At 37.3% G+C, this 115343-nt stretch carries 107 protein-coding genes, 1 other RNA gene and 3 pseudogenes (2 of these 111 running past the window's edge); 36 read left to right on the top strand and 75 right to left on the bottom strand.

Annotated features, from left to right (window positions below):
* The 3 genes from IGL30_RS06295 to IGL30_RS06285 form a co-directional block, all read left to right on the top strand.
* Positions 1–1103, top strand: the 3' portion of a protein-coding gene (locus IGL30_RS06295; protein WP_123874769.1) for an amidase. 349 nt of this gene lie to the left of the window's left edge; the window shows 1103 of its 1452 coding nt (coding positions 350–1452); its start codon lies off the left edge, out of view; its stop codon occupies positions 1101–1103.
* Positions 1104–1334: 231 nt separating this feature from the next.
* Positions 1335–2024 (top strand): hypothetical protein, encoded by a 690-nt coding sequence (locus IGL30_RS06290; protein WP_240210631.1) that lies wholly within the window; start codon positions 1335–1337, stop codon positions 2022–2024.
* Positions 2025–2030: 6 nt separating this feature from the next.
* A complete protein-coding gene (locus tag IGL30_RS06285; protein ID WP_123874771.1) occupies positions 2031–3020 on the top strand; it encodes a sce7725 family protein in 990 nt (329 codons plus the stop codon).
* A gap of 74 nt (positions 3021–3094) precedes the next feature.
* Here IGL30_RS06285 and IGL30_RS06280 read toward each other — a convergent pair whose 3' ends face one another.
* The 3 genes from IGL30_RS06280 to IGL30_RS06270 form a co-directional block, all read right to left on the bottom strand.
* The gene (locus IGL30_RS06280) at positions 3095–3652 is read right to left on the bottom strand and encodes a guanylate kinase (protein WP_088745354.1); all 558 of its coding nucleotides are present in this window, start codon (positions 3650–3652) and stop codon (positions 3095–3097) included.
* A gap of 202 nt (positions 3653–3854) precedes the next feature.
* A complete protein-coding gene (locus tag IGL30_RS06275) occupies positions 3855–5036 on the bottom strand; it encodes a NupC/NupG family nucleoside CNT transporter (protein ID WP_123874772.1) in 1182 nt (393 codons plus the stop codon).
* Between the two features lie 230 nt (positions 5037–5266).
* Complete coding sequence (locus tag IGL30_RS06270) at positions 5267–6769, bottom strand: DUF1846 domain-containing protein (RefSeq protein ID WP_123874773.1); 1503 nt, start codon at positions 6767–6769, stop codon at positions 5267–5269.
* Between the two features lie 156 nt (positions 6770–6925).
* Between IGL30_RS06270 and IGL30_RS06265 the strand changes: the two genes are divergently transcribed.
* The 11 genes from IGL30_RS06265 to IGL30_RS06215 all read left to right on the top strand — a co-directional run bounded on the left by IGL30_RS06265 (position 6926) and on the right by IGL30_RS06215 (position 19467).
* Positions 6926–7117, top strand: a complete 192-nt coding sequence (locus IGL30_RS06265; protein ID WP_010719153.1) for a hypothetical protein — start codon at positions 6926–6928, stop codon at positions 7115–7117.
* A 329-nt stretch (positions 7118–7446) separates the two neighbouring features.
* Complete coding sequence (locus IGL30_RS06260) at positions 7447–8343, top strand: hypothetical protein (protein WP_010719154.1); 897 nt, start codon at positions 7447–7449, stop codon at positions 8341–8343.
* Positions 8343–9410, top strand: coding sequence for a hypothetical protein (locus IGL30_RS06255; RefSeq protein ID WP_088745356.1), 1068 nt, complete (start codon positions 8343–8345; stop codon positions 9408–9410). The genes IGL30_RS06260 and IGL30_RS06255 overlap by 1 nt, the downstream gene beginning before the upstream one ends.
* A gap of 138 nt (positions 9411–9548) precedes the next feature.
* Complete coding sequence (locus IGL30_RS06250; RefSeq protein WP_123874774.1) at positions 9549–10481, top strand: cation diffusion facilitator family transporter; 933 nt, start codon at positions 9549–9551, stop codon at positions 10479–10481.
* Positions 10482–10673: 192 nt separating this feature from the next.
* Positions 10674–11462 carry an AzlC family ABC transporter permease gene (locus tag IGL30_RS06245; protein WP_010719157.1) on the top strand — a complete coding sequence of 263 codons (789 nt, stop codon included), beginning with the start codon at positions 10674–10676 and terminating at the stop codon, positions 11460–11462.
* Positions 11455–11772: an AzlD domain-containing protein gene (locus tag IGL30_RS06240; protein ID WP_010737579.1), complete on the top strand. Its 318-nt coding sequence runs from the start codon at positions 11455–11457 to the stop codon at positions 11770–11772. The genes IGL30_RS06245 and IGL30_RS06240 overlap by 8 nt, the downstream gene beginning before the upstream one ends.
* Positions 11773–11923: 151 nt before the next feature.
* Complete coding sequence (locus tag IGL30_RS06235; protein WP_123874775.1) at positions 11924–13537, top strand: polysaccharide biosynthesis protein; 1614 nt, start codon at positions 11924–11926, stop codon at positions 13535–13537.
* Between the two features lie 157 nt (positions 13538–13694).
* Positions 13695–14543 (top strand): DegV family protein, encoded by an 849-nt coding sequence (locus tag IGL30_RS06230; protein WP_010719160.1) that lies wholly within the window; start codon positions 13695–13697, stop codon positions 14541–14543.
* A gap of 158 nt (positions 14544–14701) precedes the next feature.
* Positions 14702–15181 (top strand): DUF6530 family protein, encoded by a 480-nt coding sequence (locus IGL30_RS06225; protein WP_010719161.1) that lies wholly within the window; start codon positions 14702–14704, stop codon positions 15179–15181.
* Between the two features lie 21 nt (positions 15182–15202).
* Positions 15203–17437: an AAA family ATPase gene (locus tag IGL30_RS06220; protein ID WP_123874776.1), complete on the top strand. Its 2235-nt coding sequence runs from the start codon at positions 15203–15205 to the stop codon at positions 17435–17437.
* Between the two features lie 380 nt (positions 17438–17817).
* Positions 17818–19467: a glycoside hydrolase family 13 protein gene (locus tag IGL30_RS06215; protein WP_375371643.1), complete on the top strand. Its 1650-nt coding sequence runs from the start codon at positions 17818–17820 to the stop codon at positions 19465–19467.
* A gap of 168 nt (positions 19468–19635) precedes the next feature.
* Here IGL30_RS06215 and IGL30_RS06210 read toward each other — a convergent pair whose 3' ends face one another.
* The 5 genes from IGL30_RS06210 to IGL30_RS06190 form a co-directional block, all read right to left on the bottom strand.
* Positions 19636–20190, bottom strand: a complete 555-nt coding sequence (locus tag IGL30_RS06210) for a TIGR01440 family protein (protein WP_034697955.1) — start codon at positions 20188–20190, stop codon at positions 19636–19638.
* Positions 20191–20206: 16 nt separating this feature from the next.
* The gene (locus tag IGL30_RS06205) at positions 20207–20695 is read right to left on the bottom strand and encodes an ECF transporter S component (RefSeq protein ID WP_010737573.1); all 489 of its coding nucleotides are present in this window, start codon (positions 20693–20695) and stop codon (positions 20207–20209) included.
* Positions 20696–20698: 3 nt separating this feature from the next.
* A complete protein-coding gene (locus tag IGL30_RS06200) occupies positions 20699–21499 on the bottom strand; it encodes a hydroxymethylpyrimidine/phosphomethylpyrimidine kinase (protein WP_034697951.1) in 801 nt (266 codons plus the stop codon).
* Positions 21500–21837: 338 nt separating this feature from the next.
* Positions 21838–23358, bottom strand: coding sequence for an AMP-binding protein (locus IGL30_RS06195; protein ID WP_123874778.1), 1521 nt, complete (start codon positions 23356–23358; stop codon positions 21838–21840).
* A gap of 159 nt (positions 23359–23517) precedes the next feature.
* Positions 23518–24537 (bottom strand): tyrosine-type recombinase/integrase, encoded by a 1020-nt coding sequence (locus IGL30_RS06190; protein WP_088745784.1) that lies wholly within the window; start codon positions 24535–24537, stop codon positions 23518–23520.
* Between the two features lie 306 nt (positions 24538–24843).
* Between IGL30_RS06190 and IGL30_RS06185 the strand changes: the two genes are divergently transcribed.
* The 4 genes from IGL30_RS06185 to IGL30_RS06170 all read left to right on the top strand — a co-directional run bounded on the left by IGL30_RS06185 (position 24844) and on the right by IGL30_RS06170 (position 28004).
* Positions 24844–25917: an ABC transporter permease gene (locus tag IGL30_RS06185; protein WP_034697946.1), complete on the top strand. Its 1074-nt coding sequence runs from the start codon at positions 24844–24846 to the stop codon at positions 25915–25917.
* A 3-nt stretch (positions 25918–25920) separates the two neighbouring features.
* The gene (locus IGL30_RS06180) at positions 25921–26610 is read left to right on the top strand and encodes an ABC transporter ATP-binding protein (RefSeq protein WP_010737568.1); all 690 of its coding nucleotides are present in this window, start codon (positions 25921–25923) and stop codon (positions 26608–26610) included.
* Positions 26603–27217 carry a TetR/AcrR family transcriptional regulator gene (locus tag IGL30_RS06175; RefSeq protein WP_088745783.1) on the top strand — a complete coding sequence of 205 codons (615 nt, stop codon included), beginning with the start codon at positions 26603–26605 and terminating at the stop codon, positions 27215–27217. Before IGL30_RS06180 ends, IGL30_RS06175 begins: the two co-directional genes overlap by 8 nt.
* Positions 27218–27425: 208 nt before the next feature.
* Complete coding sequence (locus IGL30_RS06170; protein WP_113820765.1) at positions 27426–28004, top strand: SGNH/GDSL hydrolase family protein; 579 nt, start codon at positions 27426–27428, stop codon at positions 28002–28004.
* A gap of 127 nt (positions 28005–28131) precedes the next feature.
* Here IGL30_RS06170 and IGL30_RS06165 read toward each other — a convergent pair whose 3' ends face one another.
* On the bottom strand, positions 28132–29004 hold the full coding sequence (locus tag IGL30_RS06165) for a MurR/RpiR family transcriptional regulator (RefSeq protein WP_088745788.1): 873 nt from the start codon (positions 29002–29004) through the stop codon (positions 28132–28134).
* A gap of 201 nt (positions 29005–29205) precedes the next feature.
* Between IGL30_RS06165 and IGL30_RS06160 the strand changes: the two genes are divergently transcribed.
* The 10 genes and pseudogenes from IGL30_RS06160 to IGL30_RS06115 all read left to right on the top strand — a co-directional run bounded on the left by IGL30_RS06160 (position 29206) and on the right by IGL30_RS06115 (position 36730).
* Positions 29206–30243: a Gfo/Idh/MocA family oxidoreductase gene (locus tag IGL30_RS06160; RefSeq protein ID WP_123874780.1), complete on the top strand. Its 1038-nt coding sequence runs from the start codon at positions 29206–29208 to the stop codon at positions 30241–30243.
* A gap of 158 nt (positions 30244–30401) precedes the next feature.
* Positions 30402–30695 (top strand): rRNA processing protein, encoded by a 294-nt coding sequence (locus IGL30_RS06155; RefSeq protein WP_123874781.1) that lies wholly within the window; start codon positions 30402–30404, stop codon positions 30693–30695.
* Positions 30696–30866: 171 nt separating this feature from the next.
* Positions 30867–31097, top strand: coding sequence for a hypothetical protein (locus IGL30_RS06150; RefSeq protein WP_010719176.1), 231 nt, complete (start codon positions 30867–30869; stop codon positions 31095–31097).
* A gap of 170 nt (positions 31098–31267) precedes the next feature.
* On the top strand, positions 31268–32212 hold the full coding sequence (locus IGL30_RS06145; RefSeq protein WP_063627106.1) for an L-lactate dehydrogenase: 945 nt from the start codon (positions 31268–31270) through the stop codon (positions 32210–32212).
* Between the two features lie 270 nt (positions 32213–32482).
* Positions 32483–32965 carry a hypothetical protein gene (locus IGL30_RS06140; RefSeq protein ID WP_240210639.1) on the top strand — a complete coding sequence of 161 codons (483 nt, stop codon included), beginning with the start codon at positions 32483–32485 and terminating at the stop codon, positions 32963–32965.
* A 297-nt stretch (positions 32966–33262) separates the two neighbouring features.
* Positions 33263–33952 carry a hypothetical protein gene (locus IGL30_RS06135; RefSeq protein WP_123874782.1) on the top strand — a complete coding sequence of 230 codons (690 nt, stop codon included), beginning with the start codon at positions 33263–33265 and terminating at the stop codon, positions 33950–33952.
* Between the two features lie 279 nt (positions 33953–34231).
* Positions 34232–34345 (top strand): annotated as a pseudogene (gene ldh / locus IGL30_RS06130) (L-lactate dehydrogenase); the annotation flags it as partial.
* Positions 34346–34599: 254 nt separating this feature from the next.
* Positions 34600–35082, top strand: coding sequence for a hypothetical protein (locus IGL30_RS06125; protein WP_010719178.1), 483 nt, complete (start codon positions 34600–34602; stop codon positions 35080–35082).
* A gap of 547 nt (positions 35083–35629) precedes the next feature.
* Positions 35630–36337, top strand: coding sequence for a hypothetical protein (locus IGL30_RS06120; protein ID WP_123874783.1), 708 nt, complete (start codon positions 35630–35632; stop codon positions 36335–36337).
* 195 nt (positions 36338–36532) lie between these two features.
* Positions 36533–36730 carry a hypothetical protein gene (locus tag IGL30_RS06115; protein ID WP_123874784.1) on the top strand — a complete coding sequence of 66 codons (198 nt, stop codon included), beginning with the start codon at positions 36533–36535 and terminating at the stop codon, positions 36728–36730.
* An 827-nt stretch (positions 36731–37557) separates the two neighbouring features.
* Here IGL30_RS06115 and IGL30_RS06110 read toward each other — a convergent pair.
* From IGL30_RS06110 to IGL30_RS06045, 14 genes are all read right to left on the bottom strand, one after another.
* Complete coding sequence (locus tag IGL30_RS06110; RefSeq protein ID WP_088745771.1) at positions 37558–37761, bottom strand: hypothetical protein; 204 nt, start codon at positions 37759–37761, stop codon at positions 37558–37560.
* Between the two features lie 219 nt (positions 37762–37980).
* The gene (locus tag IGL30_RS06105) at positions 37981–38814 is read right to left on the bottom strand and encodes a hypothetical protein (protein WP_123906389.1); all 834 of its coding nucleotides are present in this window, start codon (positions 38812–38814) and stop codon (positions 37981–37983) included.
* A gap of 20 nt (positions 38815–38834) precedes the next feature.
* Positions 38835–39779: a hypothetical protein gene (locus IGL30_RS06100; RefSeq protein WP_123906387.1), complete on the bottom strand. Its 945-nt coding sequence runs from the start codon at positions 39777–39779 to the stop codon at positions 38835–38837.
* Complete coding sequence (locus IGL30_RS06095; RefSeq protein WP_025480190.1) at positions 39707–40018, bottom strand: hypothetical protein; 312 nt, start codon at positions 40016–40018, stop codon at positions 39707–39709. The genes IGL30_RS06100 and IGL30_RS06095 overlap by 73 nt, the downstream gene beginning before the upstream one ends.
* Before the next feature lie 88 nt (positions 40019–40106).
* A complete protein-coding gene (locus IGL30_RS06090; protein ID WP_430618568.1) occupies positions 40107–41372 on the bottom strand; it encodes a hypothetical protein in 1266 nt (421 codons plus the stop codon).
* A gap of 89 nt (positions 41373–41461) precedes the next feature.
* Positions 41462–41797, bottom strand: coding sequence for a hypothetical protein (locus tag IGL30_RS06085; protein WP_260221642.1), 336 nt, complete (start codon positions 41795–41797; stop codon positions 41462–41464).
* Between the two features lie 554 nt (positions 41798–42351).
* Positions 42352–42636, bottom strand: coding sequence for a hypothetical protein (locus IGL30_RS06080; RefSeq protein WP_174270245.1), 285 nt, complete (start codon positions 42634–42636; stop codon positions 42352–42354).
* Positions 42637–42738: 102 nt separating this feature from the next.
* Positions 42739–44928 (bottom strand): type IA DNA topoisomerase, encoded by a 2190-nt coding sequence (topB, locus tag IGL30_RS06075; RefSeq protein WP_240210647.1) that lies wholly within the window; start codon positions 44926–44928, stop codon positions 42739–42741.
* A 264-nt stretch (positions 44929–45192) separates the two neighbouring features.
* Positions 45193–46380, bottom strand: a complete 1188-nt coding sequence (locus IGL30_RS06070) for an LCP family protein (protein ID WP_123874788.1) — start codon at positions 46378–46380, stop codon at positions 45193–45195.
* Between the two features lie 127 nt (positions 46381–46507).
* On the bottom strand, positions 46508–47371 hold the full coding sequence (locus tag IGL30_RS06065) for a shikimate dehydrogenase (RefSeq protein ID WP_123874789.1): 864 nt from the start codon (positions 47369–47371) through the stop codon (positions 46508–46510).
* Between the two features lie 266 nt (positions 47372–47637).
* On the bottom strand, positions 47638–48408 hold the full coding sequence (locus tag IGL30_RS06060; RefSeq protein ID WP_034697918.1) for an ABC transporter ATP-binding protein: 771 nt from the start codon (positions 48406–48408) through the stop codon (positions 47638–47640).
* A 2-nt stretch (positions 48409–48410) separates the two neighbouring features.
* Positions 48411–49292 (bottom strand): ABC transporter permease, encoded by an 882-nt coding sequence (locus IGL30_RS06055; protein ID WP_123874790.1) that lies wholly within the window; start codon positions 49290–49292, stop codon positions 48411–48413.
* The gene (gene trpX / locus IGL30_RS06050) at positions 49289–50329 is read right to left on the bottom strand and encodes a tryptophan ABC transporter substrate-binding protein (protein ID WP_053766044.1); all 1041 of its coding nucleotides are present in this window, start codon (positions 50327–50329) and stop codon (positions 49289–49291) included. Before trpX ends, IGL30_RS06055 begins: the two co-directional genes overlap by 4 nt.
* Before the next feature lie 356 nt (positions 50330–50685).
* Positions 50686–51330, bottom strand: a complete 645-nt coding sequence (locus IGL30_RS06045) for a hypothetical protein (protein WP_088745776.1) — start codon at positions 51328–51330, stop codon at positions 50686–50688.
* Between the two features lie 201 nt (positions 51331–51531).
* Here IGL30_RS06045 and efbA point away from each other — a divergent pair, with 201 nt between their 5' ends.
* Positions 51532–53241 carry a fibronectin-binding protein EfbA gene (efbA, locus tag IGL30_RS06040; protein WP_088745777.1) on the top strand — a complete coding sequence of 570 codons (1710 nt, stop codon included), beginning with the start codon at positions 51532–51534 and terminating at the stop codon, positions 53239–53241.
* Between the two features lie 284 nt (positions 53242–53525).
* Here efbA and IGL30_RS06035 read toward each other — a convergent pair whose 3' ends face one another.
* The 26 genes and pseudogenes from IGL30_RS06035 to IGL30_RS05910 form a co-directional block, all read right to left on the bottom strand.
* A complete protein-coding gene (locus tag IGL30_RS06035) occupies positions 53526–54338 on the bottom strand; it encodes a MetQ/NlpA family ABC transporter substrate-binding protein (RefSeq protein ID WP_123874791.1) in 813 nt (270 codons plus the stop codon).
* A gap of 11 nt (positions 54339–54349) precedes the next feature.
* On the bottom strand, positions 54350–55021 hold the full coding sequence (locus IGL30_RS06030) for a methionine ABC transporter permease (RefSeq protein WP_010719198.1): 672 nt from the start codon (positions 55019–55021) through the stop codon (positions 54350–54352).
* On the bottom strand, positions 55018–55740 hold the full coding sequence (locus tag IGL30_RS06025; RefSeq protein ID WP_123874792.1) for an ATP-binding cassette domain-containing protein: 723 nt from the start codon (positions 55738–55740) through the stop codon (positions 55018–55020). Before IGL30_RS06025 ends, IGL30_RS06030 begins: the two co-directional genes overlap by 4 nt.
* A gap of 405 nt (positions 55741–56145) precedes the next feature.
* Positions 56146–56705 (bottom strand): annotated as a pseudogene (locus IGL30_RS06020) (transposase); the annotation flags it as partial.
* 146 nt (positions 56706–56851) lie between these two features.
* Positions 56852–58030, bottom strand: a complete 1179-nt coding sequence (locus IGL30_RS06015) for a hypothetical protein (RefSeq protein WP_317751610.1) — start codon at positions 58028–58030, stop codon at positions 56852–56854.
* Between the two features lie 243 nt (positions 58031–58273).
* Positions 58274–58447, bottom strand: a complete 174-nt coding sequence (locus IGL30_RS06010) for a hypothetical protein (protein WP_010719204.1) — start codon at positions 58445–58447, stop codon at positions 58274–58276.
* A gap of 722 nt (positions 58448–59169) precedes the next feature.
* Entirely contained in the window at positions 59170–60078 is a 909-nt protein-coding gene (locus IGL30_RS06005) for a LysR family transcriptional regulator (RefSeq protein ID WP_053766051.1), read from the bottom strand.
* The gene (locus tag IGL30_RS06000; protein ID WP_088745142.1) at positions 60075–60779 is read right to left on the bottom strand and encodes a carbonic anhydrase family protein; all 705 of its coding nucleotides are present in this window, start codon (positions 60777–60779) and stop codon (positions 60075–60077) included. Before IGL30_RS06000 ends, IGL30_RS06005 begins: the two co-directional genes overlap by 4 nt.
* A 31-nt stretch (positions 60780–60810) precedes the next feature.
* A complete protein-coding gene (locus IGL30_RS05995) occupies positions 60811–61452 on the bottom strand; it encodes a YfbR-like 5'-deoxynucleotidase (RefSeq protein ID WP_088745143.1) in 642 nt (213 codons plus the stop codon).
* Between the two features lie 525 nt (positions 61453–61977).
* Complete coding sequence (pyrE, locus tag IGL30_RS05990; RefSeq protein WP_164445105.1) at positions 61978–62628, bottom strand: orotate phosphoribosyltransferase; 651 nt, start codon at positions 62626–62628, stop codon at positions 61978–61980.
* On the bottom strand, positions 62610–63326 hold the full coding sequence (pyrF, locus tag IGL30_RS05985) for an orotidine-5'-phosphate decarboxylase (protein ID WP_088745144.1): 717 nt from the start codon (positions 63324–63326) through the stop codon (positions 62610–62612). The genes pyrE and pyrF overlap by 19 nt, the downstream gene beginning before the upstream one ends.
* Positions 63323–64252 (bottom strand): dihydroorotate dehydrogenase, encoded by a 930-nt coding sequence (locus IGL30_RS05980; RefSeq protein WP_053766054.1) that lies wholly within the window; start codon positions 64250–64252, stop codon positions 63323–63325. The genes pyrF and IGL30_RS05980 overlap by 4 nt, the downstream gene beginning before the upstream one ends.
* Positions 64249–65025 (bottom strand): dihydroorotate dehydrogenase electron transfer subunit, encoded by a 777-nt coding sequence (locus tag IGL30_RS05975; protein WP_094940263.1) that lies wholly within the window; start codon positions 65023–65025, stop codon positions 64249–64251. The genes IGL30_RS05980 and IGL30_RS05975 overlap by 4 nt, the downstream gene beginning before the upstream one ends.
* A gap of 178 nt (positions 65026–65203) precedes the next feature.
* Positions 65204–68389, bottom strand: a complete 3186-nt coding sequence (gene carB, locus IGL30_RS05970) for a carbamoyl-phosphate synthase large subunit (protein ID WP_123874794.1) — start codon at positions 68387–68389, stop codon at positions 65204–65206.
* Positions 68390–68391: 2 nt separating this feature from the next.
* Positions 68392–69468, bottom strand: coding sequence for a carbamoyl phosphate synthase small subunit (locus IGL30_RS05965; RefSeq protein WP_088745146.1), 1077 nt, complete (start codon positions 69466–69468; stop codon positions 68392–68394).
* A 5-nt stretch (positions 69469–69473) separates the two neighbouring features.
* On the bottom strand, positions 69474–70754 hold the full coding sequence (locus tag IGL30_RS05960) for a dihydroorotase (protein ID WP_010719214.1): 1281 nt from the start codon (positions 70752–70754) through the stop codon (positions 69474–69476).
* An 18-nt stretch (positions 70755–70772) separates the two neighbouring features.
* Positions 70773–71699 (bottom strand): aspartate carbamoyltransferase catalytic subunit, encoded by a 927-nt coding sequence (locus tag IGL30_RS05955; RefSeq protein WP_010719215.1) that lies wholly within the window; start codon positions 71697–71699, stop codon positions 70773–70775.
* A 12-nt stretch (positions 71700–71711) separates the two neighbouring features.
* Entirely contained in the window at positions 71712–72995 is a 1284-nt protein-coding gene (locus IGL30_RS05950; protein ID WP_010719216.1) for a solute carrier family 23 protein, read from the bottom strand.
* Between the two features lie 13 nt (positions 72996–73008).
* A complete protein-coding gene (pyrR, locus tag IGL30_RS05945) occupies positions 73009–73548 on the bottom strand; it encodes a bifunctional pyr operon transcriptional regulator/uracil phosphoribosyltransferase PyrR (RefSeq protein ID WP_010719217.1) in 540 nt (179 codons plus the stop codon).
* Positions 73549–73786: 238 nt separating this feature from the next.
* Positions 73787–74698 carry an RluA family pseudouridine synthase gene (locus IGL30_RS05940; protein ID WP_034697864.1) on the bottom strand — a complete coding sequence of 304 codons (912 nt, stop codon included), beginning with the start codon at positions 74696–74698 and terminating at the stop codon, positions 73787–73789.
* The gene (gene lspA, locus IGL30_RS05935) at positions 74695–75159 is read right to left on the bottom strand and encodes a signal peptidase II (RefSeq protein WP_123874795.1); all 465 of its coding nucleotides are present in this window, start codon (positions 75157–75159) and stop codon (positions 74695–74697) included. Before lspA ends, IGL30_RS05940 begins: the two co-directional genes overlap by 4 nt.
* Positions 75160–75163: 4 nt before the next feature.
* Entirely contained in the window at positions 75164–75862 is a 699-nt protein-coding gene (locus tag IGL30_RS05930) for a CBS domain-containing protein (protein WP_430618565.1), read from the bottom strand.
* The gene (locus tag IGL30_RS05925) at positions 75849–76235 is read right to left on the bottom strand and encodes a hypothetical protein (RefSeq protein WP_010737532.1); all 387 of its coding nucleotides are present in this window, start codon (positions 76233–76235) and stop codon (positions 75849–75851) included. The genes IGL30_RS05930 and IGL30_RS05925 overlap by 14 nt, the downstream gene beginning before the upstream one ends.
* A 356-nt stretch (positions 76236–76591) precedes the next feature.
* Positions 76592–76825: a CPBP family intramembrane glutamic endopeptidase gene (locus tag IGL30_RS05920; RefSeq protein ID WP_240210741.1), complete on the bottom strand. Its 234-nt coding sequence runs from the start codon at positions 76823–76825 to the stop codon at positions 76592–76594.
* 368 nt (positions 76826–77193) lie between these two features.
* A complete protein-coding gene (locus IGL30_RS05915; RefSeq protein WP_349700611.1) occupies positions 77194–77646 on the bottom strand; it encodes an LMxysn_1693 family intestinal colonization protein in 453 nt (150 codons plus the stop codon).
* Positions 77647–77954: 308 nt separating this feature from the next.
* Positions 77955–79625, bottom strand: coding sequence for a formate--tetrahydrofolate ligase (locus tag IGL30_RS05910; RefSeq protein ID WP_123874797.1), 1671 nt, complete (start codon positions 79623–79625; stop codon positions 77955–77957).
* A gap of 182 nt (positions 79626–79807) precedes the next feature.
* Between IGL30_RS05910 and IGL30_RS05905 the strand changes: the two genes are divergently transcribed.
* Positions 79808–80014 (top strand): cold-shock protein, encoded by a 207-nt coding sequence (locus IGL30_RS05905; protein ID WP_010719225.1) that lies wholly within the window; start codon positions 79808–79810, stop codon positions 80012–80014.
* 619 nt (positions 80015–80633) lie between these two features.
* On the opposite strand, the gene IGL30_RS05900 is transcribed toward IGL30_RS05905, so the two are convergent.
* Positions 80634–80957, bottom strand: coding sequence for a hypothetical protein (locus tag IGL30_RS05900; protein WP_185068148.1), 324 nt, complete (start codon positions 80955–80957; stop codon positions 80634–80636).
* A 683-nt stretch (positions 80958–81640) separates the two neighbouring features.
* Positions 81641–82063: an EbsA family protein gene (locus IGL30_RS05895; protein ID WP_088745152.1), complete on the bottom strand. Its 423-nt coding sequence runs from the start codon at positions 82061–82063 to the stop codon at positions 81641–81643.
* A 77-nt stretch (positions 82064–82140) separates the two neighbouring features.
* On the opposite strand from IGL30_RS05895, the gene IGL30_RS05890 reads away from it, so the two are divergent.
* Positions 82141–82542, top strand: coding sequence for a ribonuclease HI family protein (locus IGL30_RS05890; RefSeq protein ID WP_010719229.1), 402 nt, complete (start codon positions 82141–82143; stop codon positions 82540–82542).
* Between the two features lie 50 nt (positions 82543–82592).
* On the opposite strand, the gene IGL30_RS05885 is transcribed toward IGL30_RS05890, so the two are convergent.
* From IGL30_RS05885 to alaS, 3 genes are all read right to left on the bottom strand, one after another.
* A complete protein-coding gene (locus IGL30_RS05885; protein WP_349700610.1) occupies positions 82593–83732 on the bottom strand; it encodes a cation diffusion facilitator family transporter in 1140 nt (379 codons plus the stop codon).
* 20 nt (positions 83733–83752) lie between these two features.
* Positions 83753–84349: an ECF transporter S component gene (locus tag IGL30_RS05880; RefSeq protein ID WP_010737525.1), complete on the bottom strand. Its 597-nt coding sequence runs from the start codon at positions 84347–84349 to the stop codon at positions 83753–83755.
* Positions 84350–84837: 488 nt separating this feature from the next.
* Positions 84838–87480: an alanine--tRNA ligase gene (gene alaS / locus IGL30_RS05875; protein WP_088745154.1), complete on the bottom strand. Its 2643-nt coding sequence runs from the start codon at positions 87478–87480 to the stop codon at positions 84838–84840.
* Between the two features lie 366 nt (positions 87481–87846).
* Here alaS and IGL30_RS05870 point away from each other — a divergent pair, with 366 nt between their 5' ends.
* Entirely contained in the window at positions 87847–88275 is a 429-nt protein-coding gene (locus IGL30_RS05870) for a GNAT family N-acetyltransferase (RefSeq protein ID WP_375371641.1), read from the top strand.
* A 130-nt stretch (positions 88276–88405) separates the two neighbouring features.
* On the opposite strand, the gene IGL30_RS05865 is transcribed toward IGL30_RS05870, so the two are convergent.
* Together IGL30_RS05865 and IGL30_RS05860 are read right to left on the bottom strand one after the other, a co-directional pair.
* Positions 88406–89755 carry a DEAD/DEAH box helicase gene (locus IGL30_RS05865; protein ID WP_123874800.1) on the bottom strand — a complete coding sequence of 450 codons (1350 nt, stop codon included), beginning with the start codon at positions 89753–89755 and terminating at the stop codon, positions 88406–88408.
* Between the two features lie 100 nt (positions 89756–89855).
* The gene (locus IGL30_RS05860; protein WP_094940252.1) at positions 89856–91001 is read right to left on the bottom strand and encodes a VanZ family protein; all 1146 of its coding nucleotides are present in this window, start codon (positions 90999–91001) and stop codon (positions 89856–89858) included.
* Positions 91002–91132: 131 nt separating this feature from the next.
* On the opposite strand from IGL30_RS05860, the gene IGL30_RS05855 reads away from it, so the two are divergent.
* Complete coding sequence (locus IGL30_RS05855) at positions 91133–91459, top strand: hypothetical protein (RefSeq protein ID WP_034697837.1); 327 nt, start codon at positions 91133–91135, stop codon at positions 91457–91459.
* 92 nt (positions 91460–91551) lie between these two features.
* Here IGL30_RS05855 and IGL30_RS05850 read toward each other — a convergent pair whose 3' ends face one another.
* The 9 genes and pseudogenes from IGL30_RS05850 to IGL30_RS05810 form a co-directional block, all read right to left on the bottom strand.
* Entirely contained in the window at positions 91552–92904 is a 1353-nt protein-coding gene (locus IGL30_RS05850) for an APC family permease (protein WP_088745157.1), read from the bottom strand.
* 66 nt (positions 92905–92970) lie between these two features.
* Positions 92971–93928 (bottom strand): annotated as a pseudogene (locus tag IGL30_RS05845) (L-threonine 3-dehydrogenase).
* 190 nt (positions 93929–94118) lie between these two features.
* A complete protein-coding gene (locus IGL30_RS05840; RefSeq protein ID WP_123875175.1) occupies positions 94119–95309 on the bottom strand; it encodes a glycine C-acetyltransferase in 1191 nt (396 codons plus the stop codon).
* An 852-nt stretch (positions 95310–96161) separates the two neighbouring features.
* On the bottom strand, positions 96162–96845 hold the full coding sequence (locus IGL30_RS05835; protein ID WP_088745159.1) for an HD domain-containing protein: 684 nt from the start codon (positions 96843–96845) through the stop codon (positions 96162–96164).
* Entirely contained in the window at positions 96846–98369 is a 1524-nt protein-coding gene (locus tag IGL30_RS05830; protein ID WP_123874802.1) for a carboxypeptidase M32, read from the bottom strand.
* A 30-nt stretch (positions 98370–98399) separates the two neighbouring features.
* A complete protein-coding gene (locus IGL30_RS05825; RefSeq protein WP_010737516.1) occupies positions 98400–99563 on the bottom strand; it encodes a THUMP domain-containing class I SAM-dependent RNA methyltransferase in 1164 nt (387 codons plus the stop codon).
* 238 nt (positions 99564–99801) lie between these two features.
* Positions 99802–100172: RNase P RNA component class B (gene rnpB / locus IGL30_RS05820), an RNA gene on the bottom strand.
* A gap of 18 nt (positions 100173–100190) precedes the next feature.
* Positions 100191–100604 carry a cell division regulator GpsB gene (gpsB, locus tag IGL30_RS05815; RefSeq protein WP_010719243.1) on the bottom strand — a complete coding sequence of 138 codons (414 nt, stop codon included), beginning with the start codon at positions 100602–100604 and terminating at the stop codon, positions 100191–100193.
* Positions 100605–100694: 90 nt separating this feature from the next.
* Positions 100695–101234, bottom strand: a complete 540-nt coding sequence (locus IGL30_RS05810) for a DUF1273 domain-containing protein (RefSeq protein WP_123874803.1) — start codon at positions 101232–101234, stop codon at positions 100695–100697.
* A 62-nt stretch (positions 101235–101296) separates the two neighbouring features.
* Here IGL30_RS05810 and recU point away from each other — a divergent pair, with 62 nt between their 5' ends.
* Positions 101297–101944: a Holliday junction resolvase RecU gene (gene recU / locus IGL30_RS05805; protein WP_010719245.1), complete on the top strand. Its 648-nt coding sequence runs from the start codon at positions 101297–101299 to the stop codon at positions 101942–101944.
* On the top strand, positions 101934–104315 hold the full coding sequence (locus IGL30_RS05800) for a PBP1A family penicillin-binding protein (RefSeq protein WP_317751604.1): 2382 nt from the start codon (positions 101934–101936) through the stop codon (positions 104313–104315). The genes recU and IGL30_RS05800 overlap by 11 nt, the downstream gene beginning before the upstream one ends.
* Positions 104316–104360: 45 nt before the next feature.
* Here IGL30_RS05800 and nth read toward each other — a convergent pair whose 3' ends face one another.
* From nth to IGL30_RS05750, 10 genes are all read right to left on the bottom strand, one after another.
* A complete protein-coding gene (gene nth, locus IGL30_RS05795) occupies positions 104361–105023 on the bottom strand; it encodes an endonuclease III (protein ID WP_010737512.1) in 663 nt (220 codons plus the stop codon).
* Between the two features lies 1 nt (position 105024).
* Positions 105025–105726 carry a DnaD domain protein gene (locus tag IGL30_RS05790; RefSeq protein WP_010737511.1) on the bottom strand — a complete coding sequence of 234 codons (702 nt, stop codon included), beginning with the start codon at positions 105724–105726 and terminating at the stop codon, positions 105025–105027.
* Positions 105727–105952: 226 nt separating this feature from the next.
* A complete protein-coding gene (locus tag IGL30_RS05785; RefSeq protein ID WP_014834686.1) occupies positions 105953–106240 on the bottom strand; it encodes a DUF5960 family protein in 288 nt (95 codons plus the stop codon).
* A 150-nt stretch (positions 106241–106390) separates the two neighbouring features.
* On the bottom strand, positions 106391–107575 hold the full coding sequence (locus tag IGL30_RS05780) for a hypothetical protein (protein WP_123874805.1): 1185 nt from the start codon (positions 107573–107575) through the stop codon (positions 106391–106393).
* 221 nt (positions 107576–107796) lie between these two features.
* Positions 107797–109149 (bottom strand): NADH oxidase, encoded by a 1353-nt coding sequence (locus IGL30_RS05775; protein ID WP_123874806.1) that lies wholly within the window; start codon positions 109147–109149, stop codon positions 107797–107799.
* A gap of 285 nt (positions 109150–109434) precedes the next feature.
* Positions 109435–109875 carry a Fur family transcriptional regulator gene (locus tag IGL30_RS05770; RefSeq protein WP_010719254.1) on the bottom strand — a complete coding sequence of 147 codons (441 nt, stop codon included), beginning with the start codon at positions 109873–109875 and terminating at the stop codon, positions 109435–109437.
* 164 nt (positions 109876–110039) lie between these two features.
* Positions 110040–110966 carry a cysteine synthase A gene (gene cysK / locus IGL30_RS05765; protein WP_010719255.1) on the bottom strand — a complete coding sequence of 309 codons (927 nt, stop codon included), beginning with the start codon at positions 110964–110966 and terminating at the stop codon, positions 110040–110042.
* 136 nt (positions 110967–111102) lie between these two features.
* Positions 111103–111963, bottom strand: a complete 861-nt coding sequence (locus tag IGL30_RS05760; protein WP_123874807.1) for a glucosaminidase domain-containing protein — start codon at positions 111961–111963, stop codon at positions 111103–111105.
* A 273-nt stretch (positions 111964–112236) separates the two neighbouring features.
* The gene (gene tkt, locus IGL30_RS05755; protein ID WP_010737506.1) at positions 112237–114231 is read right to left on the bottom strand and encodes a transketolase; all 1995 of its coding nucleotides are present in this window, start codon (positions 114229–114231) and stop codon (positions 112237–112239) included.
* A gap of 98 nt (positions 114232–114329) precedes the next feature.
* Positions 114330–114584, bottom strand: a complete 255-nt coding sequence (locus tag IGL30_RS05750; RefSeq protein WP_010719258.1) for a DUF896 family protein — start codon at positions 114582–114584, stop codon at positions 114330–114332.
* A 148-nt stretch (positions 114585–114732) separates the two neighbouring features.
* Here IGL30_RS05750 and lexA point away from each other — a divergent pair, with 148 nt between their 5' ends.
* On the top strand, positions 114733–115343 hold the 5' portion of the coding sequence (lexA, locus tag IGL30_RS05745; RefSeq protein WP_010719259.1) for a transcriptional repressor LexA. The gene runs 13 nt beyond the window's last position; 611 of the gene's 624 nt are visible here — the first part of the coding sequence; the start codon lies at positions 114733–114735; its stop codon lies beyond the right edge, outside the window.

The following is a 115343-nucleotide window of genomic DNA, read 5'->3' as shown; positions in this document are numbered from 1 at the left end:
AGTTTGGTTTTAAGAATATCACCGACCCACAACTTTATGGTCCAGCTAAAAATCCTTGGAATCTTGCGCATTCGCCAGGTGGTTCAAGTGGTGGGGCAGCAGCCGTTGTTGCTTCTGGTATTTTACCGATCGCTGGTGCTAGTGACGGTGGGGGATCAATTCGCATACCTGCTTCCTTTTGTGGTCTGATTGGGTTAAAACCTTCACGAGGAACGATGCCAGTTGGTCCTCATGCTTGGCGAGGTTGGCAAGGAGCAGCGATTGATTTTGGTTTGACCATTTCTATGAGAGACACCAAAGCTTTATTTGCAGGACTGCGAAGTATCCATTCAGGAGCGCCTTATCAAGTTTCGCCAGCGGAATGGCAAGAGTATCCACCAAAAAAACGGTTGAAAATCGCTGTTTGCACAGAATCACCGATCCACACAAAAATCAGCGATGAAGCACGACAAGCAGTGACCAATGCGGTGACATTTTTAGCACAAGAAGGCCATGAAATCATTGAAATCAATTACCCTCTTGATGGAAGAGCCTTGATCCAGTCTTATTACCAAATGAATGGAGCAGAAACAGCTAGTATGATTCACTCGATTGAATCTGGGTTAGGACGGTCGGTTGCTCAAAATGAACTTGAACCGATTTCTTGGGTACTACTAGAATACGGCAAGAAGGTTTCTGCAGCGAACTATATCCAGTCGCTTCATGTTTGGGATCATGCAGCAATCACAATGGAAGAACTATTTCAAACTGTTGATCTTTTTCTTTCGCCGACAACAGCATTTACTGCTCCAGAAATTTCCACTGATCTTCAAAGCGATGAAATTCGGGCAAAAATGGCTGGAATCAACGAATGCAACGAACAAGAAAGTTTAGCAGTTATTTCTGAAATGTTTGAGGAAAGTTTAAAGATCACGCCTTACACCCAACTGGCAAATTTGACGGGACAACCAGCAATCAGTTTACCCACACATATCAGTGAGGAAGGTCTGCCTTTGGGTATCCAATTCATGGCTGCCAGAGGACGAGAAGACTTGCTCTTTCACATTGGCGAAATCTTTGAAAATCATCAAAAATTCTATTTACCGCCAAGTTATCAACAATAGTCAGTTGAAGAAAAGCAGTTGGGACTAAGAAAAATTTAGACTCGACTGTTTTTTTCTGGCTGTCAACTATCTCGTGACGATGTTTTGTCCCATTCATTTCGCAGGATTAAAGTGAACAAAAACTAATTCTAAATATTTTTAAGGAAACGATTCAAATAATAATTAACGATAGATTTTTTGTTGGATCTAAGGTAGAATGGGTAGGCGAAAATATGTTCGGAGGTGGAGGAATTGAAAACTCCTTTAACGATCGAGATGGAAACTTCTCTTTATCAATACTGTATCGAACAAGGGGGCATTCTCGTAGAAGAGGTGACCATGCCTGACGACCATGGTATCGTGGATACGTTAAGTTGTCTCACAAAGTTTGATGGTACAAGAGAGTGGCGTTGCTATGAGTTGAAAGTATCAAAAGCGGACTTTCGTTCCACTGCAAAATTATCGTTTGTCGGGAATTACAATTATTTTGTATTACCTCAAACACTTTTTGATGAAGTCAAAGCTGAAATCCCCACTGGTATCGGTGTTTTAGTTTATCGACCTTACGGGATAGCAGAAGAGATGCCAGCTTCTGGTACATTCATTATTGCTAAAAAAGCAATGAAGCAACCGTTAGCAGTGGCAGAAGAGGCGCTGCTCAACCGTTTTATGGCTTCATTATTTAGAGAAGTAAGAAAAGCCAAACAGATGGAACGAGGCGTCAAATATTTTCCAACTGATCAGTTGTATAAAGAATTAAAAAAACGTTCAGATTCTCAAGATCCATTTGCCAAAGAGCGTTACTATGAACGCTTTATTGAAGAAACAGAAAATCAAGCGATCCAAGATTTACAAGCAGAAATCAGCGCTTTACAGCAAGACTATGAGAATCTGCGACAAAAGCAGCAAGTTAGACGCTTGCCAACAGAGCCATTGGAGTGAATAAGCATGTACTATCCTTATTTGAGAGGGAAACAGTTTGATCTTTTAGCATTAAAAGAAATGATTCAACAGAATCTATTATCTAAAAAGGTGGTTCCCATCATCGAACCAGTTCGTGATTCAGCTACCTTTAAAAACGTTGTCGAGTTATTCCAAAAAGCAAATCACCCGCTGATCATCATCGATAATCCCCAAGTGGGTCAGTTCAAACTTTTTGATGAACATTTACATTTATGGGAAGAAAAAGAAAATAGTTCCATTCAACATGCAATGATCATCACGTCCGATAATTACCAACAGATCATGGAGCAACCACCTAAATTGATCATTTTTGATGGACAACATCAGCCGCGTGATCCAAAAATATGGAAAGAACTTTCAAAAATGGATACTCATTTTTTGTTACCAGACCATAGTCGGTTCCATATCTGGTTACCAGAAAACAAAATCATCATAAAAGAAGCCTTTAAACCAAGAAAACACGTAGAAGATTATAGCGAAAAAATAGATGATTTTTTTAGCGACGACTATTTGTTTTTTAAAGAAGAGGGGAATCATGGCTTTTCAGATTTTACGATTGAAGGAAGTCGCTATTTTGATAAAGGCTTTCCTAGTCGGGCATTGGCACTTCATCTGACCTATGTTGATGCATATGGTAATCTCAGAGTAAAACATTTTATTTCTGATACGAACGATTCAGCTAAGGATCAAGCACTAAAGTTTTTTGAAGCTGTTGAAAAAATGCAACAGTGGGTATTGAGGAACCAAGATCAACTGTTGATTACAACGGGTATATTAGCCCTGCTTTCTTTGAAACAACAAAAAAAATTTCCTGGTTTAGGTGTATTGAAAAAATGGACATTGGTCCATCATTTAGAACTGCTCAGTTTATTATTAGACCAGCCGACTAATTGGTTACGCATGTATTCTAAAGTAGAAGAATTACATTCGCTGATTTGTGGTATTGGACATACAGAACGACAAAAATTGGTTTGATTCCCCTCACTAGTTTATGTTTTGAAGCTAGTGAGAGATTTTTTTGCTAATCAATCCTGTTTATCAAAATAAGATCATTCTTTGAGCATTTTTATTTGTCGCTTAAATTGGTTTTTGGTGGCTTCTAACCCTTCATTATTTGCTAAAACAATGAGGTTTGGTAGTTTTTTTAACTCATCTAATTCCTTCGTGTCTTGCTCAAAAAGAGCGAGCCTTTTTTTGATTTGATCCGGAGCATCTCCACGTTGTTCTAAACGCTGCTTCAATTTGTTTTTAGCGATAGTCACAAATACTGGTTGGATCTGTTTCCCAAATGCATGGAAGAGTGCCCAAAAACCAGCAGCTGTTAAAATCGTATAACAATCACCATTTTTCAACTTTTGAGCAATCTCCCTCTTAGTTGAACCATATCTATGTCCCGCATATTCATCCCATTCCACAAATGCCTGTTCAGTGATCAACTGCTCAAATTTGTCTTCAGAGAGAAAATAGTAATCTTTTTGATCGGTTTCACCTTTTCGAGGAGGACGAGTCGTCGAAGTGACAATTTTTTCTTTTGGTTCAAAAAGAGCATTAGCAATAGAGGTTTTTCCTGAACCAGAAGGACCAATAAATACATAACATTTGTTCATCATGAATCTCCTTCAAATCTTTATTTCCTTTATTAAACGATACACGAGAAAGTTTCTTTTAGCAATTGTTCTTTTCGCATAGATATTCCAGTTGTACGCCAATAAATTTTGTTTTATAAAAAACACTCTCTTGAGTCTTTAGAAAATCGTCTAAAGAGCAAAGAGAGTGTTTTAAATATACAGTTCAATTAAATTTAATCATTTAGACTAGTAAACCAGTGACGATCGCACTTAAAAAGCTGACTAATGTGGCAGTCAATAAGATTTTTAATCCATGTTTCGCAACTAAGTTTCCTTTTTCTTCATTTAGACCTTTCATAGCACCCGAAATGATTCCAATGGAAGAGAAGTTAGCAAAAGATACTAAAAAGACAGATAAAATAGCTGTTGTACGTTCAGTAAAATGCAGGTTCCCAGTGGCTAGTTCTGTCATCGCAACAAATTCATTTGTCACAAGTTTCGTCGCCATGATACTACCCGCATCCACAGCTTCTTTCCAAGGAATCCCGCTGATAAATGCTAGTGGAGCAAAGATGTAACCAAGAATTTCTTGGAAAGAGATCCCAAAGATTCCACTAAAAATGGCATTGATCATAGCAATAAGAGCAACGAATCCAATCAACATAGCAGCGACTGTAATCGCTACATGAAAGCCGTCAAGAATATATTCTCCAAGCATTTGGAAGAAAGTTTGTTCTTCGTTTTCTTCAATGATCAACTCATCTTCTTTTTCTTCTAATTCATAGGGATTAACGATGGAGGCCAAGATATACCCACCGAATAAGTTCAATACCAGCGCAGTAATTACATACTTAGAATCGATCAACGCCATATAAGAACCCACGATCGACATCGAAACAGTCGACATGGCAGAAACGCTCATGGTAAATAAACGTTTTTCAGATAAGAAAGGCAATTCTTTTTTTATTGAAATAAAAACTTCAGATTGACCTAGTATTGCTGAAGCAACACCGTTGTAAGATTCTAATTTCCCCATACCATTGATTTTACTTAAACCCAATCCAACTGCCTTCATGAATAATGGCAAGATCTTGATATAACGCAAAATCCCGATGATTGCAGAAATAAAAACAATCGGCATCAAAACATTTAAGAAAAACGGTGCACTGCCTTTATTGGCTACCCCAGCAAAAACGAAATTGACTCCTTCACCTGCAAACGCCAGTAAATGATCGAATACTTTCGCTAACATGGAAACGACTGCTGTACCAAAAGTCGTTCGTAACAAAATAAAACCAAAAATAAATTGCAACACGATCATCAATAGTAAAGTTTTTACTTTGATGGCTTTCTTGTTGGTACTAATCAAAAAAGCAAGGCTAAAAATAAAAAGTAATCCAATAATTCCTAAAATCTGACTCAAACTATCACTCCTAATCAAAATTCCGTTTAATTTTACACGTTTTATCGTTAAAATACTAATTTTTTGCTAAGATTATCATCGCTTTTTTAGACTGAAACGCATACATTTCAATTGAAACGGATACAACAAAATAAAACTCTTAAAAGATTATCAGTTGCACTTTTTCAGGTGCAATTTAAATAAAATCTTTTAAGAGTTTATTCAGCTTTTTGTTCATAAAGAAACAATGATTATTGATAAAATAAATTTTCCGATGGATAGAAGGGAGCACTTGTGATATCAATACCTAATTGTTTCAACGTTTGTTCGTCATTTTTATTGACGATGACTGTCGAGTGAGCTTGAGCACCATCTAATTCAGCAAGTTTGTCATAAGCTACTTGAGCGATAGGGTTGGTTACCGCACTGATCGAAAGAGCAATCAGTACTTCATTTAGGCTCAATGTATCAACGGAAGAATGCAGTGCGGCAGACTTCATCCCTTGAATCCGTTCTAGAACAAGTGGCGACAACAATGGAATATTATCTGAGATATGTGCCAAATGTTTGATCGCATTTAAAATGACGGCAGCAGAAGCATTCATTAAAGAACTGGTGCGTCCTGTAATGATCACTTCATCGGGTAATTGGATCGCGATCACCGCAGAAGGATCGTTGCTGTCATTTTGAACAGTTTTTGCATACTCATGAGCAGGCAATACCACTTGACGGTCTTCAGGTTGAAGACCTACTTCTTCCATGATCAATTTAATTCGATTTACTGCTTCCTCATCGATCAATCCTTTTTTGAAATCACACTCTGTTTGGAAATAGCGGCGGATGATTTCTTGTCGAGAAGCTTCTTGCACAACTTCATCATCAACGATTCCGAATCCCACACGATTCACACCCATATCGGTAGGGGATTGATAGATTGATTCTTTACCAGTGATTTTTTCAATGATCCGTTTGATTACTGGAAAGGTTTCAACATCTCGATTATAGTTTACAGCAACCTTGCCATAGGCATCATAATGGAAGGAATCGATCATATTGACATCTTTTAAATCCACAGTGGCAGCTTCATAGGCAATGTTTAGTGGATGTTTCAATGGGACATTCCAAACAGGGAAGGTCTCAAATTTTGAATAACCTGCTGATTGTCCTTTTTGGCTTTCATGATAAAGCTGATTCAAACATGTTGCTAGTTTGCCACTACCAGGTCCAGGAGCAGTAACAACAACGATTGGTTTACTGGTCTCAATATATTCATTTTTGCCAAAGCCGTTTTCAGAAACGATTTTTTCAACATTGATTGGATAATCTTCAATTTCTGAATGTTTGTAGACTTTGATATCACGTCTTTCTAATTTATTGACGAAGACATTCGTAGCTGGCTGACCATTGTAACGAGTAATGACGACACTATTGATAGATAATCCGTAGCCACGCATTTCGTCGATCAAGCGTAAAATATCCATGTCATAAGTGATACCATAATCCCCACGAATTTTATTACGTTCAATGTCTCCAGCGTAGACGCAAATCAAGATTTCTGCTTGGTCTTTTAATTTTTGTAACAATTTGATTTTTGCATCTTCTTCAAAGCCAGGCAAAACACGTTTGGCATGCTTATCATCGACCAATTTGCCTCCAAATTCTAAATATAATTTGTCATAGTGATTCACTCGTTCAAGGATATATGCTGATTGTTCTTCGATATATTTCTCTGAATCAAAACCGATTTTTTTCACGAGATTCCCTCCTTAAGTACTAAAGCATTTTTTCATTTTTTTTGATTTTCGTCAACTAGTAACTAACACCGGATTAAAACAACAGATAAAATCTCAAATCTGGCTTGTTTCATCTTAAATTCATTGGTATGATAGTTTTGATAAGGAAGGTGTCACATGAAAAAAAGACAGAAAAAGAAAAACGCATATAAACAATATATCCGTTCGATTTTTACCGGTTATGAAAAAATGCTCGAAAATACTGATTTAGAAGAGATGAAGTTTACTTACTTGAATGAAGAAACACTATTATCTCGTGATGAAAATCAGCGCATTCACTTCACAACCAGAGATCTGCCTCAAAAATAAAAAAATTACTGAGTGAAAAAGAGTGGGGGGATCTGTAGTAACCCCCAAAAGTTAGAATCTAACTTTTGGAGGTCGCTTCAATCCTCTTTCCACTCTTTTGTTTTACTCTCGATACGTAAGATTATTCAATAGTGAAAGTACAATAATCAGACCTTATCAAAACGGTGGATAATCAATGAATATTGATTAAAAGATACATAGAGGAGGAAGCCCTTTGTAACATTTTTTTCTATAAAATGGTACTATTAAATTATCAATTCAATAGTAAGTAAACTCAACCTATTGTGCTTCTGTCCAAGAAAGTGGATAACTGTGAGGAGGTAATCAAAATGAAAGAAACACCACAAGAAAATAACGAAGAAATCATCATTCAACAAGAAGATGACACTACTTTTTTTGATATCAAAGAAAAAGCTAGCACGAATCTATCTCAACTGTTAGAGGATTTACAAGCATTTGAAAGAGCTGTTCGTGAAGAAAACATTCCAGAAATCTATCAACTGTATAATGGTCATTTAAATGAGGAATTGAAAAAAAGTTCGAATGAAAACCATGAAATCGATCAGCTATTAATGCGGAAAATTCATGATCGCTTTATTCAAGAATTTCCATTTATGGAGCTAGTCGAAAAGATTTCTCCTACGATGAGTTATTACAAGATCGGTACGTATTATCACGAAAGGCCAACAATTGGCATCGATGCTAGTCTTCCGGAAATTTTCGTTTTGCCCCAAATTGACGAAGAGTGGGGCACCTATGCAAACCAGGAACCGGATGACTACAGTCAACAAATTAACGAACTTGATGCTAAAGTCATCACTGCAAAAGCCGAGATCGATCGTCTGGATGAAGAATTAAAAGAAGTGGATCGCCAAATCTCTGATCTGGATGACACTAAAGGATTCTTAAATCGTAAAAAAATTGATGAAGAAATCCAAGAACTGAAAAAACAAAAACAAGCATTATCGAATGAAAAATTAGGCTGGATGCCTTATCTTGAAGCACCTGAAAAAATCCAAAATCAAAAAGCTGCTTTACTTAACGAAGCAAAAGCGAATCAATTACGTGCAGCGATCGTTGAAAAAGAACAACGACAAATCAATCGCTACTTCGGTGGGATAGAAGGGTTCAGTCAAACCATCCATCATTTCCTAATGAATTACTTAGGTAATGTTGATCCACATGAAAACCCAGAAGTATCGATGCAAGAGGGAGGGGTAGAGTAATGAATGAGCATGAAGAGTTAGAAAAAAATGAAGAGCTGGAAGCACAATCGTTAGCAGAAACGACTGTGGCGGAAGAAGCAATAGAAACAGATCCTGAAAACTCCAGCAATCACTCTGCTTCTGAAGATGATTTGCTTGATGAAAATGAACAGGTCACTTCTGAACAATTAGAGGCAATTGAATCCAGTCATCCACATGAAGCGAGGGAAAATCAAGTCTATTTAGAAACAAAAGAAAAAGACCATCAAGACATTGTTCTTTTAATTGAAACAGCAGAGGCAGAATTAGCGGATTTACGCTTACGAAAATATCTACTTGAATCGGACTTTTCACAATTATTAGATGCTTTTGAACGCTATATCTTAATAGCAGAACCTATTTCCCCGATTGGTAAGACAAGTTTGATCGAATACTTTACTTATGAGTTGCTAAAACCTTTAAATGATATTGGTTTGAAATTCTCTAATACCACTTATGATACTTGGGAAACACGACATTTTTCGATCAACTATCGTTTGAATGATTCCAATCAATTAGTATTTTCTTTTGTTCTTCCGACGATTGATCAACGATACCAAGTGGAATCACTCAACTTATTGGAAGTTTCACCAGAAACGATGGAAATCACGGTTCAGGATGACCGTGTGTTATCTTTGATTCGTTATTGGTCTGTTGAACGGGTATTCTCTGCTGGTCAACTGACTATTTTCAATCATAAGTTCAACCAAATATTAGCTCATGCACGTCACTTAGGTTTTTTAGTCAAGCAAACTTTACTAGATAACACCCAACCGTTACATCTGAATCTTCAAAGTCAATTTGAATTGACTGACCAGGTACTAGATGACATCTTTATCGTAGCGATGAAAAATCCTCAATATGATTTTGAAAAAATTGGAGAAGAAAAATACCAAGTTCTATTAGATAAAGGACAATCCATGATCATTTCCAAAAATCAGAAAAACCAAACAATGCTTGAAGTTTCTTCCGGGGAGTACCATCGATCAGTGATTGATTTCTTTATCAATTACGAATTTTTGGTTCCTTTGATGGTTCGAAAGGCTTAGACAGGATATAAACGTGTGGCAATCCTTAGAGAGATTGTCGCATGTTTTTTGTTCCGTCTGCAGGCAATAGATCACACGGTTCTTCCGAGAGATAGTTAACTGAGAAACTGTTGAGAAGAAAAGAAAGAAGGAAATAAGATGGAAAATTTTAAAAAGAGCGGGATGTTCTCTGTGATTGCTGCATTAGGTGCGAATATTTTAGTTGCAATCAGTAAATTTGTCGGTTATGCCATTAGTGGAAGTGCGGCAATGCTGAATGAAAGTATTCATAGTATCGTCGATTGCAGCAATCAAATCCTTTTGCTTTTTGGGGATAAACGAGCGAATAGAGGGCAAAGCGAGTTACACCAATTTGGCGAAGGAAGAGCAAAATATTTTTTTAGCACAATTGTGGCAACCATGCTCTTTTTTGGTGGGGGAGCTTTGGGAGTCATGGAAGCTTTTGAAAAATTGACCCATCCTGCGCATGAAGTTGATAACTCATTGATCGTTATCATTATTTTAATTTTTGGATTAGCCATTGAAGGAACGTCATTACGTATCGCTATGAAAGAAATCCATGAGTTGAATACCGAAAAATTATCATTGATGAAATTTTTGAGAGAAAGTCGTCACAGTGAAATTTTGATCATCTTTACTGAAGATTTTTGTGCTGTGATCGGACTCATTCTTGCTTTATTAGGAACAGTCTTGACGATGGTAACAGGAATTGCGGCGTTTGATGCGATTAGCGGCCTATTGATCGGATTATTGTTGATGGGAGCTGCCATTTTCTTAGCAAAAGAATTTTATAGTTTGATTGTTGGTGAAAGTGTGACAACGAGTGACTTGATTAAAATCAAGCAAGCCTTTGAGCGTCCGGAAGTCTCTCGTTTGATCGATGTAAAGACCGTCCATCTGAGCCCAACTGAGGTATTGGTAGCTGCTAAAATCGATATCTTTGATCACCCAGAGAATGAATCCTGTGCAATCATCAATAACATTGAAGAAACGATTCGGCAGTCTTTAAATGATAAAAAAGTTTATATTTATATTGAAACTGATAAATATGACCCTAATTATCGAAGATGACCATGCTGATTCTTCAGCAAAATAATGCTTTTATGTTGCATAAAAATAACTTGTTTATGATTTGAAATTTCAATATTCAAGCTTAAAATGAGAAAAATATAATATTGTTTTTAGATAAAACGGCTACAATTTCGTTTTTTTATGTTACAATGAGTCCGCTGTTTATTTGTTGTAATTGAAGGAGACATTTTGATGAATAAAAAGAAAAGTGCGCCATGGCTTCAGGCTTTGCACGCAGTAATGCCACTTTGCTTAAGTTATATACCAGTTGGGTTAGCTTGTGGTGTCTTATTGCAAAAAGTGGGTTTTGATCCAATCTTAACCGGTCTGTTGTCCATATTAGTATTTTCGGGTGGAGCGCAATTTTTAGTTGCTTCGATGCTAACAACTCAAGCATCTTTTGCAACGACACTTTTGATGGTATTTTTCTTGGAATTACGTTACACATTGTTAGGGTCGAGTCTTTCAGGTTTTATGAAGAAAGAAAAGAGACTATTCTTGGCGGTATTTTCACAATCGTTAAATGATGAAAATTATGCGGTTAATTATCTTAAATATTCAACTGATCCTACATGGAATAAGCGTAAAGCTTTATATGTAAATTGGTTTTCGATGGCTTCTTGGACAGGTAGTAACATGATTGGAAACATGTTTGGTTCTGTTATCCATGTAGATGCTGATCTCGTTCACTTTGCACTGACTGCGATGTTTATCTTCATGTTTGTCATGCAAATGAAAAATAAGCTGCTCATTTTTACAGGATTGTTTTCTGGTGTATTAGGCGTTACTTTCATGGTCATGTTCCAAAATACATTAGGTTTAATTGCTGCGACGGTGATCGCCTCTTTTGCAGGGTTTGCTTTAGAGAAAGCTTTCAAAAAAGAGAAGGCAAAAAAATTAAAACGATTAAAAAACCGTGGCAAACATGTCAATGAACCACTATTCAACTTCCCAGAACAGGAGAGTCAACATCATGACTAAGACGTATCTTATTCTTTTAGTACTTAGTTTATTCGTGGTGGCTTATGTGCCACGACTATTCCCGATGCTCTATTTTACCCATCGGAAAGTCCCTTCATGGTTTAGTGAATGGATGAAATATGTGCCAGTGGCGCTATTCGCAGCTTTAGCATTCAAGGATGTCTTTATTACCCATGAACATTTAGCCATTGCTTGGAATATCAAAATCTTAGCTATGGTTCTCGTAGTTGGCGTGGCGTATAAAACTCATTCTATGGCATTATCAGTAGTAACTGGACTTGCTTCGGTATTTTTGCTGTCGATGTTTTAAACAGTTCCAAAATTTTGCCTTCTCTTAGTTTTAGAGAATGGCTTTTTTTTTGCCTTTTTTATTAAAATTTTAAGGATGATTTGTCCTTCTTTGAATTTTTGCTATAATGGGAAAGGTATTGATTTAAATATAGATAGTTGAGGAAAATTTAATGAATAAAAAATTGATGCAAGGAACATTTTGGTTAACCTTTGCTAATTTGCTTTGTAAGGTATTAGGTGTTGTTTACTTGATCCCATGGCTAAGTATGATGGGGAACAATCAAGAAGGAATGTTAGCGACCACTTTATACAATGTAGGTTATTTACCTTATGGCTTGTTCCTGATGCTGGGAACAGTTGGGTTTCCTAATGCGATTGCTAAAAAAGTCGCTGTAGCAACGAAAGAAAATGATGAACAGGGCTGTCGAACGATTTTTCGCAGTACCATCAATATCATGTTTGTCATTGGGATCGTTTCTGCTGTGCTGATGTATCTTTTTGCCCCGATGCTTGCAGGAATCAGCCCAATTGCAAATGTAAATAATGGGATCTTAGCAATTCGTAGTTTGTGTCCGTCATTGATCGCCATTCCAGTTCTTAGTGCAATGAGAGGTTATTTTCAAGGGAAAAACAATCTGAGACCTTATGGGACCTCACTAATCATTGAACAAGCGGTTCGTGTCCTGGTCATTTTAGCAGGAACGTTTTACTTACGCGTCTTGACCGATGGAACGATTTTAGAAGCTGTTCTGATCAGTACAGTGGCATCCTTCTTTGGTGGGTTAGCAGCAATTATCCATATGTATTTCGTTGGAATAAAAAATGATTATTTCAAATTAAAAGATTTCTTGATCTCTAGTCGCTATTTCAAGCATGAAAATCGGGCAGAGTCGGTATCGATCATTCGTGAAACTTTACCTTTCATCTTTGTGGGATCTGTTATTACCATCGTGCAAATGATTGACCAAGTGACGATGAAGCCGTTGTTGCATTTTTTCAGACCTGAAATCACGAATCAACAATTGGAATTTTTATTTAGTCGAGCATCAGTTAATCCCAACAAGTTGACATTGATCTTGATTTCTATGGTTGGTACAGTCGCAATCAGCAGTTTGCCGATTTTAAGTACTTTGAGAAAAAAAGATCGTTTGCAAATTGAAAAGACAGTAGGAGATAGTTTTTCAATTGCTGTCTTGATTTTACTTCCTTCTCTTGCGGGGATGTCATTATTGGCGGGTCCATTGTATACCTTATTTTTTGGATATGATCCTGATAGTGTCGGCTATTTCCAATTTGCCTTACTCGCTTCATTATTCTTTTCATTGTTCACGATTCTTTCGACGATGTTACAATCACTTAGCCATCATATGATTGCGATTCGGCTGACCGTTGAAGCGATTATTTTGAAAATTGTCTTTCAAGTGATTGGATTAGCACTATTTGACGGTTATGGTATGAGTTTTTCAAACACAATGGCTTTTGCGATCGTGTTTATCAGAGGTTATTTCTATATGTGTAAAGAGTATCGAATCGCACCTCTAGCTAAAATCAGATTTTTCTTTCTTAAAACATTCCGCTCAACCTTGTTGATGCTGGTTCTTTGTTCGGTTGTATTTATCCTATTGAACCTCCAATTGACGATGACGTCGAAAGCCCATGCTGTTGTTTATTGTGTTGGCCTTGGTGGAATAGGTGGGCTGACATTTCTCTTTGCTCAATTTGGCAGAAATGGGCTCCAATTACTTAAAAACTTCCAGCATCGGCATCACTCAACCAAAAATTAGGAACAACATCCAGTTCATGATAATTTTTTAAAGCTACAGAAAGTGAGAGGGACGTGATTGTTTCTCTCACTTTTTGAGTGAGAGGTTCAAATGTCATCTTTCTTATGATATAGTTAAATAGACTGGTAAAATTCTTTGAAATGAGGAAATTAAATAAATGAAACTTGCAGTAGTTACTGACAGTACGGCTTATTTGCCTGAACGAATCCAAAATCATCCTGATTTGTTCGTTATTCCGATCCCTGTCATTTTGGATGGGAAAATCTACAATGAAGGAATAGACATAGAAGCTGACGAATACTATGGGCTTCTAAATAAAAGCAAAGACTTCCCGACCACTTCACAACCTGCTGTTGGAGAAGTACTGGCGCTTTACGAAGAACTGAAAAGAAAAGGATACGATACCATCTTAAGTATCCATTTATCCTCTGGGATCTCCGGCTTTGTCAACACATTACATGCTATGAAAAACGACATTGACGGTGTAAAAATCGTTCCTTATGATTCTAAGATCACGAGTATGCCAATGGGTCACATGGTAGAAGCTGCTCTAGATTTAAATCAAAAAGGTCAATCTCTTGAAGAAATTATCGCACATATCGATCGTATCCGAGATAATACGTATGCTTATCTCATCGTGGATGACTTGAACAACTTAGTACGCGGTGGACGCTTGACTAATGGGGCTGCATTGATAGGTGGATTGCTTAAAATCAAACCGATTTTGACTTTTTCAGAAGGAAAAATCGTTTTATTTGAAAAAATCCGTTCAAGTAAAAAAGCTTTCGCTCGTGCCGAAAAAGTCATCGGCATGAGAAATGAGGAAATTGCACCACCTGTTAAGCTTTATGTGATTCATGCAAATAATTTGGAAGTTGCCATACAAGAAAAAGAAAAATTACAAAAACAATACCCACATGCTGACATTGAGATTGGTCATTTTGGTCCAGTGATTGGTAGTCACTTAGGAGAAAAAGCAATCGGGCTTGCCATCTCTGCGCAATAATTTAGATTATTCAATTCAATGCAAGCATCGTCTCTCATTCATTGGGATACGATGCTTTTTTTGCATTTTTTCTATATAAGGCGTATAATCCTTAAAAGTTTAGTAAATGAGTAAATCACTAGGTTAGTAATTTACTAAAAGAGAAAGGATGGATTTAGATGGAAATCCCAACAAATTTAAAACACAAACCTGTTATTGTCGTTGAAGACTATGATCAAGTTGATGGTAGAAATGCTTTGCATACGGATGCTAAAGGACTATCTTTAGGGTTAGCACAATGGAATGATCGTGGAAAAGTTGATATTTCAGGCAAGGTATGGCGCCATACGGGTGAAAAATGGTCACGTCAATCGGAAGAACTACCAATCACTCGGATCTTAGATCTAGCAATTTTAGCTGCGCAAGGGAGTTTGTATTTTCAAGATGCGTATCGCTATGAAAAATTTTATGATCCTGAAAATCCAGTTGTCGATATTATTGGACTTCAAGGGAATCGAATGACGGTTGAAGTGGATACCAAAAATCCTAAGATCGATGAAGATATTATGCTCTATTATGACACGTTACAAAAAGATGGCGAATTGATCGGAGAACGTTTCCGAATTTTGAAACGTCTATTAGATGATTTAGGGTATTAAGGAAAAAAGGAGTGAGGTACATTGGAAGATTTCTCACTGACAAAAGACCGTCAATTTTCAAGTGTTGAAAAACAAATGATTTGGCAAAAGCCAACGAGTCATCGAACCAGTCAAGAAGAACAAAGAATCGCAGCTGAAATCTTTGAAAACTGGAATGATCCTGAAATGAAGATCAGTAACATCTTGCTTGAAGGGGATGCTGGGTCAGGAAAAACGCAACTGGCTAAAGCTCTTTCGGCTGATTTACAACTTCCTTATACGAAAATAACTTGTTTTGCGGATATGGATAAATCAGATGTCTTTGGTGCGCTATTGCCTATTGTTGAGTCTGACGTAGATGAAGATCAAGAATTGATTGATGCAATCAACCAAACAGAGACATTAGAGGCTGTCTTACGGTTAATAAAAAATCACTATAATCTTAGTACAGAAATGGCTAAATCCAAACTGGCTGATTTCATCAAGCGGATGGAACAAAATGAAAATAGTAGCGTTCGCTATAAATATTATCCCTCTGAAATTGTTCGTGCGATCGAAAAGGGGTATTTGTTAGAAATCCAGGAGCCAACGGTGATCCGTGATGCTTCCGTATTAGTTGCTTTAAATTCCGCTCTTGAGCCAAATGGATTATTGAATTTACCCACAGGTGTCGTCGTCCGTCATCCAGATTGCGTCATCATCATCACAACAAATCGGAACTACCAAGGTAATCGTCCGTTGAATGAATCTTTGAGAGATCGGATGCAACATGCTGAGAAGATGGATTTACCTTCACTTGAAGTGATGGCTGAGCGAGCCTTAGGTAAGACAAAGATTCAACAACCTGAACTGCTCTTGAAATTAGCAGAGATCATTCGTTTATTAGATGATACTGCCAAAGCGAATGCCATCAAGGGAGTGGCTGGTATGCGTTCCTATTTTTATTGGGCAAATACTTGGAAACAAGGGCAAGATCTTTTCCAATCGATTTATCCTAAAGTTCTCTATAAATTGACCACTGTTCCAGAAGAATTGGAGATATTAACCCAAGCATTAGAACAAAGTGGGCTTCTTGAAGAACTTCGTGAATTATTACGGCAAATAAAGTGGGGACGTCTTTCAGAAGAAGCTTCAAGAAATCGAGGCAGAATCCTTAACGATGAAGAAGCTGATGAACGTAATATCGATCAACTAGCAGAAGAAACGTTGTCTTTAATGGAAAATGAGTCGCCTGAGATCGAAGAAGAAACTCCACCAGTGGAGAATGCTGAGATTGAAGAGGAAAAAAAAGCAGAGCCTTTTTCATTTGAACAAGAACGAAGTCAAGAAGTTTCAGGTCAGGGGCAACAGGAGCAACAAGCAGAAGATAATTCAGAAAAAATGTCTGCCTCTGATATGGAGGCTTACGACAAAGAAATCAAACGTGAGTTAACGAAAGAAGCACGACAAATAATGAAGGGGACGATGCACGAAAAAGAAGGACTGATCGTTCATCGACCAAAATTTGAACTCAAAGCACAAGAAGCAGAACAAATCAGACAACAAGTTTTACCGATCGTTGAAACATTAAGCCGTCAAATTTTAGATTTGTTGGAAAATGATGAATCAACGACTTATCAAAAAGGAAAATATGAAGGACAACGGTTCAATGCGAGTCGTGTGGCCTATAATGACCTAGGTTATTTTGATAAGAAAAATCCACCCCACGAACAACCTTCATTGGCAGTGGCTTTAAGGATTGATGAATCTGGTTCAATGATTCGAGATGAACGAATCGAAGCAGCAAAAAAAGCAGCGATCGCCATCGCAGAATTTGCTAAACGTGTAAATATTCCTTTAATGATTTATGGAGATACAGCAGATGTCTCAACGAGAGAAAAGACCTCGATTTTTTCTTATAAAGAATTTAGTGATGATTTCCAATGGTTAGATGAGAAGTTAGTGACGATGAAACCACGACAAAACAATCGTGATGGTGCCAGTTTGAGACTAATCGCTAACAAACTAAGCCAAGAAGCTGCCACGACTAAATTGCTGATCTCGATTAGTGATGGCCAGCCTAAAGCTTTGCCAGACTATACTGGGAAGAAGGCAAGGGAAGATATCCAAAGCGTTGTGTCTGAATATGACCGTCAAGGAGTCATCTTTGTGGCTGCTGCGATTGGACAGGATCAAAAAGAAATCAAAGAGATATATGGGGAAAATCGTTTCATTGATATGACAGACATCAACGAGTTACCACAGCAATTGATCCAATTGATTGCTCGCTATTTGTAAATAGCTGAAAATAGCTGGTGTCACGTATAAGTCCATTCATCGACTAAGAGAGATTGTGACAGAAGTGTCTAGCTCTGAGAACAAGCCGAAGAATTCGAAAATAGTTCCTATTTTTGGATTTTCCGGCTTGTTTTTTTGTTAGAGCGACTGCTGGAACAACGGGAAGAGGTTATGAACGCATTGTAGCGAATGGCTAAACACCATTTAGTTTATCTATCAGACACTTTTTGATCGTTAATCGACTGTTAAATCCTAACATTCTGCAAACCAGATAACGAAACAAAAAGGAAACTATTAAAGAGAAAACGATGTTATCGGTAACATCAACAAAAAATAGTGGCATTGTTTTATAATAGAGAAAAAGAGAAGGGAAGTAAACAATGACTCAAACAAAAGCTTGGTGGAAAGAAGCGGTCGGATATCAGATTTATCCTGCCAGTTTTATGGATAGTAATGGGGACGGCATTGGGGATCTCAATGGGATTCGTGAAAAGCTTCCTTATTTAAAACAATTAGGGATTGATTTTATTTGGATTAATCCAGTTTATTCTTCACCTTTTATTGATAACGGTTACGATATTAGTGACTACCAAAATATTCTAGAAAAATTTGGAACAATGGCCGAATTTGACCAATTACTGGCAGAAGCACATCTACAAGGAATCAAAATCATTATGGATCTAGTCATCAATCATACCTCTGATCAACACGAGTGGTTTATTGAATCAAAGAAGTCACTGGATAATCCTTACCGAGATTACTATATCTGGGTAGATGGAACACCTGAAAACGCTCCGAATGACTGGCAATCGATTTTTGGTGGCTCAGCTTGGGCATATGATGAACAGACGAAACAATATTATCTGCATGTCTTTGCTAAAGAGCAGCCTGATTTGAATTGGGAAAGCGAGAAATTAAAAAATGAACTTTTTTCTATGATTCGCTGGTGGTTAGATAAAGGGATCGATGGGTTTCGTTTAGATGCGATTTCCCATGTGAAAAAAGATGAATATTCTGTTAAAGCAACTGAAAACCCCTTTTCTCCTTTTCAAAATGTTTCCGGGATCGATGAACACTTAAATGAATTAAAAGATGTTTTTGATGACTATGACATTATGACTGTTGGCGAAGCTAGCGGGGTGTCGTCTGAAGAAGGTCCAGAATGGGTCGGCGCTGATGGGTATTTTGACATGATCTTTGAATTTGACCATATCTCGATTTGGAAGCACGAAAAAGAAGGGAAACTTGATGTTATCAATTTAAAAAGAGCGTTAAGTGCCTGGCAAACCGCTTTAGACGGTAAGGGTTGGAATGCACTTTATATGGAAAATCATGATACACCTCGTTCAGTTTCTGTTTTTGGTGATCCTGAACATTATTGGCAAAAATCAGCAAAAGCAGTCGCAATGATGTACTTTTTCCTGCAAGGCACGCCATTTATTTATCAAGGACAAGAAATCGGTATGACGAATATGCCGTTTACTGCCATCGAACAAATCGATGCCGTCGATTCAAGACGTCTTTATAACCAATTGCTAGAAGAAGGAAAATCTCCTGAGGAAGCTATAGATATTGTTGCTGATACAACAAGAGACAATAGCCGAACACCTATGCAGTGGGGATCAGAAAAATATGCCGGATTCTCAACAAACGAACCTTGGCTGATGGTAAATCCCAACTATCATACACTTAACGTAGAAGAACAAGAAAACGATCCTTCGTCGATCTTATCTTTCTACAAACAAATGATCCGCATCCGTCGTGAAAATCAAGGATTGATCTATGGTTCACTCAAAGAATATCTCGCTGAACACGACCAACTCTATGTTTATGAACGATCATTTACCGATAAAAACTATCTGATTATGGTCAATCTTACGAGTGAAGTAGCGGAATATTCATTACCGAATGAAGTTGATGTTCCTTGGGAATTACTTCTCACGAATCAAGAAGAACGTGTATTTGAACGAGTGGGTAAGCTTGATCCTTATGAAGCGAAATTATTTGTAAACAGTAAAAAAAGAAACTAAAAAAAGTTTGTCTTGAGCTTTCTAATGAAGTCCAAGGCAAACTTTTTTGACATACTGTATGAAGTTGGGTGACTGTACCTTTATAGAAATTAGATAATAAGTGAATATTTTATAATAAAGAATAACATTTACATAAATATTAGGTAGGTTACCAGTTAATTGATTCTTTTAAATCACTTCATACTCAGCTCGCGGACCACCAATGTATTTTGGACGTGAACGCAGAGCTGTAACATGCGCGGCTCCTAATGTTTGACTGCTTGGTCGAACAGGTACTTGAACGTGTTTGACATGCATACCGATGGAAGTATCACCGATATCGATTCCAGCTTGCGCTACCACATGTTCCACTTCTACTGGATCATCGAATTGGTCAAACGCTGCTACTGAACAAGCGCCACCAGCGTGTAAGGCTGGTACAACAGAAACAATTTCAAATTGTTTTTGCTCTGCTACGGAGCGTTCGACGACAAGGGCTCGATTAATGTGTTCACATCCTTGAACAGCTAAAGCGACTCCTAAAGGTTGCAATATTTCTCTAATCGTTTGGATAATCCACTGTCCAACTGGAGCACTTGAGTTTTTACCAATTTGTCCACCGACCACTTCACTGGTACTACATCCTAATACAAATAAATCGCCAGATTTTAAATTTGCTTCTGCTAATACCTCGTTGACCATTTTGGTTAATTCTTGTTTTAAAGATTCTTCTGTGATGCTCATTTTATTCTTCCTTTCATTACTTACTTTCTTTTTGTACTCTCGTTCGTTTTAGAGCTTGAGTGAGTGGTAAAGCCAATCCAACCCCTATAATATTTTGAAAAATATTTCCAGGAATAGAAGCTACCCCCGCAGGCCAATCATATAAAAACCAACCTGCTAAAAAATAGCCACTAATCATCAGACAACTACCGATAAAAAGACCGACAAATCGACCTTTGCTTGTTTTTTCGGCAAAATAGCCACTGACCAATCCTTGCAAACCATGGATCAATAAGGAAAAAAGGGCCCATTGCGGATAACCTGACAGTAAATCGATGAATAAACCACTTGAGGCACCGACAACGAACCCACCAAATGGACCAAATAATAAAGCAGTGGTGTAGATGCCAGCTTCGCAGAGCGTGACAAAGCCGTTAGTTGCTGGTATTGGAACCAAAATTGTTAAAGATAATGCTACTGTTAAAGCGATCAGCATGGCATATATTGTCATTCGTTTCGTATTCAACGATTAAATCCCTCCTTTGATGTTACCGCCAGACCAGACACTGCCCGTTTGATCATTCATTTCAACACCGTTTAAAATACATTGATAAACGTACGTTTTACTTCGTTGAATGGCTTGTGGGAGCGTATAGCCATGGACGAGATTCGCTGTAATAGCAGAAGAAAAGGTACATCCTGCGCCATTCACCGTTGATCGTGTTAATTTTTCCATTGTAAAAGTGGTTAGCCCGTCATGACTATACAAAACATCGATTGCTTCATCGCCATGAATCCCAGAGCCACCTTTAACAACGACCGCTTTGCTTCCTAAAGTATGAATAAATTTGGTTGTCTCTATCACTTCATTGATGCTTGAAATTTTTTTCTTTCCAGAAAGGAGAGCCGCTTCTTTAAGATTGGGCGTGACAAGATCAACAAGGGGGAAGAGTTCTTTCACTAAGCACTCAATATACTGTTGATTCGCTAATGAAGTAGTTTCTTTAAAAGCTAAAACCGGATCAAGAACGATTGGGATTTGAGGGTGCTTTTTTAAAAAATCTCGGACGATCATGATTGCTTCAAGAGAATGCAATAAGCCAATTTTGATACCCGCTAAGTCTGTCATCTTCTGGATCGAAGCAAGTTGCTGTTCCAACCACTTAGCAGGTAGATTTTCTAAGAGGAATGCGTTGTTTTCGTCTAACATGCCTACACAGGTGAGCGCGCTCATTCCAAAAAGTTGAAAATTCTCAAAAGTTTTCAAATCGGATTGAATTCCTCCACCGGCAAAAGGGTCAGAACCACCAATTGTAAGTATTTTTCTCATTGTTTTCCCTCCACGAAAAGAGTATAACGAAAGTTGTTAGAAAAGAAAACAGCCAATTGGCATATTTTTATGTCATCCAATTTTGCGTAGTCTTTAGATCACCAAAATTTATCTATCATCTGAATGAAACAAGTACACTGTATTGTTGGCAACTTAACAGCTAGAAGAAAACATAAGCTATGCATACTCAAATGAACAACTTCATTAGATATTATTATCAATAAATTGAATCTTTTTTTGTCATTCCTACAATTTTTAACAACTGAAAAATGGTTAAACAAAAGAGAACACTGACGTTATACCTGCTAGGTAAGAGGATAACGTCAGTGTTCTTTTTATTATGCTTTTAATTCTTTTTCAATTTGTAGTCGACGGACTTTCATCGTTGCAGTCCGTGGGATATCTTCATAATCTCTGATAATCGGCGTATTCAATCGAGGTAACTCATGCACTTGTTTCCACCAACGATCCCAGTCCATTTCGTGATTAGGAGCAAGAGCGATCAATGGTTGTGGTGCATTGTTTTTATCACGAACGATGACCACCTCCGATAGAAATTCTAATGAGTCTAACAAGAAATCTTCGATCGCTAAATTACTATTGATTGTATCGATCAAATCCACTTGACGATCCTTTAAGAACAAATGCCCCTGTTCATCCATGCTGCCGTAATCACCGCTGTCCCACCAAGCACCATAAACATTTTCTTGGAAACGAGCATCTTCTTTATAATAAGTTAATGCACGACCTTTTGATAATAAATGGATGTGTCCATCTGTATTAGCAGGTAAGACGTTCCCATTTTCATCTGCGATCCGCGCTTTGGTTAAGTTGCCAAGTCCCACACCCATGTCTCTCGCATTACTCGTTTTTAAACTCTCTAATGTATGAGCTTTTAAAATCATCGGTCCGCATTCGCTTTGGCCATAAACTTGTAAGAAAACAGCTTCTTGATTAGGAGAAGTCCGTAAGAATGTTTCCATAGTAGAGTTGTTGATCGCATCAAAAGTGGAATGGTAATAACGAATACCAGCAAAAGCTTCTGGATATTCTTTCGCTGTAAAGCTCCACTGAACAAAGTTGTTTGGATGTGTTTCAAGTGCAATCGGTGGATTTTCTTTTAACATGGCCACAACGTTTTCCCCTTGAGCATCCGCTAACGGCATCATTGGAAAGCCCATCGCCATCAATGAAGAAATACCAATATTGAAGCGAGAATGAACAGGAGAGATATGGAAAGCCACAAGTTTTTTCTCTGCGATCTTAGTAAAGACAGTTTTTTGCCATTTGGTGCGCCAGCCCATTGAATGAGCAGAATGACAAATCAATTTAGGAATACCTGTAGTTCCTGAAGTATGGGTCATATAAGAAATTTCATCGTTCCCCAATTGATTTTGTGCCACTGGTTCTGCTGGTTGAGTCAATAGTTTAGAAACAGCAATTTGTTTTTCTTTTGATCCATTTGAAATGCCAGCCACTCGTTCAGCCGTTTCATCATCAAAAAGGATAAATGGATCTTCTAAACGGTCGACAAAGACTTCTAAAGTGGGGGTAGGGAAGTGATAAGAGATCATTGCTGGTACCGCCCCAAGATAAGCTGTTGCTACAGCTAATAAATAAGTATCAAAAGCTGAACTTTTGTAGATCATGACCTTATCACCAAGTCCGACACCCAAATGAGCTAATTGATAGGCACGAGTCAAAACGAGTTGACAGGTATCTTTGTAAGTGCTTTTAAAACCAAGTTCCAGAAAAGCTGCTAAGGGTTGGTCAAAGATGATTGGTACATCTGGTGTAGCATTCGCTGCTTCTTGAAAATTAGAAAAAAGATTTAGTGGGGAATAAGCGATTGTTTCCATAAGTCACACTCCGATTTCATTTAATAGACAAGTTGGTAAGCAAAGTAAGAAAAATTTGTGAATTAAATCATTTACTTTGCAAATTCAGCTATAATCTTAGCACAAACCCTAAATAAAAAACAGATTTCTTTGTGAAAAAATGAATTATATTTCGTTATTTCATTTTTTATTACTTGTTATTTCCTTGTAAGAGAACTCTAACATCTTTTGATGGACTTCTTCAAATGAATGTCCATTGATATAACGATTACCATAAAGGAAATTGACGATATCCAGATCATCAAAATAAAGGGAAACGTAGTACCCGTAAGTTTTACGACATAATTCTGGCGAAATATTTTTATATACAGTGATTTTACTTAGTATTTGGCGAATCGTCCGTGGAGAGATTTGCTGGTCATGAGATGAACGAAAAGCAAAAGAATCAGGTCCTGTCCCAGTATCAGTTATTGCTAAATAGTTTTTAATGAATGGTAGTGCTTCATTGGGAATTGGCGACTGATTAAGACGATTTTTTTTACGGCTAAGATGAATGATTTGTTTATTTAAGTCAATATCTTTTCTTTTTAATTCAACGACTTCATGGATCTTTAACCCGCAATATAAAAGAATAGCTGCAATCGCTAAATTTCTTGGTCGGTTCCTTTTTTCAAAGCGTGCTTCTCGTGAAGAGTTAAAGCCATTCATAGGAATAAACAGATGCTCAAAGTCTTGAAACAAAGAGGCGTCTATGAATCGAGGCGCTGTAGCAGTAGTTTCAGGGAGCGTTTTTCCTAATAGAGATATTTCTTCAGTCAATAACCCTTTTTGATACAAAAACCGTAGAAAATGATTTAACGAATATTGTTTTCGCGAAAGACCATAATAGCTATTTTTAAATAACTGGTTTGTTTGTTGATCAGCTGTGGTCTGAAACGAACGAGTATGCTGATAGACTTTGTCTAAAAAATTTAAATAGTCTTGTTTTTCAAGACGAAGAATAACTTCATCTGTGATCTCTTGATCTAAAGCTTCGTGAAGATAATCCGTGAATAAATGAAAATCTTTTGCATATTCATAACGACTGCTTAATGAAAGCTTTTTTTGATTTTCTTTTAAAAATTCTTGGAAAATAGGAGGAAGCTGTGCGATGCGTTGTTTTAACTTTTCTTGAATGTGTTTTCGTGTTTTTTGATCCATAAAAGAACCTCCTTTTTGTTCAAACTGGTGTTCTATTTTATTATTGTAGCTTATTTTTCGTTTTTCTTCTATTTCCTTTTACTGATATCTATTTATACCAACGTTTATTTGCTCATGATTCATATATATAGTAACATCGCCAACTATAAGAAAAACTGTAACCAATAAACAGAAAGACAATGATCTTGTAGTATGAACGAATTGTTTCATGAGTTTTGTTGAGTGACATTTTGTCACTGTTGCGCTATACTTTTCGATAGTGACAAAATGTCACTATCGAAAAAGGAAAATGTAGGAGGGAAAGTAATGTTTTTAGCAATGAAAGAAATGAAATACGCAAAACTACGATACGGACTCATTATCGGTATCATGTTCTTGATTGCTTATGTCGTTTTCATGCTATCAGGTCTGGCAAGTGGATTAGCTGAAGAATTTAAAAAAGCAATTGATGATTGGGGTGCTCAAGAAATCGTTTTGTCCGAAGATGCTAATCAAGTGTTTGCAGCATCTCAATTGACAAGAGGCGACCTTGATCAAGTAAATGCGAAAGAAAAAGCACCGATTGGCTTATTCAGTGGAGCAATCAAGGGCAAAAACAAAGAAAATGTGACAGTCTTTGGTACGACTAACGATGCCTTTTTATTACCTAAAATCACAGATGGTCGGATGTTTGATAAGAAAAATGAAATAATTATCTCCCAAAATCTGGCACAAGATCAATATAAGTTGGGAGATCAAATCAAAATCGGTAGCGATGACCAAGCATTTACGATCGTTGGAATTTTTCCTGCCACTTATTATACGGTCTCACCAGTCATCTATACAGATCTAGAAACTTGGACACAATTAAAATATGGAGCCCAACCGTTTGCTTCAGATGACAAAAAGCCGATCAATGCGATCGTGACCAAACAATCAGCTGCAATTGATAAAGATGGCGCATCAAAAGATTTACAAAAACTGACGATTCCTGATTTTATTGAAAGTCTTCCAGGTTATTCTGCACAAAATATGACACTAAATGCAATGGTTTACTTCTTGTTTCTTGTCGTAGCAGCAGTAGTTGGCATTTTTATGTATGTCATCACTTTACAAAAAACGGCGATCTTTGGCGTAATGAAAGCTCAAGGGATTCGCAATTCATTTATTGCTAAATCGTTGATTGCACAGTCATTTGTTATTGGAGTCATTGGTGTCGCCTTAGCAGTTCTAGCTGCTTATCTAACTAGCTTGTTTTTACCAAGTGCGATGCCATTCGCTATTTTTTGGACACAATGGTTGCTATATAGTGGGGTCTTACTCGTTGTAGCAGTTGTAGGCGGCGTCTTCTCAATACGCACGATCACAAAAGTGGACCCAATCACCGCCATAGGAGGGTAAAAAATGAAGAATATTTTAACGATGAAAAATATCGTCAAGACTTTTGGTAGTGGACATACCGAAGTGACTGCACTAAAAGGAATTAATTTTAATGTCAAACAAGGAGAATTTGTCAGCATCATCGGTCCCTCTGGTTCAGGGAAAAGTACTTTCTTAACCATTTCCGGTGGGCTACAAACACCTACTTCTGGAGAAATCGCCATTAATGGTCAGTCTTTTTCCGATTTATCTGAGAAAAAAAGAGCCGATTTACGTTTTAAAGAAATTGGGTTTATTTTACAAAGTTCTAATTTGATTCCATTTTTAAAGGTCAAAGAACAATTTTATTTAGTTGATCGAGTCAGCCATCAGAAACAAAACGAAACCGTCATTGATGACTTATTGAAATCATTAGATATTTATGATCTAAAAGAAAGCTATCCTCGAGATTTATCTGGTGGGGAAAGACAACGTGTAGCGATTGCTCGTGCGTTGTTCAATGACCCCAGTTTGATCTTAGCAGATGAGCCTACCGCTAGCTTAGATACAGATCATGCCTTTGAAGTAGTCAAGTTACTTGTCAAAGAAGCACATGAAAAACAAAAAGCAACAGTCATGGTTACACATGATGCTCGGATGATCAAATGGAGCGATCGTGTCTACCGAATGAAAGATGGTGATTTGATCGAAGAAACGGAGGGATGGGATGCCTAAATCGACATTTCTTAATCTGCCGAATGAGAAGAAACAACGGCTTATTGAAATTTTACTTGAAAATTTTTCAGCTCGACATATTAGCCAAGTAAAAGTTGCAGATATTGTCGAAGATATGGCTATGTCAAGAGGGGCCTTTTATAAGTACTTCGAAGACTTGGAAGATGCCTATACCTACACGATTCAGTATTATTCGATTCAAATCCATCGAGATATTTTGAAATATATCAGTCAAAACAAGCAAGACTTTTTTCAAGGAATTGAAAATTACCTTGCGTGGTGTAGTGAACTGGAACAAAAAAGTAGTTATTGGCAGGCCATCCGCTTTTTAACGAGAAGTGATGATTTTACCAATCACCAAAGAACCAAGCCTTCTGCTGAATCAGGAAGATTAAAGGAATGGTTTAAGTTACTGAAGGCAAATGGCTTTCACATTACTTCAGAAGAAGAAGCGATTAGCTTTTTATATTTTGTCATGGGTCTTGTGATCAATTCATTGACGGATTACATTGCGAATGACTGGACTACTGATGAGTTGTTGCAAGATTATCGTTACAAGGTAAAATGGCTGCAAAGAGGTTTGAACACCGAACGAAGTGAATCTTGAATCCACTCGATTCATTTGTTAGCCGTTTCTTTTTAACTGGTAAGTAGTGTCCGTATTCAGAAAAACACTTCGATACTTCTTTGTGTCATCATCGATAACCAAATAAAAACCTTCGATAGAAAGTTCTTATAGTTGAGAGCAACGATTTTTCCTTTTTGATTCTCCGTGATAGAATTTTTATTGTAAGAAAAGAAAAGGGATGACACAGATGAAGAAAATTATACTATTTGGTGATAGCATTGCTGCTGGATTGTACCAAGGGGAGGTCGTCCATGCATTGGACCATGCGTTATCAACGACCTTAAATGCTTTAGGACAAGCTGATTTTAAGATCATTAACTTAGGAAAAAGAGGCGATTCAACGACAAGCAGCCTTGAACGATTGTCTCAACTTCCCCAAGATGAACGTACAGCTGACTACGTCGTTCTTAATGTTGGCGTTAATGATGCAATCAATCAAAGAGATAACCAAGAAGCCTATCGAAAAAACTTGGAACAATTGATCAACTTTTTTAAACATAGCCAAGTGATTTTGATAGGGCCTAGTTACGTTGATGAAAAGATCAAAACTCAAACAATTCCTGAGATCTTAGTAGAGTATACTCAGATCGCAAAAGAAGTAGCAGATAAGAACAAAGTAAGTTTTATTGATTTTTATCATTATGAAAAATCTTTTGAGGACCCAACACTTTACTTGCAAGACGATGGGTTGCATCCTTCGAAGTTAGGCTATCACTTGCTAGGTGCTTTGATTGCACAATGTATCCAGCAAAAAGAACAAAAATAATCTACAGACCGAGTACCTCAATCTTTGCAGTACTCGGTCTGTAGATTTTTAGTTTCAAGTTTTATCATGACAAAAAGAATGAAGCGCGCTCTATTGGCTTTGACATACAGTAATAAACAACTGTTTTCTAATGGCGATATTCCTTCAGCAAACCTTTTTGAATCAAGTCTTGTTTTTGTTTGAGATTTTGGATGTTTTCTTGATAGTTTTGTGCATACATCACGGAATAAAGAGTGTTTAAAACATAGTCGAAGGCAATTTGTGAGGAAAATGTTGCCACTTTAGCAAAATCTAATTCATCTTGCGTAACGATGAGTTTCATCGTTGCTTGTTTTGCCATTTCTGAATGTTCATTTCCAGTGATCAATACAGTTTTAGCACCCACATGGTTTAAATGCATCATAATTTTTTCATAATGGTGAATCCTTCCACTATAAGTTAGAAAGATGGCACAATCCTTTTCCGTTAAATTAGCTGCATTCCAAGAAGAATCACTATACTCTTCAGCTAATATCAAAAATTTATTGATCTTGATTAGTTTATTTTGAAATTTGCGTGCTGTGATTTGAGAATCCCCTTTGGCAAAAATAAACATGCGATTCGCTTGATTCAATGCTGTGGCAATCGCATCAATTGACTGTTTCTTCAATTGAAGCTGTGCTTTTTTGATAGATTGGATCGACAAATCGGCCATTTTTTTAGCGATCGATTGACTATCATCTTTATCAGTAAAAGGAAAGTTTGGATCAATGATTTGATTGAACTGGGCTTTCATCTGATGGACTTCACGACCAAATTCAAAACGAAATTCTCTAAAACCAGAAAAACTCAATTTTTTACATAAGCGAATAATGGCTGAATGCGAAGTATACGTCGCTTTTGCTAATTCCTCGATCGTCATATAAACAGCTGTTTCTCTGTTTGCTTTGAGATAATCAGCAATTCTTTTTTCTGTTGTTGTAAATGCTTCTTGTCGTATCAATTGGTCTTCGATTAACATATGCTCACCTTCCTCATCCATCTTACTGAATATCCCTCTTTTTGACTACTATTTTTTGTGTAGGTTAAACATACCTGTCGATTATTCACTTAAAAAGATCACTTTCTTGAACATTTTTTTCTAACTGCGCTCAAATTAACTTTTAAAGGGACCGGTCATTTATACTAATAGTAGTTAAAAACAAAAATTGGAGGAAAACGTATGTTAACAATTGCCTATCTAGGAAATGGAAAAAGTACCAACCGCTATCATTTACCTTTTTCACGAAAACTAAAAGATAAGATCAAAATCAAAACGATCTTTTCACGTTCAGAGCCCGCTTGGGAAACATTTGAGGATATCCATTACACCAATCAATTGGAAGATCTATGGAACGATCCAGAAATCCAACTAGTTGTCATTACGACTCCGAGCCAATTTCATTATGAATATGCTAAATTAGCCTTAGAGCATGGAAAAAATGTCCTGGTTGAAAAACCGTTTGCTGAAACTTCTGCAGAAGCGAAAGAGTTATTTGAGCTAGCGAAGCAAAAAGATTTATTTATCCAGTGTTATCAAAATCGTCGTTTTGATTCTGATTTCTTGACCGTACAAAAAGTGTTGGAAAGTGGAAAATTAGGCGATATTTTAGAAATTGAGATGCATTATGATTATTTCAGACCTGAAGTTCCTGAATCGGCAACGGAATTTTCAACAGTCAATAGTTATCTCTATGGTCATGCTTGTCACACAGTAGATCAAGTAATTTCTTACTTCGGCGAACCAGATGACATCCACTATGATGTGCGCCAATTATTAGGAAGGGGACGAATGAATGATTATTTCGATTTAGATTTTTATTATGGAACAATGAAAATCTCTGTCAAATCAAGCTATTTTCGTATTAAGGAACGCCCAAGCTTTGTGGTTTATGGGAAGAAAGGGATGTTTGTAAAACAGACAAAAGATCGACAAGAAGAGCATCTTAAACTATTTTATTTCCCAGACCATCAAGATTTTGGTATTGATTTACCAGAACACTACGGCACACTTACCTATATGGACCAAAACGGATACTATCATGAGGAAAAAGTGATTTCTGAAGTAGGGGACTATAGTCGGGTCTATGAGGGCGTCTATGAAACGCTCATAAACGGAGCCGAAAAAGTAGTGAAAGACGAAGAAACACTACTACAAATGAACATTTTAGAAACAGGGATCAAAGAGATCCAGGAAAAAGAAGCGCAAGCAAACAAATAAACCATTCACTGTTTATGATCATTCTGAAGGATTAAGCAAAGATTGATGAGAAACAAAAAAACAAAACCATTAAAATATGATGGGGAGGACACCTCATGTTTTGACAGTTATTTTGTTCTTATGTACTATAAAATAAATAACTGTAAGGAGGAATTCTCATGACAAATTATAACGGCGAAAAAGGCAAACGTCTAAGAGGTTCGATGGCGCCTAAAACCGATGATGAAGTAGCATTAGCAGGAACAAATTCTGGTGAAACAGAAAACAAACAAGAATCGTTATCTGGCACAAACTCTGGCGAAGCCAAAGATGTCGCTTTATCTGGTTCTAATTCGGTTGAAGAGGAAGAACCAAAGAAACCGAATGCTTTTGAAAAAGAAGTGGAAAAATTAGTGGAAGAAGTAAAAGAAAAATTTGAAGAATTGACATCTAAAAAAGATACTAAAAAATAGATTTGTCAGTTGCTAGTGATCCTATGAAAAAGACAGCTTTTACGCTGTCTTTTTTTATCCAAAAACTATTTTTCCGATTTTAGAAAAAAATGGTGTCTGCGCTTACCTTCTTTGTATTATGCTTTATTTATGAGAATAATTTTTTCTCAGCTAAACATTAGGAGGTAATATATGGAAAATTTTGGGTTACAGTTAATCAATTCGAGTGTGCTTGGACAAACCGATTTCATAAGTCTATTCACGACTTATTTATCAGATTATATGTATTTGTTCTTAGGTGGAGCCGTTCTATTTGTTATTTTGATGTTGTTATTAAGTAAAAAAATGTCCGATAAGCCTGCAAATAAAAGCGGATCTTCAAAAGGTGCTTCTAAGCAAAGCCAATATAAACGAATGAAATAGATCTTATTTTACTTTGAACAGATTGTTAGTTTACTAATAATCTGTTTTTTTGTTATAACTATAAAAAAATATTATAGTAACTATAAATATAATTATATTGAAAAATGTTTCTATCAGAACTATAATTTTCATGAAAATAACATATGAGATGAAAAGGAGCGTGTATCAACATGAGAAAAACCAGTAGAAAAGTAGTGATCGTTGGAACAGGCTTTGTGGGAACAAGTATTGCTTATGCCATGATCAATCAAGGAATTGCGAATGAATTAGTCTTGATCGATGTCAACCAAGAAAAAGCGGAAGGGGAAGCTTTAGACCTTTTAGATGGTATGGCATGGGGTGAAGAGAATGTTGCTGTTTGGTCAGGTGATTATAGCGAATGCAGCGATGCCGATCTAGTAGTAATCACAGCAGGTATCAACCAAAAACCAGGACAAACTCGTTTAGATTTAGTGAAAACAAATGCTGGAATTATGAAGGATATTGTTCGACAAATCATGGGAGCAGGATTCAACGGAATATTAGTTGTTGCTTCTAATCCAGTAGATATTTTGACTTGCATTGCGTGGAAAGAATCAGGGTTACCTTCTTCTCGAGTAATCGGAACAGGAACAACATTAGATACAACTCGTTTTAGAAAAGAAATTGCCTTGAAACTTTCTGTCGATCCTCGTAGCGTTCACGGCTATATTTTAGGTGAACACGGTGATTCTGAAGTAGCAGCTTGGTCCCATACAACAGTTGGCGGAAAACCAATCATGGAATTTGTCGAAAAAGATCATCGAATCGAAGAAAAAGACTTAGATATCATTGCTGATAAAGTTAAAAATGCTGCCTATGAAATCATCGATCGAAAAAAAGCGACTTATTATGGAATTGGTATGAGTACAGCACGAATTGTCAAGGCTGTATTAAACAATGAACAAGCTGTATTACCAGTTTCTGCTTATTTATCTGGTCAATATGGAGTGAAAGATATCTTTACAGGTGTTCCATCCATCGTTGATGAAAAGGGTGTAAGAGAAGTTATTGAATTATCAATTACACCAGAAGAAGAACAAATGTTTAAACAATCTGTCAATGAATTAAGAAACGTATTAAACACCGTGAGATAATTGAATGAAAAAAAGGAGAACGAGCAAAATGCTCATTCTCCTTTTTATTTTTGTTTTAGAAAAAATAGTTCTCTAGGAGAAAGTGAATTGTAATAAAATGGTAGCATATTAGGTAACGTTTTTGGGAAATGCATTTGAAACAACAAGAAAAAAATGAAGGAGGTGATTGATTTAAAGCAGAATAAGATTATTTTTTTTAAATTAGATGCAATAAATATTCTTTCTTTACTTATGATTATTTTATTCTAGAAAAAGGAGATAAGTACTATAATGCCTGAAGATAATGCTGAGTTAATAAAAAAAGAAATTGAATTACGTTCAAAAATTGCTGGGGCAAGTGCTAAAGAAGATTTTTATAGTACCATGAGAGTGAGGGTTGAGCCACTAAAAGGTATGGATAGATTTAATCTTTCTAAACGAAAAGAATACCAAAATAAAAAAAAATTTATTAAATTTATAGAAAAAAATACTCAAGAAGCATCGTCAAACAAGAAGGGTTATATACAACAATTGCATGAGTTAGATAAACAACTTAAACAAGGAACTCTTCGGAATTTTGAACAAATAAGAGGAAAATCTAAAGAAGAAATTGCTATATTACCAGATTCTACTCATAATATGAATAGAACGCCTGCTCGTCCACCTCGGGCATTTGAACAAATAAAGGGAGGCTCAAAATCATCTGTTCCATTGCCGCATTCTACCCCTAATATGGATAGACCACCATCTTTGCCACCTAGAGTTGGAAGATAGACTTCATACATAAATAAAAAAAAAGAAACGTATTAAACACTGTGATATAATTAAATAAAAAATAAAAAGGAGAATGAGCGTTTTGCTCGTTGTCCTTTTTATTTTTGTTTTAGAAAAAATAATTCTCTAGTAGAAAGTGAATTGTAATAAAATGGTAGCATATTAGGTAACTTTTTTGGGAAATGCATTTGAAACAACAATAAAAAATGAAAGAGGTGATTGATTTAGAGCATAATCAGCTTAAAAAGAATAAAAGATGACTGGTAAAATTACTAAATAAATGAAAGGAGATAGTATATGGAAAAGCAGAATGCTAAGGACTCAAGAAGCGGATTAGAAGAATCTGCAGTTCAACAAGATATTCACTCTATACATACAGAGCAAACCGTATCTGATAGGCAACAAAAAGATCAATCGGAGATGATGTATGTAAAATTAGTAGGCTTGCCTAAAGCGGATGTCAACCAGATTTCAGTAACTCCAGGAAAAAGAGTTCAGCCTGTGTACAAAACTCCAGAGCAGTTTAAAGCTTTTTTGAGTGAGCTTATAAAGCCATCAACAACATCGTCACATTCTTATGAACATCTGCTTCCAACACAAGGAGCACCTGCTTCGCTACATCAGGATATGGATCCAGCTCTACCTTTATCGCTTCGAAGTAAGAAGCCAGCTCAGAAATTCAATAAAATAATAGATAGAAGTAAAAATGTAGCCACAAATAAAATGAATGGACAAGCAGGAATTTTTAAAAATATCACGTCCGAGATAGTAAAAAATGAGCATTTTCGCAGTCAGAATTCCATGAGTGACCTATTACCTATGGCTAAAGGACAATCTGCTGAGCATTCCCGGGAAGTAACATCCAGACAGGGTAGAGAGAGGCCTGAAATGCAATTAGGAGGAACTATGGGAGAAAAGAACGCACAGATTATGAAAAGGGTGAAAAATCAAGTAAATGAGGTAATAAGTAATATAGGTAATAGGTGAGAGCTTCTTAAAAATTAGATTGAAGATGAAAAGAGGTGAGTTGGATAATATATAGTTTGTTCGTTTATAATTTAAGACATAAAGAGGAAAGAAAGAAATTTAATGAGAAGACAAATTATCTATGTAGAAGATCCAACAGTAAAGAAGAAAGATACACAGTCTAAACAAAAACCACCTGTTCCATTGCCGCGTTCTACCCCTAATATGGATAGACCACCTAGAGCTGGAAGATAGACTTCATACATAAATAAGAAAAAAAGAAACTACTTAGCATAAAATATAGAAGAGAAAGGTGTAAGAGAAGTTATCGAATTATCAATTACACCAGAAGAAGAACAAATGTTTAAAAAATCTGTCAATGAATTAAGAAACGTATTAAACACCGTGAGATAATTGAATGAAAATAAAAAGGAGAATGAGCGTTTTGCTCGTTTTCCTTTTTAATTTTTTTTTAGAAAAAATAGTTCTTTAGTAGAAAGTGAATTGTAATAAAATGGTAGCATATTAGGTAAATTTTTTGGGAAATGCTTTGAAACAACAAGAAAAAAATGAAGGAGGTGATTGATTTAGAGCAGAATCAGCTTTAAAAGAATAAAAGATGACTGGTAAAATTACTAAATAAATAAATGAATGAAAGGAGATAGTATATGGAAAAGCAGAATACTCAGGAGTTAAGAAGCATATCTGATGGGCAGAAAAATACTTTAGCCAAAGATCAATCGAAGATGATAGATGCAGAGCTAACAGGCTTGCCTGAAGGAAAAGTTAATCAGAAACCGGTAAATAATATAGGGGAGTCCCTTAAAAAGAATAAGTTAGACATGGATGAAAATACTGGATGGGGCACCACAGAAAGATACTCTGAAAAAACACAACCTAATCCCCAAACTAACAGCCATTACAAATCTTTTTTAAATGAACTTATCCGCAAGTCAGCGGAAAGAAAGAGTGTACAAAATTCAGCAAATGGTTTAGAGACTGACAATATCTTAAGCAGCGGGAATTCTCAGTCCGTTATGATAAATAAATCTCTGTATCATTTGAATGGACGAGCAGGCATTATTACAAATGTCACGCCCGAGACAAGACACAATATTGATAAAACTACTGGATCTAATATCAATAGATAACCTGCATGGTCGGTTGATGAGATAAACAATTGAAAAAATAATGTAAAAATTTAAGAAGATGATTTAAATTTAAACGTCATCAGCGCCGTATGAATCAACCAAACGCACTTGAAGGGCGTGGGCCGGATTCTGTATCACGTTGATCATGTATCTTTGATTTTATATGAGGGGATATTACATAGAGCAGACGGTGGATATGTTTCTGGAAAAAACGAATATGAAAAAATTATAGATAAAAATGATTCTAAAAAAAGGCAGAATGCGGACGAACAACAGAGTGAATTTTTATTATGTTAAGGATCTACTTGGCATAATGTATACAATGTAATCAATTTTTAGTGACTCGCTACTTGTATAATAGTGGTGCACTGATCCCTACAGTGTATAATAGAGAAATGCTATATCAGAAATACGATACATTTTTTGTTTCATTTAGATCGGCAGGGATTTAATTTTATGTTAATTTTTCTAATTCAGGGGAAAACAAGAAACCCCATTATTGGTTTTTCTTATTTATAATTACAAATAAAAATAAAGGAAGAAAAAAATGAAAGAATTACAACCTACAAATCCTGTTAGCGAACAAGAATCACAAACTGCAAATCCTGTTAACGAACAAGATATCGAAGATCGTATAAATCAATTTTTGCAACAAAATGGTGGGAATCGTCCAATAGTATCAAGCAATATTTTTTCTAGAAATAAAAAAACAAACTTAGATGTCTTAAACAAGATAGAAACGCTTGGAGACGACCAACATAGTAAACGTTTAAAAATGTTGCTTCAGGAAATGAACGAAATGCACAAAAATTTAAATAAAGATAACTTTAAAGGCCTGTTCCTTAGAGATCGAAAAGAAAATTACGAAAACTTTATTAAAGAAGCAGGATCAGATATTTCAGAAATATTATCCTCTCAAAAAAAAATTCGATATAAAGACGCTCTTAAAATAGCACTAGCAGGACTGTCTTACCAAGATAACTCAAACCCAAAAAAAGAATTGTCTAAAGAAAATAAAGCGTGGGTTAAACTTTTTTCTCTATTCAATAAAACGCAACGTGTTTGGATAAATGGACCTGGTCCAATACAACCTGATTATGACGACAACATTAAAAAAATGCGAAATCAATCAAAAAAGTTTGATGAAATCAGAGCTATGAGGAAAGTCAAGAAACTTTCCGAAAACAAACAGGATAAAGCAATCAATAAAAACCCTTCCAAAGATAAATCAGAAGGTTCTTTCTTAGAAAGATAGAATTCATACATAAACAATAAAAATAAAGAAAGAGCAACTAGACATATAGATTAGTCGCTCTTTCTTTATTTTTTATTTTACTCTTTTTATTGTTTCTTCGGTTATACTGTCAAACTAGATTTATTCTCTAAATTGTATCAACTCTGTGTATGCTAGCTTGTCCAACGATTTTATTGCTAATTGATTTTCGGATAAATGACGCTTTATAGAACTAAAAACTGGGTAGAAAAACAAGTATCGGTGTCATTAGCGGTCTTAGACGAGTGTTGTAATGATTCAGGTTGTTATGTCGCTGGTTTGATTGCTAACGGACGTAAACGCATGACAAAACAACACAAACAAATGATCGAGAATTATAAGAGTGCTGTTGATCTGATCGTTAGTAAGGAGTGACTTGTATGAAATTGAAATGTAAAGATTATGATTGTAGTATGGAAAAATGTATCTCTTTGTGGAAAGATAAAAAAAGTGTTGTCCAGATTATGATTGTTTTATTGTAGAGAGTGTCACATGTGAATATTGTGGAGTTTTTGTTTCTAATTTTGTAAATTATGGATATGGACTTTTGCAAATCATACTATATAGACAGATAAAAAATTAAATCGTGTTTAAATCTTGTCAAACACAATTTAATTGATATTTTATAATACAAAATAATTTTAAAATTTTGCAATGGTTCGAAAGAGTCATTTTTTTATCTTTTTAGTTTGATTTCGGTTTGATGGGGGTTTAATTCACTTTGAATCTACTTTGTATAATATATATTATGTAAACTAAAATATAAAATTTTTATCTCCTTCCTTTAAAAATCCGCAAACCCTCTCTTCTTGCTATTTATTCTATTTCTTTTTACCAGATAGTATAAAAACGATTCTTTTCTTGTTCAACTAATCAGTTATATATATATACGCATGCATAAACCATTTACAATTAAAGCTATCTAGAAATCATTCACACCAAAAATAGATTTTGATGTGAATTTATCTATCCATATTTTGTTAGAGCAATGATTGATAGATGTATCCTAGAAAGTAGTGTTTTATCAGTTGATTAATATACCTTTAAAGTGTAAGAACGATTATATGGGGTTATAGACTGTTAAATAAGACTATGATTTATAGCAATCATTCATGCTATATTAAGAATCCATTTGCATCATTATTGTGCAACAATTCAACTTAATTTTTAAAGAAATACTATAATCGAGGAACATTAGTTTTTTATCTGTCTATATTAGTATGGTTTGCTGATGCCAAAGTTAAACTGGGAGATGTTTGTGCATATCTTGCCTTAGCTTGTTCAATATTGTTTTCTAGTTTATTTTCCAAAACTTGTTTTCTTTTAACTATATCAACTACTTTTCGAATCGATTCTAAACATTTTTCATCGACTCTTACGGCTTGATTTTTTCTATAAAAAAACATCAAAGATAGTAGCTACTACTGCCTTTGATGTCCTTAAACACTGTTAGAATATTCTATTTTCTAGTAAATAGCTCAGCATAAAAATAGCAAAAATTAAATAATAATGGAAATAAAATTTTTTGTACTAATGTTCCCCACCTTAAGGCTACCACATAACTAGTAAAGCAAATAAAAATCACTCGTTCTTCTTATTCAATAAATCCGAATGCTATGATCATTTTATCTAGACAGGTCTTCATTACTACCTTTTTGAAGACGTTGCGACACAGGACTTTTTTGAGTGTGTCCCGCAGGGGTGCTTTGAGTATTGTTACTAAGTTTGGGTGATGTTTGTATTTTATTTAGCACATTTTCAAACAAATTTTTACCTTGGGAGATGTTACTAGTACCAGGTTCGGGTAATAGTTGTTTGTACTTTGTCAAATCTTCTAACGACTTACTATCTTGAATGCTGTGACTAGTGCCAGGTTCGTGTGATGCTTTTGCGTATGTTGTCAAATCAATCAAATTGCTTAATGAATTTCTACCTTGAGCGATGTTACTAGTACTTGGTTCGGGTAATGGTTGTGTGTACCCTGTCAAATCTTCTAACGACTTACTATCTTGAATGATGTTACTAGTGCCAAGTTCGTGTGATGCTTTTGCGGGTGTTGTCAAATCAATCAAATTTCTACCTTGAACGAAGTTGTTTATATTCGCTATGTCTAAGAATTTCGTGGCATTCTCAGCAGAGAGACTCCATATCATGGCATCTTTATTAGACGTCTTTGGTAATTTGTCTGCAATTACTTTATCCCCTAATTTGAGCTTGCCGTCTTGAAAATGTGCATTATCAGTAATCAGGATAGCCTTTTTTCCTTTATGACTAACTAAATATAAATTGTTCTTATTCAACAAAAGTGTACACGAATTTACATTTCTGTTTTTATGCTCTCGGGGTTTATGTAAATCTCTAGGAGAACGATTTCTAGGCAAATGTTTCTTGGCCTCATTCAAATAATTGATGTTCTTTTCAACTTCTCCTTTATCTATCCATATAAATCCGTTTGACATCTTTGATTTAAGGAATAAATTTATTTTACAGTTGTATCCCAGTCTTGGACTGCAATATGTTTTGCATTTGGTGAATTATAGAGATCCTTATCAGCAAGCAAATAAGCATTTTTGATTTTCACATTCTTACCATCTTGAGATTCAATCTCTAATTTATATAGTTTATCCCTCAGGGTCCCTACTTTATAATAAAATAGATCTTTCTGTTTATTGTGACTTTGATTTTTTGGTATTGTTAATGATGAAAAAGCTCCAATATCCACCTTAATCCATGGTTTACTCTTTATCTGTTGTTTATCTTCCATCATTTTAAACCCATTTAGTCGCTGATTAATCTCTTCTAAAGTAAGCGAATCGACGTACATCGTTGCCGTTCTATCTCTATTTTTCCCCTCCCGAGTCCAATATCTTTGAATGAAATTATTTGTATCAACCGTTGTCACATTGGAAGGCGAGAACAGATCAACTCTCAACCCTTGACTATTTCTTTTATAATATATCCCTTCTTTCTCTTCTATGTTATCTGCGAGGAGCTTCGACTTGCTGCTCTCAGTGTCCAATTGATAAAGTTTGCCTTTATGTACCATTAATTGAACATTTACACTAAGATCGGATGCCGTACGCTGCGGGATTCCTATCTTGAGATTTTCACCAATGTAAGTTGCATCTGGTTCTGTTATTGTACGTGCTGTTCTCTCGGCTATTTTTGCTTTTTTATATTCGTTATCCTTTTTGATAATATCGTATACTACGCGTGAATGAACAAATAACGATTGAGCGTCCTTTGAGGGATTATTCTCCATTTCTACAGGTCCAATTAAATTTTGGTAGCTATTCTTTTCTTTACTTCCTTGCATCAATTCACCATTTATATACTCTACATCTTCAGCAATTACATAAGCTTTTTTTCTCCTTTTTGTGGGTCCAAATTTTCTATAAAATAAAGTTTCCCTTGGTATAAACATAATAGTTTATCCGTTGGATCACCTTGGTGAATATTATCTATTGTTTTGCTTGGTAATTTTACCTTATTGGGCAATTGGGAAAATTTATTTCTATAGGTTGAAATTATATCAACCAAAAATACATGCTCGTTCACCACAATATTTTCATATGGCTCTTTGTTTTGGTCTTCTGCGATTTGGTCCTTAGAAAAATTCAGATGATTATATAGTTCCTCTTTGCTCATGTTATTTTCTATCATAGAGATCACACCTTTCTATTTATTATTTTTCTAAAAGGATCATTTGTTTAATATCTGCAAGAAATAATCCTTCAATAAATTTCAATAATTACCTAGATGTTCCAGGTCTTTCTCCGATTGAAACGCATGAACGAGTGTCCATCTTCTGATTCTGATTCAGGAGTTCTCTTTGAGTTTGGCTTTTTCCTTTTAAGCGTTTTTGCAACTCTACTACATTATTACTTAGTTGAGGAATGTTCCTCGATTGGTTTATTTTTGCTATTTCAAAAATTTTAGAAGCTTTGTATGAAGATATTGGCCATTTCATATTTTCATTAGGCGATAAGTTGGATAAGAGTATTTTATTATCTGATTTGATCTTACCATCTTCAAGTTTGACATTAGAGGCAACATTCATAGCCACTTTTGATCTATGATTAACTAAATACAAATTAGTATCTTTCAACAAAAGTGTATATACATCTTTGTTTCTATTTTCATGAGTAATCGTTTTTTGGAATTCAATAAAATACGCCACTTTCTTTTCTACTTCCCCTTTTTGTGTCCACGCCAATCCGGAAAACAACTTTGGTACAGGAAATAAATTCAATTTTATATTTTTATTGATATCGTTTAATGCAAGATGGCTTTTATGAAGTTGTTTATCAAGGTGTTTATTAGTAAGCAAATAAGCTTTTTGGACTTTCCCGCGATCGTTAATCTCTAACTTATAAAGAGCACTTTTGTCGTAATCGTAATAGATTGGGTCTTTATCGTTGTGAAGGTTTGGATCTTTTACTATTGTTAACTTCTTTAACGATGATATGCTATCAACATCCACCTCAGGCCAAGGTTTACTTTCTATCTGATCCTTCTTTTCCATATTTTTAAAATATTGTAATCGCTGATTGATGTTCTCTAGGGTATCGGCGCTTACATACTTCGTTTGAGTTTTTTCTCTTTTTTCTTTAGTAAAAAATGATCTTATCAAACCTATATTGTGAGACTCTTTAAGAATATTAGGACTGAATAGCACCATTCTTAGCCCTTGCTCATTTCTCTTATAGATTGTTCCATCTTGAAATTTTACGTTATCTGCGAGTAGTTTTGACTGTTTATTTTGGCGGTCAATTTGATAGAGCTTATCTTCATGCAACATTAATTGAACTTTCATTTCCGGATCCCTAGTGCCATATTCAGGGGTCCCTATCTTAAGACGCTCACCAATATATGTTGGATCTGGTTGTGCTACTGTACGAGCTATCCCCTGAGTTTCTATTGCATTTTCGAAAATTTCATTATTCTTGATAATATTGTACACTAAACTTGGACTAGCAAGTAACGTGCGAGTACCATTTTTCTTATTTTTTGTCATCTTAGGAAATTTAATTAAGGTTTGGTTGATGTTATGCTGAATGCTCGCTTGGAACAATCGTTTATTTCCATACCATACTTCTTCAGCAATTACATAAGCTTTTTTTTTCCTTTTTGTGGGTCCAAATTTTCAATATAATAGAGTTTGCCTTTGTGTAAGCATAGTAGTTTATTCATTGGATTATCATCATGAATATTACGTATTTTTTCGCTTGGTATTTTTATATCATCGGGCAATTTATAGAACTCATTTTGATGGTTTGAAATCATACCATCCAACAATATATGATCATTCACATCAATACGTTCACCTATTTTTTGTTGTTGATCTGTTTCGATTTCTTCTTCAGAAAAATTCAGATGTTCATACAGCTCCTGATCATTCGTTAACGTTGAACCCTCGATTTGATTATTTGTTTCCGGCATAATGATTGCACCTTCCTATTTATGTTATTTTTTGCATAAAAAATAATCATTTGTTTAGTTCTTAACCTTATTAAATATCTGGCATATAAGATTTTGTCGAAACAAAAGATTTTTTAATGCGCTTTTATTTTATAATTATTATTAGTGAGAAATAATCCATTAATTTCCATAAATAGAAATAAAAAGCACCACAAGAAATAACTTGTTATTCTCTAATTTTTTATGAATTGTCGTACCCACTTCTTCGAGCTTTAGCTGTTAACTTGTCTAAAACGACAATTTTCATTCTTAAACATCTAATGTTCAAATCTTATAATCACTAACAAATCAATAACCGACATATTAACTAATGTTATAAGTAAGTGAGCTTAATTCCTTGATAATAAACGGACTTAACCTAGCAGTTCCAATAGAAAAAGATCTTAAAACACAATGTGTTCTAAGATCTTTAGTTATATATTTTACTAATTTATCATGATACTTTTATGATAAAGAAATTTCAAAGTGAATCATTATGCTGTATTATAACTGTGAATGTGGTTTATTTCCGGTAATCAACCAAAATACTGATGCCATAATTGTGTCAATACAGGTAGAAAGTAAATGATTACTAGTGCTGCGATGACCATCAGTAATTGCTTACGTTGTTTCTTCCGTTTCAATAGACTACTTGTTTTGTGTAAAAAGTATGTGGCACTTTTCGCTCCAGCTGTTAGTGTTGATAGTAGCAGTGTAGGTGAGTAAGCCGTAGGGTCTTTCGTGATAGACAATAATTTCGTACCATATTCTGGATATTTTAATAATGCTTGATAAACAGCAACGATCGTGATCGTTCCCATCAAATAATTTAACAATGAATGAACTTTTTTCAAACGCTTAAACTCCTTATTTATAAATCGTATGTTATTTTTGGATAAATAAACCAACACTTTTCGGAATAATTATTTTTCTTCTTTATTTTTTTCTCCTGATTTTTCCATCCACGGAAAAGAAAAACCGATCGAATAATCTGCTTTTAGTTCTAGTACTGCATCAAACTTCCCTTTTTTGCCAGTCAACCCTTTAACTACTTTACTAGTCTTGCCTTTAGACAATAATTCCCGCATCATCGTTTTCGTCAGCTTCTTCTTTGCAATCGTTGGCCAAAGTTTAAAATCACAGGAAGCATTGGTACAAGTTGCTACTTTTGGATACAACATGACGATCCCTTGTTTACACTTTGGACATCTGCCTAGTTGATCATTTTTCTTCTCCAGCGCTTTGATTTGGCGCGTTCCAGTGATTTCTTCAGATAAATCGACTGAAGTAAGTTGTTTTGGCACGGATTCGAGTAAATGAAGGATGAATTTTTTGATATTTGCTAAAAAGACTTCGGGTGTGCCCTCATTGTTACCGATCTTTTTGAGGTATCCTTCCCACTGAGCAGTCATTTCCGCACTAGTCAACAAAGGTTCTTGAGCGACCGCTTTACAAAGAGTGATTCCTTTAGCCGTAACAGTGATTTCATTTTTAGTGACCTCGATATAGTGACGTTGCTTTAGATTTTCAATAATATTGGCTCGAGTCGCTTCTGTTCCGATTCCCTCAACTTCTTTTAAGATTTCCTGTGCTTCTTCATCATCCAATGTTTTCCCTGCCGTTTTCATCGCAGTGATTAGTGTTCCCTCGTTGTATGGTTTTGGTGGTTGGGTTTCTTTTTGAATACTTTTCAGATCAACGCCGACCACCTGACCTTTTACCACATCTGGTAATACTTGGACTTCTTTCTGCTTGCTTTTGGTTGCTAAGATCATTTGCCACCCTTTTTTGATTGGGATTTTCCCTGTACTTTTTAAGCGAAGTTCTTGGACACCAGTATAAATTGTTGTTTCTTCATATACATAATTTTCGGCAAACATTGCCATAGTCGTTTTCGCTACTTGTAAATAGATGGCTTGTTGCAGACGTGATAATTGCGCAAAACGTTCCTTGGAAGGAATCGTTTTTGTTGGAATAATTGCATGGTGTTCTTGGACTTTTGTCGCATCAACATATCTTTTTTTCGACCATGTTTCAGGAGTCTCTACGCTGCTGATCCCTAAAAAATCTTTATAACGTACTAAGTTTTTCACCAAGTAGTGATGTTCATTTTCAGTAATGTAAGTAGAATCTGTCCGAGGATAGCTTAAAAATTTCTTTTCGTAGAGCCCTTGGGCAGCATCTAATGTCGCTTTGGCACTCGCCTTCATCAATTGGTTCATTTTTGTCTGGAGACTAGATAAAGAAAATAAACGTGGACTACTTAGTTGTTTTTCTTTTTTAATGACCAATAAGATCTGTCCTGATTGCTTCCCAAGATGCGCGCCTGATTTTTCAATTGCTTGATGTAGCGCTTCGAGGGTTTTAAAATTCTGCTTGGGATCGATTTTCCCTGTAAACCGTCCATCATCACAACTGATCGTCGCTTCTACTTCAAAGTATGGTTCTTTTTTGAAGTTTTTAATTGTTTCTTGTAACTGATAGATCATATATAAGGTTGGCGTTTGGACACGTCCTAAAGAAAAGCTGCCATCGATCCCTTTTTGTTGCAGTAAGAGACTATATAATGGACTCCCGTTCATCCCGATCAACCAATCCGCATTCTGTCTAGCTTTCGCTTCTTTATATTTAGGAAAATAGCTCTCGCCTGGACGAAGGTTTTTAAAGCCTTCATAAATCGCCTCTTTTTCCAGCGAATTGATCCACAAACGTTGATACTTTTTGCTTTTGGTGAAGGCTTGTGCTTGAATGATAATCGACCAAGCAATGGCTTCTCCTTCACGGTCTCCATCTGTCGCAATAATGATCGTATCCGCTGATTGTAATTCCTTTTTGACGATTGAAAATTGTGCTTGTTTTTCTTTCGGCACTTCATAGCGGAAGGTTTCTGGGAAAATTGGTAAGTTAGCTAAGGACCATTTACTCCAGCGTTCTTCATATGCACCAGGAGGGACCATGTCCACTAAGTGACCGAATCCATAAGTAATCGTTACTTCCCCACTAAACAACGGATCAACGATCTCATAATACCCTTCGTGACGTATTCGTTTCTTAAATGTTTCAGCATAAGCTTTTGCTTGGGAAGGTTTTTCAGCCAGTATAACAGTTTTCATTTTATCCCCTCCATGATTCTCAGTCTTAGAACAGACTTCTTTATTATGGAACAAACATTCGCATATGACAACCCAAAAACTATTTTTTCAAAAGAAAAAAACGACTGAAGACCCTTGTCTAACAGTCGTTTTATGAACTTAGCTTTTACAATTGGTGAAAATCCAAAGTGTTGAATCGTCCACCTATTAAAAATGGAGGACTTTTACCTAAACGAAGTGAAATAGATGATTACAGAGAGTAACTTCCTATTTCTTTTCTTCCATTTATTTACTTAAAAAATCACTGATTGCTGCGCGATTCGCGTTGTTGTCGATCACCAAGATACTTCCGGCATAACTGCTGTTTCCGAAGTTCCATGAACCTTCAACAGGCACACTTAAGCGATCCACACCACCGACACCTCGAGCAATCGACAAAAGATTTTTGATAATAAACAATGATGAAACATCCGTTGAGGTATAACCAATGGCTTTTCCGGCAGCGTAAGGGGCACGAATCAAGTTTAGGGGATTTTTTAGCTGACTAAAAATCGTATTCATGACTTGTTGTTGCCGTCTTACTCGACCAAAATCGCCTTCTTCGTCTTTTCTAAAACGTGCATACTGTAAAAGTGTATGACCATCCATTTTTTGGACACCTTTTTTGATATCGACACCATCCAGATTCAAATCTTTCTCTGCATCGATCTTGATACCATTCATAAACAATGCATCGACCACTTTTTCAAACGATTTAAAATCGACTTTTGCGTAATACTGGCAATCAAGTCCAAAATTTTCTTTGATGGTTTGACGGACCAGATCAGCACCGCCATAGGCATAAGCTGCATTGATCTTGTTTTGACCAACTCCTGGAATTGCTACAAAACTATCACGCATGAATGAGATCAATTTTGGTTTATGAGCAGGTCCATCTAACTGTAACACCATGATCGTATCTGCACGACCAGCATCCTCACCTCTCGTGTCACTACCTAATATCAGAATATTATGTGCGCCACTCGAAGACTGTACACCATCAAATGATTCCGTTGTAACACTCGGCAAACTGGTATCATGCTCTGCCATGGATTTCCCGACAAAAAAGGAAATGACTGAAAATAAGAATAAACATAGGATAATGCCTAGAATGATTTTCCCCCACGAACGTTTCTTTTTTGGACGAACTTCTTTTGGCTCTTTCTTCCTCTTAAAAAAGCTTTTCTTCGTTTGATTAAATCCTTTTTTGTTTCCTGCTTTTGCATAGGAATAAGGGGTTTGATAGTCATTAGCTTGTCCTTCTCTGGAAGAATAAGAAGAATCCTGATCAGGTTGATAGATCCGAGTAGCTTCATCTCTTAGATCATTCATCGCTTTGTCCTTTTGACGTTCACGTCTAAAAAAACCGGTTGATTCTTTTTTTAGTGGTTTTGCTTTTTTATGGATGTTCTTATAACGATCCATCCGACTCATTTTGTTTCCTCCCTGCTATCTGTACAAGTAAATAAAGGATACGCTATCTTCGTGATAAAAACAGCTATTTGAACCACAATTTAATAAAAAATAACGAAATGAGACAAGCCATTACACGTAAAGCTCGTCACACTTCTTGTTCTAATCGTTCTCGTATGTTCTGGACTGGCATTTCTCGATGTGTCCACAGTTCAAAAGCAATTGCTCCTTGATGAATCAACATACCTAAACCATTATAGGCTTTGATTCCCATTTTTTTGGCTTCTTGGATTAATCGTGTCTCACTAGGGGAGTAGATCAAGTCAAAGACGGCTAATTGCGAATGCAACAACTTTACATCAGCAATCGGTAATTGGTCTTTCTTGCTTCCCATTCCGATATCAGTTGCGTTGATCAATAGATTCGCCTGACTTAAATCTAATGCCAGTTGACTTTCGTCCGCATAATCATGTAGTCGGATGGGGCAACCTGTTTTCTCAGAGACTTTCGCAAAATACTCTTTTAGTGGTAAAAAAGTGGCATTCAAACGTTTGTAGATCGTGATTTCTTGTGCGCCTTCTAGTGCCATTTGTACGGCAATTGCTTTTGCTGCACCACCTGCTCCCAGAACAACGATTTTTTGATTTTTGATTGGATGCCCCGTTTCGTTGACGGAACGTACAAATCCCATACCATCTGTATTGTAGCCAATCAAACGTTGCTCCTGGTGAACGATCGTGTTGACCGCTCCGATCAATTCCGCTTCAGGGCTTAACTGATCAAGGTATGCTAAGACAGCCGTTTTATTCGGCATTGAAACATTTACGCCCAACATATCTAATGTGCGGATACTCTCAACGGCTTGTCTTAGGTTCGTTTGATCTACCTCAAAAGCTAGATAAACGGCATCAATACCCCAATGTGAAAATGCCAGATTGTGCATCAATGGTGAAAGACTATGAGAAGCAGGCTTTGCAAAAAAGCCTGTGAGTTTTGTTTTACCAGAGATCATCTTTTTCCTCCTTATAAAATAAAACAACCATCCAATCCTCGTAAACATGACACGAGACATCAGATGGTCGATTGTTTAGTTCTGTTTCTTGTGCTTTTTCTTATGTCTATGATTGACGAGTCTTTCTAAGTTTAAAGGAGGTATGAGAAACTTGTCAACATGATTGTCAAACAAGCGGTGACTCTTTCTCATTCATTTAAATCAAATCAATGTACTATAGGCATACTAAGCATAAAGTAGAAGGAAAAGCAGTCAGTAATCAAAAACTAATCCAACACTTCTTCAAAAAATTGTAATAGATCTGCTAGTGACAATTGCTCTTTTTCTTCTTTAGACAAATCTTTCACGATCCGTCCTTTTTGTAAAACGATCAGACGATTCCCATAATTCAAGGCATCTTCCATCCGGTGGGTGATCATCAAGCAAGTCAAGTGTTGTTCAGTAATCCTGCGATTGGTTAATTGCATCAATGATTTGGCAGTTTTAGGATCGAGCGCTGCTGTATGTTCATCTAATAGCAGCAACTCAGGCGCTTCAATGGTCGCCATCAACAAACTCAATGCTTGGCGTTGCCCTCCTGATAATTCCCCAGCTGGCGTATCTAAATGCTGCTCCAACCCATTTCCAACTTCTTGACACAATTGATAAAATGTTTCTCTTTGGTTCTTTAGGTTACGGAGACGAAGGGGTCTTTTCTTTCCTCTTTTTTGAGCCAAAAGCAAGTTCTCTGCTACTGTCATCCTTGGAGCTGTGCCCATCTTAGGATCTTGGAACACCCGAGAAAGAAAAGAAGCCCGTTTTTCTTCTGTTTCTTTCGTGATATTCCGCTCTTTAAAAGCGATCGACCCTTGACTTAATTGTAATGTTCCTGCGATCGTGTTGAACAGCGTACTTTTTCCCGCACCATTTCCACCAAGGACCGTAATAAAGTCACCTTTATTGATTGTCAAATCAATTCCATCTAATAATACTTTTTCTTCATTCATGCCATTGCTAACGACTTTTTTTCCATTTTTAATTGTGATGATCGCTGTCATGGTCAAACCTCCTTCTCAAAACCGGTTTTAAGTTTCAATGCTTGTTTTAACTGAGGAATCATCAAACAAATGGCTAAAATAATAGCGGAGAAGAGTTTGAGATATGTTGTGTCAAACCCAAGTTTAATGACGATCAGGATCAATAATTGATAGATGATGCTTCCCACGACAATGGCAATCAAGCGTTCTGCTAACGTTAATTCGTGGAAAATCACTTCTCCAATAATGATAGAAGCTAGCCCGATCACGATGACACCAATTCCTTTATTGACATCGGCATACCCATCATTTTGTGCAATCAATGTACCTGATAAAGCAATAACACCATTTGAAAGAGTCAATCCTAAGATTTTCATTCGATCTGTTTTGATCCCTAAGGAACGAGCCATCGTTTCGTTGTCTCCTGTCGCGATATACCCTTGACCTAAATCGGTATTGAAAAAGAACAGTAAGACACCAATCAAGAGACTTAATGCAAGCAAGCCAAGTAACACGGTATCAAAATAGTCAGGTAAATGAAGACCATTGAACGTATCTTGTAAAATCGAATGATTCAATAAAGAAAGATTTGGTGTGCGCATCACGAATAAAATCACCGAGTTTAATCCAGACATGACTAAGATTCCGGCAAGGATCACTGGGATCTTTCCTTTGGTATACAACAGCCCCGTAACTAGTCCGGCAAGCATGCCTGCACCAACGCCAAGCAGTGTTGCTAAAACTGGTGAGATCCCATGAGTGATAGCTGTCACACAAACTGCTCCACCTAATGGAAATGATCCTTCAGTCGTCATATCAGGAAAATCCAAAATCCGATAAGTCATAAAGATTCCTAATCCTAAGATTGCCCATAACATCCCTTGTGAAATTGCTGATACGATCATTGTTCATCCCCCTCGTCTTTCGGTTCTTCTGAAACATTTTTAGCTTCTTGCTTTATTGAATCAGGAATCGTGATCCCTAATTTTTCCGCCTGTTTTTCATTGATGATGACATCGCCTTTATCAAAGACGTAAACAGGTGTCGTTGCTGGTTTTTCTTTTCCTAGTGCAAGCATCGCAGCCATTTTCCCACTTTGAACACCTAAATCATATTGGTTGATCCCGATCGTTGCCAAGCCACCTTGTTCGACCATTGAATCAACTGAAGGGATCACTGGGATCTTCGCTTTATCGGCTTCTTTTACCACTGTCTGCATAGCATTAGCAATTGTATTGTCTAAAGGAACATAAATGAAATCCACTTGTTGACTCATCACTTGGACAGTTTGGGCGATTTCATTCGTAGAAGGTACAGCATATTTTACTGAAGTCAAACCTGCTTTTTGAATCGCTTTTTCTGCTTGGCTTACTTGGTATTTTGAATTATCTTCTGAAGAAGCGTATAAAATCCCGACTTTCTTCGCATTCGGCAACAATTCAGCGCCTAACTTGATTTGCGCTTCAACAGGAGGCTGATCAGATACGCCTGTGATGTTTCCACCTGGTTCTTTTAAAGAGTTCACTAAGCCGGCACCAACTGGATCTGTGACCGCACCTAAGACTAATGGGATCGTATTCGTTACATTAGCTAAAGATTGAGCAGCCGGAGTAGCGATCCCTACTAGGACATCTGGGTCAGCTTGTACTAATTGTTGACTCATAGTGGCTAATTTACTTTGATCTGCTTGCCCGTTTTGAAAGGAGATCGTTAAATTTTTTCCTTCCTCAAGCCCTGATTGTTCGAGACCGTCTTTGATCCCACGGTAAATTTCATCTAATGCCGGATGGCTCACATATTGCAAAACCCCAACGGAAACAGTTTGATCCGTTTCTTTTGGTTTCGATTCAGTAGAAGCAGGCGTTATTTTTTCATAAATAAAGGTTCCTACTAAGTAAAGCATAATAAGTGCAACAACTGTGATCAAACGTTTATTTTTCATATTTCTTCCCCCTCATTCCTTTAATCATCATTATTCAAGTCTGGTTTCTGACACGAACTGACAAAAAAAGACAATCACCCCAACGGTAATTGTCTTCTTACATACAAAAAACCGCATAGATCGAATCTATGCGGTAGTCAAATTTCTTGTCCAGCATAGATACAAATTTTAGATTTGTACTCTAAAAAGTTGTATCTACGGTCAAAGTTCGCCATCAATACAACTTATCTACGCCAGTTACGCCAAGCTTGAGTTGTTCCTGCTAAAAATTGGTTTGATAAGTTCATTGTGGATCACCCTTTCCTTAATAATTAATCTAAGTCTAATCGAATTTAGCATGTTCGTCAACTGTTTTTTTATTCCGTCTTATTTCCAGCATTAAGATCTGTTCCCAGTTGAGTATTAGTCGAAGTCGTTTGCGTTTCTTTCCCAAGTTCTTCTTCTAATTTCTTGATATTCGCTAATGGCAAACGATTTAATTCGGGAATCAGCTGCGTAGGGAAATCACTTAACTGATTTGCGTTATAGACTAAGCGATTGGCTTCTTTGCCATTTTGGAAAAAGATCACCGTCAAATGCTCTTGCTTTAAATCGTAGCGTTGTTCTAATTCATTGACCTGATAAACCAATGGGTAAAAATAAATAGGGCGATTCAATTCCGCCATTTTTTTTGGATCATGAAAAATGTCCATTAATGCTTGATACATTTCTCCACTTGGCACACTGAACAAAACTGAAATAGCTTTACTTTCTTCAATTGTTTGCGATGCTTCATTGATATTCAAAGGTTTAAGCTTAGGAGAATCGATGTCTGCATAGACTAAGCTCTCCACCTGTGCTTCTCTAATATTTTTAGGAAAGACAAACATCGTGATCGTAATGACCAGTGAAACAAGGAATACGAACAATAAACGCATAAAATAGCGTTGTGGATGCGTATCGAAATCAGCCAAAAAATGATGGTATTTGACTTTGATGGTCTCACTTATCTCTTTCCACATAGCGATCACCTTCTTTTTCGTTTTCTTTTATTATACCTAAGTTTGAGGTAGATAGAAAAAAATACATTTAAAAATATCGATTATTTTTCAATCCAGTACTTTTTTACGATCAAATCAGTTGATAACTACTTAGTAAATTGGTCTTTCTACGTTTTTTTCGTTATAATGAAACTACTTATGAAAAGAAATGAGGAATGAACCATGTCCTTTGATGGTGTCTTTACTCATGCAATGATCAATGAATTGCGTGAGACTCTATTATCTGGTCGGATTTCTAAAATCCACCAACCTTACGAAAATGAAGTCGTATTAGTGATTCGCTCACGTGGTAAAAATCAGCGTTTGCTCTTATCTGCACATCCTAGTTATGCTCGAATCCAGATCACTCAGATCGACTATCAAAATCCAGACACACCACCGAACTTTGTGATGATGTTACGCAAGCATCTTGATGGGGCAATTTTGGAGTCGATCGAACAAATCGAAAACGACCGAGTGATCCACTTTCATTTCACGAAACGAGACGAACTAGGAGATCTCCAAAATATCATTTTGATTGTGGAACTCATGGGTCGACATAGCACGATCATCTTAGTGAATAAAGAATCAGGAAAAATCTTAGATGCGATCAAGCATATTGGTAGTTCACAAAACACTTATCGTTCCCTTCTGCCTGGTGTAGACTATATTGCTCCACCTGAACAAAACCAGCTGAATCCCTTTAGTCAGGAAAAAGAAAAAGTCTTCCATCGGCTTTCTCAAATGGACTTGACACCAAAAGGAATCCAACAACAATTTCAAGGAATCGGTTTTGATACTGCGCAAGAATTGGTAGCTCGCTTAACAGAACGCCCCAATGAAAAAATGTTGGTATGGCAAGAATTCTTCACAGCAATCGACACCCAACGCTCCCCTAGCCTTTATGAAGTAGCGGAGAAAGAATATTTTACGCCGATCAACTATCGTTTCTTTGACTCAAATACGCAACAAAAAAAGATGTACCCGACTCTCAGTGCGTTATTAGATGCCTTTTATCAAGAAAAAGCAGAAAAAGACCGTGCCAAACAACAAGGTGGCGAGCTCATCCGCAAGATCGAAAATGAACTTAAACGCAACAAAAATAAACTGAAAAAACGGGAGCAGACCTTAAAAGATTCGGAAAATGCCGAAGATTATCGTCGAGATGGCGAACTATTAACTACTTTTATGGCTCAAGTACCTCGGGGCGCAAATGAAGTAACATTGCCTAATTATTATGAAGAAGATCGGCCGATCACAATCAAGCTTGATCCAGCATTAACGCCCAATCAAAATGCCCAAAAATATTTCCATCGCTACCAAAAACTAAAAAATGCCGTCAAATTGATTGGTAAACAGATCGAAGAAGCCAAAAATGAGATCGATTATTTAGAATCTGTCTTGTCCCAATTAGAGATTGCTGGACCTATGGATATCGAAGTGATCAAAGAAGAATTGACAGCAGAAGGTTATTTAAAAAAGAAATCTTCGAAAAAACAAAAACGCAAGAAACCTTCACAGCCAGATCAATATCTTTCTACTGATGGTACGTTGATCTTGGTAGGGAAAAACAATCTTCAAAATGATCTACTTTCCTTAAAAACGGCGAAGAAAACAGACTATTGGCTCCATGCCAAAAATATCCCTGGCTCTCATGTCATTATCAAAAGTGACCAGCCATCTGATGAAACGATAACTGAAGCCGCTGAATTAGCTGCTTATTTCTCAAAATACCGTCATTCCGCCCAAGTACCAGTGGACTTGGTTCAAGTCAAGCATTTGCGCAAACCGAATGGCGCAAAACCAGGCTATGTGATTTATGAAAATCAAAAAACGATCATTGTTACTCCGGAAGAAGAAAAGATCAACAAGATGAAACAGATGACTAACTGATGTAATGCAATTTAATCTAGTCAACAGTATCGCATCTGGCCATCATCGATGAGTAAGCACTCCCCTTTTTATTCGCTAACATGACAAGTGCCCGTTCCAGAAAATATCGGATGATTTTTCTGGAACAGGCACTTGTTTCTATTGCGATCTTTGAACGAGTTCATCCAAGAAACTTCACTCTTGTCTCTCATGACAGCAAAAAAACGAGTAGGATGTCGAATGCACCCCTACTCGTTCGATAAAAACAGGCGTTTTGTTGATTTCCTCTCAGTTTCTTTGTTCTTTTAAAAAGCTGGAATATTTGCGCCTATAGAATTTTTCTTAATATACTCAGCGACTTCTTTCGTCGTCATTGCTTTTTTCAATACGGTGATTTTCTCGCTGTCTTTTTCCCCTTCTCTCGTTACCAGTTGCAGAGCGTAATGTTTGCTGGCAGCTTCATCTTCCAATAAAATCGCATCTTTGGTCGATAAGCCCGCTGGTTCTAAGTAAGCAGGGTAACAAAAGACCATCGCAATGTCCTTTTCATCATAGGCTTTTACTAGATTCAATAAATCGATTCGTTCAAATTGAAGATTTTTAGGATTGTCAACGATATCCGCCACTGTACCGTTGAACCCCATGTTATCCTTTAATTTGATAACACCATTTTTATTTAAGATCGCTAATGCTCTACCTTCATTTGTTGGATCGCTTGGAATACCGACTTTAGCATTTTTGGGCAATTGATCAGCATTCTTATAATTTTTGGAATAAAAGCCCCCCGCAAAATAATAAATGGGTTGAACGGCGACTAAATCTGCTTTTTTTTCTTGATTGAACATTGCCATAAACGGTTCATGCTGTGCAAAATTGGCATCTGCTTCATCATGTTGAACGGCATCATTATAAGCTACATTGTCACTTACTTCCATAATATCAATGGTGTAACCCTGTTTTTCCACTTCTTTTTTGGCAATCTCCAAAATATCTTTTGATGACTCTAACTGAACAGCCACTTTGATTTCCTTTTTGTCTTTATCCGCTGAATGACCTCCACAAGCTGCTAAAGTTAAGATCGCAATCATTGCGAAACCAATCAAATAAAACTTCTTCATTCTTCTTCCTCCTATTTTCGTTTATCCAGTGTCTGAGCAACAAAGTTTCCCAGCATTTGTAAAATAAAGACTAAAACGATCATGATCACAATGGCGACATACATGACCCCATATTCATAGCGTTGATAACCGACACGAACAGCAAAATCACCGATTCCGCCACCACCAATGACTCCCATGACTGTCGAATAGGAAACCATACTGACAGTCGTCGTCGTATACGCCAAGACTAAACCACTTCTCGCTTCTACTAGTAAAAAATGCCAGATATATTGGAAGCGAGTCGTCCCTAATGAATTAGCCAATGCATAAGTTTCGTCAGAGACATCCAGCAAGACCTGTTCAACTAGCCGGGCAAAGATAGTGATCGCAATGATACTAAGTGGTACAGAAGCTGGTATAGGACCAAAGGCTTTGCCTAATACCGCGCGAGTTACTGGGATCAACGCAATCACAAATAATAGATATGGAAAAGAGCGGATCACTGTGACTAAAAAATTCAAAGTCCAATAAATCCAAGGATAACGACCACGAACTTTAGGATTCGTCAAAAACAACCCTAAACCTAGTGGCAATCCTCCAACCACACACACGCCCATCGAAATAGCCATCATGATGCCCGTTTCTTCGAGACTGGTCAGTAGCGCTGGCCAATACTCCATCATGCTTTGTGAATGAATCATTGCGCTAAGCTCCTTTTTATTTTTTCAAAATACGTCAAGTTTTCTTCCGTATAACGTTGTGTGTGATTTCTTAACTCGCCAATCAACTCGCCATTTTCCATGACCAAAATTCGTTGGCATAAGCTTTTCACGGTTTCTAATTCGTGACTAACAAAGAAAATTGTCGGCTGGAATTCTTCATGGACTTTATGCAATAAACGAATCACACTTTCCGTATTTTCTTCATCTAGTGAGCTGGTGGCTTCGTCACACAATAAAATTTCTGGATCACGTGTCAACGCCCGAGCAATCGACACTCGTTGCTTTTCACCGCCAGATAGTTTTACTGGATATACAGCAGCTTTATGAGCCATCCCAACAAAATTTAATAAATAATCGATTTTTTCACGATTCTTTTTCTTTTGCAGCTTCAATGGTAATGCTACGTTTTCATAGACCTTCAAGTTATCTAATAGATTATGATTTTGGAAAATCATCCCCATTTTTTGTTTTTGCTGCCTTTTTTCTTTTTTGTTCAACTTTTGAACGGCAACATCATCGATTAGAATTTCCCCACTACTAGGTTCTTCCATTAAGTTCAACAAACGAAGTAACGTGGATTTACCAGAACCGCTTTTTCCAACGATTCCGATGATCTCACCTGGTTCGATTGTCAAATGAATATTCTTTACCGCTTGCGTGCCTTCATAGCTTTTAGTTACATTGATCAATTCAATCATCTGTTCCTCCAATGAAAAATAGTACACCTTATCAAACTGTTTGATAAAAAATAGATAAATCAGCTTATTGATTTTCTATTTGAATAAAAAACGCTTCCTAAATACTAACTGTTTCTATAATGGCGGAGTATTCATAAAAAAGCAACTTTTTTACTCATCTTCTATCTGTTTTTTAACTGTATTAATAATGGTGTTTTATAAACCGATTTATCTGTATCTTTTAAGAACCCTCACTGTAACAAGCATGTATTCTATCTATTGCCATTAATCACCATAAGCTAACAACGTTGTTATTTCTTTTTTCAAAAAATTCAGTTTCTTTTGCAGCAAAACGAAAAATGGAGGAAAAGAAAAAGCGGTCAAACGATCGATGCTGTCGATCATTCAACCACTTTTTCAATGGCTCTATAATTTGAGAGTGGGATAATAGTTCTTTCTCAAAAAGAAAATAAGTTCAACTTTGATGGCTAGTGTCAAAATCGAACTTATTTTTTCTATTATGTACACTTTCCTCTCCATATATTTTCCTAATTTTCTTAAATTTAATGCCATCAGTGCCAAACCAATATCAATCGTTGCTCCTTGTTTCCCACGCAAATGGAAACGATGGAACGCCAAGTGAGTCTTCAGATGCCCGAACACTAGTTCGACTTCGATTTTCTCCTCTAAAAGCTTTTTTCTGCATTCTGCTTTGAAATAGCACCAATTATTATTTACTTGAATTTTTCGCTTTTATTCACTTTTCGCACGCGTACATTAATGACGGACTGGACAGTTCCGACAATCTTCACATTCATAGATTTTGAAATCTTGAATAAAGCCACCTTTATCTTTCGACTATCATTTTTGAACGGTATCGGACGATTCGCTGGGCAAATGTATTCATCTTGTTCTTCAAGGTAGTGCCAGTTTTCCACGTTAAATGGATTCTCCTTGTATTTCTTTTTGTTTTCTTTGTGATAACTTAGGATCTTTTTGATTAATCAATTAATCAACATGAAATAACAAAAAAATCTGAGACAGAATGAGGTTCATTCTGTCTCAGATTTGATTTTACACCACTCATCAGTCCTTATTGACAAAGAGCCAAGGTTTACACACTTTTTGTAGACTATCTTGTCATAGATATAGTTGTATTTTGTGCAATAGGTTTCTCTGAATTATTTATAACTATACTTTCTAGTTTTTTTGAAAGGTTCTGTTTCAATGATATGTCTCTTTTATTTCTTTCTTTAGCAAAGTTAATATTGAGTTTATTATACTCATTAAGAAACTTTTTTGCTTCAAAAGGACTTATTTTCCCTTGGCCTTCAAGCGAATTTATATGATTTACCTCCTTAATTATTTCAGCTTGAATATGAAATTTTTCCGACTCTAATTTTGGAATTATGTTACGATTTATCTCATTAAGGTCTGCTTTTACGTCACTAATATTACGAGGATTTTCAAATTGAGTCCTATACTGATCCTGTAATAGTAAAAGTAACTCTTTTTCTTGCCTACGGAAAGCATTGATTTCTTGAGTTCCCTCGTTGAACTGGGATATAAGTTTTTTACTTCTTATTAGAATACGTTCTGTTTCTTGTAGAGAAATAGTAGGTTGCTCTGTGTGTGATGTTGTCATAGTTGATTTACTTGTGCTCACAGAATGGGTTTTCTTTGATTCTATAGACTCTTGTAATTGATTTACCATGTCTTTACAATTGGATATAAGATAGTCGATATGCTTTTTATTTGTACTTAAAACTTTTATTTCTTTATAGCATTCTTTAAGCATTTTTTTGTTCTTTATTTTATGCTTTCTTAAATTTACCTTTTGCTGTGTCATTTTACCATATTCAATTACTATATCATTTCTTAGTTTACGGAATTTCGAGCAAAAATTTTGAACCCGCCGGAGATTCGTTTGTAATTGATTAACTTCTATAGAACTTTCAGTAGAAATTCCCTCTTTTAATTTTTTAAAATCTGTCTCTTCTTGCTTAATAAGATTCTTTATTTTTTTATGTAAAAATTTTTTAGCAGAATATGGCTGTCTTGAAACATCATCTTGTATTTCATCTAAATGTTTTAAGTCCCCCTTATTTCTGTGTTTTGAGTGTAGTTTTTTGTGTGGATAAGTTTTATCAGATAAACGGGTGGTTTCATTCCTGTTTTCTAAATCTAGTACTTTTCCTAATCCCCTCCCTTGATTTTGATTGTCTAAACTAGGCAGTGCCCTTGCTCCGCCTATTCCACTTGCTATGCTTAAAGCATTAATAAAAGTAACTATCATTTTGTCTAATCTCATATGCCATCAATCTCCTTTTCATTTAATGATTTTCACTTATCCTAAGGAAAATAAAAACTTATACAGAAAAAATTCTGTTTCAAAAGCCATAATGCACCGATCATCAAAAGTTAGACCAAAAATCTAACGTCTGAAACTTTAATTTGCCCAAAGTCTGTTCGAGTCTTTCTAATCAAACCAACTAGTCCTTCACGTTCCTATTTTTGTACCCAACGATAGAGTGCACATAGAGACGCTTCACTTTTAATAGATATTTACCTTAGCTACTACATTTTTATCTAAAAGAGTTAATTCTTGGCTACTATCTGCCACAGTAGATGGTTCATTTATTGTAGAAGCATATCCAGAGATTGTGCTTTCAGATACGCTAATTCCAATAGTTAAAATATCTAAAGATAAGATAAACTTATTTTTCATTTTCTATTACCTCGAAATCCAAAAAACAGAAAGCGCTTTCTGAATAAATCATAACAGAGAAATCAAATTATATATATAAAAGTCATAAAAAATAGTTTTCATGTCATAATCGTTCATTTTTTCTGTATTGTCCTTTATTTATAAAAAATTATTTCCACATCCACAGTCAATAAGAACAACGAAATTCAATTCATTTTAGGATATAGATTAAGGTTTTGATATAAAAACTCGAAATTTTTTGCATACAAATAATTTACAATTGTTATTATATTTTATAAAGGTAATTTATAAATTTTTTCATTGTTCATTTGTACAGGTTGATCGTATTTTACAAATCAATCAACTAGATAAATTACTATAAGGAGTAGCGAGAGATAATTTAGTGATAGATATCTAAAAAGATACCATGAAAAATTGGTTTAGTTAAACAATTACGGAGGAGTAAATATTAGCGATTATGACGTAAAACACATATTTTATGAAATTTTTTTACATAACTTAAAGTATATAATATATCAGAATAAGAAAGCGTTTTTTTGCTGAAAGTGCTATCTAACACCTTTTAAGGAGACTTAAATAATGTGAAGAAAAAAATATTACTTGGTATTTATTTTGTCTCATTGTCTTTCAAAACACAAAAAAAATCTGAGACAGAATGAGGTTCATTCTGACCCAGATTTGATTTTACACCACTCATCAGCCCTTATTGACAAAGAGCATTTTCAATTTGTTTTGATCTGACTCAGTAAAACGGTTAGACTTTCCATGAATTTTTGTGCAATTTCGCTTAATTGGCGCTTAGCAGAATAAATCACATACAATTCATTTTGGGGACTATTTGCCAATGGAATCAAACGTAAATACTCTTTGATCTCACCAATGACCAGCCCAGAACCTGAAGCATAAGCATCTGTTTCTAACACGATATTCATCAATGTTCCCCGATCACTCGTATAGATAACCGTTTCTTGATCAGGACTTTCAATCAAATCTTCATAAAAATAAGGAAAATTATTGCCATCTTGTGTAAATCTCACTTGCGGATAAGGAAGTAATTCTTCTTTAAAGATTTCTTTCTTTTCACTAAGCGGATGTCCTTGACGTAAAAAAATGTGCGTTTGAAATTCTCCTAATGAATGGGCAACTAGCTCCCCTTGCTCTAAGTAGCGCTTGATCCCTGCTTGATTGTGTTCATTCATATAAAGAATCCCAATCTCACTATGCTGATCCTTCACTTCTTCAATCACATTAGCAGTCGTTGTTTCAATGATTCGAAACTGTTTGATCTCACTTTTGAAAGAAGAGATCAACTTTGCTGTTAAAGGACCTAAGAAATCATAATGTTGCGAAGCAATTGAAAAGCTTTCACGCTTCTCATTCGTCAAATAATAATTTTCTAAAGACTCTAACTGTAAGAGAATCCGTTCTGCTCTTTTTAAAAACTCTTGTCCTTCCTCGGTCAGATACGCCCCACGATTCGTTCGAGTGAACAGCGTGATCCCTAACTCGGTTTCTAATTCTTTGATTCCTGCGGAAAGACTTGGTTGTGCGACATAGAGTTTTTTAGCTGCTTCTCTGAAACTCCCATTGTTCGCTACAGCAATTACATATTTTAATTGTTGGAAGTTCACTGATGATCCCTCACAAAATAACTGATTGGACGATTTTTCAACGGTTGGAGCGGACGGTTGTTTGGTTGTGCATACTGTCCTTTAAAAGGAATCAAGAAATCTTTATTTAGTTTTTGCACTTGATCCATGACAAACCATTGGATTGGTCCACTCGTTGGTGGCGTAGTTAAAGAGCCGACATAATGGTAATGGCTTTTTTGTTCAGGAAAAAGAACCAATGGATTGGTCCAATGTTCATGTTTTTCTACATCCCAACTATCGCCATTGTCTCGATCATACAACCAACCTTCATCCGTCGTTAGCTGAAACATCACACCAACAACTAAATTTTCTTTTTTGGCATTCATATGAACAAAGTGGAACTCGATATCTTCTTGATTACCATTGATCAGATGTTCAGAAGGCATATGAAAATGGATATCTGTGAGATAATATTTCTGACCTTTAAATTCGACATAACTAAGCTGATCATAAGGAACCAAGTGGATCGTATTTTTAAATTCTTTATCTGTAAACCGTTGCTTCTGATAATGAAAAGCAATGGTATCTGATTGATTCTTCGCTGGTTCACAAGTGGTCAATGGAATGGGCGACTGCAATTCAAACGCCGCACCTTTAGCAAACCAGTCGCATAATTCAGCCCAATGTTCTGGTCCTCTTTCTCCCGTATATCCCCATTCAACATCCATATTCTTTTTCACTTTTATTCCTCCTGCATCTTTGCAAAATTTTCTATTGTTGACTATTTTTAACGATCGTGGAAACAGTCGTTAAAAAGTCTTCTTTCCCATAAAATTCTTGATTCAGTAATTCAGGGAAAATCTCGTTGAAGAAATACTTGACAGAAGGACGATGCTCAAACCCTTTGATCGTAGTTACCGCTTCAATAAACATCTCTTTATATACTTTTTCTGGATTGTTCTTGATGATCTCTTCAAATGATTCATACAATAGATCGACTTTATCAGAGATTGCTAATAACTCACCTTCCACTGTGTCATCTTTTCCTTCAAACAATCGCCGGCGGTATACTTCTTGAAACTCTTCCGGAATCTCTTGGTTGATGAACTCATCCGTCATCTTTTCTTCAACTGTTTGTAACATTCCCCGTAACTCTTTATTTGCATACTTGACCGGTGTTTTGATATCACCGATAAAACGTTCTGTGTAATCGTGATTTAACGCTTTTTCATAAAGTAATTTCCAATCGATCGCTTGACCATGAACCTCTTCAATGTCACCTAAGACTTGAGCAATCGAAGCCACTCGATAAGAATGAGCGGCTACCGTATGTTCAGTAAATTTAAAGAACCCTGGCGCTCGTGTAATTTTTTCCAAATTATTCAAACCTAAAATAAATTCATTCAATCCCATAAAATAGCCTCCCCTTTACTTTTCCGATGATTTTATCATTAAATAACTATCTTTCGCAAACATCCCGTTTGTAAATCAACGAAAAATTAATCTTTTTACTGAGAATCACGCAATTTTACTATAAAAAAATAGAAACCAGAAAAACAACTCTAGTTTCCATCAAAATAATCATAAGATTCAAAACCAACTCTGTGTAAGCTCCTCGCCTTAAAAACGACAAGCGAAGCACAGCAACTATTAGTTCAGAAACATTCAAAACAACATAGCTCTAAAACTCGCTCTCAAACTCTCCCGTCACGTTTTGGGTTTTGGAAGCATTCAAAACAACATAGCTCTAAAACCTCGCAGAAAATTTTTTTCTTACGAAATTCCGTAATCGCGCTACTCGTCCATAGCAAAACTTTCGCCTTGGATGCTTCCTTTGTTTCATTCAGTTGTTTTGTTTGATCCTAGTATACCATGGATTTTGTTCAACGAAAGCCCTTTTTTGAGTCTTTTGTTTTTGTTCCATCTTCGTTTTCTTCGTTACTGTTTTAACCAGTCCGCTGGATTCTTTTTCCATTCTTTTAACAAGGCTAATTCCGCTTCATCAATATATTTTTCGGCTAACGCTGTTTCGATCAAGACAGAATAATTCGTGAGAGTAAATAGTGGTAACTCTGCTTTGGCAAAATTTTCTTCACCTGCTGGTAGTTCATACGTAAAGATCGCTGCTACACCTAATACATTAGCGCCTTCTCTTTTGGCTGCTTCCGTTGCTTCTAAAACGCTTTGGCCTGTCGAAATCAAGTCTTCGATCACAACCATTTTTTGACCTTCAAAAATCCGTCCTTCGATTTGATTGCCTTTACCGTGATCTTTCGCTTTACTACGGATATAAACCATAGGCAAGTCCAAGATTTCTGCCACCCATGCAGCGTGAGGGATTCCTGCTGTTGCTGTACCAGCAATGACTTCCACGTCAGGGAATGCTTGCTTGATTTTTTCTGCTAACCCTTGAGCAATTGCTTTTCTGACTTTTGGATAACTCATCGTGATGCGGTTGTCACAATAAATCGGGCTTTTTAGTCCACTTGCCCACGTGAATGGTTCATTTGGGCTTAAGAAAACCGCTTCAATAGCTAACAAATCTTTGGCAATGTTCTTTTCAATCGTATTCAAATTGATCGACTCCATTCTTCTTTGATTGTTTGATAGGCTTGGTAGGGATCTTTCGCCTGAGTGATTGGTCGTCCAACCACGATGAAAGTTGAACCAATTCCTCGAGCTTGGGCAGGCGTGACGATCCTCGTTTGATCACCTGCAACGCTTCCTTCTGGTCTGATACCCGGAGAAAGACAAATGAAATCTTGGCGGGTGGCTGTTTTGATGCCACTCACTTCTAAGGCAGAAGAAACAACGCCATCCAGTCCAGCAGCTTCGGCACATTTCGCATAATGGATCACACTTTCTTCTAAGGGAACTTGAATCAATTGATCATGATGCATATCCGCTTCACTCGTTGAAGTAAGCTGAGTGATTGCTAATAACAATGGGCGTTTTTTGCCAACAGGCGTTCCTTCTTCTAGCCCACGTAGTGCCGCTTGCATCATTTTGATTCCGCCAGCTGCATGGACACAAGTGATATCCACGCCTAGTTTTGCTAACCCACGCATGGCTTTTTCCACCGTATTAGGGATATCATGAAGTTTCAAGTCTAAAAATACTTCATGTCCGGCATCTTTCAACCAACGAACAATAATCGGTCCTTCCTGATAAAATAATTCCATTCCGATTTTTACAAATAATTTTTCCTCTTCAGGGAATAGTTGCATAAATTGTTCCACTTCTTGCCACGTCGAAAAGTCTAAAGCAATAATTGGTCGTTGGTTCATTTCATTCGTTCCTCTCTTACTTCTTTGATTAGTTGTTGGAGGGATTCGATCCCTAATTCTGCCATTCGTATGGGTAGTTCTTCGATCAGTTTCGGACAAATGTACGGATCCGTGAAATTAGCTGTTCCTACTGCCACAGCACTGGCTCCTGCCATGAACATTTCTAAGACATCGTCAACGGTTTGGACACCGCCCATACCAATGATCGGCAACTCGGAAACAGCGGCGACTTGATGGATCAAACGAATCGCCACTGGTTTGATCGCAGGACCAGAAAGACCACCTGTCTGATTAGCTAAAATAGGTTGACGTGTTTTCAGATCAATCCGCATACCAAGTAGTGTATTGATCATCGTAAAGCCATCTGCCCCACCGCTTTCGATTGCTTGTGCGATAGGTACGATATCCGTCACATTAGGGGAAAGTTTCACATAAACTGGTACACTTGCAACCTTTTTGACAGCTTGTGTCAATTGAAAGGCAACATCTGGGTCTGTCCCAAAGGCAATGCCGCCATGTTTGACATTCGGGCAAGAAATATTCAACTCGATCGCTTTGACATTCGGCGCTTCACCAATTTTACGACAAACCTCGACATAGTCTTCTTCACAGGCACCAGCGACATTCGCAATGATAGGTAAATCTGGATAGACAGCTAATTCTGGTAACAGTTCATTCATGACAACTTCCAGACCGGGATTTTGCAATCCGATTGCATTCAACATACCGGAGGGTGTTTCCGCCACACGTGGGGTGGGATTACCAAACCTTGCATGCGGCGTTGTCGCCTTGACCATAATCGACCCCAATTGATTCAAATCGTAATATTTCCCATATTCTTTTCCAAATCCAAAGCATCCACTGGCTGGCATGATCGGATTTTTCAATTCCAAACCTGGGAGCTTAACTGCTAAGGGATTACTCATAAGACAACCTCTCCTACTTTAAAAATTGGCCCTTCGTCACACACCTTGACACTTTTTGTTCCAGTTTCATCATCCGGTCGATGACAAACGCACGCATAACAAGCACCGATACCGCAAGCCATTCGTGATTCTAAGGACAATTGGACATTTGGGTGATCCACAAAAAGTTGTTCGACTGTTTTTAAGAGACCATTTGCACCACAAGCAAAGACAGCTTTTGGTTGCTTATGAGTACTCATTAGCAGATTCCCGACGTTTCCATGGATCCCATAGGTACCATCATCCGTCGCTACTCTAGTTTCACCTAATTCATGAAACTTTGCTTCATGGTACATGACTTCTTTTGATGCAAATCCTAAAAAATTGGTGACTTTTACGCCCCGCATATTCAGTTGTTTGGCTAATTCATATAAAGGTGGGATACCAATTCCTCCCCCTACGATGAACACTTCCTCTCCTGCGGACAACCCAGATAGATCAAAACCATTGCCTAATGGACCTAAAACGTCTAAAGAATCGCCAGCTTTCAACGTAGAAAATTCTTTCGTTCCTTCACCTTCGATTCGATAGATGATCTGGCAAGTGTGGTTTTGTTGATCAATCGAATGGATACTGATGGGGCGGCGTAAAAGTAAATCTGATCTAGGCACTCGAATGTGCAAAAACTGCCCAGGTATTGACATTTCTTTGACCAATTCTCCTTTTAAAGTCAATTCATAAATACGTGGTGCTAGTTGTGTTTGTTGAATGATTGTCATGACTTCTTGCTTCATATCTGCTCTCCTCTTTGGGATTTTTTCATTGCCAAACATCTCGACAAAAGTGATCCTTTCAACCAATGTCAGTAACAAGGCGAACGTAAACGATCACTTTTATCTTTGTTTAGGGGCCTACAAGCTATTTTAACTATTACTTAATCGTTATAGGAACTGTCACTTTAGAACATGCTGATCAAATCGCTTGTGTCGAAAAAGCTCGAGACTCCATCACACGAATGATCGCATCCGCAGTATCTAATGAAGTAAATAAAGGAATACCATGTTCAACTGCTTCTCGGCGAATGATAAATCCGTCTTTCGAGGCATTTCCTCGATCTTTATCGATGGTATTAACAACGACCTGTGCTTTTCCTTCTCGAATCAACTCAACAACATTTTTCTCCGTTGCTTTTTCAGAGATTTTAGCAACAGGCGTGACGATCAGCCCATTTTTTTCAAAATAAGCTGCCGTATGCTTGGTAGCTAATAGGCTGTAACCAATTTCTGAAAAACGTTTAGCTAGCGCTAACGCTTCTTCTTTAGTCTCATCAGCGATCGTGAACAAGACGGCACCATAATCTGGCAGGCGTAGACCTGATGCTTCAAACGCTTTGTATAATGCCTTATCTAAGTTTTGATCAGATCCCATGACTTCTCCAGTAGATTTCATTTCAGGTCCTAAGTAGGTATCCACTTGTTGCAATTTAGTAAACGAGAACACAGGAGCTTTCACATGAACAGCGTTGGATTCTGGATATAAGCCATTCGTAAAGCCTAAGTCACTTAACTTTTCACCTAAGATCGCTTTTGTGGCGATTTGAGCCATCGGTATTCCTGTAACTTTACTTAAAAACGGAACCGTTCGACTTGCACGAGGATTGACTTCGATCACGTAAACTTGATTGTCGTGGATCACGAATTGGATATTCATCATACCGATACAGTTTAAACCACGAGCTAAGCGAATCGTATAGTCTTCAATGGTTTGTTTGATCTCTGCTGAGAGTGCTTGTGGCGGATAAACAGCCATGGAATCCCCCGAATGGACCCCTGCACGTTCAATGTGTTCCATGATTCCAGGGATTAGAACTGTTTCCTCATCACAAATGGCATCTACTTCACATTCACTTCCAAGCAAATAACGGTCAATCAAAACAGGATGTTCTGGGGAAGCTTTCACTGCATGTTCCATATAATCTTCCAAATCTTGTTGATTTTCAACGATTTCCATTGCTCGACCGCCCAAGACATAACTTGGTCTGACCAGAACAGGATAACCGATTTTTGAAGCGATCCCTACTGCTTCTTCTTTACTAGTTGCAGTATCACCTAGTGGCTGAGGTACTTCCAGGCTTCTTAACGCTTGTTCAAATAAATCCCGGTTTTCAGCACGATCTAAATCTTCAATTGTAGTTCCTAAAATTTTGACGCCCGCTTGAACTAACGGTTCTGCTAAATTGATAGCTGTCTGACCACCAAACTGGACGATTACCCCAATCGGTTGTTCAAGTTCAATGACATTCATCACATCTTCAAAAGTCAGTGGTTCAAAGTACAGTTTATCAGAGATCGAGAAATCAGTTGAAACTGTTTCAGGATTGCTATTCATGATAATGGCTTCATAACCTGCTTGTTGGATCGCTTTGACTGAATGGACCGTTGCATAGTCAAACTCGACCCCTTGTCCGATTCGAATGGGCCCAGAACCTAAGACAAGAACAGAATCTTTTTCGGATCGTTCACTTTCATTTTCAACTTCGTATGAGCTGTAAAAATAAGGCGTCTGTGAAGCAAATTCAGCCGCACACGTATCGACCATTTTGTATACGGGTTTGATATCGGATTTTTCACGGAGCTCTCTGATTTGCTTTGCTTCAGTTTTCCACAGTTCAGCAATCTTTTGATCCGTAAACCCATTTTGTTTCACAGTACGTAAGACATTTTCATCCTGCGGGTGTTCCAACAGTTCGGTTTCTAGTTCAACGATATGGAGCAATTTGTCTAAAAAGAACAAATCGATCTTTGTCAACTCCGCCAGTTCTTCAATTGGATAGCCGCGGCGGATCGCCTCTACGACATAAAATAAGCGATCATCTTGGGCACGGACGACTTTTTCGATCAATTCACTATCATCGATCATGTTGAGTTCTGGTAGTTCCAAATGGTGTGTCCCGATCTCTAAAGAGCGGACAGCTTTTAATAGGGATTCTTCAATGTTACGACCAATCGCCATTACTTCGCCAGTTGCTTTCATTTGAGTTCCTAAAACTCGTTCCCCATTCTCAAATTTATCGAATGGCCAACGAGGAATCTTAGCAACGACGTAGTCCAAAGCTGGTTCAAATTCTGCATAAGTCGTTCCAGTTACCGGATTCTTCATTTCATCTAGTGTTAAACCTAAAGCGATCTTAGCCGCTAATTTTGCAATCGGGTAACCAGTTGCTTTACTTGCCAAAGCAGAAGAGCGTGAAACACGAGGATTAACTTCGATCACATAATAATTGAAGCTATGTGGATCAAGTGCAAGTTGGACATTGCAGCCGCCTTCGATTTTCAATGCACGAATAATCGCTAATGATGCATCACGCAACAGCTGGTATTCATGATCTGAAAGGGTCTGACTTGGGGCGAAGACGATCGAATCGCCTGTGTGGATACCCACTGGGTCAAAATTTTCCATGTTACAAACAACAATGGCATTATCAGCCGAGTCACGCATAACTTCGTATTCAATTTCTTTGAATCCTGCAATACTGCGTTCGATCAAACATTGGGTCACTGGAGAAAGGCTCAGACCATTTTCTGCGATCACTCGAAGTTCTTCTTCATTTTTACACATTCCACCACCCGTTCCACCTAATGTGAAAGCGGGACGAACGATGATTGGATAGCCAATTTTATTAGCAAATTCGACTGCTTCTTCAACAGTTGTGACGATTTCAGATTCGGGGATTGGTTGATTCAGTTCTTCCATCAACTTTTTAAATAAATCACGATCCTCTGCTTGATCGATAGCAGATAATTTTGTCCCTAACAGCTCAATGCCTAGTTCATCTAAAATACCAGATTCTGCTAGTTCCATTGCCATGTTCAAGCCTGTTTGTCCGCCTAATGTCGGTAACAAAGCATCAGGACGTTCTTTTCGCAAGATCCTTGAAACAAATTCTAGTGTGATCGGTTCGATATACACTTGATCGGCAATTTCTTGATCAGTCATGATCGTTGCGGGATTGGAATTTACTAAAACGACCTCATATCCTTCTTCTTTCAAAGCAAGGCAAGCTTGGGTTCCGGCATAGTCAAATTCCGCCGCTTGACCAATGATGATCGGACCTGATCCAATCACCATAATTTTTTTGATATCTGTACGTTTTGGCATGTTTATTTCTCCTCTCCTGCATCCATCATTTCCATAAATTCATCAAATAAATGAAGCGCATCATGCGGACCGGGAGCTGCATCAGGATGGAATTGGACGCTAAACGCTGGATAATGGCGATGTCTAATTCCTTCCACAGTCCCATCATTTACTTCTACATGGGTGATCAGCAACTGATCTGGATCAACTGTTTTTTCATCCACAGCATAGCCATGATTTTGAGAAGTAAAATCGATCCTTCCAGTCGCGATTTCTCGGACAGGATGATTCAAGCCACGATGACCAAATTTCATTTTATAGGTATCCGCACCATTAGCTAAGGCAAACAATTGATGCCCTAAACAGATCCCGAAAATTGGTATTTTCCCTTGGATTTCTCGAATCATTTCAATAGCTTCTGGTACGTCTTTTGGATCTCCTGGTCCATTCGTCAGCATGACGCCATCCGGTGCTAGGGAGAGAATTGTTTTTGCATCCGTATTATAAGGTAATACGGTTAAATTGCAGTTTCTTTTACTTAGTTCACGCAAAATACTATGTTTCAAACCAAAATCAATGACAGCCACATTTTTTCCAGTTCCAGGACTTGGATATGGTTTACTCGTTGAGACTTGTTGCACTTGGTTTGTAGCTAAAACGGTCGCTTTCAATTGATCAAAAGCATGTTCAAAGGAATCACCAACATCCACGATACTCGCTTTCATCGTTCCAACTTGACGAATTTTTCGTGTCAATGCCCGAGTATCAACCCCTGAAATTCCAGGGATACCTTTTCGTTTCAAAAACTCGTCCAATGTCATTTGACTCCGCCAATTAGAAGCCACTCTCGCATGTTCTTTGACGACTACGCCTTTGCAAGTTGGTGCGATAGATTCATAATCATCACGGTTGACACCGTAATTTCCCACCATCGGATACGTAAAGGTAATGATTTGCCCGTTGAAACTTTGGTCTGTGATCGTTTCTTGATAGCCTGTCATGCTGGTAGTAAATACGATCTCGCCAAACACATTATTATTCGCTCCAAATGCTTTTCCTTTAAAAACTGTCCCATCTTCTAAAATCAATAATCGTTCCATTTGCTTCACTCCCCTTTGTGCCACGCCAATTTTCCATCAACGAATGTTCCTAATGTTTCGCCCTTGACGTTCCATCCAACAAAAGGTGTGTTTTCGCCTTTCGATAAGAAATCTTTCTTATCGATTGTACTTGAGTGTTCAATATCGAAAACAGCTACGTCAGCAGGTGCCCCAACTGTCAATGTCCCAGCCTCTAACTGGAAGATTTCCGCTGGCTTGGTAGCCATCCAGTTGATCACTTGTTCGAGTGTGAAACGATTGGTTTCAACAAAGTGCGTATAAATGAGTTGGAAAGCTGTCTCACTTCCTACGATCCCAAATGGTGATTCTAAGAAACTTTTGCTTTTTTCTTCTAATCCGTGTGGCGCATGGTCAGTCGCAATACAATCAATCGTTCCATCAAGAAGTCCTTCGATCAACGCTTCTCGATCTTCCTTTCCTCTTAATGGGGGATTCATTTTCCAAAAGCCGAAGTCTTCGGGGATATCTTCATCAATCAAGATCAAATGATGGGGAGAAACCTCTGCTGTAACGTGGATACCCGCTTTTTTGGCATCACGAATGACCCGCACGCTTTCCTTGGTAGAAACGTGACAGACGTGATAGTGCACACCTGTTGCTTCAGCTAAAAGGAGATCCCGTGCGATTTGTGAGGATTCAGTTACACTTAAAATACCTGGCAAACCTAGTTCTTTTGCTTTATCACCAGCATGCATCACACCACCGAATAGTAACGATTCATCTTCCGTATGTGCTACCAGTGCTTTGTTATTTTTTGCTGCTTCTTTCATGGCTTGATACATCGTTCCTGCGGTCTGAACACCCACGCCATCATTCGTAAATGCAAATGCTCCTGCTTTAATCATCGCTTCTTGATCTACTAAGACTTCACTTCGAAGATTTTCAGTGATCGGTGCATATTGCAAGACTTTGACCACTGCATCTCGTTTGATCAAGTCATAGACCTGTTTTAATTTTTCCGGGGTATCAGGTACAGGGTTCAGATTAGGCATGGCACAAACAGTTGTAAAGCCGCCTCTTGCTGCTGCTTTAGTACCAGCTGCAATCGTCTCCTTGTATGTAAATCCTGGCTCTCTTAAATGGACATGGACGTCCACTAAACCAGGTGTGATCAGTTGTCCTTTGGCATCAAACACTTCATCAAATTCAGCCTCGGAAAATCCTTCGCCGATTGCTTTGATTTTTCCGTTTTCGATCCAAATTTCTGCAGGTGTTGTTTCATTCTTTCGTGTATTGATTTGACCGTTTTTAATGAGTGTTTTCATCTTTTCTTCCTCCTAGCTTTACGCTTTTCCGTTTAGTACTGCTTCTAAGATCGCCATTCTAACAAAGACGCCATTGCTCATTTGCTGTACGATTCGTGATTGTAGTCCTTCCACAAGGGAGTCAGCTAATTCGACATCACGATTGACTGGCGCTGGGTGCATGATGATCGCATGCTTTTGTAATTTCTTCGCACGTTCGACTGTTAATCCATACTCTTGGTGATAGGCTTCTTTTGAAAAACTTTCTTTCCCATCATGACGTTCATGTTGTACGCGAAGCATCATCATGACATCCACTTGTTCTAATAATTCATCTAATGGCAGGTAGTGCCCATAGACTTCAAATTCTTCATCGTACCATTCGCGTGGACCTGAAAAGAAGACTTGTGCTCCTAATCGTTTCAGCATTTGCATGTTTGATTTTGCTACTCGTGAGTGTGTGATATCCCCGACGATCGCTACTTTCAATCCCTCAAAGTAACCAAATTCTTCGTAGATCGTCATCAAATCAAGTAAGCATTGGGTTGGATGTTGGCCACTTCCGTCACCACCATTGATAATCGAGCATTGGATCGTTTTACTTTGGATCAATTCATCATAGTAATTTTCATCTCCATGGCGGATTACTGCAACATCCACACCGAGCGCAGACATCGTCAAGACCGTATCATAAAGGGTTTCCCCTTTTTGTACAGAACTCGTACTCGCTTCAAATTCAATCACTTCTAAGCCTAGTTTCTTTTCGGCTACATCAAAGCTCTTATGCGTACGAGTACTATTTTCAAAAAACAGATTCGTCGCAAAGTATTGCGGTTTTTGTGGTGTCCAGTTTGCTCCTTGTTTAAACTCTTGACCTCGACGGATCAAGCCCATGACTTCTTGATCCGTTAAAGCTTCCACTGTCAATAAATGTTTTAAACTAATGCGTTCTGATTTGATGATCATGATAGTTCCTCCTTATTTTTCTTCGCTACGTGAAGTTTCGGGTAAGATAAGATTCAGAATGATACCAAGTACAGTTGCTAAAGCCATTGCTGATAACGTGAAGGTGCCTACTTCAAAAACCAAGCCGCCGATTCCGACCACTAAGATCACTGAAGCAATCAACAGATTTTTCTTTTTATCAAAATCGATTTTATTTTCGATCAAAATCTTCATTCCACTCGCTGCGATCACTCCGAACAAGATAAAGCTGATTCCGGAAATTACGGGTCCGGGGATACTTAAGATCAAAGCGCTTAATTTGCCCACAAATCCTAAAATCACAGCGAAGACTGCTGCACCACCGATGACGAATACGCTGTGTACACGAGTGATTGCTAACACACCGATATTTTCCCCATAACTTGTAACTGGAGGGCCACCGACGAAAGCTGCGACGATCTGCGCTAAGCCATCTCCCATCAATGTTTTGTGTAAACCTGGCTCTTCAAAGAAATTACGTTTGGTTAATTTATTCAAGACCATCAAGTGTCCAATGTGTTCTGTCATCGTAACGAAAGCAATAGGTGCCATCGTCGTAATTGCCCCTAAGTAAAGCTTCGGTTCATATTGAACAAATGGAATCTCGAAGTTTGGTAAAGCGAACCAAGCAGCATCAGCGATCGGCTTTGTATCGACGATTCCGAAGAGTAAAGCAACGAGGTAGCCGCAAATGATCCCTAACAAAATTGGAATAAGTCCTAAAAATCCTTTTAGCCACATGTTGAAGAAAATCGTCAATGCTAAAGTGATCAGTGCCACGGCTATATATTTAAAATCATAGTTGCCTTGGTTATACATTGCGTTCGTTGCAGCATTCGCTGCTAACCCCAAACCGATTACCATGATCACGGGACCAACGACAATCGGTGGTAAAATTTTGTCCAACCATGCTGAACCGATCTTTTTGATGATCCATGCGACGATCAAGTAAACCAGACCAGTCGTTACGGCTCCTTGGGCGATCGCTGGGTAACCGTCAGTCTTCATCAGCATTTGCATAGCTGCGATAAAGGCAAAGCTACTACCCAAGTAGGCTGGAATCTTTCCTTTAGTAGTAAAAAGATAAACTAATGTTCCTAATCCTGAGCTGACTAAGGCAATCCCTGGATCGATCCCCACTAAAATCGGCACAAGTACAGTAGCACCAAACATCGTAAAGAGATGTTGTAAACTTAAGCCGATCCAATGTCCTGTTTTTGGGCGATCGTGGATATCTAAAACCGCATCGTGATTATGGAATTTTTTCTGTTCTGACATATCAATTGCTCCTCTATTCTTCCTCTTTCAAAATCATGATTCGATCTTTGCCGTCAAGTTCTTGCATTTCGACTAAGATTTCTTCTGTTTTTGCTGTGGGAATGTTTTTCCCAACATAGTCTGCTCGAATCGGTAACTCCCGATGTCCCCTGTCTACTAAGACAGCCAGAGAAATTTTTCTAGGACGACCATAGTCCATTACTGCGTCCATCGCTGCTCGAATCGTTCGTCCAGTGTAAAGGACGTCATCGATCAAAATCACTTCTTTTCCTTCTAGTGAAACGGGAATATCTGAAGAATGAAGTTCTGCTTCAGCTGGTGTTTCTTTTTTATCATCACGATACAATGTGATATCCAGCTCTCCGACCGGAACTTCGATGCCTTCTAGTTGCTTCAAACGATCGGCAACTCTTGATGCGATGTAAATGCCTCTTGTTTTTATCCCAATTAAGACAACATCTTGAATCGTCTGATTTCTTTCAATGATTTCATAAGTGATACGTGTCAATGCCCGCTTCATGGTTACTTGATCCACAACTTCTTTTGCTTGCATGTTTGTTTCCTCCTTTTTTATACACAAAAAAACTCCTGCCCTAAGAGGACAGGAGGAATGTCTAGACTGAGTGTACATTTAGATACACTGATAGTTATACTACGTCATTGAGTAATCGATGTTATGGCGCACCATAGCTCTCTTACCCACACCCTTCTTAGCCTCACGGGACTAAACTTAAAGGAACTGATATGAAGTTTTTATGCTTTCGTTGTTAAATACTATACCGTTATCTAAATCAAAATGCAACACTTTTCCTTAGTTTTTCTAAAGTTTTTTCAAAGATTGTTGGAAGCGGTGCTTCAAAGACCATTTTCTGACCTGTGATTGGATGGGTAAAACCTAAGAGCTTCGCATGAAGAAATTGCCCATTTCCTTTCAATGTCTTACTTGGTCCGTAAACTGGGTCTCCAGCTAAAGGATAGCCTATATATTTCATATGCACACGGATCTGATGGGTCCTACCTGTTTCTAACGTCAACTCCACCAACGTAAAATCATTGAATCGTTCCAAGACATTAAAATGGGTCACGGCTGGTTTGCCATCTTCTCTGACTGCCTGCATTTTACGGTTCACTTTTGATCGACCGATCGGTGCGTTGATCGTTCCTTTTTCATGAGGAATCACTCCATGGACTAACGCTACGTATTTACGTAAAGAAGTTTTATCTTTTAATTGCTTGGCCAAAGATTCATGTGCTAAATCATTTTTCGCTACCATCAACAAACCTGAAGTATCTTTATCGATTCGATGGACGATCCCTGGACGGATCACACCATTGATCGACGAAAGATCTTTTACATGATACATTAAAGCATTGACCATCGTACCATTCGGATGACCTGCTGAAGGATGGACGACCATGCCTTGTGGTTTGTTGACAACAGCAACCGCTTCGTCTTCATAAACGATTTCTAATGGAATGTCTTCTGCTTCAATTGAAAGGGTCTCTGGTTCTGGCACAGCGATCACGATTTCATCATTTTTCTTCACTTTATAATTTGCTTTCACCACTTGTCCGTTGACCGAAACGGCACCATCTTTGAGCCAAAGCTGGATTTGTGAACGACTATAATCGTTGAATAAACCTGTGAGTACTTTATCGATCCGTCCTGTTTCTGTTTGAATCGTTGCGTTTAATTCTGTCATTTTTTCCCTTGTTCCTTTTCATCTAAAATAATGTATATCAAAATAAGAATCACACCACAAACAAGTGTCATATCAGCTACATTGAAGATCGGAAAATTCATAAAATCTGTTTGGAACATATCGACGACATATCCCAGTCTTACACGATCAATAAAATTCCCAATAGCTCCTGCTAAAATAAAACTTAACCCTGTCAGCAACCATCGATTGCCCTGTTTGCGATTCTTGACCATCAATGTCACGACAACAATGACAGCAACCACTGTGATTATGACGAAAAACCACATCTTCCCTTCAAGCATACTCCAAGCTGCCCCAGTATTGCGTATATAATTCAACGATAAGACGCCTGGAATCAATGTCTTCGTTTCGCCTAAAGATAAATCATTGACGATCCACCATTTGACCCACTGATCAAGAGCCACTAATAATCCACTGATCATAAAATAAATTGCTAACAAAAAATCATTCCTTTTCTATTTGTTGATAAATATCTCTAGGTCTAATGATCCCCAGTAAGTTGCCGTCAGGATGACCATCTTTGGTAATCAGGACTGCTTCTAGAGTTCCTTGTTCCCGAAACATTGTTTCCACTTCATAAACATAAGTATGTTCAGCTACAAAACGATAATTCGTATATTTGCCATCACTAAAAATCAAATCAGCCGCTTTTTTATCTGTTAAATCAATGGTCCCTTTTTGACTTTCCTTTGCTAGCCAAAAACCAATGACCCGCAATGTCACAAGCGCTACGAATTTTCCTTTATTATACAAAGGAAACTGTGAGTATCGTTTTTTGGCAACCGTTCCTAACAAATCAAGTAAAGGAAGATCTCGTTCAAAACCTGTGACATGTTTCGCAAAGCGAGGTAAAACCTTTGCTGGACGATTCAAGTCTTCTTCAATCTGCTGGATCTTATTGACTGCCCAATCATTGGGTTCAGCAATCACAAAGTCCACAGCAATCCGATCGTGAACAATGGCATTTCGTAACTGCGCCAGCTGAAGCAAATCTTCTTCATATTGACGAATCACTGCTTTTTTGCGTTGAGCAAGTCGCCGAACTAACTCAGTAAATCCCATATTGCGGGCGTTACCCATTTCATCTCTCATCCATTTTTCGATCCGATTAAAACTACTTAAAAAAATATCAGAGTTTGCCATCTTTCTCCTCCTTGATTACATAGGCTTGGTTTTTGATGAAAAAAAAGAAGCCAATCATTACAAGTACCACGAACATACTATAAATTAGATTGTGTAACCACAATGCGCTTAATCCACTTCCTAAAAATAAAAAGGGATAAATCTGTAACAATAAGAGATTCATTGTAATGACGTATCCTTTGGACGGATGCGTTATTGTATACACTGGACTTTTTAACCAATAAAACGAAACTTGCATTGTAAAAGGTGCTTCTAACTTAAGTAAAACCGATTGATTATGATTCAATTGTCCTTTTTTCTTTCCATTGATCCGCAGTTGGATCGGACTACCCATGCCATAAAAACCTGTTCGTCTTGTCACTCGTACGTCCATAACGCCCCTCCTCCTGATGCTTTCTTAGTATACCGTAAAACACCCGAACAAGAAAGTAGATGTCTCAAAGTGTTTGAGTTCCCTATATTTAACTAATTTATAGACATTTTTTGCTCAAATGCAGCGAGTACAGCAAAAGTAGCCAACCAGCAAAACTATTAGAAATCTGTTGTAACATCGTTTTCACTCCTTATATATCCATTAAAGATGTTCGATCGATAATAAAAGGATGACACAACTATCCGTAATGAATAATTGTGTCATCCTTTTTTACTGTTTAGAAGTATTTTTTCAACCTCACTTTTTGTAAATCTCCACTTGCTTTAACTACTTTATCGTTCATTGCTTTGCAACAACTAAGTAAAGAATAAGAAAAGGAATATACCCACACCATTATAAAAAACATGGGTCAATATGGCGTACCACACATTAGAAGTTTTTATATAAACGAATCCAAATAGAACGCCGCAGAAAAAAAGGTTGAAATTTCCTCCGTGTACGATTGAAAAAAAGAATGAAGAGATTATGAGGAGAGAAGCCTTTGTTTTCCTGTCAGAATGTAAGCTGATTAGACTAAATCTAAAAATCATTTTCTTCTAAAAATACACCGTACGTTGTAGCACTTATTATATATTTTTTCAATTCACTTCACTATTAGCTAAAGAATTTAGGGGTAAGCTATTTGTATCAGGCAAAGCAGTATTAATGACAATAATACTAACGATACAAAAGACTGCTATAAATATGAGTTTCAGCCATTGTATTTCTACTAATGATTGATAGAGAAGCTGGTGGAACAACACCAAAAACATAAAACTTAGAATCAACGGAAACCAAGAAATCCAATCAAATATGAAATCATATTTGATTGGGATCCCTATATTTGGGATCATAAAATAAATAATAAAGTAACTCAAGCAAAGAATGAAATTCCAATGTTTCTTAGTATTCCTATGTATCATGTTGCTACATAATCAATATATTGTGTATTTGCTGTAGCAGTTTGAGTACGAATATATTTATTGTCTACTTTACGATAAACTCGGTAAGTTACCGTTATTCTTGCATTTTGATGATACTTCTTGAATTTTCCGTTTACTGAGTATTCGTTCCCGATTTTAATATTCATTCCGAAGATCGTTGCACCAATTGATAATGTGGTTTTTCTATTGTGGGTTTCTGTACCCAAATATGTACGATTTCCTTTAGAAATACGCCAACTTTGAGGTTGTGACCAAGTTTTTGTCTGAATCGATGGTTCGTCTAATACATAGTACTCATCATCACTACAAATTGCTATGCCAGAACTATTCGTTTCATCGGCTAATACTGGAACACATGGAGTTACAGCAGTTCCTAAAGTCAAAAGTGACGTAGACACCAAAATTGTTCTAAATAAATACTTTTTCAAAAATTTTCACTCCTATTTTAGTATTAAAGAAAACGTTTTCTTAACAATGATTATAAATCATTTTATTTTAGACATATGATTGCTATCATAAAAAGCTGTTTTGAACTCAAAATCGTCCGTGAAACCGCCATTATTTACTTGTTGACTAACACAATATGTATAAAAACAAGTCAGCACTTGTATGAACATATACAAGAGCTGACTTTATCTTTTTTGATCGAAAGGGAGCCTTTACCTAATTTTAGGTATTCTCACTAATCATTTTTGATAGATGGCTTTTTTATGAAGCACCCTATCCTCTTTCTTTTTTAGAATAATCCCAGTACTTCCCCATCACTGGTAACATCCATATTCAATGCAGCTGGTTTTTTGGGAAGTCCCGGCATAGTCATGACATCACCTGTTAGCGCAACGATAAACCCAGCCCCTAATTTGGGAACGAACTCTCTGATGGTAATCGTAAATCCTTCAGGAGCGCCTAGAAGTGTCGGATCGTCAGAAATTGAATATTGGGTTTTCGCCATACAAATTGGCAGTTTATCCCAACCATTAAGGACAAACTCATCGATTTGTTTTTTTGCTTTTTTACTAAAACTGACACCTTTTCCACCATAAATCTCTTGGACGATCGTTGCCACTTTTTCTTCAATAGTCGCTGTCGGTTGATACAAGGGCTGATAATCTGCTTGCTGACTATCAATCGCACGAACGACCGCTTTGGCAAGTTCAATTCCACCATCTGCGCCATGCTCCCAAACACTTGCTCGTTGTACGATCACCCCTTGATTTTCGCAAAGACGTTCTAACAAAGTAAATTCAGCTTCCGTATCTGTCACGAATTCGTTGATCGCAACAATTACTGGGATATGGTATTTCTCCATATTGTGGATATGACGTTTTAAATTACTGAATCCTTTTTCCAATGCTGCTAAATTTTCCGTTTTCAACTCTTCTTTAGTTGCACCGCCATGCATTTTCAATGCACGAACTGTTGCTACGATCACGATCGCATCAGGCGCCTTTTTCAAATTCGGAACTTTGATATCTAGGAATTTTTCTCCACCTAGATCTGCACCAAATCCAGCTTCAGTCACCACATACTCCCCTAATTTAAGAGCTGTTTGGGTAGCTAAAACACTATTACACCCGTGAGCAATATTGGCAAAAGGACCGCCATGAACAAATGCTGGCGTGCCATAAATCGTTTGTACTAAATTTGGTTTGATTGCTTCTTTTAATAGCAGTGCCAATGCGCCTTCTGCTTTGAGATCACCAGCTGTCACTGGCTTTTGATCAAAGGTATAACCGACAACAATTCGAGCTAAACGCGCTTTTAAATCATCGATGTCTGTTGCTAAGCATAAAATCGCCATGATTTCACTTGCTACGGTGATGTCAAAGCCATCTTCTCTCGGCACACCTTGAATCGGACCTCCTAAGCCAACAATCACTTTTCGCAGTTCGCGATCATTCAAATCGACGACACGTTTCCAGATCACACGACGTGAATCGATTCTCAGTTCATTCCCTTGATGGATATGATTGTCTAAAAGTGCAGACAATGCATTATTAGCAGACGTAATCGCATGCATATCGCCAGTAAAGTGCAAATTGATATCTTCCATTGGTAATACTTGTGCGTAGCCTCCGCCGGCAGCACCACCCTTGATTCCCATGACTGGACCAAGGGAAGGTTCTCTTAACGCAATCACTGCTTTTTTACCAATTTGATTCAATGCGTCCCCAAGACCTACCGTGATGGTCGATTTACCTTCTCCAGCTGGTGTAGGATTGATGGATGTAACTAAAATCAAGTGACCATCTGGTTTTTTCTTTAATTTCTTGATGGTGGAAAAATTGATTTTCGCTTTATATTTTCCGTAAAGCTCCAGGTCATCTTGTTGGATATCCAATTTTTCCGCAATTTTAATAATCGGTTTTAACTCTGTTTCTTGTGATATTTGTAGATCGCTCTTCATCAAATTACCCCTTTACACGAACTTTATACCCAAAACAAAAGAATTTGTTCAGTTATATCTATTATACCTTTTTTTATTTTAAAACAAAATAGGCAAGATTGCTTTTTTAATTTAATTGACGTATATATAAATACTCTTTATAATGTTAGTTATGATCAGACTTTAGAAAGGTCGTGAGAGCTTTGACCACAGGAACTGTGAAATGGTTTGACAACAAAAAAGGATATGGATTTATTAGTTATGATGAAACAGAAGAAATATTCGTCCATTTTACTGCAATTGAAGAAGAGGGATTCAAAACCCTTGAAGAAAATCAATCTGTAGAATTTGAAATAATCGAAGGAAACCGTGGGGCACAAGCCGCTCATGTCAAAAAAATGATCTTATAAGAAAGTTTCAACAATAAGTAACTTCTCTTCAAAACAGAAGAGATTGCATCAAAAATATTCAATTTAAAGAAAGACCGATACTCCGCAAAATGTTCTTTGCAAAGTATCGGCTTTTTTATAATTTTATAATTGCTTGAACGATAGAAAATCAACTTATTCTGCGTCTCTTCCATACAGTACAACGTTCACTAATATTACAAAATCTCACTTTTCAATAAAAAGATACATATTTCTGTTTGTTTTCTAATCCTATCGAAAGAAGGTTATCTCGAATTTATAAGATGATTTGAAAAAGACTGCTCGACTGTATTGAAAACTTGATTTCTAGCGTTTGCTTTAATATTTTTTACAAATTTCTTTTCTTTTTTCTTCGCTATTATTTCTTCTCGTTGTATCTATGCATCCTTCTCACTTATTTCCAAGTGAATGATGTCTTTCGCATCAGATTGTTTTCTTTTCAACATTAATTGCCATTTTAAAAGAATCTTTCTAAATCGAGACAACGGATTTAAAGAATCGACAATCCGAGCAAGGGCTTGATTGTTATATAGCCTTGGTTGATAATCTTTTTTGATTGCTTTTATACCATTTTTTTACCGAGCTTTTCTAATAACTAGTTTCAACGATCACTTTCACTATTTATGATTCGTTCATTTATGTATCTTCTTGAACTGGTTCCTGAAGTTATTTCCTGCGAATCAAGCCCAGCCATGATATTTTTTAAGTCCTGAAGGTTATAACCCTGTGTTTTGCTGTTTTCTTTTAAAAATTGCCAACCATTTATCACTCCTAATTGCTCAAAACACTGAATCCAACGATTGACATCAAAACTATGTGAACCCATAGAAAGATTCATCTCGTTGAGGTGATAGATGTCTGTTGACTCCTGGAGTAGCCCTTTTGCTGATTCGCTAAATTTCTTGAAATTTGCGCATTTTTCCAACTCGCTTGATTTGTTGCACGGACAGATAGCGAACGTATTTCTTGTTTATTGCCCGTCCTATCTTGTTTCGACCATCTACTCTGAGCCATTTTTATCCTTTTTTCCTTGTCGTTATCTTTCCTTTCTTTTAGATTTTTTGACCGCATTCTCTTTATCTTTGCACGATCCTTCTTCCAAAGCCTCCCTATTTTTGCACGATTTCTTTTCCACATATTTCTTAGCTTCGCACCTCTTCTCTTTAGAATGCCTGTTTTCTTCCAAATTCGGTAGAGATCTTCAAACATTTTTTTATTTCCACGTCCGTTTTTCTCCTTATACTTTTTCTGTAAGTTTTATTATAAATTAGAAAAAATGTTATCTTACTTCTTTTTTTCCTTTAAAAAATATTTAGTGCAAATTTTTTATAATATCCTTTATGTTATTAAGTTATATATCCCTTGGTTGAATGGTCAGGTGTCCATTACTTTATCGAAAGTTACTGGTCGAACATCATATCATCCATTTTTCTAGGTTCAAGTTCATACAAACGTCAGCAAGACACAATCAAGCCGAAGAATCTCACCCTGATCATAAAATGATCTTCGGATTCTTCGGCTTGTTTTCTCAGAGGTTATATATAGTTATGTTTTTCTCGCAGCTATTTTATATCTGCTGAATCAATTGGTTTAAACAAGTAAAATCAATCAGATAGTTGTATTTACTTGGTTGTTAGTGCTTTGTTGCTCTTTACCTTCAGAATAGTAGGACAAAAAAGCTGTCTGACTTTTTTTGCGCATCAGATAGAAGGTTGGCTCAGCCTTCCCTACATATTTAATCTTTACACCTCTTTTGACCGGTGTTACAGAGTCAATATCTTGTAGCGGGATATTTTGGTCCTTCCAAAAAGCAGCATATTTAATTTTGATTGCATGGTTTTTCAAAATAAATGACCGACGATACCCAAGAAAAAGAAAAATTAAAAATAGCCCCATCACTAAGTTACTTTTCCAATAGGGTCTAGTGTTTTCAAGTGATAAAATCAAACTAAAAAATAAAATGATCAAAGATAAAGACCAATAGATGATCGTCTGCGCCCATTCCGGCTGCCAGCGAATTATTTTTTTCATTCTTTAACCTCGCATCTATTTGTAATGGTATAATTATAGCATAACACTATTTTTATAAAAAGGAGAGCTTCCTTATTATGATCAAAGTATACATTGATGCTTCCACAAAAGGCAATCCAGGACCTAGTGGTGGAGGCATTTTAATTATCCATGAAAATAAACAAGAACAGCTTACCGTCCCACTTTCGGATGGCTCCAATCATCAAGCTGAATTCGAAGTCTTTTTAAAAACTTTAGAAATTTTAAAGGAAAAAGGCTGGGTCAATGAAACAATTCTCTGTTATTCCGATAGCAAAGTACTTGTTTCTACAATCGACAAAAACCACACGAACAACGAAAGTTTCTCTTCCCTTCTATATGAAATCCAACAATTACTCGCTCAGTTCCATTTACTCATCTTACAATGGATTCCCGAGAGTAAGAATAAAGGGGCGGATAATCTAGCACGCCAAGCGCTTCAAAAACAATTAAATCCATAAAAAAAAGACTTTTTAGCTACTTACTAAAAAGTCTTTTTAAAGTTTCTGATTTAATAGAGAAGATAATTGTGATCAAAAGTAATATCGAGTTCAAAAGAACCAACCTTTTTCTCAATAGCTTGACGAATCTTTTCTTCTAAAACATCATCTGGTAACTTGAAATTCTGAGGAACTACAATATCGAATTGCAACTCTTTCCCTTTACGTATGATCCGTAAATCGTGCAACCTCAACTCTTCCCCCAACTCTTTGATAATTTGTCTCAATTGTTTCAATATCTTACGGTATTGTTCATTATGGATTGCTACCGGATCTAGATGACAAACTAAATCTACATCCAAAGTCTTTTTAAAGTCTTTTTCGACAATATCAATGATTTTATGTGCTTCATTCAAGTTTAAACTGTCGTCAACTTCAATATGAACAGAAGCAAACTTTTTATTTGGTCCATAATTATGAACCAACAGATCATGAAAACCTAAAATCGATTTATAAGAACTTAATTGTTTTTCCATTGTTTTGATTTCTTCAGCTGTTGGACGGCTACCTAGTAATTCATAGACAAAATCACGTAACATCATGATCCCACTAAAAATAATGTACCCGGCTAAGACAAAACCAACATAGCCATCGATACGCCAGCCAGTGAATCTTTCGATACCTGCAGATACTAAAACAGCTAACGTCGTGAATACATCATTGTAACTATCTTTGGCTGTCGCTTTTAGTGCTTCTGACTGAATTGTTTTTGAAAATCTAGTGTACATACGTCCTTGTAAAAGTTTTAACAGAATCGAAAATATTAGGACAAGAAACACGATCGGTGTCAGGACTAAATGTTCCGGCCGAAAAATTTTCCGTATAGAAGCGTCCAAAAATTGAAACCCTACATACGTAATGATGATTGAAACAAATAAGCCACTGATATATTCAAATCGTTCATGTCCAAATGGATGTTCTTGGTCTGCGGGTTTTGCAGCAATCTTAAACCCAACAAGCGTCAAAATGGATGAAGCTGTATCGGATAAACTATTGATAGCATCCGCCATGATCGAAACACTGCCAGAAAAAAGGCCGATCATAAACTTCGCAACAAACAATAACATATTTGAGATAAGACCTAAGATTCCAGCTATAATACCTTTTTTGGTACGTTCTTGCCCACTAATCGTTTTTTGTTCTTTTGACACTTTTTCGCTTCCTTTATTCTTTATTCTGGTTTGAGTGGCGTTGCAGCAAACAGCGCTTTAGCAATCAGTGGCGTAATGATTCCGGCACCTATCGCTTCCGGAATCCCATTGATTGCGGCAACTCCTGCCAAAGTTTTAAATAATAGATCCGCATCTACGCCATACGCATCAGCAGTTGCCCCAGTATAAAACAGTCCCATAAACCCTAGAACTAAAAGTGTATTCACGAGCGAGCCAAATACTCCTGCTAAAACCGAACCAACGACTACAGAATGATAACGTTGATAAATCCAGTGAAAAATGATTCCTGCAACTAAGCCAACTAACACTCTAGGAACAACTGAAATGATTGGATTGGTAAAGACGAGGGTATCAAATGGGGTCGTAGGCATGGCGTAAGCACGAATGATCGTGGCGATCCCCCAAAACAAACCAATGACCATGCCGTCTTTCGGTCCTAATACAACCGCAGCAACGATAACTGTTATGTGAATAATCGTCAAACTAATAAATCCTAAAGGAATAAACCCTAACCATGGAACCATTGCTTGAACGATAATGATTGCTAATAAAATCGCTCGTAAAACTAAACGAAAAGTTTTATTTTTACTATTCAATTTTACCCCCTCCTTTTTATTCTAATCGTAAAAAGTTTTGCTTTTTTGTCAATTAATTACTCTCAAAGAAAATGCTGATTGGTTGCATTCAGTTCTCATAAAATAAACCGAATTTGTCAACGGGATTTCCGTTTCAAACAAATTCGGTAGAACTTTTATTTAACAAATAGGAGGATTCAATACTCCTTGAACAAAAAAGGTCGTTCTTGAGCCCTTTAGCATGTATGAAAATAAATAGTATTATCGGTGCTTCCTTAAGCAATAAGCGATCAGTGTTTAAACTATGAAAAGCTGTTTAAAAAATGACCGCTTACTCGCTTCAATGAAAGCATTCTATTCCCCATTATTTGCTAAAACAAGGTCAAGTATTCGCTCCTTGAAATAAGTTTTTTCTCTCCCAAACATAAAATACCGTTTCAAAAGGAGGTTATTATCATCTGAGCTATTCGACGCTCTCCCATTTTATTTGGAAAAGTATTTAAAGTTGATTATTGATTAGACAACCATGTTTTAGCTTCTGATAAAGCATCTGGGATACCAGCAGGGTTTTTCCCACCTGCTTGCGCCATATCAGGGCGACCACCACCGCCACCACCAACTTTTGGTGCGATTGCTTTGATCAAGTCACCAGCTTTTAGCCCAGCATCATTTGCTTCTTTCGTCATAGCGACTAACAAACTAACTTTTCCGTCTTGTTCATTTGCCAAAACAAGAATATCGGAAATGTTTTTTTGTTTCCATTGGTCTGCTAATTGACGTAATTGGTTCATATCTTTTACTTTTACTTGTGCAGTAATCATTGAATGACCACTAACTGTTTCCACATTTTTAAAGACATCGCCTGCTTGTTGGTTCGCTAGTTTACTTGCTAATTGTTCATTTTCTTTTTGGAGTTCTTTTAATTGTTGTTGTAATTGTTCCGTTTTTGATACAACCTCTTTTAATTGAGGTGATTTGACAATTGTGGCAACTTCTTTTAATTGTTTTTCTTCCGCTTCCAATAACTCATAAGCTTCTTTACTTGTTACAGCTTCGATCCGACGAACACCGGCACCGATTCCTGATTCAGAAACGATTTTAAAGATCCCAATATTTTCAGTATTTGTTACATGGGTTCCACCACAAAGTTCGATAGACCATCCACCAATGTTCACTACACGGACTTCTTGACCATATTTTTCACCAAATAAAGCCATAGCCCCCATATTCTTAGCGGTATCGATATCTGTTTCAATGGTTTCTACTGGGATTGCTTCCCATATCTTCTCATTAACGATTCGTTCCATTTTTACTAATTCATCTGCTGTGATTTGTCCAAAATGAGTAAAGTCAAAGCGTAAATGTCCAGGAGCAACTAAAGAACCTGCTTGGTTTGCATGTTCCCCTAAAACTTCTTTTAAAGCTTTATGCAATAAGTGAGTCGCTGTATGGTTCTTAATGATGCGATTTCTCATCGGTACATCGATCAACAAGTGGTAAACTTCGCCTTCAGTCAATGTTGAAAGCACTTCTACGGTGTGCATAAATTGTCCATTCGGTGCTTTTTGAACGTCAACAACTGTCGCAACCGTTTCTCCAGAGGCATTGATGATCCAACCTTGATCAGCCACTTGTCCACCCATTTCTGCATAAAACGGTGTTTGATCAAAAATCAATTGACCTTGTCCAGCAGACAATTCACTCACTAGTTCTTCATCTTTGATAATCACCAATAGTTTGCTGTCTGATTCAACTTGATCATATCCAATAAATTTACTATCCACTTTGATATCTGTTAATAGGGCAGATTGGACTCCCATTGATTTTTCTGTACTACGAGCAGCACGCGCACGTTGTCTTTGTGCTTCCATTTCTTTTTCAAAACCTTCATGATCGACTTTCAAGCCTTCATCTTCTGCCACTTCTTCGGTCAACTCCACTGGGAAACCGTAAGTATCATATAATTTGAAGATATCTTTTCCAGCAAGTGTTGTTCCATTTGCTTTTTTGACTTCAGCGATCACTTGATTCAAGATTTCAAGACCTTCGTTGATTGTTTCATTGAAACGTTCTTCTTCGGTACGAACTACTTTTTCAATAAATTCTTTTTGTTGAAGGACTTCCGGATAATAGCTAACCATGATTTCGCCAACTACTGGAACAAGATCATATAAGAAAGCTTTTTCGATTCCTAATTTTTTCCCGTGCATCACTGCTCGGCGTAATAAACGACGAAGAACATAGCCACGACCTTCATTTGAAGGAAGCGCCCCATCTCCAATCGCAAAAGATAATGCTCGGATATGATCCGCAATTACTTTATAAGAAATGTCGGTTGTCGGGTTTTCACCATATTTTACTTGGTTACTTAGTTTTTCTACCGCATGAATGATCGGTAAGAACAAGTCTGTTTCAAAGTTTGTTGGTGCGTCTTGAACGATCGAAACCATCCGTTCCAGCCCCATGCCCGTATCAATGTTTTTATGTGGTAAAGGTTCAAATGTATGATCTGGTTTATGGTTGAACTCAGAAAATACTAGATTCCAAATTTCTAAATAGCGTTCGTTTTCTCCACCAGGGTAGTTTTCTGGATCATCTTCTGCGACATCATTGTATGCTTCGCCTCGATCATAGAAGATTTCTGTATCAGGACCACAAGGACCCGCACCAATATCCCAGAAATTATCTTCAACATCTACAATGTGATCAAGTGGCAAGCCGACTTCTTCATGCCAGATTCGTTTTGCTTCTGTGTCTTTTGGATAAACGGTAACATATAATTTTTCCGGATCAAATGCCATCCATTCAGGACTTGTTAAAAATTCCCATGCCCAATGGATTGCTTCATTTTTGAAATAATCACCAATAGAAAAATTCCCAAGCATTTCAAACATTGTGTGGTGACGTGCTGTCTTCCCTACATTTTCAATGTCATTCGTACGAATTGATTTTTGAGCGTTTGTGATGCGTGGATTTTCTGGTACGACAGAGCCGTCAAAATATTTTTTTAACGTAGCAACCCCTGAGTTGATCCATAAAAGCGTTGGATCGTTGACTGGAATTAATGATGCGCTAGGTTCAATCGTGTGTCCTTTTGATTGGAAGAAATCTAAAAACATTTGTCGAACTTGTGCACTGCTTAATTGTTTCATTTTATTACCTTCTTTCTTTATTTTAAACGACAAAAAAACACCCTCACAGCCAAGGACGAAAACTCGCGGTACCACCTTGGTTGCAATGATGTTCGATCATTACCTCTTGAACTCGATAACGCTGAGTAGCGTTGATATTTCTATCAATAAAAAAGGGAGCAATTTGTTTTTTTGACTATTCTTTTTTCAGCCTGGAAAGAATTTTCTGTAAGTCAGACTTAAACAAACCATGTCCTTTTCGTACTTTACAAGTATACGTATTCTATTTTATTCTGTCAACCGCTCTTTTCCTTCAACTCTTATTTCTTTCTAGAATATTTTTTGTTAAGCTTGAATTACGCCTATTAATCAAAAGGAGAATCGATGATGCAAGTTTATTTTGGAAACAAGTCCTGGATCAGAGGGGCGAGTTTTTATCTTCGTTATCAGGTATTTGTTCTGGAACAAGGCATTTTGCCAGAATTAGAATTTGACGAAACGGACACTTCTGATAACTACTTTCTGTTAATGGAAAACAATGTTCCAATTGCAACATTACGTTATCAAAAAAAATCGTCCACTTGTCTTAACCCCGATCGTTTTTGCGTCGCCAAAAATTATCGCCAACAAGGTTTCGGTCGTCAGCTGTTGTCCTTAGCTGAACAGAAAGCGAAAAAAGAAGGCTTGCTATCAAGTTACCTAGTAGCTGAAATGACTGCCCTTAGTTTCTATCAGCAACAAGGTTACAAGACTTGTACAGATCCTTTTATCGAGGATGGGATTACCTGCGTAGGGATGCAAAAAGAATTGATTTAAGATCTATTATCACTAGATTATCTGCTAAATGAACACTTAAAAACAGACCAAAGGAATGCAGAAGACATGCAATCCTTTGGTCTTTGAGCGTGAAGTCATAACGTCTCTTTTAAAGGGTCTGGTCATTGACTTATTTATTGGAGTTTTTCTTATTTTTTCTTGCAGTTCTAGTTTGTTGTCTGCGTTCGATTTTACGGTCTTTTTTGTTCTTTTCAGCAATTGCCCAATCGATTTTCTTTTTATATCCAGGTTTGATTTTTTTCTTTTTCTTTTTCACTAAGCCGATCAATGTAGGATCCAGTGTATCTTTGGATTTTTCCCGTTTCGTCCGACGATTGCGGTCATAAGTCTTGATGATTTCATCATTTTTGATTTCCATCGGTTCAAATGTGACACCAATTTTTTCAATACTGTCAATCGTTTGTTCATCACTTGGTGAGTACAAAGTGATCGCAGTTCCTTTTAAACCATTACGTCCAGTCCGACCTACTCGATGGATAAAGAAGTCAAGGTCTTCAGGAATTTCTGCATTGATCACATGAGAAACCCCTTCAATATCGATGCCACGTGCCGCTAAATCTGTCGCAACCACGTATTGATATTCTAAGTTTTGAACTTGGCGCATCACCCGTTTTCGTTCTCTTGGAGTGATATCTCCATGGATTTTGGCTACTTTTAAGCCTTGATTTTTCAAATAATCAGCAATTTCATCCACGTGTTGTTTCGTATTTGCAAAGACAATTGCAAGGTAAGGATGACCAATTGTTAACAATTGGTAGATCATTCGATTTTTATCTTTCCCTTTAGTAGAGATCAGCCAATTCTCGATATCTTCTGAAATAACTGCTTTCGGTTTGATTTCTTCAATGATTGGATTTTCCATGTATTTACGTAAAAATGGTCGTAATTTTTCAGGAATCGTCGCTGAGAAAACTAAAAATTGCAGTTTTTCAGGCAAGCGACTAGCAATTTGATCCACTTCATGCAAGAAGCCCATGTCCAGTGTCATATCTGCTTCATCTACAACAAATGCAAATGCTGTATGGATTTTTAATGCTTGTTCATTCATCATATCCAAGATTCTACCTGGCGTTCCCACTACGATCTGTGGTTGTTGATGTTTCAAGCGGCTCAATTGGCGTTGCTTATCCGTTCCACCTACAAAATTCGTCACTCGGATCTCTGGATCGGAAAATTTAGCGATCTGACTAGCAGCATCATAAATTTGAGTAGCTAGTTCACGACTTGGTGCAGTGATTACTACTTGTACTTCGGCTTTTTCCGCATTGATTTTTTGAAATAAAGGCAATAAAAATGTATGCGTTTTGCCCGAACCAGTTTGTGATTGACCAATGATATTTTTTCCTTTAGCGATCAAAGGAATCAAACGCTCTTGTACTTCAGTTGGTTGAGCAAAACCTTTTTCTGCTAACGCCTCATTTATATATGGTTTAAAATGAAATTGTTCAAAATTACTCATTTAAGTAAGCACCTCTTCTCTTTCTTTTTTACACGACTTTCGCATTATACCACATCCTCAAGCAATTTGCTTGATCCTTTTCAAAGTCGCTCACGATCCACTAGTTCCCTTTTGGTTGAATGGTACTAATCGTATGTGTTTGACTGGCTTTTTCATAGAACAGCACTCTTTTCTTACGAAGGAATGACAAGAAAAGATTCAGCATGAAGATAAACTGTGCAAATGCAACACCCAACACAATAAAAATTCCGCTTACCTGTAATACACCTGTCGTATGGTCAGTGATATGTTGGATCGTCTGACTAAGCCAAGCTAACCCATAAAATAAAAAGTAAAGATACCCATAACGGATAAACAGTGCTTTAAAAGAAAGTCGTTTTCCGTTATCCGAAACCACACGAATGCGTACGATTTTTTTACCTAAAGTGAGACCGTTTGTTACATATGGTATGACCATGAAATAAAGCAAGACTTCTAAAAATACCCACCAACTACTTGAAGTGATATCACCTATTTTTAAAGACAATTGAAGAGTCACAGCAATCAGTACAGATAAAACCGATAAGAAAGCCCAATCAATGAGATAGGCAACTAATCGTCTCGTTAGAGAAACTGTTTTCCCTTTTTCGTATGACACTTCATCCATTCTTGCTCTCGTAGGCAACATGAAGGTAAAGATTGGTGTCATAATGTACCCTAACGTTCCTCCGATCGTATTCGTCAATAAGTCATTGACATCAAATAGCCGATAAGGTCGAGGATAAATAAAATACAACCCACTTAACTGTGTCAATTCAAAAAATAAGGAAAGACAAAAACTTGCAATGATGGTTTTCACAAAAGATAATCGAAAATAATATCTTAAATAGATCCCGAAAGGTAATAAAAGCAAAACATTAAATACCGGTTCTAAAAAAACGCTTTGTCGCATCGCTGGTAAATACGTACTTGGATCAGATAAAACCAAGACGGTATTCTCTCGGAAATGGACCCATGATGCAAATAAATGTAATTCCATTTTAGGTCCGGTCATTTGAGCAACGGCTTCTTTTGAAGGCAACGGTAAAATAATCAAAAAATAAGCACATAACAAATAAAAAACAAACGAATATAAGATAACCGCTCTCGAAAAAATAAACGTTCCATACTTTCGATATTCATAAATGAAAAAAACCGAAGAAATCGCTAATGCCAAAAATGGAAAAACAATAAGTGCAAAGCGAATCGGTTCAATATAACTAGCCATAAACATCCCCCTTTTTCATCTTAACTAACGGTTTCATCTTATCAGTACTCTTGTAAACTATGCAAGTTATGGGGTAATTATTTTTAAATTTATATTAATTGAAGTATCATTAACAAAAGGAGGCGATTAGCGTGCTTAATATTTATTTTGTGTTTGGCGTACCCGCTTTTTTATTGATTCTCTATCTCATTTTTGCGTATATACGTAAAAAAACGACCATCCGCTATCTTGGATTTATCTTGTTAATTATTGCTAGTTTCATGCTCGTGTTTAACTTACAGACATGGCAACAAGCACTACTTGAAATGGAGCAAGCTTCCTCTCGATCTTTATCAGATCAATTAGGTTATCCGGTCTACTTGATTTGGATTCCCATTACTGTTGCTGGTTTTCTCGTCTTATTAAACCTTTTTCGTGCTTGGCGCCGACTAAAACAGTTAAGAAAAAAAACAGGATAAAAACGTGCATTCTCTTGTAGCTGGTTGGTAAAGTTAGCATTGCTTAACTTGACACGCTACAACAGAATGCACGTTTAACTATCATTAATATGTTAAACTACAGGATATTTATTTTTCAAATATAAATAAACAGGGATTCCGACTAATGTCAAAGCGATTCCGCTAAATGCTAAAAGTGTTTGTGTCAGTAACGTACTAACCACGATAAAAGCACCACCAAGAATGGCGATTAGCGGAATGATTGGGTATAGCGGAACTTTATAAGGCCTTTCAAGTTTTGGAGCTGTTTTTCTCAATATAATTACACCTACAAATACCATCGTATAAAAAATCCAAATCACAAAAACAAGCATATCCGTCAGCATATCAAATCCACCAACCATCATCATACCGATCGCAATCACTAGTTCCAAAACACCAGCAACCACTGGAATCTTCGTTCGATCGTTCAATTTTCCTAAGTGGTGACTGAAAGGTAACCGTTTTTCTTGGGCCATCACATAGGGCAGGCGCATCCCAGTAAGTGTATAGCCATTGATTGTTCCATAGACTGAAATCAAAATCCCGACAGTTACAAGTTTCCCACCTACGCCACCAAAAATCATGGTAGCCACTTCGCTAGCAGCATTACTGTTGCCACTGATTCCTCCAATCGAAGCTGTTTTTAAAAAGACAGTATTAACGAATAAATAAACAACCATAATCCCGATGATTCCTATAGAAATGGCTTTTGGTAAATCTTTTGCCGGTTTTTTTAATTCTCCTGCAATGTTTCCAACGTGAATCCAACCATCATAAGCAAACATTGTCGCTAACAAGCCCGCACCTAATGCTGAAAACAATGGCAGATCTTTTCCTGCTTCTATGGGAAACAGCTGAAACTCTACTCCACCACTGCGAAATAAGCCAAACAAGACGATGACTGCCAGTGGGATCAATTTACAGATTAAGGTAATGGATTGAAAAGTTCCACCAACTTTTGATCCTAAAAAATTGATCAGCATGATCGTCACAGCGGCTATAATAGCGATGGGGACAATCCATTGCTGTTCTAAGGCAAATAAGTTCACAAATTGTGTCCCAAAGATGATTGATAGTGCCGCTACATTTGCAGGAAAGTAAATCACAACTTGTGCCCAACCTAACAAAAAAGCAGCCGTTTGACCATAGGTTCGTTCGATATATTTGACCATACCACCTGTTTCGGGGATCGCTGCGGCAAGTTCTGCACCAGTTAAACCTGCACAGACGGAGATGATCCCTCCCAAAAACCAAGAAAGCATATGTAAACTAACTGATCCTGTAACTTCTGCGACACTCGCTGCTTTAAAGAATACTCCCGCTCCAATCACTGTTCCCATCACAGTCGATAAAGCAGTAAAAAAGCCCATCGTTCGCTTTAGTTCGACTTTGTTTTTTTCAACCGATACTTGGTTACGTTCCATCGCTTATCCTCCCTTTATCGTAAACTCCCCACCACTCGATCGGAAGTTTACGATAAACTATAGTAATTAGACTGTTGCTGTCAATTTCTCTTGCAACTTGGTCAACATATCTTGAGTCATTTTATCTAGGTCGTAACGTGGTTGAAAGCCCCACTCTTTTTGCGCACAACTAATATCTAATGAATTTGGCCAAGAGTCTGCGATCGATTGTCGCACTGGATCAACTGCATAGTCCATTTCAAAATCAGGAAACACTTTTTTGATTGACGCTTTGATTTCTTCTGGTTCAAAAGACATCGCAGAGATATTGAATGCATTGCGATGAACTAAATTTTTAGGATCAGCATTCATCAACTGAACAATCGCCTCAATGGCATCTGGCATGTACATCATGTCCATAGCTGTACCACGATCAATAAAGCACGTGTATTTTCCTTCTTTGATAGCTGAATAATAAATATCCACTGCATAGTCCGTTGTCCCACCACCAGGTAAAGTTTTATAAGAAATCAATCCTGGGAAGCGTACACCTCGTGTATCTACGCCATACTTTGTATAATAGTAGTCACACAAAAGCTCGCCTGCGACTTTTGTCACGCCATACATTGTTGTTGGTCGTTGGAGTGTATCTTGAGGAGTCTCATCTTTTGGTGTATTAGGTCCAAAAGCGCCGATTGAACTTGGCGTGAAGAATTTTAACTTAAATTCTCTTGCGACTTCCAGCGCATTGACTAACCCAACCATATTGAGGTCCCAAGCGAACTTTGGTTTTGCTTCAGCGACAGCTGATAAAAGCGCTGCTAAATGAATCAAAGTATCTACTTGATATTTTTTTTTCGACTAACGCTCGCATTTTTTCGTAATCCATGACGTCTAAAATTTCAAATAGTTCACCATCTTCTAGCTTTTCAGGCATACGAATATCCGTTGCGATAACATTTTCATTACCCAAATCTTCCCTTAAACGTAAAACTAATTCCGATCCGATTTGTCCAAGGCAGCCAGTAACTAATACTTTTTTCATACAAACACTCCTTTTTAGTTCATTTTCACTATCTATTAAAAATAAATGCTACCTACATTCCATCGACCACTCCATCGACGATCAAAATATAAAAAAAGGTAATTTTTCGATTTTCACAGAAATACAACCGAAACGCTCTATCCTATGATCGTCTTTCTCTTAGATTTCAGGCGAGATCGTTTCTACTAAATCAAATGATGCCCATTTCATTTCCGACTTTTTGGTAAATCGCTACAGCATGATCGAGCATTTCTTTGGTATGAGCTGCAGTTGGCATATTACGAACACGACATGTTCCCAATGGTACGGTTGGATAAACGATTGGTTTCACATATAGTCCATTTTCAATCAACTTTTTAGAAAATTGTTGTGTTAGACTCTCATCGCCAAGTATCACTGGAGTGATTGGTGTTTCCGACACGCCGATGTCATACCCGATTTTTTTCAGTTCTTCTTTGAAATAAATGGCATTTTCCCAAACTTTTTCGACTAATTCTGGATGAACTTGCATCAGTTGAATCGATGCTAGAGCAGCGCCAGCAGCACCTGGTGTAAGTGATGTTGAAAACAAGAAAGGACGTCCTCGTGATTTTAACCAGTCGATCAACGATTCAGATCCTGCGACATAGCCACCAACGACACCGATTGCTTTAGACAATGTACCCATTTGCATGTCAATTTTCTGTTGGAGACCAAAATGCTTCACTGTGCCGGCTCCTTTTCCCATCACTCCAGAACCATGGGCATCATCCACATAAGTAATCAACCCGTATTTTTCGGCAATTGGGATCATATCGGGTAAATTAGCTACATCGCCATCCATTGAAAAAACACCGTCTGTGATATACATGATTTTGTTATATTTCCCACTATTTATCGCTTCTTTTGCTTTTTCTTCTAGATCGTTCATATCTTGATGCTTAACACGAATGATTTTGGCACCAGAGAGGCGACATCCATCGATGATCGAAGCATGATTCAATTCATCTGATAAGATCGCATCCTCCTTAGTCATAATGGCTGAAATAGCTCCCATATTACAATTGAAGCCTGATTGAAAAGCAATCGCTGCTTCTGTACCTTTAAATTCTGCAATTTTATTCTCTAATTCTTGATGGATACGTAATGTGCCATTAATTGTTCGGACAGCACCTGCGCCGACACCATAGCGATTCGTTGCGTCGATACACGCTTGTTTCAGCTCCACTCGATCAGCAAACCCCAAATAATTATTCGATGCTAGATTGATCAAATTTTTCCCTGCTACCTCAATGATCGCACCATTTGCACCTTCAAGGATATCAATCGTGTTGTATAGTCCCTTTTCCTTCAATAAAGCCAGTTCCTGTTCTAAATAAGTTGACAATACTTCAGAAGACATGTCTCCACCCCCCATTTTTCTAACCTTCAAGGTTGAGGAACGAATATGCAGCCTTTCATTCCTGTTTATAAGTATACCTTTTCTGATAGCGCTTACACAAATTATGAGAGTTATTTAACTGAGTATTTTCTTACATAACAAATCAATCGATACTCCACTAACGAAATATTTTTTTACTTATTTTAGTAACTGTCGTTATTTTTAAGAGGATCACATCTAGCTAATATCAACCCTTAACTTAATCAACTTTCCAATAAATATTCCATATATTCTGAATTTTCCGCCATTAGTTAGCCTTGTTTTTTGTTATGAAATAAAAAAACGAATATTCTATTTGTATATTAAATTCTTTTAATGTTTGCTTCTCTAGCTATATATTACTTGGTCCAAGGCGCTTACCTGTAGCTATTTTCAGAAGTCTTTCTCCCAACACAAAAAACGTTCCCTATGGTCATCAGTTACTACTCATGACCACAAGAAGAGACTGAGACAAACCTTGCCTCAGTCTCTTCTGGTCTCTCTAAAATCGAATAAACGGTGTTCAAAGAGCTGACCTTCGGCGATAAGTCAAAAAATCTCAAAACATGGGGAGCTGTTTCGAGATTTTCATCCTTAATGCTCCTGCGATTACTCGTCGCAGTTTTTACTTGGTAAGCGCTCAGGTCAAGGCACTCTTTTCACGACCTCTTGTTCACGGTGAGACAAAAGTAGCATCTTCGGAAAATTTGCCGAAATTTACCAAAAATTTGAGAAGCACCAAGTAGGTAACAATCAACATCAAAAACGAGTTTTTGTGTTTCTTGTCAATTTTCGGAAATTCCTTCTTATTTCTTGATGCTAAACACTTTTGTCTCAACCTCCTGTTGCCAACCAGCTTTCGGGAGTAAAATCAGGGTCTCCTACTGACCATTCATTGAAGAATTCATCAATAAATTCCCGCATAAAGGCTTCTCGTCGTTTTGCTTCCTTTATACCATATGGGGTGTTCATCCTATCTGGTAATAAGAACAATTTTTCGTAAAAATGATTGATCACAGTGGACCCTTTGCGATAATCTTTTTTATTTTGATAACTGATTGGGTACCGACTTTCATCAAAAATGGGATGGCCATGTCCACCACCAAAATAAGCCGTACGCAAAATACCAATTGCTCCTAAGGCTTCAAGACGATCTGCATCTTGAACAATTTTTCCTTCAATAGGTAATGCCATTTCTTCACCTGACAACCCTTTTGAAAAAGACAGGTTTTCAATAATCAAAAAGATTGATTCAATGGTTGCATCTGATAGCTCTAAGCGTTGCAAAAATTGATGTAACTCTGCTTTTGCTTTCGTTTCATCGGCTACTACTTTATCATCGATCGTATCATGCAAATAAGCAGAAGCAAGGGTAATCAATGGATCAGCTTGCGGTTCAGTTGCTAAAATTTTCTCTGCTAATTTAACGACTCGTACCGTATGATCAATCCCGTGTCCAGTTTGATCCATTGCTAATTGCTTGAAACTGTAATCAGCAATTTCCTGCAGTTTCTCCATTTATTTTCCTTCTTTCTCGCTACTGAATTCAGCTACTTGATAGACCGAAAAATAGATTTTTTTCATGTAATCGATCAAATACTGCGGATTTAGCACCTCACCGGTTGCATCCTGAATCAATTGCGTTGGTTTTCTAGATGCACCATATTGATGGATCTTTTCTTTCATCCATTCTTTGACTGGTCGATAATCATCGGATGCTAACACTTCATCGATCGAAAGCTCTTTTTCTAATGCGTGAAGCAGTTGCGCAGCATACATATATCCTAAAGCATAAGATGGGAAGTAACCAAAACTAGCTCCTGACCAGTGGACATCTTGCAAGATTCCTTCTAAATCATTCGCAGGTCGTATTCCTAGATATTCCTCATACTTTTGATTCCAAATAGTTGGTAATTGAGCCACGTCCACGCCCTCATTGAAAATCATTTTCTCAATTTCATAACGAATAATGATATGCAATGGATACGTTAAACTATCTGCTTCAATTCGGATCAAGCTTGCTTGGGTTTGTTTCAGCGAGCGATAAAAGTCAGTAAATGAAATATCATCGAATGTTCCTTCTGCACATTGTTGGAAAAATGGATATTGTTTTTCCCAGAAACTTCGATTGCTACCAATGATGATCTCATTGAACAGTGATTGAGATTCGTGGATTCCCATCGAAGTACCTTGGTAAATCGGAGTATAAGCAAATTTTTCGTCAATATCTTGCTCATACATTCCATGACCAGCTTCATGGATCACGCCAAAGACTGCCATTTTAAAGTCATGTTCATTCCAACGAGTCGTAATACGTGCATCATTATGATTGATCCCGATCATAAAAGGGTGGATTGTGTCATCTAAACGTCCTCTTGAGAAATCATAACCTAACTGTTCAATCACGCCTGTGACAAACCTTTTTTGTTGGGCTTTAGTCATTTTTCGAGAAAGAAAAGAGGTATCTGGTTCATGACCTTTTTCTGCTAAGGTTTTTCTAATTTCCATGATCCCTTCTTTTACTTGTTGGAAAACACGATCTAAGATTTCAACAGACATCCCTGGTTCATATTGGTTGAGTAACACATCATAATCAGTTGCTTCGTCTTTTTTCCAATAGGGTATCAACTGTTTTGTTAACTCAATATTTTTAGTCAATGCTTCTTGAAAATCCGCAAAATTTTTCGTTTCACGAGATTGCTGCCACTGCACCTGTGCGGTAGAAGTTGCTGCTGTCAATGCAGTCATCAATTCTTCAGGAACTTTATATTCAAGTTCATAGTCTTCTTTGACCTTCTCGAACACGATTTTTCCCGTTTCAGATAATTCATTGGGATGTTCAGAAAAATATTGGATGGCTTCTTTGATCTTAGGTCCAATTTTCTTTGAGAAATAAAGACTATAAAGATAACTATTGACTTCACTACGATCCTCACTCGCTTTTTCTGGCATACCCGTTTGGATATCCCAATCTAAAATGCCCAAGGTTTGTTGCAAGAGATTGATTTCTTTTAGTTCTTTCATCAATTCTTTTTCATTCATCATTTATTCCTCCATCCATCCCATATAATTTTAAATCGTTTTGTCTTTTCTTGGTGGCCGCGTTCCCCAGTATTGGAAGAGATCAGTCCGTAAAGCTCCGTTATACAGTTTACGTTTTTTAGTAGCTTTTTGCCCATAATACTCTTCAAAAGTAAGGTCACTTGTCAAAATGTACTTACTCCATGTCTTTAATGGACGGAAAACATCGCCCATTTCTTCATACAAGCGACGAACCGTTTCTTCTTCACCTAAACGCTCTCCATAAGGCGGATTCGCGACGATTACGCCGTATTCTTTATCCGTTTTGAAATCTTTGACTGCTTGTTGTTTAAACGTGATTGAAGAGCCTAAGCCAATTTCTTCCGCATTCGCTTTAGCAATTTCGATCATCCGCCCATTGATATCAGAACCTGTGATATCGAGTTCAATATCATAATCTGCTTGCTCTTCTGCCAATGCTCGAACATTTTCCATAACATCTTTACTAAACCAATCCCATGATTCACAAGCAAATTCACGATTAAATCCTGGTGCAATGTTGTGTCCAATCAAGGCAGCTTCGATGCAGATCGTACCAGAACCACACACTGGATCATAAAACGGACGATCTTTTCGCCAATTTGTCAACATCACTAAAGCGGCTGCCATGTTTTCTTTCAACGGTGCGCCGCCTTTTTCCAAACGATATCCCCGTTTGAACAAACTAGGACCAGTTGTGTCTAGTGTGATCATGACATGATCTTTTAGTAAAGCGACTTCTAATTGAAAATGTGCGCCTGTCTCCGTTAATGGAACAGATGCCGGACGGTGATAATACTTACGCAATCGTTCAACGATCGCTTTTTTAGTGATCGCCTGACAATCAGGTGTACTATAAAGCTTAGACTTGATTGATTTTCCTGCAACCGGAAATTCAGCATCTAAAGGTAGAAAGTCTTCCCAAGGTAATGCTTTAACTTTCTCAAATAGTTCATCAAAGGTAAACGCATCAAATTCCCCAACAACGATCTTTACCCTGTCAGCTGTTCGTAACCATAAATTTGCTGTAGCGATCGTTTCCATCGTTCCTTTGAAACGTGCCCGTCCATTTTCAACTTGACAATCAATGCCTAAGTCACGTAGTTCTTTTCCAACAAGGGCTTCTAACCCACTTGCAGCCGTTGCCACAAGATTAAATTCTCTAGTCGTATCCATACTTATCTCCTTATAAGAAAAGCTGAACGTGGTCGTCCAGCTTTTTGCAAAATCAAACCGAAAAATGAATCAGTATTTTTTTCATACTTATCTCTAAATTGCCATTCTTCACTCGTTCATTTTTGTGTTCCTGAACAAACAAGCCATTTATTGAATGGTATAAATCAGTGGTGACACTCTAATGTTAAAAAAAACCTTCACAACATGGTTGGAAGGTATTCCCTGTTATATTGCGGTTTTCTGTAAGCCATGTTCTGTACACTACTTTTCCAGGGAGAAAAAGCAATGTGGTAACCATCTATCTGCAGTTAACCTGCCTTTTTGTCTCGTTCTTAATTCCCAACAAAAAGCGCCCCTACCATTGTTTGGGTTGCTCGCTCGAGGGGTTTACCGCGTTCCACCGAATAAGTTTCCCTATCCGCTTCGTCACTGTGGCACTTTCAAGGATACTTAAGCATAGTTAAAAACCTTAGCTTGTTTTCCTGCCGTTACTCTAATAGAGCACCTTAGCTTATTGTTTCGCTAAGCACGAACACTACAGGCATCACAGCCTGTGCGAGCATGGACTTTCCTCAGCCTGATCATGTCAGACCGCGATTACCCAAAAACCGCAATGTATCATCAATCTTAGAATTGACGTGTCTTTTCGTTATCATCGTCACTTGCATTTGTGTAGTTGTTTGGGTTAGGTTGGGAAACATTCACTGTTGATGATTGTTGATCCAATTTTTTTCCAAATACTTCACGTTCAAGATTTGACAAACGTTTCAAGATATCGAAATTTGTGACTGCTGCACTTTTCGGTGTTTCAACTTGTTGAACACGCGTTTGTGCTGCTCCTTGTGTTTTTGATAATTGTGCTACTTTGGCACTTAATTTATCATTTTCTTCTTGTAAAGCAAGGAGTTTTTTGCTGTAAGTTTCATAATCTTTGATGATATTGTCTAAGAATTCATCCACTTCGATGGGATCATAGCCACGCATCTTTGTTTTGAATTCTTGTTGTAAAATGTCTTTAGGACTATAAACCAATTCCGCCATATTTACACCTCTAGTTTTCATTTACATAATAACAGTTTCTACCTATATCATTGTATCGGAAATAACTTGATAAATCAAACACTATCTGAATTATTCACTGAAATTTTGTAAATCATCCATACTGACTAGCCGAATTTCATAAGAATGATCCTGTTGATAGGTTTGCGCCTCTTTCAGAAAATACTGGGTTTTCCCTGGAAACTCAGGATCATAAATTAATAGACAGCCATCGGTATGGTCAAGTAAAAAACGCGTGTGGTTTCTTAATTGGCTAGGCGACTGATAGGCTTGATGGCTAACTGCTTCAACGTAGTCTGCTAACTGTTCTGCCGTTCTTAACTTTTCTTGATTATTCTCATTCCAATTATTTCCAAACTCTTTGAATGGATAGATGATCCCCAACTTTAACTCAGGGTATTCCTGCTTTAATTCAGCAACTACTTCCGTGACCCATGTTTCTATACCCAAGTTTCCACTAGTAAGAACCCATTCAAGTCCTTCTTCGACTAATTGCTGTATCTCTTTTTTTAAGACTTTTTTAATAACCGTTATTTTAGGGTCATTTTCCTTAAAAACCCCAAGTTCAAAACTTCGATAACCGGAAATATACATCACTTTTAATCGGTCCATTTGAGTTTCCTTTTCTTTCTTGATTCTTTTTTGCTATAATGTTGGCTAGGAGTGTGATTAAAATGGTTTTACGCTATCCAAACGGCCAACCCTATCATAAGAATGCCTCTTTAAAGGAAAAAGTTCAAGAAAAAAGAGAATCAGCCATTGAATTTGGCAATCGAGGGATGCGTTTTGAAGAAGCAATTAACGAAAGTAACCAGTATTACTTAGCGCACCAAGTAGCTGTTATCCATAAAAAACCAACCCCCATTCAAATTGTTAAAGTAGATTATCCTCGACGTAGCGCCGCTGTTATTAAGGAAGCTTATTTCTCACAGGCCTCCACAACAGATTATAACGGTGTATATCGAGGTTTCTATTTGGATTTTGAAGCGAAAGAAACAAAGAATAAGACATCTTTTCCCTTCAAAAATTTCCATGCGCATCAAATTGACCATATGGAAGCTTGTCTAAAGCAACAAGGAATTTGTTTTGTCCTATTATGGTTTTCTACGTTGAAGCGTTGCTTTTATTTAGATAGTACTTATCTGATCGATTATTGGCATGCGCAAAATGATCAGGGGAAAAAGTCGCTTCCGCTTTCATTGATCGAAAAAATAGGGATCGAGATCCAAACAGGTTTTTCGCCACGTATCCCTTATCTAAAAGCGGTAGATCAATACTTATCAACATTAACTATCGAAGGAGATCGCAAGAATGGCAAATGAGCAAACAAGAACTTCCAGACGAAACAGTCCCTCTTCTTCTAAAAAGACGAGTCAAACAAGAAATAAAACTTCTGGCAAAGGTTCCGGGCATAAGAAGCGTGGGCTTTTCATCCGTATCATCTTGATTTTATTTTCTTTGATTTGTATCGCTTTCCTAGCCGGTGTCGGATTATTTTGGTTTTATGCAAAAGATGCTCCAAAATTAACGGACACTGCATTAGATGCGACTGTTTCTTCTAAACTTTACACACAAAATGGCGAATTATTTGAAGATTTAGGAGCAGAAAAAAGAGAAAAGATTACCGCAAACGAATTGCCGAAAACGTTAGAAAACGCCATCGTTTCTGTTGAAGATCGTCGTTTCTATAAACATATCGGGATCGACCCAGTTCGGATCGTCGGCTCTGCACTTTCTAACTTTACTTCTGGAGGACTTCAAGGTGGTAGTACATTGACCCAACAATTGATTAAGCTCTCCTACTTCTCTACCAACGCTTCAGATCAAACCTTGAAACGAAAAGCACAAGAAGCTTGGTTAGCTGTAAAATTAGAACAACAAAAATCAAAACAAGAAATATTGACTTACTATGTGAACAAAGTCTATATGTCCAACGGATTATACGGAATGGAAACGGCAGCAGAAAATTATTTTGGTAAAAGATTACCAGAACTTTCATTACCACAGACTGCTTTGTTAGCTGGAATGCCACAAGCGCCTTCTGCCTATGACCCATACCAATATCCAGAACAAGCCAAAAAACGGCGAGATACTGTTTTATATACCATGTTACAAAACAAGAAAATCTCTCAATCAGAATATGATGCTGCAGTGAATACACCAATCGATGATGGTCTTCAAGAGATGAAAAAAGAAGATGATAATTCAAAAATCGTTGATAATTATGTCAAAGAAGTCATCAATGAAGTTCAAGAAAAAACGGATAAAAATGTATTTACTGATGGATTGGATATCTATACTAACTTAGATCTAGACGCACAAAAACATCTTTATGATATTGTCAACACTGATGACTATGTCAACTATCCTGATGATGAAATGCAAGTTGCTTCTACGTTGATCGATGTCAATACTGGTCAAGTAAAAGCGCAAATTGGCGGTCGCCATATTGCAGAAGATGTCACACTAGGTATGAACTTAGCTGTTAATACTTCTCGTGACTTCGGTTCGACGATGAAACCAGTCACAGATTATGGCCCAGCTTTTGAATATCTAAAATACTCTACAGGAAAAACGATCAGTGATGCTCCTTATAACTATGAAGGAACCTCAACACCAGTAGGCAACTGGGATAACCGCTTTATGGGGACGATCACCTTAAGACAAGCCTTGTATCTTTCTAGGAACGTTCCAGCTGTCAAATTGTTTAATGAAGTCGGCGCAGATAAAGTCAGCACCTTTTTAAAAGATCTTGGAATCGAATATAGTACGATCCATCAATCAAATGCGATTTCAAGTAACACAGAAAAACAAGACGGCACAAAATATGGCGCTTCTTCCTTAAAAATGGCGGCTGCCTATGCTGCTTTCGCTAACGGAGGAACGTATTATAAACCACAATATGTCAATAAGATCGTCTTCCAAGACGGCACAGAAGAAACGTTCGATCCCGATGGTAATACAGCTATGTCTCCAGAAACAGCCTATATGGTCACAGATATTTTAAAAGATACATTAATAAAAGGAACTGGGACGAATGCGTTGATTCCTGGATTATACCAAGCTGGGAAAACCGGGACTTCCAACTATACGGATGATGAGTACGCAAAATTAGGAACTTCTAGCGGTGTGTATCCTGATATTTTATTTGCTGGTTATACACCAAACTACGCCATCTCAGTATGGACCGGTTATAACAACAAAATGACACCTGTCACCTCCGCTTCGTCTCATGTTGCTTCTGATGTTTATCGAGAATTAATGAAATATGTATCATCCAGCGTCACAAATAGCGATTGGCAAATGCCTAGCGGACTGGTAAGATCTGGCGGTGAATTATACTTTACCGATCAACTCAAGAAAACACCAAGTACGACGATCCCTTCAACAACGGTGCCATCTTCATCAGTGACACTGGTACCTGAAAGTTCGACACCGGTATCTTCTTCGTCGGAATCGACAGAAACTTCAACAACTGAGTCATCTGCCGAATCTTCGACATCGGTAGATAGTTCAAGTGAAAAAAATGATTCAAGTAGTTCAGCTGAAACGCCAGAAAATAGCAGCAGTAGTCAAAGCTCTTCATCTTCGGCAACTCCTGAGTCATCCACGACACCACCAGCGCAAACACCTCCGGAGAACAATGCACAGTCCGGACAGTCCTCTAGTCGTTCAACGTCTTCTGGCACATAACAAAAAAGGAAGTTGAGAAAAACCTCAACTTCCTTTTTTTATCTTTTATTTTACGTTCAATGTTTTTTCTTTCATTCTGTTTTTTCCATCTTGACACATGTCTAACAAGGGGCAAACTTCACACCGTGGACTTCTTGCCGTGCAATGATAACGACCAAAAAATATTAAAGTGTGGTGAGTCTTGACCCATAATTCTTTTGGTACTTTGCGCATCAGCGTTTCTTCTACTTCCAACACCGAGGCATTCAACTTACAAATCCTTAAACGTTTTGTTACTCTCTCGACATGAGTATCCACAGCAATTGCTGGTATACCAAAAGCATCACCTAAAACGACATTCGCTGTCTTTCGTCCAACTCCTGGAAGAGAAATCAATTCTTCTCTAGTTTGAGGAACTTGACCTGAAAAGCGATCCATCAATTGTTGGGCACATGCTTTGATATTTTTTGCTTTATTGCGGTAAAGACCAATCGTTTTGATCTTAGGGATAATGTCATCAATCGGAGCCGCAGCCAGCTTTTCAGGAGTTGGAAAAGCTTCAAAAAGAGCTGGGGTCGCTTTATTAACTGAGACATCGGTTGCTTGAGCACTGAGTATGACAGCAATCAACAGTTCATAAGGGTTTCGATGTTTTAATTCACCATGTGCTTCTGGGAACATGTCGTACATTTTTGTCAAGGCTTCCATTGTTTTTTGTTTACTTAACATATTATTCCTCCAGCCAATTTTTCAACGTAACTTTTGGCAAGGCTTCTGGTTGTGCGTTAGTGGTTTCCACTTCTTTTTGTAACATTTGTTGTTTTCGTCTTTTTTGATCTTCTTCTACTTGTTGCTTCGTCTTTAAATTTTTACGTTCCCAAGACAACAAGATTCGATCCACATAGTTAAAACTATACGCTTGATTCAAAACAGCCTCACGTAAAGCAAGTTTCAGAATTTCCGGTTGATAATGATCTTCTTCTAACCATTGACCGATCCGTTGAAATTCGATGGCTGACAATGGGCGACCAAATTCCTGTTCAAATAACTGATAAACAGACTGCACCATTTTTTCTTGACTTAAATCAGCTTGTTTTTGATTTTGACTTTCCAAAAAATTCCCTAAAATTTCATATATAGGATATAGATTGTAACGATCAGCTTGCTTACCATCAATTGTTGCTGTTTCAATTTTAATAAACCCATTACTGATCAAGTGATTTAAAATTTGATAGATACGCTCTTGTTTGACACCCATATCCAACGCAATCGAGTGTAAATCTGGGAAAAAGTCTCCTTCGAGTTGCGCCCTTTGCAATTGCAAAATAAATAAAAACTCTTCTGCTTGTAATCCGATACGATGATAATTTTTTAACAACAAGTTCGATATCGTTGTTTGTCCCGCTTTTAAGTAATTTTCTAAGTTCAACATGATTTTTCCCTCACTTCAAATCCAGTATACGGAAAAAGCTTGTTCGAGGCAAGGTAGCTTTCCTTTACTTCTATATGTTTTTTATTTTTTGTTTCACTTTTCCACTTTTCGGAATAAATATAATATTCGCTCTATCAAATAGCATCTGCCGTCGCAAAAAAGCCAGGTCTCCCAATCATCAGTCGATTGAAAAACCTGAACTTTTTTTAAATGATTAGAGAACTGCTTATTTATCTTCTTCCGTTTGTAAGACGTAAGGTTCTCCTTCATAAGTATACTCCGTATTGATTGTTCCGTCGTTTTCATCTGAATAAACGCGACGACTGAATGGGAAACGATGGGAATTGCCATCTTTTGCTACTTCCCCACTCATTAGATAATAATCCTCTTGTGTTTCATTCAATTGGTTGATTACTTGATCTGCTAATTGATCGACATTAATTGTTTCATCTTTTGCTTCTTTTTTATAATCATCCAGAAATGCTGCTTGTTGTACAAAGTATTCTTTTTCCATCATTTGATTGCTCCCTCGTTATAATTTGACATGATCTGCATCATCCTCTATTTATTTTGTCAGAAAACGAATTGAAAGACAACTTATAGCTTTTATGTACCATAGAAAAAAATACTTTAGCCTAAAGAAAGAGCAATTTGGTCTATTTGATTATCGAAGTACTTCTTTAGTTGTAGATTCTTTTTTTATTTTTTTTGAATTGTTTTCTTCATTGACATATTTGCACGCACTCTCTGTCAAGCAACTGAGTTTCCTTTTATTATCTAAGGCTTTTTCAGATTTCACCGCCATTATTATATCATTTAATGCGTTTTCTAATTTTTCTAAATTCTTATTATCTGTCGAAAACACTCTAAAGGCTTTAGGATTTTTGAAACTTTTTTTAAATGTATCTGGTGAATTAGAAGCGTTTATCAGACTTTTTTGGATAAATTCTAATGCTATTTTTCCTTTTGAATATGTAGTACCACGAATCGGGTTCTTTTTAGCCATGTTCTTTCTCTCCGCTTTTAGTTCAAGATAAACTTTAAACAGATAAGTTAACTCACTAACCTGTTCTCTACTAAATTCCTGTTTGTCTTTTATAAGTGCTCTAACGAACAACTCACGGCTTTTTTTGGTGCTTCCCAACTTGGGATGAAAATGATCTTTAGTATTTTGTAAAATAGGTTCACGACAGTTATATAATGCTACCCTTAAAGTGCCAAAAATTTCTTTTATTGGACAATTGGCTAACGCTCCATCATATCCTCCCATATTAAGATGGAGTCCTTCATAGCCATTTTCTCCTTCTCCTAACTGATAAATAAATTTTGCTACATTGCATCGACTCTCTTTATGATGGTCAAGTTTACTTTCAAAAAGTATTTTACTCAGTGGAACTAGGTTTTTAAGGGGGATCATTGTAACCGTTCCTGTAAAATGGTGGTCATTCATATGTTTTAGTTTATCAACCATTATTACCATAAACTGATCTTCTTTTCGATAGAGGATCAATCCAAATACGTGATCCATACTTTTTCTAGTAACATATGCTGGGAGTACCATAAATTCTGTTGAATCATTTTTTTTCATATTCATAATGATTTGTTGTAATTCTCTTGGATCACTCGCATCATAAAAGGCAATCGTCCTTTTCAATGAAGAAATCACTGGTAGTTTTTTTTCATGTTTAAGAAAAAAATCATTTTTATCATCTTCAATCATTCTGATAAATTTAGAGAATAACAATTGATAATTCTTTTTTCCTTCTTCACCGACAACTTTGAAATCATTTGCTTCTGCTAACCCTAATGCAAGGCTAAGCAGGGAATATGACCGTTCATACTTATTCATGCCATCACTCCTGATTAGAATAGTTGAATTTTATCATATAAAAAAGAAACAAAAGAATCTCTTTTTCTTATCTTTAGAAAAAAAGATTCTTTTGTTTCGATAATACCCGTTGATACCTTTACGTAAAAAAAGAGAGACTGGGACAAAAGTTGTCTCAGTCTCTTCTAGTATCTCTAAAAAACGAATAAACAATGTTCAACCATTCGCTGATTGCTGATTGCTTATTGCGCAGTTTCGATTTCGCCCAATGCAGCTTGTGCCAATAGGTTCAAGTAGTTCCATGGACGGTCAAAATGAGGTTGGAAGAAGAAATCAGATAGCGCTAGATCTTCAACGGTCATTTTATTTTGAACAGCCAGTGACATCGTATTTGCTGATTGAGTGATATCATATTTCGACATGAATTGGGCACCGACAATGCGGTTTGTCCCTTTTTCATAAACCAATTCCATCATCACTTTTTCATTTGTTGGCATGAATTCTGGACGATAATTGTCTTCAAAGACCGTTGCTTGGACTTCTAAATTATTCATAGGTGCGCTCTCTTTTGTCACCCCTGTTGAACCAATCGTCCAACCAAATAGGTAAAGTCCAGACGTTCCTTGCGTTCCACGATACGCCATTTTATGTTCAGTCAAATTATTTCCTACCAACAATCCTTGACGAACTGCGTTAGTTGCCAAAGGAATATAATTTTGGGTACCACTTGGGTTATAACTTACTACAGCAGAATCCCCTGCAGCAAAGATATCTGGATCACTTGTTTGCATATATTCATTAACTTTGATGGCTCCATTAGGTAACGTATCAACTTTTCCATCAACTAATGTCGTATTTGGTCTAAAACCAACACATAAGATGACCATGTCCGCGTCAAAAGTTTCTTTAGCAGTTGCTACTTGTTTCACTTTACCCTCTTCATCCGCAATAAACTCAGAAACATTTTCACCTAATGCTAGAGTAACTCCACGGTCGACAAGTTCTTTTTCTAATACATCTGTGAATGGTTTATCAAGATATTTATTTAAAATACGATCTAAACCATCAATCAATGTAACTTGTTTACCAGATTCAACAAAAGCTTCGACTAATTCGATACCGATATAACCGCCACCTACGATGACCACCCGTTTTGCATCTTCTACTTGTGCAATAATTTCATTTGCTTGGTTATAGTTTTTACATAACAAAATATTTTTTGATTCAATACCTTTGATTGGCGGAATGATTGGCCAAGAGCCAGTAGTCATTACCAATTTATCATAAGAAACTGTTTCAACTTCACCAGTTTTTAGATCTTTGGCTGTCACAGTTTTCTTTTCAGTATCCACGTCAGTTACATCATGTTCCATTTTTACAGTTGCACCTAAAGAATGTAGTTCTTCAGGATTAGAATAGAATAAACCGGCTGGGTCTTTTACTACACCACCCACGTATAATGCGATCCCACATGATAAAAAGGAAATATTATCATTTCGCTCGTACACAGTAACATCCGCTTCTGGGTGATTTTTTAAGATACTTTTAACAGCTGCTGTACCCGCATGCGTGCAGCCAATTACTACAACTTTCATATGTGAATCCCTCCGATTAACGATTTGTCCTTCGACAAGTTTAAATATAGCAAAAATAAAACGGATACAACAGTTTAATGCTTGTGAATTCACAAATTCAACCTTGTTGTTTTCTGTTCATTCTCCTGCGCAATTGCTGATTACTCCACGATTTACTTGTGAAAACAAAAACATATACTATAACCTTTGTGAAAGAAAGAGAAAAAATAAAAAAAAGTCAGTGATTTGTTTATCAAACTGACTAATTTTTTATTTTTTCATATTTTTATCAATACTTTCAGCAAACTAAATCGCTTGTTCTTTTTGACACTCAGGACAGCGACCATATAATTCCAAACGATGCTCATTGATCTCAAAGTTCGTCAATCGACCAGCTGCCATTTCGATATCCGCTAAATCAGGATAATGAAAATCGACGATCTTTCCACAATTTTCGCATATCACATGATAGTGACGTTTTGAACTAAAATCGAATCGACTAGATGAATCCCCAAATTTCATCTCTTGTACAAAGCCAATTGAAGTAAACAATCTTAAATTGTTATAAACTGTTGCCACACTCATATTCGGAAAACGATCTTCCAGAGCACGATAAATTTCGTCAGCAGTTGGATGTGAATGATGTTCAATCAGATACTCTAAAACTGCATACCTCTGAGGTGTGATCCGTATATTTTCCTTTTTCAATTTTTCGATTGTTTCTTCAACTAATAGTTTATTCTCCATTTTTAACACCCCGCGTTGTTATTCTCGTCCTATCATACTATTTCTACTTTTTAAAATCTACTTTTCATGAAAAGAAATTTCAAATTAATCATAATATTGCGAAAAAAGACGCAATCAAGGAAAAAATCTCCTTAATTACGTCTAAATGTTGTGGTAAGAATTCTTTACATTTCTTGATAAAGCGCTGTTGACAAATAACGTTCTCCGTTATCTGGGACAACCGCTAAGACTTTTTTCCCTTTACCTAACACTTTCGCTTCTGCCAAAGCAGCAGCAATCGCTGCGCCTGATGAAATGCCTACTAAGATTCCTTCTTTTTTTCCAACTTCTCTAGCAGTGGCTAACGCTTGATCCCCTGTTACAGAAACTACCCGATCATAGACGCTCGTATCCAAAGTATCTGGCACAAACCCTGTCCCAATCCCTTGAATTTTATGTGGTCCTGCTTCTTTCCCTTCTAAAATCGCTGATTCGGCTGGTTCAACTCCAATGATTTCAATTGCTGGATAGACTCGCTTCAACTCTTTACCGGCACCAGAAATCGTTCCTCCAGTGCCAATCCCTGCTACAAAAGCATCTAACCCATTCACACCAAACGCCTCTTGAATCTCATGTCCAGTTGTTTTCTCATGGATAGAAGGATTTGCTGGATTTTCAAACTGAAGTGGCAAGAAGTAGTCATTTTCCGCTGCTAAACGTTTCGCTTCTTTGATTGAGCCACTGATTCCATCCTTACCTGGCGTGAGCAGTAATTCAGCACCATAACCTTTCATCAATAAGCGTCGTTCGATACTCATCGTTTCTGGCATCACGATGATCACTTTATACCCTTTAGCTACCCCAACCATGGCTAATCCGATCCCTGTATTTCCTGAAGTCGGTTCGATGATTGTGTCTCCTGGCTTAAGAAGGCCATCCCGTTCTGCTTTTTCAATCATACTTAATGCAATCCGGTCTTTTACGCTACCACCAGGATTAAAAAATTCCAATTTCACATAAACTTCCGCTGAATCTTCTGGAACCAAATGATTAAGCTTAACGATCGGTGTCTGACCAATCAATTCTGTAATCGAATGATAAATTTGTGTCATTTTAAGTTCCTCCTTAATATTTTCTTCTATTCAATGATAATACAACTAAGAAACTTCTGGCGAATAATTCGCCTTTTCAACGTAAAAAAACAGGAAAGCTGCGAAGAGCCTTTCCCGTTTTTATCTCTTAATTTAACTAAACGTTTATTTCTTGTCCGACTAATAAGGAATAGTTAGACATCGTCATCCCATTTTTAGCCATTAAGTCATCAACTGACAAACCAAATTTCTGTGCGATATCCCACAAAGTATCACCTGAAACCACTTTATAAGTCTGGCTACCACTTGTTGAAGAGGTAGTTGACGTAGTAGTCGTTGTGGTAGTACTTGTCGTCGTTGTGGTACCAGAAGAAGGCGTATCAAATCGGGTTAAATTATACGTATTAATCAATGAGTTCAATTTTGCTCCGTAACCCGGATCTGTTGCATAACGACCAGTTAGATATGCTGTCGCATCGTAAAAACTCGTGGTATTACTTTTCCAGACACCAGCATAATGATAGTCTCCAGTTGAAAAACTAGTTGAACGCAAAACGTTGGCATGATCTTGCAGAGATTCCCAATAAGAAGAATATTTACGGAAAGGTTCATTCATCGTGACCCATTGTCCATTAAGATATTCCTTTGTAGCCATATAAACGACTTGATCACTATAACTTCCTTTAACTCCGAATAAATTATAGTTTGGCGCACTTGCCAGGCTAGATGTGCCATAAGCACTTTCTAATAAAGCTTGGGCAATCATGACCGATGCATATAAATCATTGTTTGCAGCCACTTCAGAAGCTGCCCAACCGATTTGATTGATGAAAGCTTGTGGATCTGCAGTCGTTTGTGTGACCTGCTCATCTGCTCGTACATTTTGCGGTGCTGCTGTAACCATCATTGGCCCCACTAAAAGAGTTGTCCCCATCAAAGGAGCAATCGCTTTTTTATTGATCACCATGGTTCTTTTATTCTTTTGGTGTCGGGCACTGCGGGTTTTCAGCTCTTGCATTCGAATTCCTCCTCAAAAAAATAAAAAACTCTTGATAAAGTTTCCATCTTTAAACAATCTTAATTAATTAAATTATACTTTTAATTTATGGGAAACTCAAATCAATCTTTACTATTTTTCTTTTTGTAACACGAACGTAATGTTAAAGAAACATTAAGTAATATTAAACACGAATCATTATTCTAATTTTCTACTACAAAAAAAGAACATCTGAAAATAGTCTCCTTTTTCAGATGTTCTTAAACGTTTGTCGTAAAACTTCTTTAACTCATTTTATAATTGGTTGAAAGTTGCTACAACATTTTCCACAGTGAAACCAAATTCTTCAAGAATTTTATTTCCTGGAGCAGAAGCACCAAAATGATCGATCGTGATAGTTGTTCCTTCTGTCCCAACATAGCGTTCCCAACCAAATGAAGCTGCTGCTTCAATAGCTACTCGTTTTGTTACGGCTTTTGGTAAGACGCTTTCTTTGTATTCTGCAGATTGTTTTTCAAATAAATCGAAACTTGGCATTGAAACGACTGAAACATCTTTTCCAGCTGCTGCCAATTCTTTTTGTGCTTTGACTGCTAGATCCACTTCAGAACCAGTCGCGATCAAGATACCTTCTGGTGTTTCTCCTTGAGCTGGTGATAGTACATAAGCTCCTTTTTTCACCATTTCGTCTGCCACTTCTTTCGTTGATGGCAGAACTGGAAGATTTTGACGACTTAAAACCAAGATCGTTGGTGTATCAGTCGATTCCATTGCTACTTTCCAAGCAGCGCGTGTTTCATTCCCATCGGCTGGACGAATCACGTGAACACCTGGCATACATCTTACAGACGCTAATTGTTCGATTGGCTCATGTGTTGGTCCATCTTCACCAACCGCCACTGAATCATGTGTCAACACGTAGATGACCGGTGTATTTTGAATAGCTGCTAAACGGACTGCTGGACGTAAGTAATCAACGAAAACAAAGAATGTGCCGCCATAGATACGAGTTCCGCCATGAAGCTGGATACCGTTCATCGCAGCTGCCATCGCAAACTCACGAACGCCAAACCAAATATTACGACCTTCATAATGTTCTGGAGTAAAGTCTTTGTCCGCAGTGACCATCGTATTATTCGAACCTGATAAGTCCGCTGATCCGCCCCAGAAACTTGGGATTGCTTTTGATAACTCTTGAATCACTTCTTTGCTTGAAACCCGGCTAGCTTGACTTTCGCCTACTTCATAAGAAGGTAATTCAGCATCCCAGTCAGCTGGAAGTTTTCCAGCAAACGCATCTTCAAATTGTTGAGCTAATTCTGGATAAGCATGTTTATAGTTTTCAAACATTTCTTTCCATTCATTTTCAGCTTTTTGCCCTTCTTCAACCATTGTTTGGTGGAATCTTTCAGCTACTTCTTCTGGAACTGTGAAATCAGGATACTCCCAACCATACACTCCTTTAGCCATTTTAATTCCATCATCGCCAATTGGTGCCCCATGGACAGCAGAAGTTCCTTCTTTAGGAGCTCCGTAGCCGATCACTGTTTTGACTTCGATCAATGTTGGTTTTTCAGTTTCAGCTTTTGCTTCTTCGATCGCTTGATTGATGGCTTCTAAATCATTTCCATCTTTAACCAAAATATGTTGCCAGCCATAAGCTTCATAACGAGCTCCTACATTTTCAGTGAAAGCTTTTGAAGTAGGACCATCTAATGAAATATCATTTGAATCATACAATACGATCAATTTACCTAATTTCATGTGAGCAGCCATTGAACTTGCTTCTTGCGAAACGCCTTCCATCAAGTCGCCGTCGCCACAAAGAGAATAAGTATAGTGATCTACCACTTTGAAGTTTTCTCTGTTATATGTTGCTGCCAAGTGAGCTTCTGCCATTGCCATACCTACAGCCATAGCGATTCCTTGTCCTAACGGTCCAGTTGTTGCTTCTACTCCGTCAGTATGATTGACCTCTGGATGTCCAGGTGTTTTTGAATCCCATTGACGGAATTGTTTTAAGTCATCGATTGTGACTTGATAACCTGATAAATGTAGTAAGCTGTATAACATTGCCGAACCATGTCCTGCGGATAAGACAAAACGGTCACGGTCAACCCAATTTTTTGAAGTCGTTGGGTTCACTTTCAAATGTTTCGTCCAGAGTGCATATGCCATTGGGGCTGCCCCCATTGGTAACCCTGGGTGTCCAGAATTTGCCTTTTGAACTGCTTCAATACTTAATGTACGGATCGTGTTAACGCCAAGTTGGTCGATTTTGTCGAACAAAATAACCCCTCCTATTAATTTAGGTTTTTTTTACCTTTATTTCTTACTTACTAATTTTATTAGATACGTCTAGAAAAAGCAATGTTTTTTAGTAATTATTACTGAAACTTATTTCCTCGACGATGTAAGCCTTTTTCACGTTGGATTTCTTTCAATTTTTCTGGAGTGACATCGTTACCTTCTGGATCAACGATTTTCATCCCTTCGATATGGTGTCGCATCCCAGAACGAAAAGCAGACAGATACTCTTCTCTTAACGCCAATTGTTCTTTTTCTTCGTCAGCTGTTAAGCCTTCTGTTTTCTTTTTTTGGGCCAGTTCGTTGATGCGGGTAATTTTTTCCGGTGATAACATAGCAAGTCCCCCTTTTTACTCTACTTCATATTATATAAAAATCACGAAAAAAACAACTAGTATAAAATATTTTAAATACGAACATTTGTTTGAAAGAAGTAGTTTTATGTGGTACTATTTAATTATTAATTGAAAGAAGGTGTACTCTGTGGCCCGACAAACCGAAACCAGACAAATCGAAGTCTTACGATATATCCACGAGCAAGTTTCCCAAAAAGGCTACCCACCAACTGTTCGGGAGATCGGAGAAGCGGTTCAGCTTTCTTCTACCTCCACAGTTCACGGTCATCTTGCACGATTGGAAAAAAAAGGATTTATTCAACGTGACCCTACGAAACCACGTGCAATCGAATTAACAAAACAAGGATTAGCCAAAATAGGGGTAAAACCTTCCACGATTCCAGTGCTTGGTGTGGTCACTGCAGGTGAACCGATTTTAGCAGTTGAAGATGCGTCCGATTTCTTTCCGATCCCTCCGAACCTTTCTTCTGAAGATGGAAGCTTGTTCATGTTGACGATCCGCGGAGAAAGTATGATCAATGCAGGAATTTTAGACGGAGATAATGTAATTGTCCGTAAACAAGAAACTGCCCAAAACGGGGATATCGTGATTGCAATGACCGCCGAAGATGAAGCGACTTGTAAACGATTCTATAAAGAAAAAAATCATTTTCGTTTACAACCGGAAAACGATCTTCTTGAACCGATCATTTTAGATCAAGTCTCTATTTTAGGTCGAGTCGTTGGGCTCTACCGCAG

The sequence above is a fragment of the Enterococcus sp. DIV1089c genome, from assembly GCF_050530965.1.
Taxonomy (GTDB): domain Bacteria; phylum Bacillota; class Bacilli; order Lactobacillales; family Enterococcaceae; genus Enterococcus_B; species Enterococcus_B hirae.
Note: the sequence above shows the minus strand (reverse complement) of the source record. Positions and strands in the feature narration are given on the sequence as shown.

Coding starts and splice junctions, on each gene's coding strand:
- recU (WP_010719245.1), top strand. CDS start 101,297: ATGGTTTTACGCTATCCAAACGGCCAACCCTATCATAAGAATGCCTCT.
- IGL30_RS06285 (WP_123874771.1), top strand. CDS start 2,031: ATGTACTATCCTTATTTGAGAGGGAAACAGTTTGATCTTTTAGCATTA.
- IGL30_RS06065 (WP_123874789.1), bottom strand. CDS start 47,371: ATGATCTCTGGTAAAACAAAACTCACAGGCTTTTTTGCAAAGCCTGCT.
- IGL30_RS05955 (WP_010719215.1), bottom strand. CDS start 71,699: ATGATCATCAAATCAGAACGCATTAGTTTAAAACATTTATTGACAGTG.
- IGL30_RS06265 (WP_010719153.1), top strand. CDS start 6,926: ATGAAAAAAAGACAGAAAAAGAAAAACGCATATAAACAATATATCCGT.
- IGL30_RS05785 (WP_014834686.1), bottom strand. CDS start 106,240: ATGGAAAAAGAATACTTTGTACAACAAGCAGCATTTCTGGATGATTAT.
- IGL30_RS05750 (WP_010719258.1), bottom strand. CDS start 114,584: ATGTTATCACCGGAAAAAATTACCCGCATCAACGAACTGGCCCAAAAA.
- IGL30_RS05925 (WP_010737532.1), bottom strand. CDS start 76,235: ATGGACGTACGAGTGACAAGACGAACAGGTTTTTATGGCATGGGTAGT.
- IGL30_RS06280 (WP_088745354.1), bottom strand. CDS start 3,652: ATGAACAAATGTTATGTATTTATTGGTCCTTCTGGTTCAGGAAAAACC.
- IGL30_RS06180 (WP_010737568.1), top strand. CDS start 25,921: ATGAAGAATATTTTAACGATGAAAAATATCGTCAAGACTTTTGGTAGT.
- IGL30_RS06070 (WP_123874788.1), bottom strand. CDS start 46,380: ATGAGTCGGATGGATCGTTATAAGAACATCCATAAAAAAGCAAAACCA.
- IGL30_RS05920 (WP_240210741.1), bottom strand. CDS start 76,825: ATGATTTTTAGATTTAGTCTAATCAGCTTACATTCTGACAGGAAAACA.
- IGL30_RS06080 (WP_174270245.1), bottom strand. CDS start 42,636: ATGGGAACGATCACGATCGTTGCTGTTTATCAAGCATTATTAAAATAT.
- IGL30_RS05995 (WP_088745143.1), bottom strand. CDS start 61,452: ATGGGATTGAATGAATTTATTTTAGGTTTGAATAATTTGGAAAAAATT.
- IGL30_RS06195 (WP_123874778.1), bottom strand. CDS start 23,358: ATGGAAACAATCGCTTATTCCCCACTAAATCTTTTTTCTAATTTTCAA.
- IGL30_RS05810 (WP_123874803.1), bottom strand. CDS start 101,234: ATGGACCGATTAAAAGTGATGTATATTTCCGGTTATCGAAGTTTTGAA.
- IGL30_RS05760 (WP_123874807.1), bottom strand. CDS start 111,963: ATGCAAGAGCTGAAAACCCGCAGTGCCCGACACCAAAAGAATAAAAGA.
- pyrF (WP_088745144.1), bottom strand. CDS start 63,326: ATGAACCAACGACCAATTATTGCTTTAGACTTTTCGACGTGGCAAGAA.
- IGL30_RS05840 (WP_123875175.1), bottom strand. CDS start 95,309: ATGTCTTCTGAAGTATTGTCAACTTATTTAGAACAGGAACTGGCTTTA.
- IGL30_RS06090 (WP_430618568.1), bottom strand. CDS start 41,372: ATGACAAAAAATAAGAAAAATGGTACTCGCACGTTACTTGCTAGTCCA.
- IGL30_RS05780 (WP_123874805.1), bottom strand. CDS start 107,575: ATGAATAAGTATGAACGGTCATATTCCCTGCTTAGCCTTGCATTAGGG.
- IGL30_RS06215 (WP_375371643.1), top strand. CDS start 17,818: ATGACTCAAACAAAAGCTTGGTGGAAAGAAGCGGTCGGATATCAGATT.
- IGL30_RS06015 (WP_317751610.1), bottom strand. CDS start 58,030: ATGAGATTAGACAAAATGATAGTTACTTTTATTAATGCTTTAAGCATA.
- IGL30_RS05980 (WP_053766054.1), bottom strand. CDS start 64,252: ATGAGTAATCCCTTAGCAGTTAAGCTCCCAGGTTTGGAATTGAAAAAT.
- IGL30_RS05950 (WP_010719216.1), bottom strand. CDS start 72,995: ATGTCAGAACAGAAAAAATTCCATAATCACGATGCGGTTTTAGATATC.
- IGL30_RS06210 (WP_034697955.1), bottom strand. CDS start 20,190: ATGAGCATCACAGAAGAATCTTTAAAACAAGAATTAACCAAAATGGTC.
- IGL30_RS06225 (WP_010719161.1), top strand. CDS start 14,702: ATGGAAATCCCAACAAATTTAAAACACAAACCTGTTATTGTCGTTGAA.
- IGL30_RS06045 (WP_088745776.1), bottom strand. CDS start 51,330: ATGTGGAAAGAGATAAGTGAGACCATCAAAGTCAAATACCATCATTTT.
- IGL30_RS06165 (WP_088745788.1), bottom strand. CDS start 29,004: ATGTTAATCGAAGACCAATTGATACGACAAGAAGCATTTACAACAACA.
- pyrR (WP_010719217.1), bottom strand. CDS start 73,548: ATGCAAGCAAAAGAAGTTGTGGATCAAGTAACCATGAAGCGGGCATTG.
- IGL30_RS06055 (WP_123874790.1), bottom strand. CDS start 49,292: ATGATCGTATCAGCAATTTCACAAGGGATGTTATGGGCAATCTTAGGA.
- IGL30_RS06120 (WP_123874783.1), top strand. CDS start 35,630: ATGAAAGAATTACAACCTACAAATCCTGTTAGCGAACAAGAATCACAA.
- IGL30_RS06060 (WP_034697918.1), bottom strand. CDS start 48,408: ATGACAGCGATCATCACAATTAAAAATGGAAAAAAAGTCGTTAGCAAT.
- pyrE (WP_164445105.1), bottom strand. CDS start 62,628: ATGGAGTCGATCAATTTGAATACGATTGAAAAGAACATTGCCAAAGAT.
- IGL30_RS06160 (WP_123874780.1), top strand. CDS start 29,206: ATGTTAACAATTGCCTATCTAGGAAATGGAAAAAGTACCAACCGCTAT.
- IGL30_RS05890 (WP_010719229.1), top strand. CDS start 82,141: ATGATCAAAGTATACATTGATGCTTCCACAAAAGGCAATCCAGGACCT.
- IGL30_RS06030 (WP_010719198.1), bottom strand. CDS start 55,021: ATGATTCATTCACAAAGCATGATGGAGTATTGGCCAGCGCTACTGACC.
- efbA (WP_088745777.1), top strand. CDS start 51,532: ATGTCCTTTGATGGTGTCTTTACTCATGCAATGATCAATGAATTGCGT.
- nth (WP_010737512.1), bottom strand. CDS start 105,023: ATGTTAAGTAAACAAAAAACAATGGAAGCCTTGACAAAAATGTACGAC.
- IGL30_RS06200 (WP_034697951.1), bottom strand. CDS start 21,499: ATGAGAAAAATACTTACAATTGGTGGTTCTGACCCTTTTGCCGGTGGA.
- IGL30_RS06255 (WP_088745356.1), top strand. CDS start 8,343: ATGAATGAGCATGAAGAGTTAGAAAAAAATGAAGAGCTGGAAGCACAA.
- IGL30_RS06230 (WP_010719160.1), top strand. CDS start 13,695: ATGAAACTTGCAGTAGTTACTGACAGTACGGCTTATTTGCCTGAACGA.
- IGL30_RS05860 (WP_094940252.1), bottom strand. CDS start 91,001: ATGGCTAGTTATATTGAACCGATTCGCTTTGCACTTATTGTTTTTCCA.
- IGL30_RS06010 (WP_010719204.1), bottom strand. CDS start 58,447: ATGAAAAATAAGTTTATCTTATCTTTAGATATTTTAACTATTGGAATT.
- IGL30_RS06170 (WP_113820765.1), top strand. CDS start 27,426: ATGAAGAAAATTATACTATTTGGTGATAGCATTGCTGCTGGATTGTAC.
- IGL30_RS06125 (WP_010719178.1), top strand. CDS start 34,600: ATGGAAAAGCAGAATACTCAGGAGTTAAGAAGCATATCTGATGGGCAG.
- IGL30_RS06110 (WP_088745771.1), bottom strand. CDS start 37,761: ATGTTTTTTTATAGAAAAAATCAAGCCGTAAGAGTCGATGAAAAATGT.
- gpsB (WP_010719243.1), bottom strand. CDS start 100,604: ATGGCGGAATTGGTTTATAGTCCTAAAGACATTTTACAACAAGAATTC.
- IGL30_RS06095 (WP_025480190.1), bottom strand. CDS start 40,018: ATGATAGAAAATAACATGAGCAAAGAGGAACTATATAATCATCTGAAT.
- IGL30_RS05775 (WP_123874806.1), bottom strand. CDS start 109,149: ATGAAAGTTGTAGTAATTGGCTGCACGCATGCGGGTACAGCAGCTGTT.
- IGL30_RS05800 (WP_317751604.1), top strand. CDS start 101,934: ATGGCAAATGAGCAAACAAGAACTTCCAGACGAAACAGTCCCTCTTCT.
- IGL30_RS06100 (WP_123906387.1), bottom strand. CDS start 39,779: ATGTTTATACCAAGGGAAACTTTATTTTATAGAAAATTTGGACCCACA.
- IGL30_RS06150 (WP_010719176.1), top strand. CDS start 30,867: ATGGAAAATTTTGGGTTACAGTTAATCAATTCGAGTGTGCTTGGACAA.
- IGL30_RS06250 (WP_123874774.1), top strand. CDS start 9,549: ATGGAAAATTTTAAAAAGAGCGGGATGTTCTCTGTGATTGCTGCATTA.
- IGL30_RS06085 (WP_260221642.1), bottom strand. CDS start 41,797: ATGCCGGAAACAAATAATCAAATCGAGGGTTCAACGTTAACGAATGAT.
- IGL30_RS06145 (WP_063627106.1), top strand. CDS start 31,268: ATGAGAAAAACCAGTAGAAAAGTAGTGATCGTTGGAACAGGCTTTGTG.
- IGL30_RS05960 (WP_010719214.1), bottom strand. CDS start 70,754: ATGAAAACACTCATTAAAAACGGTCAAATCAATACACGAAAGAATGAA.
- IGL30_RS06035 (WP_123874791.1), bottom strand. CDS start 54,338: ATGAAGAAGTTTTATTTGATTGGTTTCGCAATGATTGCGATCTTAACT.
- IGL30_RS05865 (WP_123874800.1), bottom strand. CDS start 89,755: ATGAGTAATTTTGAACAATTTCATTTTAAACCATATATAAATGAGGCG.
- IGL30_RS05910 (WP_123874797.1), bottom strand. CDS start 79,625: ATGAAGAGCGATCTACAAATATCACAAGAAACAGAGTTAAAACCGATT.
- carB (WP_123874794.1), bottom strand. CDS start 68,389: ATGCCAAAACGTACAGATATCAAAAAAATTATGGTGATTGGATCAGGT.
- IGL30_RS05895 (WP_088745152.1), bottom strand. CDS start 82,063: ATGAAAAAAATAATTCGCTGGCAGCCGGAATGGGCGCAGACGATCATC.
- trpX (WP_053766044.1), bottom strand. CDS start 50,329: ATGAAAAATAAACGTTTGATCACAGTTGTTGCACTTATTATGCTTTAC.
- IGL30_RS06140 (WP_240210639.1), top strand. CDS start 32,483: ATGCCTGAAGATAATGCTGAGTTAATAAAAAAAGAAATTGAATTACGT.
- alaS (WP_088745154.1), bottom strand. CDS start 87,480: ATGAAACAATTAAGCAGTGCACAAGTTCGACAAATGTTTTTAGATTTC.
- IGL30_RS06135 (WP_123874782.1), top strand. CDS start 33,263: ATGGAAAAGCAGAATGCTAAGGACTCAAGAAGCGGATTAGAAGAATCT.
- IGL30_RS06240 (WP_010737579.1), top strand. CDS start 11,455: ATGACTAAGACGTATCTTATTCTTTTAGTACTTAGTTTATTCGTGGTG.
- IGL30_RS05930 (WP_430618565.1), bottom strand. CDS start 75,862: ATGGCAAACTCTGATATTTTTTTAAGTAGTTTTAATCGGATCGAAAAA.
- IGL30_RS06175 (WP_088745783.1), top strand. CDS start 26,603: ATGCCTAAATCGACATTTCTTAATCTGCCGAATGAGAAGAAACAACGG.
- IGL30_RS06105 (WP_123906389.1), bottom strand. CDS start 38,814: ATGTCAAACGGATTTATATGGATAGATAAAGGAGAAGTTGAAAAGAAC.
- IGL30_RS06260 (WP_010719154.1), top strand. CDS start 7,447: ATGAAAGAAACACCACAAGAAAATAACGAAGAAATCATCATTCAACAA.
- IGL30_RS05835 (WP_088745159.1), bottom strand. CDS start 96,845: ATGGAGAAACTGCAGGAAATTGCTGATTACAGTTTCAAGCAATTAGCA.
- topB (WP_240210647.1), bottom strand. CDS start 44,928: ATGAAAACTGTTATACTGGCTGAAAAACCTTCCCAAGCAAAAGCTTAT.
- IGL30_RS05770 (WP_010719254.1), bottom strand. CDS start 109,875: ATGGAGAATAAACTATTAGTTGAAGAAACAATCGAAAAATTGAAAAAG.
- IGL30_RS05870 (WP_375371641.1), top strand. CDS start 87,847: ATGCAAGTTTATTTTGGAAACAAGTCCTGGATCAGAGGGGCGAGTTTT.
- IGL30_RS06115 (WP_123874784.1), top strand. CDS start 36,533: ATGACGCTTTATAGAACTAAAAACTGGGTAGAAAAACAAGTATCGGTG.
- IGL30_RS06025 (WP_123874792.1), bottom strand. CDS start 55,740: ATGATTGAATTGATCAATGTAACTAAAAGCTATGAAGGCACGCAAGCG.
- IGL30_RS05975 (WP_094940263.1), bottom strand. CDS start 65,025: ATGAAGCAAGAAGTCATGACAATCATTCAACAAACACAACTAGCACCA.
- IGL30_RS05850 (WP_088745157.1), bottom strand. CDS start 92,904: ATGGAACGTAACCAAGTATCGGTTGAAAAAAACAAAGTCGAACTAAAG.
- IGL30_RS06245 (WP_010719157.1), top strand. CDS start 10,674: ATGAATAAAAAGAAAAGTGCGCCATGGCTTCAGGCTTTGCACGCAGTA.
- IGL30_RS05790 (WP_010737511.1), bottom strand. CDS start 105,726: ATGTTGAACTTAGAAAATTACTTAAAAGCGGGACAAACAACGATATCG.
- IGL30_RS05825 (WP_010737516.1), bottom strand. CDS start 99,563: ATGGATACGACTAGAGAATTTAATCTTGTGGCAACGGCTGCAAGTGGG.
- IGL30_RS06235 (WP_123874775.1), top strand. CDS start 11,924: ATGAATAAAAAATTGATGCAAGGAACATTTTGGTTAACCTTTGCTAAT.
- IGL30_RS05940 (WP_034697864.1), bottom strand. CDS start 74,698: ATGACAGAATTAAACGCAACGATTCAAACAGAAACAGGACGGATCGAT.
- IGL30_RS06185 (WP_034697946.1), top strand. CDS start 24,844: ATGTTTTTAGCAATGAAAGAAATGAAATACGCAAAACTACGATACGGA.
- IGL30_RS06155 (WP_123874781.1), top strand. CDS start 30,402: ATGACAAATTATAACGGCGAAAAAGGCAAACGTCTAAGAGGTTCGATG.
- cysK (WP_010719255.1), bottom strand. CDS start 110,966: ATGACACAAATTTATCATTCGATTACAGAATTGATTGGTCAGACACCG.
- IGL30_RS06190 (WP_088745784.1), bottom strand. CDS start 24,537: ATGGATCAAAAAACACGAAAACACATTCAAGAAAAGTTAAAACAACGC.
- IGL30_RS05965 (WP_088745146.1), bottom strand. CDS start 69,468: ATGGAACGATTATTGATTTTAGAAGATGGGACAGTTTTTAAAGGAAAA.
- IGL30_RS05830 (WP_123874802.1), bottom strand. CDS start 98,369: ATGAATGAAAAAGAATTGATGAAAGAACTAAAAGAAATCAATCTCTTG.